The sequence below is a fragment of the Nocardia heshunensis genome, from assembly GCF_054782115.1.
In genome coordinates, this window is record NZ_BAAGTC010000023.1 from 1 (window position 1) to 115,343 (window position 115,343).

At 65.7% G+C, this 115,343-nt stretch carries 94 protein-coding genes and 2 pseudogenes (1 of these 96 running past the window's edge); 28 read left to right on the forward strand and 68 right to left on the reverse strand.

Going from position 1 to position 115,343, the window contains the following annotated elements; genetic code table 11:
• The 3 genes and pseudogenes from ACYVN4_RS38395 to ACYVN4_RS38405 all read left to right on the forward strand — a co-directional run.
• A pseudogene (locus ACYVN4_RS38395) lies at positions 1-2,108 on the forward strand (AMP-binding protein); the annotation flags it as partial.
• Between the two features lie 141 nt (positions 2,109-2,249).
• Positions 2,250-2,993 carry a thioesterase domain-containing protein gene (locus tag ACYVN4_RS38400; protein WP_460727999.1) on the forward strand — a complete coding sequence of 248 codons (744 nt, stop codon included), beginning with the start codon at positions 2,250-2,252 and terminating at the stop codon, positions 2,991-2,993.
• 422 nt (positions 2,994-3,415) lie between these two features.
• Positions 3,416-3,556: a hypothetical protein gene (locus ACYVN4_RS38405; RefSeq protein WP_460728001.1), complete on the forward strand. Its 141-nt coding sequence runs from the start codon at positions 3,416-3,418 to the stop codon at positions 3,554-3,556.
• Positions 3,557-3,592: 36 nt separating this feature from the next.
• On the opposite strand, the gene ACYVN4_RS38410 is transcribed toward ACYVN4_RS38405, so the two are convergent.
• On the reverse strand, positions 3,593-4,195 hold the full coding sequence (locus ACYVN4_RS38410; protein ID WP_460728003.1) for a TetR/AcrR family transcriptional regulator: 603 nt from the start codon (positions 4,193-4,195) through the stop codon (positions 3,593-3,595).
• Between the two features lie 130 nt (positions 4,196-4,325).
• On the opposite strand from ACYVN4_RS38410, the gene ACYVN4_RS38415 reads away from it, so the two are divergent.
• Positions 4,326-5,285, forward strand: coding sequence for an NAD(P)-dependent alcohol dehydrogenase (locus ACYVN4_RS38415; RefSeq protein WP_460728004.1), 960 nt, complete (start codon positions 4,326-4,328; stop codon positions 5,283-5,285).
• Between the two features lie 246 nt (positions 5,286-5,531).
• Positions 5,532-6,356: a nitrilase-related carbon-nitrogen hydrolase gene (locus tag ACYVN4_RS38420; RefSeq protein ID WP_460728006.1), complete on the forward strand. Its 825-nt coding sequence runs from the start codon at positions 5,532-5,534 to the stop codon at positions 6,354-6,356.
• A 1,065-nt stretch (positions 6,357-7,421) separates the two neighbouring features.
• Here ACYVN4_RS38420 and ACYVN4_RS38425 read toward each other — a convergent pair.
• Positions 7,422-7,853 (reverse strand): hypothetical protein, encoded by a 432-nt coding sequence (locus ACYVN4_RS38425; protein ID WP_460728008.1) that lies wholly within the window; start codon positions 7,851-7,853, stop codon positions 7,422-7,424.
• A 541-nt stretch (positions 7,854-8,394) separates the two neighbouring features.
• Here ACYVN4_RS38425 and ACYVN4_RS38430 point away from each other — a divergent pair.
• The 3 genes from ACYVN4_RS38430 (at position 8,395) to ACYVN4_RS38440 (ending at position 11,708) form a co-directional block, all read left to right on the forward strand.
• Positions 8,395-9,093 (forward strand): GIY-YIG nuclease family protein, encoded by a 699-nt coding sequence (locus ACYVN4_RS38430; protein WP_460728010.1) that lies wholly within the window; start codon positions 8,395-8,397, stop codon positions 9,091-9,093.
• Positions 9,094-9,656: 563 nt separating this feature from the next.
• On the forward strand, positions 9,657-10,997 hold the full coding sequence (locus ACYVN4_RS38435; protein ID WP_460728012.1) for an AAA family ATPase: 1,341 nt from the start codon (positions 9,657-9,659) through the stop codon (positions 10,995-10,997).
• Complete coding sequence (locus tag ACYVN4_RS38440; RefSeq protein WP_460728014.1) at positions 10,998-11,708, forward strand: HNH endonuclease family protein; 711 nt, start codon at positions 10,998-11,000, stop codon at positions 11,706-11,708. It abuts the gene before it with no gap.
• A gap of 49 nt (positions 11,709-11,757) precedes the next feature.
• Here the strand turns inward: ACYVN4_RS38440 and ACYVN4_RS38445 are convergent, their stop codons facing one another.
• Positions 11,758-12,210, reverse strand: a complete 453-nt coding sequence (locus ACYVN4_RS38445; protein WP_460728016.1) for a hypothetical protein — start codon at positions 12,208-12,210, stop codon at positions 11,758-11,760.
• A 252-nt stretch (positions 12,211-12,462) separates the two neighbouring features.
• Between ACYVN4_RS38445 and ACYVN4_RS38450 the strand changes: the two genes are divergently transcribed.
• Positions 12,463-12,786 carry a hypothetical protein gene (locus tag ACYVN4_RS38450; RefSeq protein ID WP_460728018.1) on the forward strand — a complete coding sequence of 108 codons (324 nt, stop codon included), beginning with the start codon at positions 12,463-12,465 and terminating at the stop codon, positions 12,784-12,786.
• 103 nt (positions 12,787-12,889) lie between these two features.
• Here the strand turns inward: ACYVN4_RS38450 and ACYVN4_RS38455 are convergent, their stop codons facing one another.
• A complete protein-coding gene (locus ACYVN4_RS38455) occupies positions 12,890-15,778 on the reverse strand; it encodes a BTAD domain-containing putative transcriptional regulator (protein ID WP_460728020.1) in 2,889 nt (962 codons plus the stop codon).
• Positions 15,779-16,832: 1,054 nt separating this feature from the next.
• Here ACYVN4_RS38455 and ACYVN4_RS38460 point away from each other — a divergent pair.
• The 4 genes from ACYVN4_RS38460 to ACYVN4_RS38475 all read left to right on the forward strand — a co-directional run bounded on the left by ACYVN4_RS38460 (position 16,833) and on the right by ACYVN4_RS38475 (position 20,476).
• Positions 16,833-17,150 carry a hypothetical protein gene (locus tag ACYVN4_RS38460; protein ID WP_460728022.1) on the forward strand — a complete coding sequence of 106 codons (318 nt, stop codon included), beginning with the start codon at positions 16,833-16,835 and terminating at the stop codon, positions 17,148-17,150.
• Positions 17,150-18,214, forward strand: a complete 1,065-nt coding sequence (locus ACYVN4_RS38465) for a hypothetical protein (RefSeq protein ID WP_460728024.1) — start codon at positions 17,150-17,152, stop codon at positions 18,212-18,214. Before ACYVN4_RS38460 ends, ACYVN4_RS38465 begins: the two co-directional genes overlap by 1 nt.
• Positions 18,215-18,380: 166 nt before the next feature.
• Positions 18,381-18,884 carry a hypothetical protein gene (locus tag ACYVN4_RS38470; RefSeq protein WP_460728026.1) on the forward strand — a complete coding sequence of 168 codons (504 nt, stop codon included), beginning with the start codon at positions 18,381-18,383 and terminating at the stop codon, positions 18,882-18,884.
• Between the two features lie 149 nt (positions 18,885-19,033).
• Complete coding sequence (locus ACYVN4_RS38475; RefSeq protein ID WP_460728220.1) at positions 19,034-20,476, forward strand: ISKra4 family transposase; 1,443 nt, start codon at positions 19,034-19,036, stop codon at positions 20,474-20,476.
• A gap of 42 nt (positions 20,477-20,518) precedes the next feature.
• Here ACYVN4_RS38475 and ACYVN4_RS38480 read toward each other — a convergent pair whose 3' ends face one another.
• On the reverse strand, positions 20,519-20,773 hold the full coding sequence (locus ACYVN4_RS38480) for a hypothetical protein (RefSeq protein ID WP_460728028.1): 255 nt from the start codon (positions 20,771-20,773) through the stop codon (positions 20,519-20,521).
• A gap of 566 nt (positions 20,774-21,339) precedes the next feature.
• Here ACYVN4_RS38480 and ACYVN4_RS38485 point away from each other — a divergent pair.
• From ACYVN4_RS38485 to ACYVN4_RS38495, 3 genes and pseudogenes are all read left to right on the forward strand, one after another.
• Positions 21,340-21,663, forward strand: coding sequence for a hypothetical protein (locus tag ACYVN4_RS38485; protein WP_460728030.1), 324 nt, complete (start codon positions 21,340-21,342; stop codon positions 21,661-21,663).
• Complete coding sequence (locus ACYVN4_RS38490) at positions 21,663-22,586, forward strand: hypothetical protein (protein WP_460728032.1); 924 nt, start codon at positions 21,663-21,665, stop codon at positions 22,584-22,586. The genes ACYVN4_RS38485 and ACYVN4_RS38490 overlap by 1 nt, the downstream gene beginning before the upstream one ends.
• Positions 22,587-22,789: 203 nt before the next feature.
• Positions 22,790-23,062, forward strand: a pseudogene (locus tag ACYVN4_RS38495) (transposase); the annotation flags it as partial.
• 250 nt (positions 23,063-23,312) lie between these two features.
• Here the strand turns inward: ACYVN4_RS38495 and ACYVN4_RS38500 are convergent.
• The 4 genes from ACYVN4_RS38500 to ACYVN4_RS38515 form a co-directional block, all read right to left on the reverse strand.
• Positions 23,313-26,369 carry a BTAD domain-containing putative transcriptional regulator gene (locus ACYVN4_RS38500; protein ID WP_460728034.1) on the reverse strand — a complete coding sequence of 1,019 codons (3,057 nt, stop codon included), beginning with the start codon at positions 26,367-26,369 and terminating at the stop codon, positions 23,313-23,315.
• 659 nt (positions 26,370-27,028) lie between these two features.
• Complete coding sequence (locus tag ACYVN4_RS38505; RefSeq protein WP_460728036.1) at positions 27,029-28,030, reverse strand: aldo/keto reductase; 1,002 nt, start codon at positions 28,028-28,030, stop codon at positions 27,029-27,031.
• A gap of 385 nt (positions 28,031-28,415) precedes the next feature.
• Complete coding sequence (locus tag ACYVN4_RS38510) at positions 28,416-29,876, reverse strand: aldehyde dehydrogenase family protein (RefSeq protein WP_460728038.1); 1,461 nt, start codon at positions 29,874-29,876, stop codon at positions 28,416-28,418.
• Between the two features lie 256 nt (positions 29,877-30,132).
• On the reverse strand, positions 30,133-30,636 hold the full coding sequence (locus ACYVN4_RS38515) for an ArsR/SmtB family transcription factor (RefSeq protein WP_460728040.1): 504 nt from the start codon (positions 30,634-30,636) through the stop codon (positions 30,133-30,135).
• Here ACYVN4_RS38515 and ACYVN4_RS38520 point away from each other — a divergent pair.
• Positions 30,635-31,888, forward strand: coding sequence for an MFS transporter (locus ACYVN4_RS38520; RefSeq protein ID WP_460728042.1), 1,254 nt, complete (start codon positions 30,635-30,637; stop codon positions 31,886-31,888). The two genes, ACYVN4_RS38515 and ACYVN4_RS38520, sit on opposite strands and share 2 nt — an antisense overlap.
• 317 nt (positions 31,889-32,205) lie before the next feature.
• Here the strand turns inward: ACYVN4_RS38520 and ACYVN4_RS38525 are convergent, their stop codons facing one another.
• From ACYVN4_RS38525 to ACYVN4_RS38585, 13 genes are all read right to left on the reverse strand, one after another.
• Positions 32,206-35,607 carry an AfsR/SARP family transcriptional regulator gene (locus ACYVN4_RS38525; RefSeq protein WP_460728044.1) on the reverse strand — a complete coding sequence of 1,134 codons (3,402 nt, stop codon included), beginning with the start codon at positions 35,605-35,607 and terminating at the stop codon, positions 32,206-32,208.
• Positions 35,608-35,948: 341 nt separating this feature from the next.
• Positions 35,949-36,728, reverse strand: coding sequence for an alpha/beta fold hydrolase (locus ACYVN4_RS38530; protein ID WP_460728046.1), 780 nt, complete (start codon positions 36,726-36,728; stop codon positions 35,949-35,951).
• Between the two features lie 330 nt (positions 36,729-37,058).
• The gene (locus ACYVN4_RS38535; RefSeq protein WP_460728048.1) at positions 37,059-37,769 is read right to left on the reverse strand and encodes a hypothetical protein; all 711 of its coding nucleotides are present in this window, start codon (positions 37,767-37,769) and stop codon (positions 37,059-37,061) included.
• A gap of 87 nt (positions 37,770-37,856) precedes the next feature.
• Complete coding sequence (locus ACYVN4_RS38540; RefSeq protein ID WP_460728050.1) at positions 37,857-39,602, reverse strand: Shedu anti-phage system protein SduA domain-containing protein; 1,746 nt, start codon at positions 39,600-39,602, stop codon at positions 37,857-37,859.
• A 528-nt stretch (positions 39,603-40,130) separates the two neighbouring features.
• Positions 40,131-40,283, reverse strand: a complete 153-nt coding sequence (locus ACYVN4_RS38545) for a hypothetical protein (RefSeq protein ID WP_460728052.1) — start codon at positions 40,281-40,283, stop codon at positions 40,131-40,133.
• Between the two features lie 49 nt (positions 40,284-40,332).
• Positions 40,333-40,641, reverse strand: coding sequence for a hypothetical protein (locus ACYVN4_RS38550; protein WP_460728054.1), 309 nt, complete (start codon positions 40,639-40,641; stop codon positions 40,333-40,335).
• On the reverse strand, positions 40,638-40,937 hold the full coding sequence (locus tag ACYVN4_RS38555) for a hypothetical protein (RefSeq protein ID WP_460728056.1): 300 nt from the start codon (positions 40,935-40,937) through the stop codon (positions 40,638-40,640). The genes ACYVN4_RS38550 and ACYVN4_RS38555 overlap by 4 nt, the downstream gene beginning before the upstream one ends.
• Before the next feature lie 304 nt (positions 40,938-41,241).
• Positions 41,242-41,622, reverse strand: a complete 381-nt coding sequence (locus ACYVN4_RS38560; protein WP_460728057.1) for an FHA domain-containing protein — start codon at positions 41,620-41,622, stop codon at positions 41,242-41,244.
• A gap of 155 nt (positions 41,623-41,777) precedes the next feature.
• Positions 41,778-43,574, reverse strand: coding sequence for an HEXXH motif domain-containing protein (locus ACYVN4_RS38565; protein ID WP_460728059.1), 1,797 nt, complete (start codon positions 43,572-43,574; stop codon positions 41,778-41,780).
• 107 nt (positions 43,575-43,681) lie between these two features.
• Complete coding sequence (locus tag ACYVN4_RS38570; protein ID WP_460728061.1) at positions 43,682-44,908, reverse strand: FxsB family cyclophane-forming radical SAM/SPASM peptide maturase; 1,227 nt, start codon at positions 44,906-44,908, stop codon at positions 43,682-43,684.
• A gap of 95 nt (positions 44,909-45,003) precedes the next feature.
• Entirely contained in the window at positions 45,004-45,153 is a 150-nt protein-coding gene (locus ACYVN4_RS38575; protein ID WP_460728063.1) for a hypothetical protein, read from the reverse strand.
• 382 nt (positions 45,154-45,535) lie between these two features.
• Entirely contained in the window at positions 45,536-46,486 is a 951-nt protein-coding gene (locus tag ACYVN4_RS38580) for a hypothetical protein (RefSeq protein WP_460728065.1), read from the reverse strand.
• Positions 46,486-46,815 (reverse strand): hypothetical protein, encoded by a 330-nt coding sequence (locus ACYVN4_RS38585; RefSeq protein ID WP_460728067.1) that lies wholly within the window; start codon positions 46,813-46,815, stop codon positions 46,486-46,488. Before ACYVN4_RS38585 ends, ACYVN4_RS38580 begins: the two co-directional genes overlap by 1 nt.
• A 1,257-nt stretch (positions 46,816-48,072) precedes the next feature.
• On the opposite strand from ACYVN4_RS38585, the gene ACYVN4_RS38590 reads away from it, so the two are divergent.
• Positions 48,073-48,630, forward strand: a complete 558-nt coding sequence (locus ACYVN4_RS38590) for a hypothetical protein (protein WP_460728069.1) — start codon at positions 48,073-48,075, stop codon at positions 48,628-48,630.
• 52 nt (positions 48,631-48,682) lie between these two features.
• Positions 48,683-49,984, forward strand: a complete 1,302-nt coding sequence (locus ACYVN4_RS38595) for an MFS transporter (RefSeq protein WP_460728071.1) — start codon at positions 48,683-48,685, stop codon at positions 49,982-49,984.
• Positions 49,985-50,612: 628 nt separating this feature from the next.
• Here ACYVN4_RS38595 and ACYVN4_RS38600 read toward each other — a convergent pair.
• The 5 genes from ACYVN4_RS38600 to ACYVN4_RS38620 all read right to left on the reverse strand — a co-directional run bounded on the left by ACYVN4_RS38600 (position 50,613) and on the right by ACYVN4_RS38620 (position 54,223).
• A complete protein-coding gene (locus ACYVN4_RS38600) occupies positions 50,613-51,656 on the reverse strand; it encodes a transglycosylase SLT domain-containing protein (RefSeq protein WP_460728073.1) in 1,044 nt (347 codons plus the stop codon).
• A gap of 115 nt (positions 51,657-51,771) precedes the next feature.
• Positions 51,772-51,930: a hypothetical protein gene (locus tag ACYVN4_RS38605; protein ID WP_460728075.1), complete on the reverse strand. Its 159-nt coding sequence runs from the start codon at positions 51,928-51,930 to the stop codon at positions 51,772-51,774.
• 165 nt (positions 51,931-52,095) lie between these two features.
• A complete protein-coding gene (locus tag ACYVN4_RS38610; RefSeq protein WP_460728076.1) occupies positions 52,096-52,422 on the reverse strand; it encodes a histone-like nucleoid-structuring protein Lsr2 in 327 nt (108 codons plus the stop codon).
• A 380-nt stretch (positions 52,423-52,802) separates the two neighbouring features.
• On the reverse strand, positions 52,803-53,351 hold the full coding sequence (locus ACYVN4_RS38615) for a hypothetical protein (RefSeq protein ID WP_460728078.1): 549 nt from the start codon (positions 53,349-53,351) through the stop codon (positions 52,803-52,805).
• A 143-nt stretch (positions 53,352-53,494) separates the two neighbouring features.
• Entirely contained in the window at positions 53,495-54,223 is a 729-nt protein-coding gene (locus ACYVN4_RS38620) for a MerR family transcriptional regulator (protein WP_460728080.1), read from the reverse strand.
• 204 nt (positions 54,224-54,427) lie between these two features.
• Between ACYVN4_RS38620 and ACYVN4_RS38625 the strand changes: the two genes are divergently transcribed.
• The gene (locus ACYVN4_RS38625; RefSeq protein ID WP_460728082.1) at positions 54,428-54,784 is read left to right on the forward strand and encodes a DUF1707 SHOCT-like domain-containing protein; all 357 of its coding nucleotides are present in this window, start codon (positions 54,428-54,430) and stop codon (positions 54,782-54,784) included.
• A gap of 6 nt (positions 54,785-54,790) precedes the next feature.
• On the opposite strand, the gene ACYVN4_RS38630 is transcribed toward ACYVN4_RS38625, so the two are convergent.
• Both ACYVN4_RS38630 and ACYVN4_RS38635 read right to left on the reverse strand, forming a co-directional pair.
• A complete protein-coding gene (locus ACYVN4_RS38630) occupies positions 54,791-57,208 on the reverse strand; it encodes a serine/threonine-protein kinase (RefSeq protein WP_460728084.1) in 2,418 nt (805 codons plus the stop codon).
• Between the two features lie 149 nt (positions 57,209-57,357).
• On the reverse strand, positions 57,358-58,962 hold the full coding sequence (locus ACYVN4_RS38635; RefSeq protein WP_460728086.1) for an amino acid permease: 1,605 nt from the start codon (positions 58,960-58,962) through the stop codon (positions 57,358-57,360).
• 203 nt (positions 58,963-59,165) lie between these two features.
• Between ACYVN4_RS38635 and ACYVN4_RS38640 the strand changes: the two genes are divergently transcribed.
• On the forward strand, positions 59,166-60,200 hold the full coding sequence (locus ACYVN4_RS38640; RefSeq protein ID WP_460728088.1) for an SPFH domain-containing protein: 1,035 nt from the start codon (positions 59,166-59,168) through the stop codon (positions 60,198-60,200).
• A 79-nt stretch (positions 60,201-60,279) separates the two neighbouring features.
• Here ACYVN4_RS38640 and ACYVN4_RS38645 read toward each other — a convergent pair whose 3' ends face one another.
• From ACYVN4_RS38645 to eccA, 16 genes are all read right to left on the reverse strand, one after another.
• Positions 60,280-65,109, reverse strand: coding sequence for an NAD-glutamate dehydrogenase (locus ACYVN4_RS38645; RefSeq protein ID WP_460728090.1), 4,830 nt, complete (start codon positions 65,107-65,109; stop codon positions 60,280-60,282).
• Positions 65,110-65,261: 152 nt separating this feature from the next.
• The gene (locus ACYVN4_RS38650; protein ID WP_460728092.1) at positions 65,262-65,870 is read right to left on the reverse strand and encodes a hypothetical protein; all 609 of its coding nucleotides are present in this window, start codon (positions 65,868-65,870) and stop codon (positions 65,262-65,264) included.
• 92 nt (positions 65,871-65,962) lie between these two features.
• On the reverse strand, positions 65,963-66,994 hold the full coding sequence (locus ACYVN4_RS38655; protein ID WP_460728094.1) for a hypothetical protein: 1,032 nt from the start codon (positions 66,992-66,994) through the stop codon (positions 65,963-65,965).
• Between the two features lie 80 nt (positions 66,995-67,074).
• A complete protein-coding gene (locus tag ACYVN4_RS38660; RefSeq protein WP_460728096.1) occupies positions 67,075-67,425 on the reverse strand; it encodes a helix-turn-helix domain-containing protein in 351 nt (116 codons plus the stop codon).
• A gap of 23 nt (positions 67,426-67,448) precedes the next feature.
• On the reverse strand, positions 67,449-69,161 hold the full coding sequence (gene eccE, locus ACYVN4_RS38665; protein ID WP_460728098.1) for a type VII secretion protein EccE: 1,713 nt from the start codon (positions 69,159-69,161) through the stop codon (positions 67,449-67,451).
• Complete coding sequence (gene mycP, locus ACYVN4_RS38670; protein ID WP_460728100.1) at positions 69,158-70,513, reverse strand: type VII secretion-associated serine protease mycosin; 1,356 nt, start codon at positions 70,511-70,513, stop codon at positions 69,158-69,160. Before mycP ends, eccE begins: the two co-directional genes overlap by 4 nt.
• Positions 70,513-72,036: a type VII secretion integral membrane protein EccD gene (gene eccD, locus ACYVN4_RS38675; protein ID WP_460728102.1), complete on the reverse strand. Its 1,524-nt coding sequence runs from the start codon at positions 72,034-72,036 to the stop codon at positions 70,513-70,515. Before eccD ends, mycP begins: the two co-directional genes overlap by 1 nt.
• The gene (locus ACYVN4_RS38680; protein ID WP_460728104.1) at positions 72,033-73,346 is read right to left on the reverse strand and encodes a MinD/ParA family ATP-binding protein; all 1,314 of its coding nucleotides are present in this window, start codon (positions 73,344-73,346) and stop codon (positions 72,033-72,035) included. Before ACYVN4_RS38680 ends, eccD begins: the two co-directional genes overlap by 4 nt.
• A 518-nt stretch (positions 73,347-73,864) precedes the next feature.
• The gene (locus ACYVN4_RS38685) at positions 73,865-74,692 is read right to left on the reverse strand and encodes an ESX secretion-associated protein EspG (RefSeq protein ID WP_460728106.1); all 828 of its coding nucleotides are present in this window, start codon (positions 74,690-74,692) and stop codon (positions 73,865-73,867) included.
• 54 nt (positions 74,693-74,746) lie between these two features.
• On the reverse strand, positions 74,747-75,049 hold the full coding sequence (locus ACYVN4_RS38690) for a WXG100 family type VII secretion target (RefSeq protein WP_460728107.1): 303 nt from the start codon (positions 75,047-75,049) through the stop codon (positions 74,747-74,749).
• A 20-nt stretch (positions 75,050-75,069) separates the two neighbouring features.
• Entirely contained in the window at positions 75,070-75,408 is a 339-nt protein-coding gene (locus ACYVN4_RS38695; protein WP_460728109.1) for a hypothetical protein, read from the reverse strand.
• 72 nt (positions 75,409-75,480) lie between these two features.
• The gene (locus tag ACYVN4_RS38700) at positions 75,481-76,914 is read right to left on the reverse strand and encodes a PPE domain-containing protein (protein WP_460728111.1); all 1,434 of its coding nucleotides are present in this window, start codon (positions 76,912-76,914) and stop codon (positions 75,481-75,483) included.
• Positions 76,915-76,953: 39 nt separating this feature from the next.
• The gene (locus tag ACYVN4_RS38705; RefSeq protein ID WP_460728113.1) at positions 76,954-77,268 is read right to left on the reverse strand and encodes a hypothetical protein; all 315 of its coding nucleotides are present in this window, start codon (positions 77,266-77,268) and stop codon (positions 76,954-76,956) included.
• 125 nt (positions 77,269-77,393) lie between these two features.
• Positions 77,394-81,392 (reverse strand): type VII secretion protein EccCa, encoded by a 3,999-nt coding sequence (gene eccCa, locus ACYVN4_RS38710; protein WP_460728115.1) that lies wholly within the window; start codon positions 81,390-81,392, stop codon positions 77,394-77,396.
• Positions 81,389-82,945: a type VII secretion protein EccB gene (gene eccB, locus ACYVN4_RS38715; RefSeq protein ID WP_460728117.1), complete on the reverse strand. Its 1,557-nt coding sequence runs from the start codon at positions 82,943-82,945 to the stop codon at positions 81,389-81,391. Before eccB ends, eccCa begins: the two co-directional genes overlap by 4 nt.
• 26 nt (positions 82,946-82,971) lie before the next feature.
• Positions 82,972-84,684, reverse strand: a complete 1,713-nt coding sequence (gene eccA, locus ACYVN4_RS38720) for a type VII secretion AAA-ATPase EccA (RefSeq protein ID WP_460728119.1) — start codon at positions 84,682-84,684, stop codon at positions 82,972-82,974.
• 200 nt (positions 84,685-84,884) lie between these two features.
• Here eccA and ACYVN4_RS38725 point away from each other — a divergent pair, with 200 nt between their 5' ends.
• The 3 genes from ACYVN4_RS38725 to ACYVN4_RS38735 all read left to right on the forward strand — a co-directional run bounded on the left by ACYVN4_RS38725 (position 84,885) and on the right by ACYVN4_RS38735 (position 86,329).
• Positions 84,885-85,373, forward strand: a complete 489-nt coding sequence (locus ACYVN4_RS38725) for a hypothetical protein (protein ID WP_460728121.1) — start codon at positions 84,885-84,887, stop codon at positions 85,371-85,373.
• Between the two features lie 409 nt (positions 85,374-85,782).
• A complete protein-coding gene (locus ACYVN4_RS38730; RefSeq protein WP_460728122.1) occupies positions 85,783-85,989 on the forward strand; it encodes a hypothetical protein in 207 nt (68 codons plus the stop codon).
• 25 nt (positions 85,990-86,014) lie between these two features.
• Complete coding sequence (locus tag ACYVN4_RS38735) at positions 86,015-86,329, forward strand: hypothetical protein (RefSeq protein ID WP_460728124.1); 315 nt, start codon at positions 86,015-86,017, stop codon at positions 86,327-86,329.
• Here the strand turns inward: ACYVN4_RS38735 and ACYVN4_RS38740 are convergent.
• Both ACYVN4_RS38740 and ACYVN4_RS38745 read right to left on the reverse strand, forming a co-directional pair.
• Positions 86,311-86,568, reverse strand: coding sequence for a hypothetical protein (locus ACYVN4_RS38740; RefSeq protein ID WP_460728126.1), 258 nt, complete (start codon positions 86,566-86,568; stop codon positions 86,311-86,313). The two genes, ACYVN4_RS38735 and ACYVN4_RS38740, sit on opposite strands and share 19 nt — an antisense overlap.
• A 171-nt stretch (positions 86,569-86,739) precedes the next feature.
• A complete protein-coding gene (locus tag ACYVN4_RS38745; RefSeq protein ID WP_460728128.1) occupies positions 86,740-87,663 on the reverse strand; it encodes a C40 family peptidase in 924 nt (307 codons plus the stop codon).
• 279 nt (positions 87,664-87,942) lie between these two features.
• On the opposite strand from ACYVN4_RS38745, the gene ACYVN4_RS38750 reads away from it, so the two are divergent.
• Positions 87,943-88,764, forward strand: a complete 822-nt coding sequence (locus ACYVN4_RS38750) for a hypothetical protein (protein ID WP_460728130.1) — start codon at positions 87,943-87,945, stop codon at positions 88,762-88,764.
• Positions 88,765-89,004: 240 nt separating this feature from the next.
• On the opposite strand, the gene ACYVN4_RS38755 is transcribed toward ACYVN4_RS38750, so the two are convergent.
• From ACYVN4_RS38755 to ACYVN4_RS38805, 11 genes are all read right to left on the reverse strand, one after another.
• Complete coding sequence (locus ACYVN4_RS38755; RefSeq protein WP_460728132.1) at positions 89,005-90,939, reverse strand: type VII secretion target; 1,935 nt, start codon at positions 90,937-90,939, stop codon at positions 89,005-89,007.
• 134 nt (positions 90,940-91,073) lie between these two features.
• The gene (locus ACYVN4_RS38760; RefSeq protein ID WP_460728134.1) at positions 91,074-93,674 is read right to left on the reverse strand and encodes a hypothetical protein; all 2,601 of its coding nucleotides are present in this window, start codon (positions 93,672-93,674) and stop codon (positions 91,074-91,076) included.
• On the reverse strand, positions 93,664-94,005 hold the full coding sequence (locus tag ACYVN4_RS38765; RefSeq protein ID WP_460728136.1) for a hypothetical protein: 342 nt from the start codon (positions 94,003-94,005) through the stop codon (positions 93,664-93,666). Before ACYVN4_RS38765 ends, ACYVN4_RS38760 begins: the two co-directional genes overlap by 11 nt.
• Positions 94,006-94,021: 16 nt before the next feature.
• Positions 94,022-94,363 carry a hypothetical protein gene (locus ACYVN4_RS38770; RefSeq protein ID WP_460728138.1) on the reverse strand — a complete coding sequence of 114 codons (342 nt, stop codon included), beginning with the start codon at positions 94,361-94,363 and terminating at the stop codon, positions 94,022-94,024.
• A gap of 14 nt (positions 94,364-94,377) precedes the next feature.
• Positions 94,378-95,136, reverse strand: coding sequence for a hypothetical protein (locus tag ACYVN4_RS38775; RefSeq protein ID WP_460728140.1), 759 nt, complete (start codon positions 95,134-95,136; stop codon positions 94,378-94,380).
• Positions 95,088-95,429, reverse strand: coding sequence for a hypothetical protein (locus ACYVN4_RS38780; RefSeq protein ID WP_460728142.1), 342 nt, complete (start codon positions 95,427-95,429; stop codon positions 95,088-95,090). Before ACYVN4_RS38780 ends, ACYVN4_RS38775 begins: the two co-directional genes overlap by 49 nt.
• Positions 95,426-96,991, reverse strand: a complete 1,566-nt coding sequence (locus ACYVN4_RS38785; protein ID WP_460728144.1) for a hypothetical protein — start codon at positions 96,989-96,991, stop codon at positions 95,426-95,428. The genes ACYVN4_RS38780 and ACYVN4_RS38785 overlap by 4 nt, the downstream gene beginning before the upstream one ends.
• A 25-nt stretch (positions 96,992-97,016) precedes the next feature.
• On the reverse strand, positions 97,017-98,762 hold the full coding sequence (locus ACYVN4_RS38790; protein WP_460728146.1) for a hypothetical protein: 1,746 nt from the start codon (positions 98,760-98,762) through the stop codon (positions 97,017-97,019).
• Between the two features lie 25 nt (positions 98,763-98,787).
• Complete coding sequence (locus ACYVN4_RS38795) at positions 98,788-99,243, reverse strand: hypothetical protein (RefSeq protein ID WP_460728148.1); 456 nt, start codon at positions 99,241-99,243, stop codon at positions 98,788-98,790.
• A gap of 304 nt (positions 99,244-99,547) precedes the next feature.
• Positions 99,548-99,739, reverse strand: a complete 192-nt coding sequence (locus ACYVN4_RS38800) for a hypothetical protein (protein ID WP_460728150.1) — start codon at positions 99,737-99,739, stop codon at positions 99,548-99,550.
• A gap of 915 nt (positions 99,740-100,654) precedes the next feature.
• Positions 100,655-101,443, reverse strand: a complete 789-nt coding sequence (locus ACYVN4_RS38805) for a C40 family peptidase (protein ID WP_460728152.1) — start codon at positions 101,441-101,443, stop codon at positions 100,655-100,657.
• Positions 101,444-101,774: 331 nt separating this feature from the next.
• Between ACYVN4_RS38805 and ACYVN4_RS38810 the strand changes: the two genes are divergently transcribed.
• On the forward strand, positions 101,775-102,233 hold the full coding sequence (locus ACYVN4_RS38810) for a hypothetical protein (RefSeq protein ID WP_460728154.1): 459 nt from the start codon (positions 101,775-101,777) through the stop codon (positions 102,231-102,233).
• Here the strand turns inward: ACYVN4_RS38810 and ACYVN4_RS38815 are convergent.
• The 9 genes from ACYVN4_RS38815 to ACYVN4_RS38855 all read right to left on the reverse strand — a co-directional run bounded on the left by ACYVN4_RS38815 (position 102,205) and on the right by ACYVN4_RS38855 (position 112,700).
• Positions 102,205-103,083, reverse strand: a complete 879-nt coding sequence (locus tag ACYVN4_RS38815; protein ID WP_460728156.1) for a hypothetical protein — start codon at positions 103,081-103,083, stop codon at positions 102,205-102,207. The genes ACYVN4_RS38810 and ACYVN4_RS38815 overlap by 29 nt on opposite strands.
• A gap of 46 nt (positions 103,084-103,129) precedes the next feature.
• Positions 103,130-105,640 (reverse strand): hypothetical protein, encoded by a 2,511-nt coding sequence (locus ACYVN4_RS38820; protein ID WP_460728158.1) that lies wholly within the window; start codon positions 105,638-105,640, stop codon positions 103,130-103,132.
• Positions 105,637-108,159: an ATP-binding protein gene (locus tag ACYVN4_RS38825; protein ID WP_460728160.1), complete on the reverse strand. Its 2,523-nt coding sequence runs from the start codon at positions 108,157-108,159 to the stop codon at positions 105,637-105,639. Before ACYVN4_RS38825 ends, ACYVN4_RS38820 begins: the two co-directional genes overlap by 4 nt.
• Complete coding sequence (locus ACYVN4_RS38830) at positions 108,159-108,596, reverse strand: hypothetical protein (protein WP_460728162.1); 438 nt, start codon at positions 108,594-108,596, stop codon at positions 108,159-108,161. Before ACYVN4_RS38830 ends, ACYVN4_RS38825 begins: the two co-directional genes overlap by 1 nt.
• 47 nt (positions 108,597-108,643) lie before the next feature.
• Positions 108,644-108,910: a hypothetical protein gene (locus ACYVN4_RS38835; protein ID WP_460728164.1), complete on the reverse strand. Its 267-nt coding sequence runs from the start codon at positions 108,908-108,910 to the stop codon at positions 108,644-108,646.
• Between the two features lie 18 nt (positions 108,911-108,928).
• A complete protein-coding gene (locus ACYVN4_RS38840; protein WP_460728166.1) occupies positions 108,929-109,840 on the reverse strand; it encodes a conjugal transfer protein in 912 nt (303 codons plus the stop codon).
• Between the two features lie 157 nt (positions 109,841-109,997).
• Entirely contained in the window at positions 109,998-111,125 is a 1,128-nt protein-coding gene (locus tag ACYVN4_RS38845) for a GAF domain-containing protein (protein ID WP_460728168.1), read from the reverse strand.
• A 183-nt stretch (positions 111,126-111,308) separates the two neighbouring features.
• Positions 111,309-112,202 carry an ROK family protein gene (locus tag ACYVN4_RS38850; RefSeq protein WP_460728170.1) on the reverse strand — a complete coding sequence of 298 codons (894 nt, stop codon included), beginning with the start codon at positions 112,200-112,202 and terminating at the stop codon, positions 111,309-111,311.
• A gap of 51 nt (positions 112,203-112,253) precedes the next feature.
• The gene (locus ACYVN4_RS38855; protein ID WP_460728171.1) at positions 112,254-112,700 is read right to left on the reverse strand and encodes a hypothetical protein; all 447 of its coding nucleotides are present in this window, start codon (positions 112,698-112,700) and stop codon (positions 112,254-112,256) included.
• A gap of 198 nt (positions 112,701-112,898) precedes the next feature.
• Between ACYVN4_RS38855 and ACYVN4_RS38860 the strand changes: the two genes are divergently transcribed.
• Positions 112,899-113,666, forward strand: a complete 768-nt coding sequence (locus ACYVN4_RS38860) for a MerR family transcriptional regulator (protein WP_460728173.1) — start codon at positions 112,899-112,901, stop codon at positions 113,664-113,666.
• Positions 113,667-114,004: 338 nt separating this feature from the next.
• Entirely contained in the window at positions 114,005-114,955 is a 951-nt protein-coding gene (locus ACYVN4_RS38865) for an FAD-dependent oxidoreductase (protein WP_460728175.1), read from the forward strand.
• Between the two features lie 95 nt (positions 114,956-115,050).
• Here ACYVN4_RS38865 and ACYVN4_RS38870 read toward each other — a convergent pair whose 3' ends face one another.
• Positions 115,051-115,343, reverse strand: partial view of a replication protein RepA gene (locus ACYVN4_RS38870; RefSeq protein ID WP_460728177.1) — the 3' end only. 622 nt of this gene lie beyond the right edge of the window; the window shows 293 of its 915 coding nt (coding positions 623-915); its start codon lies off the right edge, out of view; its stop codon occupies positions 115,051-115,053.

Here is a 115,343-nt window from a genome sequence, read left to right on the forward strand (position 1 = left end):
GGACGCGGTGCTGCTCAAGACCGCCGCCACCTTCGACCTGTCGGTGTGGGAGTTCTGGTCGGCCGCGGCCTGCGGTGGCCGCATGGTCATCGCCGCCCCGGACGGGCACAAGGATCCGGCCTACCTCAACGAGCTCATGGCTCGTGAGTGGGTGACCACCCTGCACGTGGTGCCGTCCATGCTGGACGCGCTGCTCACCGACGGGCTGCCGGACTCGCTGTGGCGCATCCTCGCCATCGGTGAGGCGCTGCCCGGACAGTTGGCGCTGCGCGTGCTGCGTGAGCGTCCGCGCACCGAGCTGTTCAACCTCTACGGCCCGACCGAGGCCGCGGTGTCCATCACCAACCACCGGGTCACCGAGCGCGACGAGCTGTCGGTGTCCATCGGCTCGCCCGAATGGAACTCTCAGGTGTACGTGCTGGATTCGCGTCTGCGGCCGGTGCCGGTGGGCGTGTCCGGTGAGCTGTATCTGGCCGGTGCGCAGCTGGCGCGCGGCTATTACGGCCGCGCGGACCTCACCTCGGATCGGTTCGTGGCGAACCCGTTCTCCGACAACGGTGCCCGCATGTATCGCACCGGTGACCTGGTGGCCTGGCAGCCGAACGGCGAGCTGGAGTACCGGGGCCGCACCGACTTCCAGGTGAAGATCCGCGGCTTCCGCATCGAGCTCGGCGATATCGAGAACGCGCTGCTGCGGGTGGATTCCGTGGCGTCGGCGGCCGTGGTCGCGCACACCGACCCGGTGCTGGGCGACCGCCTGGTGGCCTATGTCGTCGGCATCGACGGGGAGCCCGACAAGCAGCAGTTGCAGGCGGCGCTCGCCGCCGAGCTGCCGTCGTACATGATCCCGTCGGTCTTCATGCCGTTGACCGCGTTGCCGCTCAACGCCAACGGCAAGCTCGACCGCAAGGAACTGCCGGAACCCACCTTCGAGAAGGCGGTCTTCCGGGCGCCCGTCAGCCCGATCGAGCAGATCGTGGCGGGCGTGTTCGCCGACGTCCTGCGGGTCGAGGCCGGACGCATCGGCCTGGACGACGACTTCTTCCAGTGGGGCGGCAACTCGCTGCTGGCCACCCAGGTCGCCGCGCGCCTCGGCGAGGCACTCAACACCCGCGTGCCGGTGCGACTGCTGTTCGAGGCTTCCACGGTGGCCGCGCTCGCGGCCCGCGTGGAACGCGATGCCGGGGCGGGCCGCAAGGCGCTGACCGCGGGACCGCGACCGGAGAACATTCCGCTGTCGCTGGCCCAGCAGCGCATGTGGTTCCTCAACCGCTTCGACACCGCCTCGGCGGCCTACAACGTGCCCGTCGCGGTGCGCCTGTCCGGCGCGCTCGATGTGGACGCGCTGCGTGCCGCCATCGCGGATGTGGTTGCCCGCCACGAGATCCTGCGCACCATCTACCCGCAGACCGAGGACGGCGCGGTGCAGGTCATCCTGCCGCCGGCGCAGGCCGTGCCCGAGCTCGTGGTGCGCACCGTGACCTCGGACGAGGTCGTCGGCGCGGTGGTGGAGCTGACCTCCACCTCCTTCGACGTCACCGTCGAGGTGCCGATCAAGGTGGCGCTGTTCAAGATCGAGGGTTCGGAGACCGTCCAGGTCGCCGAGTCGGAAGCGGCCGCGCACGCGGCGGCCTACACCTTCGACTTCGCCGATATCGCGCCCACCGGCCAGTACCCGGTCGTGGACCCGAACGCCCCGGTGAGCGCGGAATACGTGCTGGCCCTGGTGATTCACCACATNTCCGGTGCTGGGCGATCGCCTGGTGGCGTACGTGGTCGGCACCGACGGGGAGCCCGACAAGCAGCAGTTGCAGGCGGCGCTGGCCGCCGAGCTGCCGTCGTACATGATCCCGTCGGTCTTCATGCCGCTGACCGCGTTGCCGCTCAACGCCAACGGCAAACTCGACCGCAAACAACTGCCCGCCCCAATCGTCGCGGTGCAGGCCTTCCGTGCACCGGTCACCACCCGGGAACGGGCGGTCTGCGCGGCCTTCGCCGAGGTGCTGGGTGCCCCACGAATCGGCCTGGACGACAACTTTTTCGAACACGGAGGCAACTCACTGAGCGCGACTCGATTGGCGCAGGTCGTCGGCGCCGAACTCGGACACCCGGTGCCTGTCATGCTCGTGTTCACCGCGCCGACTCCCGCCGGTCTGATCGCCGCGGTCGCCGACGCGCACACCGGCAGTGCGGCATTCGACATCCTGCTGCCGCTGCGAAGCACCGGTTCCGCGCAACCTCTGTTCTGCGTGCACCCGATCGGTGGCATCGCCTGGTCGTTCGCGGGTCTGGCCGCACACCTCGACCGTGACCGACCGCTCTACGGTCTGCAATCGCCGGCCCTGCGCGGCGACGAGCCTCTTCCCGACTCGATCGAGGACTGGGCCCGCCGCTACGTGAAGGAGATCCGCACCGTCCAGCCGACAGGTCCCTATTATCTGCTGGGCTGGTCACTCGGCGGCGTGATCGCCCACGCCATGGCCGTACAGCTACAGGAAGAAGGCGAGGAGGTCGCCCTGCTGGCCATGCTCGACAGCTACCACGCAACCATCGGACAGTCCGCTGAATCCACTGAAGAAGCCGTGCCACTAACCGAACTGCTGGGCGGTCTGCTCGGCGACGCGGCCACCGACCTGCCCGGCCTGGACTCCACGCCCGAGCAACTGGCCCGACAACTGGCCGGACTCGGAGAACCGTTCGCTTCCTTCGGCGCCGACCGAATCGCGGCGGCCATCGACAACGCGGCTCGATCAGCCCAACTCGCCGGCAGTTACCACGGCCGCACATTCCACGGCGACCTGATGTATTTTACCGCCGCACAGGGCCTTTCACTCGAACCGCGAGGCGTCATGACGTGGATCGGTGTCATCGATGGACGAATCCACGACGCCCTGGTGGATGCCACCCACTGGAACATGACCGGCGACAAAGCACTCGGCCAGATCGCGGACGTACTGGCGACAGCACTGACCACTCGGACGACAGCCGAGTGATGTCAGATCTCCGCCCTCAACGGCTCGTCTACGGCCGTAGCGGTTGGCTGATCACCACACCGAGTCCCATGTCATGGGATATCCGAGATTCGCCTCACTCGGCCTGCCTGACCAGTGATCGAGAGATAGCGTCGTAACACCTGTCTTAGACAATGTCGTGGATACGACGGTAGGGATCGGTGACTGCGGATCGAGGATCGGCCCAGAGCAGGGCGGCCCGGCGGCCCTATCGCGCGACTAATCCCGCAACCCAAACAGTCGCGCTCTAACTCGTCAAGGTCGTTCTCCGCGTGCGAGATCCGATCGCCGACGCTGTTCGCGGCAGCACTCGGGCGGGTCCCACAGCGAAACCGATTCGCGAATCCTTTTGCCCGCGGCCTACACTCACGCCCCGAGATCGGCCATAGCTCCCGGGGGGATTCATGATCAAGGTTTTCGTCGCGTTCGCGGCTCTTCTTCTCGGCGCGCTCGCCGCGAAGATCACCGGCAGTGCCGCGGCTGCCGTCGTGACCTGGATCGTGGTCATCGTGGTCGCGGTCAACCTGAGAAACCGACTCACCTGAGACCGGAGCCCGGATCGCGCCGGACACTCGATCGCGTCACCCGGCGCGATGCGGTCGATGGTGAGTGGGTGTGCCGGGGTGGAAGTCGGGGGCCGCGGCCTGCTGGATGATGGCGGCGGCCAGTTGTGCGTAGTTGATGGCCATGTCGCGCGCGGGGATGGGTTGGTTGTTGGTGAGCCACCAGGTGACGGTCTGCACGAACATGCCGCCCAGCAGGGTGGCGACCAGGTTGTCCACCGGTGCGGCGAGGGGAAGGTGGGTGGCGGTCATCTCGGTGACGGTGTCCTGAATCCTGGTGGCGAACCATCGGCTGCCCTTGGGGCCCAGTAGCGCGCGATACAGGTGCGCGAACTGCGCGACGTGCTCGAAGAATAGCTCGAGCCGCCGCAACCGGTCGGCGTGGGAGTCACCGCTGCTGGGATCGGTCAGGGACGTAGCGGCCTCGTCGAAGATCTGCTCGACCAACTGATACTTGTCGCGGTAGTTGCGGTAGAAGGCGGCGCGGCTCACCATGGCCCGTTCGGTGATCTGCCTGACGGTCACGCGGTCGAATCCGTGTTCGTCGATGAGATCGATCAGCGCCTCCCGCAGCAGAATGCGGGTGCGTCGCACGCGAACGTTGTCTGTCGAGCGAGACACTTCCGGCTCCTTGTCCGCTTCGGGACAACCCGGTGGGTTTGTGACTGCCACCGTGGCGCCCGGGAAGCAAGCATTGATCGCGGACAGTATGCCCAAGATGAGACGACATGTCTCGGTGAGAAGGAGCTCGATGAATCCCGCGACGTCACCACGGATGCGCGCCGTCGAATATGACCGCTACGGCGGTCCGGAGGTGCTCGAGGTACGCGACGTGCCCCGCCCGCAGCCGGGTCCGCGGCAAGTGCAGGTACGGGTACGGGCGACCGCGGTGAATCCGGTGGACACGAAAATCCGTTCCGGTGCAATGAAACTCATGTCCGGACGCCGATTCCCCAAGCGGATAGGCGGCGAGTTCGCCGGCGAGATCACCGCGCTCGGCACCGAGGTCGGCGACCTCGCCGTGGGAACACGGGTCTGGGGATTCCTCGGCGAGGTTTCCGGAAAGGCCGGGGCGGCAGCGCAATACCTCGTCGCTGATGCCGCGTCGATCGGCCCGGCGCCGGCGACGCTCGACACCACGGCGGCCGCAGCCTTGCCGACCGGCGGCGTGACCGCGCTGTTGGCCCTGCGGGACGCGCTGAAAGTCGCCCCCGGCCACCGGCTGCTCGTGGTCGGGGCCAGCGGCGGTGTCGGTAGCGCGGCCGTTCAGCTCGGTGTCGCGTTCGGGGCGCAGGTGGCCGCGGTCGCCAGTGCCGCCAACCACGATCTGTGCCAGCGGTTGGGCGCCACCGAGGTGTTCGATTACGCCAACCCTTCCTCGCTCAGCGGACGGTTCGATGCGATCCTCGACTGCCATGGCACCGCGCTGGCCACCTATCGCCGCGTGCTGCGCCGTGGCGGCAGGATGCTGAGCATCGATCCGAGCGGCATGAAATACGCCATGTTCAGCACCGTGTTACCCGGACCGCGGGTGCGCGTGATCATGGCCAAATCCCGCCGCGCTGATCTCGTCGCACTCGCCGAATTCGTCGCTTCCGGGCGCCTACAGCCCGTTGTCGACGAGGTCTACCCGCTCGACGACATCGCCAAGGCGCATCACTTGGCCGAGACCGGGCATGCGCGGGGCAAGCGCCTCATCACCGTCGACTGACACCCACTAGCGCCACCTCCGGAGCCCAGCCGGCGAGCGTGCACGGTGCGATTCACCAACAGTGCACCCAGCTGCCCGCCGGCAGTCGGTGTGCGTGCAGGGACCATCATCATCTACGCCCCAGCCCGAGGACGCTCGATCGAGCCTGCCCGCCGTTATCGCTTCGGCCTTCCACGCCTGGGAAGTACCGGTCTCGCCCGTCGCAGGTACCTTGCGGTGCATGTTGGCATTGCAAGGGGGCATTCGATGAAAATCGCACTCGCGCAGTTTGATTGCGGTAGCGAGGGGGAGTTGGTGAAGTCCTTCGCCACGGTGGGTAATTTCGTCGACGAAGCTGCCGAGTTGGGCGCGGAACTGACGATCTTTCCCGAGTTGTCCCTGCACGGCTATGCGCTCGAGGGCAGTCCGTTGACAGCGAGCGACTCACGATTAACCGGTCTTTCCCGCGAGGGGATGGACGTTCTTGTCGGTTTCCGTGAGGACGGCGGTATCCGTCAGTACAACGCGGCGGGCTACTACACCGGCGGCGCGACGCACCATGTTCATCGCAAGTTGTACCTGCCGAACTATCTGGTGTGGGAGGAGCGCAAGCGTGCCAGCCCGGGACAATCCATGCAGGCCTTCGACACTCGTTTCGGTCGCATGGCGGTTTTGATCTGCAATGACGCGTGGCAGCAGGTCCTTCCGTGGCTGGCGGCCCAGGATGGCGCGGAGGTGATGCTGATCCCGGCCAACAGTGCGGCGGAATTCGGCCCGGAATCACTCGATGTCATCGAGTACTGGGACCAACTGCTGAGCGTCGTCGCCCGCATGCATCAAAGTTGGGTCGTGTTCGTCAACAGGGTCGGTGATGAGGACGGCACGCGGTTCTGGGGTGGATCGCGGGTAATCGACCCTTCTGGGCAGGTGACCGCGCAGGCGCCCTTCTGGCATCCTTCGCTTCTGGTGGCCGACATCGATATTCAGGAGACGCGCCGACGACGTCATGCGATTCCGCTGCTGGCCGAAGCGCGCCTGGGCTTGATCAAACGCGAAGTGCAACGGCTGATCCGTGAGGGCGGCGATGCCTGAAGGTATTGCGGACCGATTGTCCCGGCTGGTATTCCAGCCCCTCGGACCTGCGAACAGCTCGAGGCCGCGATGATCGTTCGCGTGATCGGGAGGCCGCACGGCGATCCTGCGCGATCGGCGCAGTCAGTCTCGGCTGGCGATGACGGTGTGGGGATCGATGCCGGGGCCCGGGTGACAAGGGGCGTCTGTAGGCTGAAATGCCCTAACGTGCCGTCACTTTCCAACGGCGGAGACTGATTACCAACACGTTCCGCGACCGCGCGGGTGACCCTGACTCTTACACCCGCGCGGTCGTGGAGATGCGGGATCAACTGCTCACACAGTGTCTCGATCCGAGTCGGTTGGTTTGCGCCTGGAACCAACCGATGTTGGAGCAACACACAGGCGTGGGACACCGGGGTGTCCCACGCTTGTCATGTCAGCGATCGCGCGAGCACATCGTATGATTTTCGGCCGCGCGACCACCTCGACAATTGTCCCCTCTGCTGGGAAGCTCTTTTCTCGGAGGCCAGCTCGGCGCGCCGGGTGAACGTGGCTTTGCCTGCGACGCATAAAGATTTGGATCGGCGTACGGATCGCAGACCGTGCCGCGCCGACGGTTCGGAGCTGCGTCTCGAAAGATCGCCGTGACAAATCGATCCGCGATGGTCGCGGAAGTCGCAGGACCCGCCCTGCCGGAGGATGCCGGGAATCGGTGCGACCAGACCGCACCAGGCGCTCTTGCCCGCCTCGAATCCGGTGACACCCAGGGCACGGCTGAAGCAGTCCTGGGTGTGCAGATCATCGGCTGCGTCGAATTGGCCAGGTATGGGATGCACTCCTGCATCCGCCGTATTACCGCACCATCGTCATTGGCGGTATCCACCGTCTGTCGATCAGGTCGCGCATCAGAGTCATCGAGGTCTCCGGTTCGACCTCGGTCCGGCGGCAGAATGGTGGCCTTGGCGGCCGAGATCAGTCCAGCCGCTTGATGGTTGTCGCGGCCACCCCGCGATGTCCGCCTCAGGCTGCCATCACGATGGATGGCTCATGGGCGTCGAAGCATGATTTGTGGGTGGCGAGGGATTACATGCTGCCGCCGCCGCTGCCGGAGGCGCTACCCGACGGTGGCGGGAACGGCGGGTACTGCTGCGGATAGACCGGGAACGGCGGGTACTGCGGATAGGCCGGGAACGGCGGCCAGTAGGGATGATGACCGTAGACGCCCGGAAGATCGGGGTAGCCGGGGTAGCAATCCGGGAAGGGGCGGGACCAATTGATCTCACCGGGCTCGGCATTGCGCGCGTGCGCGCGGGCTTCCCCACCGGATTCCCCGCCGGCGGGCGGAGCCATGCCGCTCGGATCGTTGACGTTCGTGCTGTGCTCGGTGGGGGTGTCGAGCACGATGTCCGCGGACGCCGATACCGTGACGAAGAGGGGAGCGGCGGCAGCGGCCACGGCTATCGCGAAATAGGTGAGTCTTCGGGCCTGTGCTGTTCGAAAAGCGAAGGCTTCCATGTGGATACCCCTCCGGGCTCGGCGTGTGTGTCGTTTGCGCGACCGTTCAGCGGCGCGGGGTGTCAGTCCATCCGACGATCAGCGACCAATGTATCGAGAGTCGCCACGGAGGGCGCGAATCCTGTTCCCGTCCATGGGAATTCGGATCGGCACGCTCGATCCTTTGCTCGGGTCGCACGGTGGACGGGCGCATGACCATCCGGATCGCCCCGGGGAAGGAACGCACCGAGTTGCAGCCGAACCTGGCCGCGAAGAAAGACGGCTGTGCCGTCTAGCTGCTGCACCGCAATCCTTCGCTGGATCGGCCAGCTGCCGTCGACGCGGTTTCGAGCAGAACCACCAACCACGATCGGTCGGTGGTCGCACCCGAGACGACGACCGGGCCAGCACCGTGACCGAGCGCGATCGCACCCACCAGAGAACAAACCAACCGCTCTACCTGCAGGAATAGCGGGAGCGGCGTCGGTGGGTGCTGCGATGATGGGAGCTTCATCTGTTCTCGCTTGCGCGAGAATATCTTTCTGATAGCAGGGGATCGATCATGGGGTACACCTACATCTTTCGGTTCGCGGACAGTGATCTTTATAAGCTCGGAATGACCCGGACGATGTCGACGCGGTCTGCGGCGTTGAAGACTGGCAACAGGGACAAATTGCAGCTCCACGATTCGGTGGAGACCGAGCATCCCCTCGAAGGTGAGCAGTTCCTCAAACGACTATGGACCGGGCGCAGACATCGGCCCCGCTCGGAGATCTTTCGGTTGACCGAGGCTGAGGTCGACGGGGGGATGGCGCAGCTTCGGCACTATCTCGAGTATGTGCTGCCGGGCGAATTGGCCGAGCGCGCGCAGGTCGTCGAGTTGGCAGATGTCGACAACACCGAAACGATGATCGATCCCAGCGATGACATCAAAGCCGCACATCACCGGCTGATCGAGATCCTGGTCGCCATGCAGGCTCTCGAAAGTGAGGCCGAGTCATTGCGCCGCTCAATTGTGCTCGCCATCGGGAAGAACCGGGGAATCACCGGGGTGGCCACGTTCGACAAGGCCGATGGCAACCGCTGGTTCAACGCCGAACGGTTCCAGGCCACCCATCCCGACATCGCCGCGCAGTTCGTGAAGACAACCATTGATGGCACAGCACTGCGGAAACAGTACCCTGACCTGCACGAATCGTTCAAGGAGCCGGCCAGGAAACGCAAGTTCACCCTGAACGAGGATCTCGACGCCGGAGCCTGACCGCTCGGTGAGGATCCCCGCGCACCCCCGCGTCGAATCGACGCCACGGACAGCGACCGGCGCGGGGATGGCAGGACCGCTCGGCGTGGCGCGTCGGGCGCTCTGACCACGGCCAGTCCTGATTGTCGGCTCGTGCTCGCTGGTACATGGCGGTGGCGACGAGGAACCGGTGCTGGCGCAGCGTCGGTCGTGCCTTCTGCTTCACCCGGATGTGCGGTCCGGCGATCGGCCCCGGATCGGCGCATCATCATGCCCGGCGAGACGACCATGATCGGTGATCGATGCCAGGGAACATGCCGGGTGGTGCTGTTGGATTCGCCTGTGGTCACGCTGGATTCGTTGTCATGGCAGTGCGGCAGCGGCATTCGATCGTGCGCGGCTGAGTAGTGTGCAACCGGGGGCAGACAGCTCTGGCTGTGGGCCGCCTCGGTCCCGAGACCGGTGCGGTTACTGCGATTTGGCCTCGACAGCGGGCGTCGAGCCGAGCCGACTGTGGAGGTGGCGGCCTGTGTGATGGGCGGCTGCTCCACGTGTGGGCGCTCGGACTGGGTAGCGTGTGCAGCATGTCCGAATCCGGCGACTGGCACATCGACGAGCTACGGGTCGAGAATTTCCGCTGCTTCGAACAATTCGAGCTGATGCTCGATCCTTCGTTGACGGTGTTGGTGGGTGCGAACGGGACTGGCAAGACCGCGATCTTGGATGCGCTGGCGATCATGCTGTCGACGATCGTGCGGGAGTTCGAAGGCGAGACGCGAGGGTTCTCGATCGAGGATGCACGTTTGGTGCCCCGTGATCTCGATTCGGTGGCCGCCGTCGCGCGCATGGATGCGGTCTATCCGGTGCGTGCCACGGTCGAGGCAACGCTTGCCGGGGAAGGGTTTTGGTGGCGTCGAGAGCGCGCGAGCGCGAAGGGCCGTTCGTCGTGGGGGGAGAAGAACAGCCAGGTCGGTCAGGCGATCGCGCGGGTGTGGCGTGATTCCGACCGCCCCTCCGATGATCCCGCGCTACGCGCGCCGCTACTGCCGGTGGTCGCCCTGTACGGGGTCGAGCGGCTACTCGGCGTGCGGAAGGCGACGGGGAAGATCGCGAGGTCTCGGTCCGGCGCGTATGCCTCGGCGTTGGACGGGAAGTCGGATCTTTCGCGGCTGTCGAGCTTCATCGAAGCGTTGACGTTGGCTGATTTCGTTGCCGATACCCACGGTGAGGACGCGTGGGCGGCTCGACATCAATTGCGGGCGATCTCCTTGGCCTGCAATGCGATGTTGCGGGAAACCGGTTGGCAGGATCCGGCGTGGAATCCGCTTGTCAACGAGCTGACCTTGCGCCATCGCGACCATGGTGTGCTTCCGTTGTCGTTTCTGTCGAGCGGAATCAAGATCGCTGCCGGGTTGGTGATCGATCTGGTCAGTCGCATGGCACGAGCGAACCCGGGCCTGGGGGCGGAGGATCTGCTCGCCGCGGTGCCGGGGATCGTGCTGATCGACGAGGTCGATCTGCATCTGCATCCCACCTGGCAGCAGCGGATCGTTCCCTTGTTGACCGAGGTGTTCCCACGGGTGCAGTTCATCGTGACCACCCACAGTCCGCAGGTGCTGTCGACGGTCGAGGCCGACAGCATTCGGGTGCTCGAGGACGGCGTTCGGGTGCGCTCGGTCCCGTTTTCCGCGGGTCTGCGCAGTGACATCGTGCTCGATCAGGTCATGCACACCAGCCCTGAGCCCGAGCTCGCGATCAACGTGGACTTGGATCGGTACGTGGAGATGGTCGATCAGGGGCTGGGCCGATCCGAGGAGGCAGTGCTCCTGCGACGGCGGCTCGATGAGGAGCTCGGTGGGATCGCGAACGTTCCCAAGCTCGCCGACGCTGATGCCAGTATCGCTTTCTTCGATTTGGATGACTGAATGCGCCGTATTGCTGCCGCGACAACTCCGTCGAATCATCGGGCGCTGCGTGCCGCACGCGCACCGTTTGCCGAGTTGTCGTCGGATCCGACGATCCGTCGTGCGTTGTGGGAGGAGCAAGGCGGGCACTGCGCCTACTGTGAGCGCACGCTGCGTGACCCCGACCGACCCGATCATCAGACCCGGATCGAGCATTTCCACCCGCAATCGGCGTCCCTGTGGACCGAAACGTGCGCGACGTGCAGTGGTGCCGGTGACAACCGGGACGCACCGACCCGGTGGACGAACCTGCTGTTGTGCTGTGATGGAAATCAGCAGGCGGGCAAGGACTTCACCTGCGACAAGTCCAAGGCGAACTCACACATCTGTGCGGATTTCCGCAACCCGAAGACCTGGTCTCAGCCACAGGTGGTGGTGATCGACCGTGATGGACGAGCACGTCCGGCCCCGGGACTTCCGCACGGCGCGGTCGCCGTCATCGATAATGTGTTGCGGCTCAACACGAACCACCTGATCGCTGCACGCAAGCGCGCCATGTCGGCCTACCTGCGCGAAATCCATGCCAGCAAGACCAAACATCACGGATTGAGCGACGCCCGACGAGAACAGTTCGCGGCTCGATTTCGTGACGTGGCGGCCACCGTGGAGTACGGGTCGGTACTGCTGATGCTGGCCGACCATCTGGCCCGAAAGACCCACGACCGCAACTGAACTCGTTGATCAACCGGCAAAACTGCCCCCTGGCCGCGGCGAAGATTTCTCACGGGCATTGGCCCTGATCGCCACCGCTTTTGGCGATTGCGGCCGCGGCGCGCGCCCCAGCGATCATCGCGACTTGCTGTTGTGGCGTGGCGGACATGAAATCAGGATTGGTTGTCTTGTCGTCCTCGATCAGCCCTTCGACCGCTGAATCGATCGACCAGCTCGGATCGTCGGCGTTGAATTTGATCGCGCCGGCGAAGAAGTCGACCAGTCCCGTACAGGCTTCATGTCGGATCTGTTGCAGGTCGTTCGGCAACGGCTCCGTGGTCGCGCTCTGGCTGGTCGGTGCGCCGCTGGGGCTGGGTGTGGCCGATATGTCGGGCGGGCCGCCGGCTGGTGTCCGCGGCGTTGATGGCGTCGATGGTTGTGCGGTGGGGTGTGGAGAGATCGAGCACCCACCCGCCACAACCACCGATACGACAACAGCAGCAAACCGCATCTTCCGCAGCATCGGGTCGCGATCCCCCCATCGAGCTCACCTGTGTGCGCACATGCTAACCAACTCTTCTGAATTCCATTGACTTCCAACATCATTCACAGCGCAGTCCTGCACGGTATCGCGACGTCGGCCACACTCCCCGCACGGTCCGAGCAGCGATCGCAGGGGTGTCGATCCTCTGGCAGTGATTACCAGGGTGGTGCCAGTGCGGGTTGGGAGGGTGGGCGTCGGAAGAGAGACCGAACGACAGAACGGAGCCATGTCGTGGCTGTTTTGGGCATTCTGGATGTGCAGGGCATCACTACCGATCAGTACAACGCGGTGGTCGAGCGGATGGGTGTGGAGGCGAAGGGGCGCGGGAGCATCTATCTGCATCTGGCCGCGGAGACCGAAGGCGGGTTGCAGATCATCGAGGTCTGGGACGACAAGGACGAATACGTGCAGTTCATCGAGCAGACGCTGGTGCCGACGATGGATGCGCTGGGGATCGAGCAGACACACAGCATCGCAGCATTCCCGCTGCACAATGTGTTCACCCCGCGGCTCGAGGAACTGCCGGGGTTGAGTCGCCTGGTTCAGGCGTCCTAGACGAATTCGTCGAGCGGGCACTGCCGCTGTCGCTCTCCGGTCTGAGCCGGAGGGCAGCAGCCGCGCTGCGGGGCGTTGCTCTCGTTCCTGTGGTGTTGGCGTTTCAGTGGGCGATCTCGCGTACGGCACGACCGACGGCAACCTCGGCCAGTTCGATCGGGGGGATGGCTCGGGTCGGGTTCTGGTCGTGTGCGGACTCGTTGGCGGCTTTGTCCAGCAGGAACGCGTCGGGTAGCGCGGCCGCATACAGCCGGTGGCGGCGGTCGATCGGGGGTGCGGCCCCGTCTGGTGTCACAGGGAGCTGGATGGGCGGGTCGCCGAGTGGATCGAGCAGTTCGGTAACGCGGGCCGGGATATCGGTCACGCCGTGGTGGGTCTCCTCGAGGGATCGGCACGGGTCCGTGAACTGGGCGGGCTCGGCGCAGTCTGCCTCGCCGACGAGCAGGCTGATCGCGTACTCGATGATCGGGGTCGCGGTGTCGAGCCCGGCGGTTCGGGCGTGGTAGGTGGCGAGTGTGACGAGCAGTCGGGATCGCGACCGTGGGCAGCCGAATTTGCTCAGGTCGTCTGCTGCTGCCCGGAGTGTGGACAGTCCTGATCGGGCCTTCCCACGCTCGAGAGCGTCGAGACTTTGGATCAGTAGCGTGTTTCCGCGCAGCCAACCGTTCTCGCCCGCAGCGCATTCGGCCAGCAGAGTGTCATCGCCGTCGGTGGACAGGCGCAGCGCGAGTATCAGGATGAAGACCGGGTGCGGGGGATCGGCTTCGGTCATCGCCGTACGCATCAACTGTTCGAAATCGTAGGGCTCGAAACAGATCTCGGTCCAGGAGATGCCCATGGACCGGACAGGCAGGCGTTCAGCGTATTGGCAGGCCAGAAACGCTGCGGTGCACTCGGTGGGGGGCTGTTCGCCGACCAGTGTCAGCACGTCATGGCGGTATCCGGAGATGAATCCGTGGAATCCGGACAACAGCCAGAACCACAACAGATTTCCGTACAAGCGCAGCGCGCGTTCGCCGTCGCCGCTGCGGATCGACCAGCGAAGTGCCGCTTCACAGTTGCCGTGTTCGGCCGAGAGCCGGCGCAGCCACTGGTAGTGGTCTGGGCTCAGCAGCCCCGCGGTCGAGGTGGCGGTCGTGGTGAAGTCGATGAAGTGGTCGGTGAACGCTCCACTCACAGCGTCCGATTCGCCGGAGGCGTCCAGTTGTGAGGTCGCGTAGGCGCGCACGGTCTCGGCCATGCGGTAGCGCTCACCGTCGAACTCGATCAGCGATTTGATCACCAGTGAGGCGAGGGCCTCGACGCTGTTGGCGCCGTGGACTCGGATGATCGTGTCGAGGGTGGCGCCGCCGGCGAAAACCGAGAATCGTCGGGCCAGTTCGGCTTCGGGTTCGCTGAGCAACTCCCAGCTCCATCGCACCGCGGCCTGCATGGTGCGATGGCGTGGCACGGCGTGACGCACGGTGCTGGTGAGCACGGAGAAGCGGTCGGCGATCCGGGCAGCGACCTCGTCCAAGGCAAGTGCCCGCAGGCGGGCCGCGGCCAACTCGATGGCCAGCGGAAGTCCATCCAGGTCCCGAACAAGCGCACACACCCGAGCGCAATTGTCGTCGGTGAGCAGGAAATCCGACCGAGCCGCCACGGCGCGATCGATGAACAGTTGCACGGCGGCGAAGTTCGCGGCCTCCGCGGCAGACGCACCGGCCTCGGGCACCGTCAGCGCTGATACTGGATGCAACCGTTCGCCGTCCACGCCCAGGGCTTCCCGGCTGGTCGTCAACACTGTCAGCAACGGTAGTCGCCGCAGCAGCGTCGCGATCATTTCTGCGGCGGTGGCGACGACATGCTCACAGTTGTCGAGCACGAGCAGCATTCGGCGGCCCCCGAGTGACCGGCACAGGACTTCGAGCCAATCGGCATTCGCGTCCATGCCCCGCTCGGATTGACCGAATGCGGTCAGGATGGCCAAGCCGATGATGGGGGGATCGGTGCGGCCGGGCTCTGTTCGGTCGATGGCCGCGAGTTCGACGAATACGCTGCCGTCGGGCCAGTCCGATGTGTGGGTTTCGACCATCTCGGCCGCGAGTCGTGTCTTTCCGACCCCGCCGGCTCCGATAAGTGTGACCAGGCGAGAGCTTCCCAGTGTGCGTGTCAGCGCGGCCAGGTCGCTGCCGCGGCCGATGAAACTTGTGAAGCGCCTGGGTACTACGGGGTGCGCCGGTGCCGTGTCGACGCGGCTTCCATTCGCGGTTGGCGAGTCGATCACTGCGGGTGGTTCGGGTGCGGCGGTCGGCTTCGGGGGGGCCGGGGTTTCGGTGAGAGCCTCGCGCAGCAGGGGGGACGCGGTGACGCCCAACTCGGTGTGGAGTTGTTGTTGGATCTGTTCGAATGTCCGAAGTGCTTCCGCGTGTCGACCGGCAGCGCTCAGGGCGCTGATCAGTCGCGCAGCAAGGGTTTCGCGGAAGGGATGCTCCGTGCTCTCACGGGTGAGCTCGCACAGAATTTCCGTGCTGCGGCCGAGGTGGCGGTAGGCGTCGGCGCGTAGTTCGATGGCGAGCAACCGCTGCTCGGCGAGTCCTTGCGCGACGGTGTGCAATCGCGATGATTCGCCGACATCGGACAGAGGGGCGCCGCGCCACTCGGCCAAGGCCGCATCCAGACTCGTGGCCGCCTGGTCGGCGTGGCCGGCGATCAGTTGGCGGCGGCCGCGCGTGAGTGCGGTGGTGAATCTGTGCACGTCGGTCATTTCCGGATCGAGCGTGAGCGCGTAGCCGCCCGACTCACGGGCAACAGCGGATGGCAGTGCCGATCGCAACCGTCGGACCAGGCTTTGCAGAGCGTTGGCCGTGTCGTGCGGTGGTGTCTCGTCCCAGATGTCGCCGATCAGACGGGCGTCGGTGAGGCGGTGGCCCACATCGAGTGTCAGCAGGGCCAGCAGTGCCCGTACCCGCGGACCGCCGACAACCACCTCGACACCGTTGCCCGACGTCACTCTTACCGGCCCGAGGAGCCCAACCTGCAATTTCCTGCCTATCTCACGCGCAAACGATCTCGCGGACTATAGACGCCTCGATCGACGAGTTCGCCGAAAGCGTGCACTTTCAGGCTGAGCGTTGCAGGGCTGTTTGTACGCAATCCCGTGCTGTTGGCCGGCAGTGGTATCCGCGGCGGTGTGCGCGGATGACTACAACGCGAGGAGCAGCGTGGCCACCGATTGTGTTCGGTCGCCTCAACATTCGTACGCCCGGGAAGTCTGGCTGGTCTGCGCAGTCGACGGCGATGATTGACGCGTGGACAGTTCTGTCCACGCGCAAATCGCGAGTACTTCATCGTACTGACGGTGAGGAAGAACTCATTCGAAATGATGTGTGCGGCAACACAGATTGGGCTTTTACCTCGGCGACCGACCGGGACCGAAGCACTGGCCCCCGTGCTGGCGGTAGATCAAAGTCACCGACCGAGGCCCAAGGATGATGCCCCGCGCCAGCACCCGTGGCCGGTACTGCGGAAAGGGGTGGAGCGTCATACGGCCGGAACGGGTCCATAGCGCGAGTACGGCCGCACCGATGGCCGGGGTGGACAGCGAGGGGCGGAGCAGATGCAGAGATCGGCGGGAACCGCAGCCGCAGTGATGACGCCGATCCGAAGCAATGATCCAGGGTGAGAAACCGCCACCCGAGCCGAAGACTGCGGATCGGATGCCGCATGCATCGCTCGCGTCGGAACCGCTGCGGTTGCCATTGCCCGAAGCCCTGTATTCCCCTCCGCCAAGGCCCATACTTCGTCGAATCCAGCACTCAACCTGGAGATCCAGTGGAGAGGCAATGGTTTTCGTTCTTGGATATAGCAGGAGGACGATATCGCTCGCATAAGGAGCTTCCCAATGGTGGAAAGTATGGTCAATTCTTCCCAGGTATGGTGTGGCCAACTCGTATCCGGCAGACCAGGGAGGAACGGTGCCGCCAATTCTAATCGAGGCGGGGGACGGTGGAGCAGGTCCTGCCCAGCCTGGGCCCGGAGTTGCCGTTGGAGTTGATTTCGGCGCGATGACACCCGTTGTCGGTGGCGTTACCAACGCCCACGACTGGCTGTCCACTGTGGCCGCATCCTTCGGTGGCATATCGATCCAGCCGGCCCCGGTGCTCGGCGGCTTGGCCGACGCGGTTGCCAAGCTCGAACAGTATTTTAATGCCCGTACCGCTGCGACTGTCATGTCCGTGGACGCATTGAAGAAGGGCCTCGTCACCGCCGCTCAGATGATGGACGACACTGATCAACAGGAACGCTCGGCAGTGGCTGGTGTGCCACTGTTGTCGTCGGGCAATGGAGCGGCTGCCCCGTCCGGGGTGAAGGGTGAAACCTAGTGACCATTGCCTCTGCCACACCGATCTATCAAAACATGCTGAATTACCTCGAGAAGGCCGACCCGCTCTGGACACCCTGGCTGATCAGGCGTTACAGCCAAATCGTCGATGACAATAGGACACCGCGACCCGGGCAGGGGATCGACTTGAATGCAGTCCGCGGTCGTGCGGATTCGTACCATACCAATTCAAACACTATAGGCAACGCCATCGGCGATCTTACCTCGGTTGTCCACTCCTCGTTGCCGAACGCTATGCACGGTTATGCCGCCGACGCTGCTGCGGGAGCATGCGATTCGATAATTTATTTCTGCCGGACACTGCAAGAGGATTTCGATGCGGGCCGCCAGGTGTTAGAAACGTGGCGGGGGATCGTGGCCCAGGCGCAGAAGGACGATATTGCCGCCCGGGCCGAATTGGATATCGCACGCATGGGTCTGGCCGGATGCGCCGATCATGTGTCGATCGACGACTACACGAAATTGAACATACACAAGGTGTGCGAGTCCTTTAAGGGGGCCCTCCAGAAACTGCTTGCGACGTCACAACTTTCCGATCGCGCTACCGAGGACGCGATCAATATGTTGCACCAGGTGATCATTGACTCTTCTAGAGTGAAGGCTCCGTCGATCAACCTGATGACCACGGCCGCTGACCCCAACTGGCCGCCTGACGTTCCTCCCGTGCAACCATCTCCGCCTTCCCCGCGCGGGCTACCGCAAGAGCCTCCGCTCTCTCCACCGGCCGGCGGGATCATCGCCATCCCGGGCACCTGGCCACCCGGCACCCCGGAGGGCGTCGGAACCGCGCCTGGCTGGCCCCAGCCCGTGCAGGGGGCGCCCGCCTCGTCTCCGCGCGACGCCCGGCAACGGTCCACCTCCCAGCCGACAGCGCCGACATCGGGTGCCGCCTCGAACGATGTCCGCGAAGGCGACGGCCCCGTGGTTGGCGCGGGTGCACGACGCCTGGCCAACGGTGGGCTCCGCATACCGGCAAACGATGGGGCTCCAACCGTCGGCGACCATGACGAGAGGGTTCCCCACGGTGACGCACCTGTGAACTGAGAAGCTGTCCCCAAACCTAGACATGGACCAGAGGTCGGTCTGTGTACACCCATCTGACTTGGGAGTAGCTCCTCTGCAGTGAGCCTGTGATCTGCGGTTACAGGGTTGGGTCTGTTGCCGTGGTTGGGGTTCGGCTTATCGTCGGAGCGGGGGTTCGGAGGCGGCGATGGGCTCGTGGTTGGACGAACTCGGGCGGCGGGAAGCTGATGCCCGAGAGCGGGCGCAGGGGTTGCGTGAGCGGATCGCGGAACTGTCGCAGCAGTTGGCCGTCGAGGAGCAGTTGTTATCGCGGTTGCAGGTCACACGGGAGACGATGATCGAGATCCTTGGTGCTGCAAGTGATCTCGACGCTCTCGGGGAGTCGGGTGGCGCCGATGGCACTTCACCAGAGCAGGAGTCTGGGTTCGGGAGCGGGTCGCCGATCGGGGTGGTGCTGGTGCCGCATCGCGGGCCGGGGATGGAGCGTTCGGTGCTGCCGGAGGACTATCAGGATGTTCTGGAAGTCCTCGTCGATGCCGGGCGGCCGCTACGGGCCGGGCATATCGCCGCGGCGCTCGGGCTCGAAATCGCGCCGGCGAAGGTCGAAGGGCTGCGCTCGAAACTCAAGCGCCTGGTGGCGCGGGGCTGGCTGGACGAGCAGACTCCGGGGCTGTTCGCGATCATCGAATGAGGTTGGTGCATAGCGCTATTGACGGGCTCTTCCCCGTAGTTTCGAAGATGCCACTCAACAGAAACTCCGGAAAGAAGAGCCCGGTGACACGCTACGGCACGGGCGCCATTGCTGACCCCTTTGACGAGTCGAGAAAGCTATTCGAGACCATGGTCGCCGACCTCGACGGTCCGGTGACCGCGATCCTGCCACATCACCAACTCGAAGACCTCGTGCACGGTCGAGGCAGAGAAGTGCTGCGGCAACTGCTGCAGGATCATCTCGATCTGCGCGCGATGCGCGAGGAAACCGAACTGGCCCGCCACCGACGTGAGCACGGGTCGGTTCTCGGACGAAATCGGCTCGAGCACAGCCATACTCGCCAGCTGGCGACCCTCGTCGGGCCGGTGACAGTGCGCCGAGCCGCTCTGCGCGCACCAGGCGAACGCAATATCTATCCCGCCGACTCGATGTTGTCGCTGCCCGCAGGGCGTCACAGCCACGGCCTGCGCCGCCAAGCAGTCCTCGAAGCGGTCCGATCTTCTTACGACACAACACGATCGGCGATCACCAGGTGGTGCGGTCCGGTCGCGGGCAAGCGGCAACTCGAAGGTCTCGTCGCCGCCGCGGCGGTCGATGTCGACGCCTTCTACGCGACGAGAGTTCCGCAGCCTTCCGCCGCGGACACGCTGCTGGTGGTCTCGGTCGACGGGAAGGGCATCGTGATGCGGCCCGAAGCGTTGCGCGAGGCCACCCGCAAAGCGGCCGACGCCGCGAGCGGGGTGTTCCGGACCCGTTTGGCCTCGGGTGAGAAGCCGCACCGCAAGCGCATGGCCACCCTCGCTGCGGTTTACGACGCCGATCCCGCACCCCGCCGACCACACGATGTCATCGTCGTCCCCGGCGGACCGCGCGGCGGTGACCGGCGGCCACGCTCGGGTCCGCACGCGGTGAGCACTTGGCTGACCGCTTCGATCGGCAAGCCTCCCGCGCAGGTCGTCGCCGCGGCGTTCGCCCACGCCGAGGCCCGTGATCCCACCCATCAGAGGACATGGATCGCCGTGGTCGACGGCGATTACCGCCAGATCGAGTTGATCCGCGGCGAAGCCGCCCGACATCATGCTCGCGTTCACATCCTGCTCGATCTGGTGCACGTCCTGGAATATCTCTGGCGAGCAGGCTGGTGCTTCCACGCTCCCGGCGACCCCGCCGTCGAGGACTGGGTCGCCACGCAGGCACTACAAGTTCTCGCCGGCCACGCCCGTCAGGTCGCCGACATCATCGAAACCGACGCCCTCGACCTGCCCTCGGATCGCCGCGACGGCGCACGAGCCGCCGTCCGCTACCTACGCGGCCACCTCGAATTCCTCTGCTATGACACCGCTTTGGCCAACGGCTGGCCGATCGCGACCGGCGTCATCGAAGGAGCAGCGCGCCACCTCGTCGCTGACCGCCTCGACATCAGCGGCGCCCGATGGGGATTGATCGGAGCTGAAGCCATCCTCACCCTCCGCGCCGTGATCGACAACGGCGACTTCGACACCTACTGGGCCTACCATCTAGCCCGCGAACACCAACGCACCCACCCCGACGACTACCGACTCGTCGCCTGATCAACCGTCACTGCAGGCGAGCTACACCCATCTGACTTTGGCTCATCCGGCGGATGTTTGGATTCGGTTGGTCGTGGCGGATGTGCCGGGCAATCCGAGAGCGTGTGAATCGAGGATGTGGAGTCGTTGCTGATCGGTGCGGGAGTGGATCCAACTGGTGGCGATGCCGTAGCCGGTGTCGAAGAGGTCTTCGGTCGCGAGGGTGGGTGATTTGAGGGCGGCACCGTACGGCTGGTGGGCGAATACGGTCGATTCCCGCAAGGCTTGGTCGTCGTCGATCTGCCTGGGACTCACCACTTTTGGGAGGTTCTCTTATTCTGGCGTGGCTGCCACCGATCGGGAATCGGGTCGCGGGCCTGCCCGGAGGGCCTGTGTATGACCTGCACGACACCGCGGAGGAGAGTTTGTCGAATCCGCCGGCGTTCGCAGCAGGCCGCTGACGGAACTCACCACCGAAGGGCGACGCCAGGTCGTAACCGGAATGTCAGTGCCGGGTGCCTGATTTCGGTCGGAACCAGACGAGCAGGCGCGGTAGCCGACCAAAACTGTGAGTAGCGCGACGGCGAGGCCAACCCCACACACATTTGATTATTCGCCCGCAGGTCGAAACCTGCAGTGCTGCAAGCCAATTCGGGAGTAGAGCGGCAGCAGCTCTCCCGCGGGCTCGAGTAATGTTCCCGCGCTTGGGAATCGGAGCAGGTGCGATTTCGCCCTGCTGATTACCGTGAAGACTCCAAGATTCCCCCTACGCTGGCGCTCCGGCCGGGGGCCGAGCTGTCGTACGGCACCGCGACCACTGCGATGGCTTCCGATCGACCGATCTGCCGTGACATGACAGCAGGAGAACGGGAAGGACACAATCGATGTCTGGTCAAGCTCCGGGAATACTCGCCTTCCACGGTGACGAGTTGAACCGCAAGCATTCGCAACACAGCGACTATTCCACCCATCTCAGCGCCGCCGCCCCACAGCCGCCCGGGATCAGGACTCTGCCGCAACAGTTGGGACTGATCGCGCACTCCACACCGAACCTGGTGCTCTATCACCAGCGGCGCGAGCAGCGGGTCCTCGATCTCAAGACGAAAAACGATGCCGTGGTGGCCGGTCTCGGCCAGCACCTGACAGCGATGCCCGAAATCGACCAGAGCTCTGTGGCCCCGATCGTCGCATCGGTCTCGGAGGTCTGATGACCGACGATCCCGGGGCATCGGGTAGTGGACCTGATCCCAGCGACATTGCACCGAAGGGCCGGGTGTGGATGGCTCCGCCGCCGGTAGTGCCCGATACCGACACCTCGGTGTTCGACCATACGATGGCGCCTCATGCCGGCGGTACCGGTTCGGCGGTATCGCCGAATGGCGATTACGATCTGGTCTGGTCGCAGAAGGACAATACGTACCAGGTGTACGGGCCCGGCCGCGAGAAAGAAACCCTGGGCGGGTTGGAGAATGGCCCTACAGGCCCGGTTGTCTACACGGTCGACAACAATGGCGAACCCGACGTGGACCGGGCGAAGAGCCCGAGTGGTTTCTACTCTCTGTATGTCCACGATCGAGAACCCGATTCGCTGTTCATGCCCTCGTCTCCGCCCTTACCCTACGACACCTGGATCGCTCAGAATGCGTCTGCGCCGGACTTCGTGCAGGAATGCATCACCGACGCCAATGGTGTGCTGCACAAGATTCTGAGTCAGTTCGGCAGCCAGACTCCCGAGGTGATTCAGCCTTATGCGTTGAACCCTTCGAACATCACCGCATTGGAGAACAACCAGGGCCGGGGGGCGGATGCTTACAACCTTGCACTGGCGACGATCACCAATCAGGAAGCTGCGATCATCGATGATGATTGGTCGGCCGTCCAGGCATCGAAGAAAATGGTCGACGCACACAACGCGCATTGGGACAAGATACAAGAGATGGTTAATTCTCTCAAAAGACTGATGTGGCAAATAAGTCCACCGGACCAGCCATGGGACTCGAAGACCATGCTCGATCCGACGCTACAGGCCCTGAACAGTACGATGGAGGGCGTCCAAGGCGAATATCAGTCGTATTGCCAAGAGGTCATTGCCGCCGACGCAAAATTAGGAAAGGTCACCCAAACACCTTAGTTCGACACCATGTTCGGCCCGGCTCGTGACGACTCCACCGCGGTTGCTGTCCGCTGTTAGGGGTGCAGGCCGCAATCATCCGGAGTCGTCTGGTCGTTGCTGCGCCGACCCTTGGCATTTACCGCTTTCACCGATCCCGACCATCTCATCGCCAGCCTCCGCGAGTCCGGTGCGGTGGCCGCGCGCGTGTGATGTGCGCCGAGGCCGGCTACGGCACGCGCAGCGACGATCGGGTCAACCATCGCGTGACGGCTACCGCCACCGGGACTTCGACACCCGAGTGGGCACGATCGACGTCGCGATCCCGAAACTGCGATCGGGAAGTGATTTCCCAGACCGGCTGCTCGACGCCGCAAACATGTACTGGCCTCGGTGGTGGCCACCTGCCGCCTCCTCGGATCTCAACCCGTCGGGTGGAGAGACGCATCGAATCCCTTTGCAGTACAGCATTTTCCAAGTCTCAGGTATCTATGATGACGATCTACCACACGGCCGGGTCAAAGCGTTTTCCTCGTGGCGAGTACGTGTTGACGACCCACCAATGAATCGGAATGAGACTGCGGGCGAGGACTCTTACGGTTCGCATATATACATGCATACATTTACATGTCAAAATGTAATCATTGAGCTGGGCGACTTCCGCGCAATACAGCGCTGCAACTGCTTGGGCGCTACCGAGGCTTGCGGGCCTTCCGATCACGACGGTGGTGGGTCACTGATGCCTGATCATGTCGCGAGCAGGTTGATAGGACTGCCATCACTCGCGCGGTGAGCGTGGTCGAGGATTCGATCGGTGACGTGTTCGCCGAGTGAGGCGCGTGTCGTATCGATGACGTATCGGGCGTCCGGCGTGCGGTGGCCATCGGGGCGGCCGGTGTGGAGGAGGTCGCAGGCTCCGATGGTGGCCAGTGCGCGTTCGTGTTGGCCGGCGGCGAGTTCGATGTGGGCGCGAGCGGTGGCCAGGGTCAGCCGCAGGTCGAGGTCCCCGTCGCCGTGCAGCAGGTCCTCGGAGACCTCGAGTTCGGCGCGGGCGGCGTCGAGTTCGCCGCGGCGCAGCAGCAGCATCGCATAACCGCTGCGCCCCCACAGCTCCGCGGCGCGCGCGTTGTAGCCCTCGGGTCGCCCCAGCCGCCGTCGGATGCCCGCCAGCGCGGGCAGCGTAGAGCGATACAGCGCTGTCGCCGCGTCGAGGTCGCCTGCGTGACGCAGGATTTCGGCGCGCACGATGTGTACTCGCGCGTGTGTTCCCGCGAGGACGGCGGGTGCCAGGAGCTCGTGCGCACGCTCGATGTGGGGTGTGGCGCTGTCGATGTCGCCGACCCACGCGTGTAGTTGTGCCGCCCAGGTGTGGAGAGTCACTTGCGCGTTGGCGCTCAACCACGGTGTCGATCCCGAGAAGGCTTGTGCCAGTAGCGGTGCCGCAGCGGCGGGGCCGTCGGCGATGATGCGGTGGGTGGCCAGGATCAGGCGACTGCGCGGCAGGGTTCGCGGTTCGAGGGAGCGGCCGAGTTCGACCGCGGCTTCGAGGTCTGCGACGCCGGGGCTATGGTCGGCGGCGGCGAGCCGTTGCAATCCGCGTCGGGCCACGGCGTTGATCGACAGCCACGCGTCGGTGGATTCGACGCAGCGATCCAGTGCTGTCCAGTTGCCGGCTTGCGCTTCACGCACCGCTCGAACCAACACGAACACCGGGTGCGGTTGGCGGCGTTCGGACATGGCGGCGGCGACCAGGGCGGAGAAGCGGCCGGTGGCGTCGGCGAAGGTGCCCCACCACGTCTGGTCTCCGTAGTCGGGCCATTGATCGGCGTAGGCGCAGTGCAGGTAGGCCGCGCCGACCCCGGGTGGGGGAGTCGGGGCCAGGGCGAGGACCCGGCGCCGCCAGCTCAGCGCTTCGCTACGGTGTCCGTGCACCATCCAGTACCACATCGTGTTGCCGCACAACAGGATCGCGCGCTCGGCCTCACCGTTGTCCACGGCCCAGTCGAGGGCGGCGGCGATATTGACGTGGTCGACGGCGAAGCGTTGAGCCCACACTTCGCGCGAGGGGGTGCGCAGGCCCGCCTCGCCGGCCTCGACCAGCCCGATCAGGTGATCGGCGCAGCGGCCGGCCAGTTCGTTATAGCGCGGTGGTGCGAGCGAGTGCTGGGCGAAGGCGCGGATGGTCTCGAGCATCCGGTAGCGGCCTGCCTCGACGCTCACCAGCGACTTGTTGACCAAGGCGGTCAGTTCGTCGGTCACCGGGCCGCCGCAGACTTGCTCGAGCGTGTCGAGATCGGTGCCGCCGACGAACATCGACAGCTGCTGCGCCAGGTCGCGTTGGGGGTCGGTCAGCAGCTCCCAACTCCAGGCCACGACTGCGTGCAGTGTGCGGTGGCGAGCGGTGCCGCGGCGATGGCCGTGGGCCAGCATCTGATCATCGAGGTGGGCCGCGAGTTCTTGTGGTGAGAGCGCGATCACCCTGGCCGCGGCCAGTTCCAATGCCAGTGGCAGCCCATCGAGCTGGCGGCAGATCTCGCCCAGGGGCGCGTAGTTGTCGGCAGTGAGTGCGAAGGTCGGGCGAACGGCCTGTGCGCGTTCGACGAACAACGCCAGCGCCGGGGATTTCGCGGTTTCGGCGAGATCGGCGCCGGGTGCCGGTACGGGTAGTGGCGCGACCGCGTAGAGGGTCTCACCCGATACGCCCACGGGTTCGCGGCTGGTGGCCAGCACCCGCAGGGTGGGGCGGTGCTCGAGTACACCGGAGATGAGTTCGCCCAGTTCTGGTAGGTGCTCGCAGTTGTCGAGTACGAGCAGTTCGACGCCGTCGAGGGCGGCGGCCAGTCGCTGCGGGGGTGGTAGTTGGGCGCGGTTGTGGTCGACGGTGGTGAGGGCGGCGATGATGACGTCAGCGACGGTGTCGCCGATGGTGACCGCGGCCAATTCCACGAATCGGCAGGTTGTCGGCTGTGTGGTGGTCGACCGGGTCGCGGCTTCGATGGCGAGGCTGGTCTTGCCGGCGCCGCCGGGGCCGGTCAGTGTCAGCACCGGGACCGAGGTCAGCATCGCGCACACCCGTTCGAGATCGGCGTCTCGGCCCACCAGGCTGGTCAGGCGCTTGGGAAGGGTGGGCTCGATGTCGGAGGCCGTGGCGCGGGATGCGATGTCATCGTGAGCGCTTTGCAGTAGAAGCCCTGGTGCCGCCCCGAATTCGGATTCGAGTCTGCGGCGGATGTCGTCGTAGACGGCGTGCGCCTGGGTAGGGCGACCGGTCGCGGCGAGTGCGCGAATCAGATGAGCTCCCAACGATTCTCGCAGTGGGTTGCTGTGGATCTCGCGAAGGAGCACCCCGATCAGCTCGCCTGCCCGCCCCAGGCCGAGGTTGATCTCGGCGAGCGTTTCGAGGGCGTCGAGGCGTTGTTCGTTGAGGGAGGCGGCGTGTTGGGCGAGGACGGGGATATCGAGCAGGTCTTCCATCGCGGTGCCCGACCACAGGCTCAGCGCGGCATCGAATGCGCGCGCCGCGGCCGCGAGGTCACCAGCTCGCCGCAGCGCTCGACCCTCCCGGGTGAGCTGGTTGAACCGGTGAGCATCGACAGCGTCAGGGGGGAGCTCGAGGCGGTAGCCCGGGTGGGTGGCGATCACTCGGCAGTGCGGTGCCAGGGCGGCACGCAGACGGCTCGCTACGATTTGCAACGCATTCGCCGGATTGCCCGGAAGGTCTTCTCCCCAAAGCGAATCCAGAATTCTGTCAGGGTCGGCATGCAAGTCCGGTTGCAGCGCGAGCAGGGCCAGCAGTGCACGCACGCGCGGGCCGCCTACCGGCACGAAGGCCCCGTTGCCCGTGATGGCACCTACTTTGCCCAAAATCTGTACTCGCACCCGATACCCACTTGTCCAAACTCAGTTCACCCGGTCGCCGTGGTGAGGGCAACGTTGCCCGCACCCTGACCACCCTCGATCAGCCGCGACGCTGAACGATTGCGGAGAGAGTGTAGTACCGGCGTGGCGATGCTTCGATTCGAATCCCAACTGCCGGTACGACGCTGGTGGCGCTCACCGAGCACGAGTGCGGGAGTCTATCGATCACCGCAGTGGGGAAGTTCCCGTGGCTTGGTAATGCAGTGCCGGCCGAATTGTCCCTGCCATCAGAAGTAGAGGTCGGGCGGTCTCGGGTGGACGCTGGCCGAGACCGGAGGCCGTCAGCACGATGGCAGCCCCATCCGATGTGTGTCATTGCCGACACATCGGACGGTATCGACAAGAGGTTCGATATCTCAGTTGTATTGCACGAGTGGGTGTTTCGTCAGGTTAGTGCTCTGGATGCAAGACGACAGTCCGGCGGGCAGATCATCGCTGTCCACCATGATCTGCCCGACCCGGGCGCCATCGCTCGAGGGATGGCTCTCATCGATTCAGTGGCGTGGCGTCACAGATGGCGGAATGCCTCTGTGTCACGCGCGGGTTCATTGCTGGATGAGTTGCATTTCGGCCTCGTCGTAGCGGGTGCCGCGCAGTTGGTCGTGAGCCATGGCCTCGTTGAGATCCTCGATATCGGCGTCGGTCAACTCGACGGTGGCGGCGGCGAGGTTCTCGGCCAGCCGACTGCGGTGGCGGGTGCCGGGGATGGGGACGATGTCGGTGCCGCGGGCCAGGAGCCAGGCCAGGGCGATCTGGGCTGGGGTGCAGTGTTTGTCGGTGGCCATCGCGGTGACGGTCGCCAGGGCGGTGAGGTTGGTGGCGATGGCGTCGCTGGTGAAGCGGGGCTGGTGTCCTGAGCGGCGGTAGTCGTCGGCGGCGAGTCGGTTCGCGTCGGTGAGGGTGCCGGTGAGGAATCCACGCCCCAGCGGGCTGTAGGGGACCAAGGCGATGTCGAGCTCACGCAGGACCGGCAGCACGGTGGTTTCGATGTCGCGGCTCCAGAGGCTGTATTCGGTTTGCACCGCGGTGATCGGGTGCACGGCGTGTGCTCGGCGGATGGTGTCTGCCGAGACTTCGCTCAGGCCCAGGTGGCCGACTTTGCCGGCGGTGACGAGTTCGGCCATGGCGGCGACGGTGTCTTCGATGGGTGTTTTCGGGTCGACTCTGTGCAGGTAATAGAGGTCGATGTGGTCGGTGCCCAGTCGACGCAGCGAGCCTTCTACGGCGTGGCGCACGTAGTCGGGGCTGGCGTCGACGCCGGTGACGGCGCCGTCCGCGGCGCGGGTGAAGCCGAATTTGGTGGCCAGGAAGGCGTTTTCGCGGCGACCGCGGATCGCGGTGGCGATCAGTTCCTCGTTGGCTCCGCTTCCGTACATGTCAGCGGTGTCGAGCATGGTGGCCCCCATGTCGAGGGCGGCGGTGATGGTGGCGCGGCACTCCTCACGATCGGAAGGACCGTAGAATTCGCTCATCCCCATGCAGCCCAGGCCTATCGCGCCGACGGCTGGGCCGGTGGTGCCGAGAGTGCGGGTCGGGATCGTGGTCATGGTCGGGCGTCCTTCTTTTGTCGTTGGTTGGTCGAGCCGGTGGCAGCCGTCACCCGACGACACTGTCTGGTGACGGGATGGTGGTTGGGGGAGCGCCGTCCCCCTTCGTCGCAACGCCCTTCCGGTCGACGAGTCACACTCACCGACCCGCAGGATCGACCGGCTACGACCCACTCGGTCGGGGTCGGTCGCGTCGATCGGGTAGAAGCCGATGAGGTGAGGAAGTTTGCGCGTAAACGCTGTCACTCGTCTGGTAGACGATGACAGGGGGTGCTCTGCTCTTCAGACGACAACGCTGGCCTCACCCGCCCGGCCACCGCCAGCTCGTGGGGTGATCACTTGCGTTCTCGGGCAGGCGAGTTCGAGGAATGCGGGTCGGGATTGTCTAGAAGGGCAGGGCGGCAGGGGTTTCCGTGGAGTAGATCGAGCGCGGCTGGGTGAAGAACAGCGGATCCCAGTGGCTGCCGAAGCCGCTGTCGCCGATGCTGTGGGCGGGCAGCACCGGGTCTTCGCTGAGGGTGTGATTGTTGATGTGGGTGCTGGCGTGTCGCAGACCGCGCGCGAGGGCGGTGGCGCGGGTGGGGTTGTTACTGAACAGAGCGCTGGTGAGGCCGTATTCGGTGGAGTTGGCGAGGGCGAGGGCCTCGTCGTCGGTGGCGACGGTGTAGAGGCAGGCGACGGGGCCGAAGATTTCCTCGGAGAAGATCCGCATGGCGGGTGTGATGCCGGTGAGGACCGTGGGCGCGATGACGGCCGGGTCGCTTGAGTCGCCACCGAGGAGTACCTGTGCGCCGTGGTCGATCGCGTCGCGCAGGAGATCGTGGACACGGTCGGTGGCGCGCTGGTTGACCAGTGGGCCGACGATGGTGGCGGGATCGTTGGGGTCCCCGTGGGGCAATTGTGCTGCGCGGGCAACGAATTTCGTGGTGAACGCGGCGGCGATATCGGCGTGGAGGATGATGCGATCGACGCTGAGGCAGATCTGCCCGGAGTTCATGAACCGCGTGTACAGGATGTGGTCGACGGCCAGGTCGAGGTCGGCGTCGTCGAGGACGATGATGGGGTTTTTGCCTCCGAGTTCCAGCACGACCGGGGTGAGGTTGCGGCCGGCGATTTCACCGACAATGCGCCCGACCGGGGTGGATCCGGTGAATCCGACGCGTCGCACGCGGGGATCGGCGATCAGGGTCTCGATGACTTCCGGTGCGTCGGCGCGGTCGTTGGTGACGACATTGAGTACGCCTGGGGGCAGTCCGGCTTCGGTGAGTACGTCGGCGAGGAACAGTCCGGAACTGATCGGTGCGTCCTCGCTGGGCCGAATCACTACGGTGTTGCCGACGGCGAGCGCGACGGTGACGGCGCGGACGCACAGCACCAGGGGCGCGTTCCAGGGCACGATGGCGGCTACGACTCCGGCGGGCTCGCGTATTTGTACCGACCATTCGCCGCCCGTGTCGGGGAGTTGCGGCATCTCGAGTCCTGCGACGACGTCGATGGCGGCGTTGAGGGTGCGGACGGCACCGAGGATGTTGTTGTGTCCCCAGGTGGTTGTGGCACCGGCTTCGCCGCGCAGGATGGCGGTGAATTCGTCGGTCTTGTCCTGGAGAAGTTTCGCGGCGCGGGCCAGGATCGCTCGGCGTTCGGCGCCCGGGGTCGCTGACCATGCGGGGAAGGCGGCCTGCGCGGCGTCGATGGCCGTTGTCGCGTCTGCTGCGCGTCCGGCGGCGATGGTGGCGAAGACGTCCGAGGTGTAGGGGTCGATATCGGTGGTGACGGCTCCGCTGGCGGCGGCTGTTTCGTGTCCGCCGACCAGCAGTCCGCGCTGGATCGGTTCGTGCTGACTCATTCGGCTCGTCATCTCCTTCACGGCAATTGGTTTCCGAGCGCGAGCCTTGCACCCGTCGATGGCAGTCGACTGGCAGCCGCCGACAGTGGCCGGTTTGTGGTGTTGAGGCCCATCCGCCCTGGGCCACAACGACTTCCATGACGGTGACCTGCCCCGAGGAGGGTGCGAACTTCCTGCCGTTCGCGCGGGATGAGGACCTCGGCGCAGGAGGCGTGCCGAGCCTGTGTGTCGGCGCGGGTCGTACCGATGTGGTTGTTCAGTTGTCTGTCAGGGGTACGTCGTGTGGGGGCCAATCGGCGATGAGGTTGAGCAGGCCGGGGAAGCGTGTCTCGAGATCGTCGATGCGGACCTGGCTGCGGCGTTCGAGTCCGTACTGACGCTGACGGAGTACGCCGGCGTTTCGCAGTGCTTTGAAGTGATGGGTGAGTGTGGATTTCGGGCGATCGATGCCGAACCAGCTACAGGTGTGGTCGAACTCGGTGCGATCGAGCAGCAGCTTGCGGACGATGTACAGCCGGAGAGGATCGCCCATGACCGCCAGCACGGCCTCCAGCTTGAGGTCCTCGGTCGTCGGTTCCGGCAAGGCGGCGGGGTGGTTGGCTGGGGCGACCGGTGTCTTGAACCGGTGTGTTGCAGTCGTTGACATGGACTGTTCTCCGATCACGAAATCTTGTACGAATTTTTTCGTACTTGTGGTAGCTTCGACTCCAGTCGAACTAGTTCGATTCTGATCGTACAACGAGTTGGAGGCAGTGGTCATGACCGTGACCAGAGATACGCCCGTGATCAGTGGGCAGACAGAACAGGTTCAGGCGGGCGCGCCCACGTGGTGGGTGTGGTTGGCGGCCTGGCCGGTGACCGCGGTGTTCGTCCTGTCGAATGCCGCAACCCCGCTGTACACGGTGTGGCAGCACACGATGGGGTTCTCCAAGGGCACGATGACCGTCGTGTTCGCCTTCTACATCGTCGGACTGCTGGGGTCGCTGCTGGTGTCGGGGCTTGCCTCGGATCGCTTGGGGCGCAAGGCCGTTCTGCTGCCGGCCTTGGCATTGGCCGGGCTCGCGTGCGCGATCTTCGCGACCGCTACCGACGTCGTCGCACTGATGATCGCGCGGTTGCTCACCGGCATCGCCGTGGGTGCGGCCGTATCCGCGGGCATGGCCGCGGTCACCGATGTCGCAGGCCACCATCGCAAACCGCTGGCCGCGCTGTTGGCCTCGTGCGCAATGGTTTTCGGGGCCGGCCTGGGACCACTGGCTTCGGGAGTGCTCTCGGAGACCGTGCCGGGACCAACCGTGACGGTGTTCATCGCGGAAGCCATCCTGCTGGCCACCGCTTTCGTCACGGTCCTGCGTATGCCGATCACCCGCCCCGCCTCGCGCGGTAGTGGTTCGTGGATCCGTGTTCCCGGTGTCCCGAAAGGCTATGGGCGCCACCCGATCCTGGGCATCGCCGTTTTCGCACCCGGGATCACCGCCACCTCGTTCGTGTTGTCGCTGGGTCCGGCCCTGTTGTCAGGGCTGTTGGGTAGCACCAGCCGAATCATCGCGGGTGCGATGGCCTTCGGCATGTTTCTGACCGCGACCGCGGTGCAGTTCGCGGTGCGATCGGTGGACCGGCACGCGGTGATGTTGTTGTCGGCCGTGTCCACTGTGCTCAGCATGCTCGCCCTGATCACCGCGGTGCACACGGCGTCGATTCCACTGTTGATCGCCTCGGCGCTACTGGCGGGCAGCGGTCAGGGCCTCGGACAGCTGGGTGGTTTGTCGTTACTGAACGCGCACATCCCGATGGCGCGCCTGGCCGAGGCCAACGCGGCGCTCAATGTGGGTGGCTACATCCTGGCCGGTCTGCTGCCGGTCACTGCCGGCTACCTCAGCGACGCGGTCGGATTGCCGACGGGCGCAACGATGTTCGGTGGTGCTTTGATGCTTCTGGCCATCCTCGGTGGTGGCGTTGTCGCCTTGGGCGGCAAGCAGCTGCGGAGCGCAACCGCCGCCACCGCCGGATGATAGCACGCTCCACTCTGAGGATGGGCACGGCATCGGTTACGCGGACTCCTCCTCACCCAGGCCGATCTACGGCGGCCGCACCAGCGCCGCCGTTCAGGCCGAAACATCAGGCTCCAGGACCCCCACCCGTTGCGTCACAGTGACATTAGTGAGGGTCCGGTCCTTCTTCCTGGTGTTCGAACACGATTCGCCGAGGCTGTCCGAGGCGGCCTGGTCGGTGACTTGCACACTCGTCTGATCCAGTTGCGCGAGAGGGCTGCACCTCCGTGCTGTGCAACCGCCACCTGCCAGTCCGTCTCCGCGCTCCACGATCGGAGTCAGCATTCGAGCAGTGCGATGACCTCCGTGTCCGGAACAGCCTCTCCCGCAGCGAATTCGGTGACGAAGCGTTCAGACCCCAACGCCGCGCGCACCCGAGTAAGCGCACGTTTGTGGTCCGGACCGACGCGCTCGACGCCCAGGCGCCGATTGAGCCGATCGACCACACCGAGAATCCTCGCCCCGTGCTCGGGCCGAGCGTCCGCGTCGGCGATCAATGCAGACACGACCGCGACCTCGGCCAGCAACGCCGAGGACATCGTGGTGGCCATCTCGCGTGCCGGGATCAGCTCCCGTGCTGCGGCATCGGGTCGACCGGCCTCGAGCAGCGCCACCGCATAGTAGGTGCGGCTACCGACCAGGATGGTCAGACCGATGCCGTCGGTGGGGCCGATCAGCGCGGACCCTGCCGAGGCAGAAGGGTCGTGGAGTTGCCGATAGAGTTCGATCGCGCAATCAAGGTTTCCGCGTCGCAATGCCAGATGAGCCTGGTCCGCGAGGAGTAGTCGCTGTAGATGAGTCGGTAGGGGAGCAGGAAGCAACTCTTCGGCGCGAGCGAGATAGTTTGCGCCAGTGTCGATATCGTCGGCCAGCAGATGCAGGTCCGCGGCCAGGCACAGCACACCGACCCGCTCGCCGACACTCCAACTGTCATCGAGCAGTCCGACAGCCCGATCGACCAGCGCAACCGCTGTCGCCAGACCGAACAGGTGAGTCCGATAACTGGCCAGCGTCAACAGTGCCTTACTGTGCGAGCGCGGGTCGCCGTACACACTCAGATATTGCACCGCGGCCTCGAGAGAGTACGGGCGGCGGTGGGGCGACTCGCTCCGTGTGGTCGCCGACTCCTGCGCGAACAGGGCATCGTCGCGCAGCCAATTGGTTGCGGCGTCAGCGCATTCACTGGTCAACCGGTCGTCACCATCGAGCAGCCGGTGCAATGCCAGGTTCAGCACGAAGACCGGCTGGTGGGGGCGGGATTGACTCGTCGCCATCGCGATCTGATGGGTGAATTCCTCAGTGTTCGAACGGATCTGACTCGGTTCTGAGTTCGTGTGGCAGGGTCGCTCATCCTCGACGGAACGGCGGACGAGAAGTGCCGCGGTGTTTTCGGCTGGGGGCCGCTCACCCACCAGCGTGAGCACGTCACGCCGGAATCCGGAGACGACCCCGCACACACTGTGTATCAGCCAGCCCCAGACGACATTGCCGTAGAGACGCTGTACACGGTCGGCGTCGCCGCTGCGAAGGGCCCAGTTCAGGGCCGCCACACAGTTACTGTGCTCAGCTGCGATGCGCAGCATCCACTCGTGCTTGTGAGGCCCCAGCAGGCCGTCGGTGACGGCATCGGTGAACTCGACCATGTAGTCGAAAAGCGCGGCGGCGAGTTCCTCGTGTTCGCCGAAGTGGTCGAGTTGCTCCGCGGCATAGGCGCGGATCGACTCCACCATCCGATACCGCTCACCGTCGAACTCCACCAATGACTTCGCCACCAGGGAACCCAGTACGTCGATCACCTCCTCCCCGGACATCCGTGAGATCGCCTCCAGTGTCGCTCCACCGGCGAATACCGAGAACCGCCGTGCCATCCTGGACTCCGCGTCGGTGAGAAGTTCCCAACTCCACGCGATCGCCGCGCGCAGACTGCGGTGACGGGGCACCGAGGAGCGAGACGTACTGGTCAGCAGTTGAAAGCGGTCGGCCACCCGATCGGCGACGTCGCGTAGTGGCAACGCCTGCAAACGCGCCGCCGCTAGTTCGATCGCCAGTGGTACGCCTTCGAGCCCCTGCACGATCGCGCACACATCGGCACAGGTGTCCTCGCTCAGCGAAAAATCCGGACGCACCGCGGCGACACGATCGGTGAACAACCGCACAGCGGGAGAATTCTCGGCCTGTGTCAGCGAAGCGCCGCGGCCAGGCACCGCCAAAGGTCGTACCGGGTACAGCCGTTCGCCCTCGGCCCCCAAAGCCTCGCGGCTCGTAGTCAGAACAGTCAGCAACGGCAGACGTCGCAGCAGCAACTCGATCGAGTAGGCCGCAGCATCGACGACATGCTCACAATTGTCCAGTACCAACAACATCCGGCGATCGTCCATAGATCGCGAGACCACCTCGACCCAACTCGCGGTCGGCTGGCCACCGTAATCCACCTGCCCGAGCGCGGCCGAGATCGCAACCCCCACAGCGGACGGCTGGGTGTGCACGGACCGTTCACGATCCACCGTTGCAAGATCGACGAAGACACAACCGTCGGGCCAGTGTCGCCCGTGTGCGTCGAGCATCTCGCTCGCCAGCCGCGTCTTCCCCACTCCGCCCGAGCCGATCAGTGTCACCAACCGCGATAGACCCAGGAGCCGCAGCACACCTTGCACGTCTGGTCCGCGGCCGAGGAAGCTGGTGAACCGCCGCGGTAGTACCGGATTTTCACTGTGGGTCCACACTTCGCCCCGACTCGGTGCCACCGCGCCCACAAGGTTAATCGCCTGCGAGACCAACACACCGCTGGGGACCGGAGAGACGATGGAGTGACGCGGCGTCGGAGATGAATCCCGTCCGGACTGGACGATTACGCTATGACCCGCCTCGATTGCGGCCCTCCCTGTGCTCGAGGCCGCGATCGCCGCACTCGGCCTCGTGGGTGGGACCGGATCGTTGTCGACGTCGTTGACTGGCGTGCTGAGATGAATCTCAGCCAGCGTATGTCTCAGACCCGGCGACGGCTCGATAGCCAGTTCATCGCGCAGCACCGCTTCCGTCCGTTGGAAAACCTGCAGTGCCTCAGAGCGGCGTCCTACCGTGACCAGGGCCCTGATCAATCGCGCAGCGAGGGTTTCCCGCAGGGAATGGGCGGCAACCGCAACGCCAAGATCGCGAATAACCTCTTCACTTCGACCGAGTGCCTCGTAGGCATCGGCGCGCAGTTCCAAAGCGGTGAGGCGTAGCTCGGTCAAGCCCGCTGCAATTTCCGATAGCCCTGGTGACTCGCCGACATCAACCAGCGGCTCACCTCGCCACAGACCCAGCGCTGTATCGAAACACCTCGCCGCCGCTTCGACATGCCCTGCCGCCAGATGGCTACGTCCGTCGTTCAGCGCCGCTGTAAAGCCGAGCACGTCAATCGCCTCGTCGGCAAGGGCGAGCATGTACCCGCCTGGCTCGCGCACCACGATGCCGGGCAGCATCGCACGCAGCCGTTTGACCAGCGTCTGCAGGGCATTGACCGCGTCCGTCGGTAGGTCTTCGCCCCAGATGTCGTCGATCAGGCGCGCTGGAGGTACCGGTCGCCCAGCCTGGGAGGCCAACAGTGCCAGTAGTGCCCGCACCCGCGCACCACCGATCTCCACAACGGCACCGTCGGGTGCCGTCACCAAGACCGAACCCAGTAGTCCTATCTGCATGAACTGCCTCCTTGCACCCTCAATCAATACTGCGTCCGATAGACGCTATTGTCAATCGGATGTCGATGCCGACGCGAGCACGACCGGCCCGGTTCCGTGCATTCCCGTGACGCTGCAGCAGAATTTCGATCAAGGGCTGCCACCGGGCCGTAGGCCTCGGGTGTCCATGCGTTCGCCGGCCCATTCGATACGCGGCTCACAGATCTGCAGCTCGAAGGGTGAATTGCGCTGGACATCCGTGGACGCAGCCGGCCGGCCCGACACCCTCGTCCGGCTGTCCCACGAAGCCGTTCACGCGGGCACCTACGGGAACGTCGTTGGGCGTGTTGTGGATGGACTATTTACAGCTCGTTCAGGAATTCGTTGACGGCCTTGGCGAAGCCGACAGGGTCAGTGGCGTAGATGAAGTGGTCGGTGTCGAGTTCGACCATGCGGGTGCGAGGGCGGCGGGCGACCATGGCCTCGGCCTGCTCAGCCGGGATCACACCCTGCGTGCCGCGCAGCACCAGGGCAGGGCAGTCGGTGGCCAGCCAGTCGGCCCAATGGTCGCCGTGCACCTTGTCTTCGGACTCGACGATGTCGAGGGGGTGGAAGGGCAGCGACCAGGTGCCGTCGGCACGTTCGCCGACGCGGTCGCCGAAGTGGGAGGCCAAGGGGCCCATATCGGCGATCAGCTGTTCACGGGTGGCCGCTTCGTACGGGAGGGCGGCGAGGAAGCCGAGCGGGTTGACCCCGTCGAGGCCGAAGGAGACCGGCGCTTCGGCGTCGATGAACCCCTCGACGCGCTCCGGGTGGCGGGCGGCGAACTGGTAGCTGTTGACCGCACCCAATGAATGTCCGAGCAGCGCGACTCGATCCAGTTCGAGGTGGTCGAGCAGAGCCAGCAGGTCGGCGAGGTAGCCGTCGCGGCCGTAGTCGGCGGCACGGGCGGAGTGGCCGTGACCGCGCTGGTCCAAGGCGATGAGGCGCCAGCCGGGGGTGAGGCTGGCGGCCAGGTCGGTGAAGCTCGCGGCGTCGGACATGTGGCCGTGCAGGGCGATCAGGACGCGGCCAGTGCCGCCGAAGTCCAGGTAGGAGAGGCTGCGGCCGTCGATATCGAAAGCGGCGCGGGTGGTGGTCATTTCGGCTCCTTCGTTGCTGTGCTGACACGACCGTACATACGTCTCATACAAATGTGCAAGACATTTGTATGAGACAGTGGGACCGGTCACGGTACTGATACCGACCGCAGAGCTTGCTGGCATGTTCTGTCAGAGACCTGTCGAGAACTGACAGCGCTCAGTCGGGTAAGAAGCCGCCGCAGCCCGGCCAGCATCTTCGGATCGCAGCGATGCGCGAGACGTGTTTCACGCCAACATGATTCGCGCGCCGATAATGATCGCTATGTCAAGTTGAATGCCGCGCAGCACCACTGCTCTCGACCGGCCGCCACCGGCGCCTGGACGGTACTACTACGTGACCTGCTCGAAGGATGCGACGAACAACGTCCATCGACGTCGCGCGCCAGCCACCCAACCCGAAGCGCACCACTGCCCGATGAGCCTGTTCATCTCCGCGACCGAACTATCAGGAATCTCTTCCAGCGCAATCGGTTTCGTGCCTATCGTGCGGTTGATCCATCGTGTCATCAATGTGACCCAAGGTGTGCGCCCCACCAACGGCCACCCCGACAGCGGCGGAAGGACGATCTCGTCAGCATGCTCACCGAATCGCGCGAACAGCAACTGGCGACATCTCAGCCGACGCGCAGCGTGACGCCACTGAAACCACCACAACCCGCCCGCCACCCAGAATCCGACACCCAACGCTCGTGTCACGATGATCCACGGACCGGTGTGCAGCGGCAAGTACGTCAATATCAGGCACACCGCAACCAACACCAGCGCGACAGGCTGCGACCGCGCGATAACCGATAGTTCGTTGTTGTCGTAGCTAATCTCGGATACCGCCTGCAGCTCGCGCCGTGCCTGCCCGAGTCGTAGAGCAGTGTTCGGCGGGCACGGATCGCCGAGTTTCTCGGCAACTTCCTCCAGTTTCTTTACTTCCCGAAGCCGTCTCCACACTCCCGGTCGTTGGCCCCCATGCCGGTCCAACAGCGCGCGGGCAGCCATCAACGACGCCGGAACGGCCAATACTGTCACCAGCACCTGAGCAACACCCACTTCGAACCCCCTTTGGAGCGACCGCCAAGCCGACCGCAATGTATCGACACCGACCGACACGATTCGACCAAGCACTCGCAGCTTCGGCTAGCTGTCGTCCTGCTCGCGCAACGGCATTGGAGGATTCGGCGTTGGCGCAGCCACGGTGAGAGCGCGGCGAGCGTTTGCGATCAACTGGTCGTAGGTCAGCACGGTGACGCGCGGATCGTGTGCGTTGTTTCTCCTCAGCGTCTCTGCGACGTCGCCGGCGCACAGGTCTGGTGACAAGAAGGCGCTGTGGCTGACGACGATGGTGACCGATGCCCGCCTGGTGTCCAATCCCAGATCGTTGAGGATCTGGTGTCTGTTCTCGTCGAGTGCGACAAGGTAGTTCCGCGCCTGCCCGATGCTCCTGGACACCGCGGCACCCAACACCCAACCGTTGCGTTCTCGGACGATCGGAGCTGGCACTCGAGCGAGCTTCAACTCGACGACGTGCAGGCTGCTATCGGGACGGACCAAGGTCAGATCCATCTGGTGCTGCACATGCAATCCTCGTCGGGCAGGTGCACTGAGGAACTCTCCCCCGAACACCCACGTCATTTTCTCCAAGCAGGTCTGCAGTGCGCGTTCGTCGGTTTCCTCGTCGAGGACCAGTGACTCGAGTGTGTCCAGGTCCCTGCGCCGGTGGGCCTGCTGGACCAGCGAGGCGACGAGCTCCGACTCCTGCAGACGGCTCAAGGTCTCCGCGACATCGGGGTCGGCCTCGACCGCTGCGGCCAGCCGTTGCAGTGCGGCTGGGAGATCGCGATCGTCGGGGGCCGATGGCGTGAGCGACTCCATGTCGTCGAATCGCAGTTGATTCGCCTGCGCCGATGGCCGCGCGGCGTTGTCTGCAGCGTCACGTTGAACTACCGAAACCCGCAGTCCGACATCGCGACCCCAGGCCGTGACGTCGGCTCCGGATGGTTCACGCATGGATCCGTCCAGATACCTGAGACGGAAGATCGGCAGGGCGTGCTGGTAATGGTGGCCACCGTGGTATTCGACGATGCGCGTATCACGCCATTCCAGGATGGGGCCTTCGTGGTCGATGACGAACTCTCCCAGATACGTGCATCGGTCGGTGTCGACGGTCCGGAACACGCGTAGCGGCGAACCGTGCTCGACGTGATGGAGTACCGGGTGATGGACCCGTGCGCTCGTGTCTCGTCTCTGCTCGTCGACTGGGGTCACCAATACATCTGACTCCCACCACGATCGCCAGAGCCCGTCCGCCTCGGTGGTGGGCACAAATACCAGTGCGTTGGCGGAGTGCCGGGCGAAGCAGGCGCTCCGAGACCGTTCACCACCGTAGGTCTGGTGCACCTCTGCGCGATCGAGGGTGTCGCCTGGACGCAATGCCCATGCGGATGGTCCGACCAGGGGGACCTGACGGTCGTTGTCGGCTAAGGAGATCAGTGCCTCGAAGTCGTGGTCGGGTAGCCAGATTCGTCCCGATCGGATCGTGCGGTGGTATCGCGCGGTCGCGATGTTCGATGCCTGACGCGCCAGCACGCCCAAACGGGAGTCGACCAACTCGGTTGCTCGAATCGGGCAGCTCAACAGCAGTTTATCGAGAACGACTCGAACCAGTGCCCTCGTATGGTGCCGATCCTCGGTGGCCCACTGCCCTTCGGCGACAACGCCGATGGCGATGACGCCATGAATCGGTGCTCGACGCCACAAGATCACCCTGTCGCCGACGACCGCCGCTTGATCGAGTTCCAGTGCGAACAGCCCTACCCTCGGCCACGGGGAGAGGTCATCGAGCGAACTGGTTTCCTTCTCGGCGAGCACCATCCAGGTGTTCACCGCACCGGCCCCTCACAACGAGCGCTCCCATTACCGATCGACATGGACTGATCGTCGTCGATGACCTGCCCTTACGTCGCCGGATCTCACCATCTCCGTGCTGCAGCGACAGTTGTGACGGGCGGTGGGTGCGGTGGCATGCTCTGGGACCTGGGCGCGTTCCGGACGGTCTCGGCTGCTGCCCTGTTGATGAACGGCGTCAGCCTTCGTGTACGGGCTGCTCGCATTGACGCCGTCAACTGCGCTGCCGGTCAGTGTCGTGTACGCCCCGGCGGGGGCGTCGTTGATGGTGGTGCAGCCGCGGAACTGGTCGAGGCACTGGGGCCTCCATGAGCTTCGGACGAACGTATGGTCGCACGCGAGGTCGGCGGAAGGGTTCGCCCGAGGGTCCGCTCGGCCTGGCGGAGCCGGGTTTCACGCTGGGGCGCAGTGAGGTTGCGCCGTACGGGGTGCAGGTCGTCCTGCGTCAGAGCGCTCATGGTTCCTCCTCGACGGTGAGACGGCGTCGCCGTCCTCGACCGGGTGCCGCTACAGGTCTGGTTCGGACAGAGTGAAGGGTTCCAGCCAGTAGGGCAGTCGTTGTTCGAGCACTGCCCAGCGGGCGCGGTCGACGGTGACGATCGGCCAATCGAGTTGTTTGGCCACATCGACGACGTGGGCGGCGCTGATCGTCGACGCCATCGACCACCTTCGATTCGTCAAGCGCCCGTGTGGTCGGCGACGAAGCTATCTACGCTGCGGGCGGGTGTGCGACGGTGGACAGGATGCGCAGGACATCGGCGAGGTTCACGACGAGGCCGGGGTTCTCCGACGCCAACCCCATCTCGATGTACTGGCGGATCAATTCCGAGGCGGTGATGCCTTTGCGTTCGGCGGTGTCCTTGATCGCATCGTCGGTGGTAACCGACCACTTCACAGACCGCTTGACCATGGGCCCCTCGGCCGGAATGTCCTCGGGGCCGGGAAAGCTCTCGTCCGGTAGTGCGTTGGCGAGGTCGAACGTGATCGCTTCGATTCGGTTGTCGCTGTCGGTGCTCATTGGTTGCGCTCCCATTCGGTGAAGATTCCCAGTTCGTAGGTCCGCATGTCGTAGACGCTGCGGATCAGGTAGTCGGCGATGCCGGTGTCATCGTCGTCGTCCTCATCGGGCCGCAAGGTGACGATCATCGGGCGGCCGGTTCTGGTGCGGCCCCAGAACAGCAAGACCGGTTTCCCGTCGTCGGTGCCGGAGACGACCAGCTTCGTCGCGCTGTAGAGGATGTCGGTGACGTCGGCCGGGGTGATACCCAGCGCGGCGGCCATGGTCCGCGCCTTCTGCGTCCAGTAGTAACCCATTTCCCTCAGGATACCTCACAGGAGGTACCGTGGGGGCTGGGATCGCCTCGGGACCAGTCAGTACAGCGACGATGTTGATCGCGCCACTCCCCCGCGCCCCTCGCGCCTTCATGAAGGCTGTTGACATGACTTCTGTTTCGGCGTGGGCGGCGCACGCGCGCAGACTTCCGGCGCCACGGGTGTCGGTATCCACTACCGAACGCTCGCAACATCTACCGCGACCAACTGGATCACAAGAGTTCGAACAGGTGACCCGATCGAAATTGACGCCGCGAGCAGGCGGGTCTTCGGCGGTGCCATCGGATCACGAAAGTCGATGCGTATCAGGGGATTCTGGGTACCCGACAACGATCACGTAGTAGCCCAGGGTGATCAGGTCACGGTCGAACACCGTGAGCCGCTCCCCCCTTTCGATGGCGATGTTGTTGATTCGGGTTCCCAGGCGTGAGTTGTTGTCCTGGATCCACACGCGACGATTGAGATCGACTCCGATGATCGCGTGATCCCTGGAGACACCGAGGGCTGCGAGCCAATCAGGAAACGGTCCGTCTTCGCCGCGGCTCAGCCTGACCTGCCTTCCCGGCAAGATGTGCAGCTGTAACCATAACGCGCGAACGCTGGTCACAAGATCGCGGTTATACGGCCGCAGGGTGAGGGTCAGCAGCTGGTCTTGATCAGCACTCACGGCGGTGATTGTGCCCTGAGACGATCCTTCTTCTCGCCGACGGGAAGAGGGTTGGCTGTGAGTGTTCGTGCGCGCGGGGCACTCTCGTGGTGTCTGAATCAGGCCACGAAATGCTGAGCAGTTCTCGGCTCGAATCATGATGCGGCGAGGGGTCGTCAGTTAGGTCGTATCCCGTTGTCCACCTGAATTTTTGACAACCACCGCACCAGATCGAAGACTTCTGCCTCGGGCCCCAGCACTTCGCACATCGCGGCGGCGATATCGGCGCGCTCGCGCAGGATGTGCGCCGACCGCGGCCCGAAGATCTTCGGCATGGCGAGCGCAAGCCCGGCCCACAAGTGTGGGCGCCGCGGGTCGGTGCGCAGATCTCGCGAGTACAGCGCCAGTGCCTCGACGAGGTAGCCGGTGAGGTAGGCGCGATCCCCCGCGGGTGGGCGTTGGTCGGGTGCGACCGAGTACGCACTCGGGTCGGCGGCCGTCAATTGCGCCACCAGCGAGAGGCTCTCGTGTCGGGGCAGAGCTGCTTTGGTGGTGGACGCTATTGCCGGCGCGAGAACGCGAACCGGTTGGCGGCCGCTGCGCCACCGCGCGGTCAGCTCGGCGATATCGTCGGGGTCCGGAGTCAGGTTGCGGACAGTCCAGAAGGTGCGATGTGCGGTGGCGGCTTCGGTGGCCGCCCGCATGGCCGCGGCCGGGACGTCTTCCTCGTCCCATTCAGCCATGGTTGTGGTGAGTCCGGCGAGTAGACGCCGTCCGGGTTCGGTGAGCAGTCCGCAGGTTCGTGCCTGGTGGATCGCTTCGGTGAGCTGCGTGCGCCAGAGCGCGAAATCGGTGTGGGCTTGGGGTGAATCGTGGCAGGCGGCGTGGCGGTGGGTGCGCCAGAAGTCGACGACGCCGAAGAACGCATAGATTCCGTGCAGGAGGCCGAGGATCGGACGGGGGTCGTCGCGCCAGGGGGCGTAGAAGCGTGGAGTCGGGTCCGGAGCGAACAGTTCGACTTGGTCGGTCAGCAGTGCGAATTTGGTGTGCTGGGTTTCGTGGATGAGGGTGAGCGCGAGCTGACAGGCATCCGCCGGTGCGGTGGTGTACACACTGCCGACAGCACTGAAGGACGTGAAGCTCGTGGCCAGGGCCACCGGTTCGGCACTCAGCGGCGCGACGGACCGCAGACATTCCCGCATCGGCGTGAGGTAGCGGTCGAAGTCGCGCTCCAACAGTTGCCAGGCACCAGCGAAGGTGTGCTGCCATTGTCGGGCTTGTTCGGCGGTGAGGCGTGGTTCGAGGGCAGTCGGTCGGTGGTGGCGGAAGGGGTCGAGGTCGTCGAGCAGCACGCGCGCCTCGCTCGGCGTGCCGCGCAGCCAGCGCTGTGGCAGCCAGTGGTGATCGGATTCGTTTGTCGCGGAGTCGATCTGTATTCGTCCGCCGGACCAAGTGATGTCGATGCTTCCGGCGGCTGTCCAGCGCACGTGACCGAGTCCGCAATGATCGGGTGTGTCGAGTTGGGCCAGGCCCAGGCCGGGGAGCATCACGCTGCCGTTGCGGATGAGCACGTCGACGTGGCCTTCGGGTCGGCACGCGATGCCCGCTGCGGCGGCGAGCCAGCCGAGGTAGGCGCAGTCGGCCCACAACGGAGTCTCGGCGTCGGGTCCTCTGCCGGCCAGGCGATCCAGGAGGCGTTCGAGCCATGTCCCGGTGTGGGGATAGCAGAGCATCTCAGCGATGACCGCTGGATGGTCGGCCTGCAGCTGAGCCAGTTCGTGGTAGGCGTTGTGCAGGTGGCGGACGGCGGTGACGGAGGCGCCATCGGGCTCGACGGTGGCCATCAGCAACCGCAGCAGGATCAGGCGTATGGTCAGCAGTCCCCGCTCCAGTTTCGCGACAGCGCGTCGGGTTCCGTGGCCGGAGCCGAAGTCCGTTGTGATCTCGTCGAACTCGGAAGCGGCGACAGGCATACTCGTCTCCCTTGCTTTCCAGGTGATGTGCGCTCGAATGTCGGTCACGAGCCTGTGCGGGCCACGGCACGCTCGAACGATGAATGGGAAGAAGCCCGGACCTCGTGTTATCGGGCTACTCCTCTGATCGCGGCGGACAGGTCGATGCTCACGCGGGCATCGATGTGGTGGATGAGTTTGGTCAGGTCGGGGCAGTACACCGAGGGGTTGCGGAATCCGCTGCCCTGCCGGTAGCGGTGCACGTAATGTCCACCGCCGCAGACGGTGTGGATCGGGCAGGCCCGGCAGGTCGGGTGTAGGGCTTGGATGCCGATCTGGCGTGCGATGATCGACGGGTCCCACATAGCCGCGTCGAGGGGATTGTCTCGGTCGATCGCCTGGATTCGGGTCGCGCCGTCGAATGCCGATTTGAGTTCGTCGACCTGTTCGAGTGAGCCGTCGGTTTCGATGACCGCCAACCGTATCGGTGTGATCCCGATGGCCTCGTAGGCTCGGTGGCCACCGAGCAGTCTGTTCATGATGACCGCGAACAGTCGGATCTCGGTTTCCTGTTCAGGGGCGCTGTACCAGCGGTCGAACACGGTGATCAGCCAGTCGGCGTAGGGCGTCGTGGCCGGATCGGTGCTTCTGTGTGGGGGCGGGGTAGTCCAATTGCCGTGTGGTAGAAGCAGGTCCACCGCCGGTGGGCGGTGGGTCAGCAGTGCCTCGTAGGTGCGGATCGGGTCGTTGTCCACATCGATCGTGCACAGCAGCCCGGAGAACAGGTGGCGGTGCTCGTCGGTGAGCAGCTTGTTCAGCCCATCGAGCACGCTGGCATGGCTGCCGATTCCTCGCGGCGAGATGCGATGGCGGTCGTGGCCGGTTTCATCACCGTCGAGGCTGACGCCGATGCGAATGTTCCATCGCTCGCAAACACGCAGGACCTCGTCATCGATCAACACACCGTTGGTTTGAACGCCCAGACTCAGATCGAGATCGGGTTCGAGTGTTTGGCGAGCGGTGCGGGCGAAGAAGTCCAGCTCGGTGGCGCCCACGAGCAGCGGCTCCCCGCCGTGCAGGATCAGGTCTACCGCGGTCAGACCGTGGCGCGCAGCGTGTTCGGCGATCATGTGGCAGCTGCTGGTGAAGGTGTCGCGGCTCATGGCTTTGGGTTTGTGCCGCCAGCTCTGGTCCGCCATTTCATAGATGTAGCAGTAGTCGCAGGCGAGGTTGCAGCGGCCGTGGATCTTGATCACGTACTCGGTGAACGCCTGGGGCTGCCAGCCTCTGCGTCGCAGCGCCGTGTATTGCACTCGCCAACCGCTCCACGGCAGTTCTTCGAAGCTTTGTTGCACGGTTCGAAAACACCCCTTGGTCTCGCCGCCGCGGTGGTTCGGTGGTCGGTCGGCTGCCCCCGAGGATCGGCTCGCCGATCACCCGGACGATGGAACTATCGGTCCACGGCGATGAAGGAGTTGAAATCAGCGGCGCGGCTGTCGGATTGGGTGAGGCGCCGCTGCAATGCCGCGCGCAGGGCAGGGCTGGCCGCGCTCATCACTCGCTCCAGGTCGGTGTCGACCAGTTCGGACATGCTTCCCATGACGGATTTTCCCTTCGAATACCCTCCCGGTACACGGTGACCGATTCGACGACCGGAAGGATCTGACGCAATGAGGTTCCGGGGAAAGTCGGCACATCCCGGTCGACATATCCTATTGCAGCACAATCAATTCCGATACCACGCCCCTCCCCAGCGATGAGAAGACCGCGGAGCTGGTCCACGTCGAGAACCAGCGGGCGGGTGGCAGCGTGTTGGCTGGGAGGGCGACGATTTGGACATTGGCGCCGATGTCGGGCGCTTCGGCGCAGTGTCCGTTGCCGATGAACACCGGGACATAGGTGGGTGCATCACAGTTGGATTCGCTGCCGGGGGAAGGATCCCAGGTCGGATGTTGGCTGCATCCTCGCCGGGCCGCTGCGGGTCACCGCCGGTCGTCTTCCTTGAGGTCGTGGTTGACCGGCGTTTTTGACGTGGGCCTAGCCGGCTGCTTCGGCACCTGCGACACGGCCTCCACGACTTTGTCGCAATATTGCTGATAATCGTTCTGGATGCTGTCGATAGTGGTGGACAGTACTTGCAGGACCGGGTCGAGCATGGTGTTGTGATTCCAAAGTTGGTTCGGTGGGCTGATAGTCCTGAGCGAATGATTGAGCGTTGCGGCCGACTTGACTATGTTGTCGCGGTGCACGTTGTGCACATTGACTATTTTCGCCGACGCCGCAATAGCCGCTTTATCCTGATCGCCAATGGATCTTTCTTGATCGGTAACGGTGTTCAACGCATTGTTGTAGGCATCCGCTCCCGCGCCCTGGTTCTGTTCCAGCGCGGCGATGTTGGACGGATTCAGTGCGTACGGCTGCACGATTTCTGGCTTCTTGCTTCCGAACTGACTCAGAATCTTGTGCAGCACAGCATTGCCGTCCCGAATCGATGCCTGAACGGCTGGCTCCGCCCAAGGAATCTGGTCGATGGAGACGTCGTTGGGCTCGGGCGGCGCCGCGGTGTTGAGGGTCGACTCCAACTCGAACGGTTCCGTTCCGCCGCTTTCCAACAGAATGGCATTGCCGAAGTTGTCGACCGCGAACCGATGAGGGATAAGCAGCGGTTCGGTATCGTAAAAAGCGCCATCACGAGCCGTACCGTCCAGCCCGTAGATCTTGTAGGCTTCTGCGCTGTCCGACCAGACCATCTCGTATTGCCCGTTCGGCGACATTACCTCTACGGTGCCGTCGGAATGAGGAGCCATCTGGTGGTCGAATATCGAATCGGGAGTATCGGTGGTCCGCGCCGAGGAAGGCGGAGTCAAAGCCGACACCGGAGTCGCGGCCGACCACGGAGTCTTGTTTGGCGCGGTGTCGCCAGGATCCGCCATCAGATCTGCGATCCGGGCGAAATCACGCTCCGCGCCTTGTCCCGGTCGACCTCGGACATCGACGTCTTGTGCTCATGAAGTTGGGCGGCCAGGGCGTCATGACTATCAGCGTGGCCGAGCACTCTGTCCTCACGCCCTTGGTAATAGTCGTACAGCGGCTGGAGGGAATAGGCTATCGGACCCAGTTGCTCAGGCAGTGTCGCGAGTGCAGCCGGCTGCGGAGCGACGTGGGTACGGAGGTGGTCGGCCCGCGCGGTGTGCAGCGGAGGATTTCGATCCAACTCGTCATAGTCGACGACGACACCGATTTTCGCGTCATGACCCGACATTCGATCCGTCCTTCCAACTCTCCCGCTGCCACGTCCCGACAAGTTGTTCCATCCGGGGCCGTCACCAAGCCACCGCCGACCAACGGCGACGCGCTGCGTAGCGGGAAGGGCCGCCCACCGGGGAAACCCTGGAAGCCTCACCCTATCCACAGCCGGGCAGACCTCGATTCCCATACACGGGAACATCATTCGGTCTTCATCTGCCTCCACCGAGGATCGGCTGCGATATTCGATTGTCTGCGAGGAGAATTCACATCCCGCTGCCGGCGGAAGCGCTCCCGGAAGACGGAGGCAGGAACGGCGGATGGGACGGGCCCGACGGCGGTATGTATCGGTGGCTGTAACCGGGCCATCCGATATCGCTGGGGCCATCCCGCCGTTCATATGACGGAGGCTGCGAGGAACCGTCCCCAATCCTCTGCTTGGAGTTCTTCGATGAACTGCTCCCCTGCTCCGAATCCGGGTTCTGCGACGTCGGTGTATCAACCGCGAAATCGGCGAATGCCGACGTCGCACTGACCAGCGGTACCGCAGCGATGGCCGTGGCGACCGCGATGAAGGTTATGTGTCGAGACACCGCTTGTCGAACAGCGAACGCTCTCATGTCGGTTCCCCTCCGGACTCGGCGAGTCTCATCCACACGACCATCTCGGTGACCTGAGGGCGTCGCGGGGGGCGGATACCCACCTATCGATCAGGGATAATGTATCGACGCATGCCGGTCGACGGTCTTGCCATTCCTGGCAAGACCGAAGACGCTGTTGACCGCCGCCTCGTTGGCGCGCCGCGGCGCGAGATATCCTCGGATATTTCATGATTCGGACACTCAGGGACCGGCTCACAGGCATGGGGATTGGGATGCCCTGAAATCTCGTGGCGATCCTGATCAGGCAGGACAGCACCGCAACGCCTCGGATGCCGACCTTGTGTTCTGGCACAGCACCTTCGAGGAGATCGGCGGTGACGACTAGGACGCGGCCGAGGAAGGTGGGACGGCGACCTTACCTGGGTCTGCGGCTGACGAGCCCGCGCCTCGGGTGGGCGCCCGTGTTGAGCGTCGCCGACAGTCAAATCCGTTGTGACTGCCCAGTATTGGGGAGGATCGTGGCGATGTTACGTTTGTAGGGTGTCTTGATGGCGCAACCGACAGTCTCGCAACCGGCCGGCGCTCAGACCACCCCCAGCCCGACTCCACGGTCCGCTCGGCCGATCCCCGGGAATTGGCTCTATGCATTGGTAGTGGTCGGGAGTGTCTCAGTGTTCCTCATGATGTTCCAGCCCTGGCTGAAAGCCTCCGGCTGGGACGGCAAGGGCACCGTGGACGCCTTCGGCCGCATGACCCGTACATCCAGTCATCTCAATCTGTGGTCGCGTGCCGCGCCGCCGGGCATGAGGATCAGCGGATTCTGGGCGATCCTCGCAACTGTCCTGATCTTCATCGTTGTCTGTTCCGCCGTCCAGGCGATGCTCAACAACAATCAGACGGCGGGCGTTATTACCGCCTTCGGAACAACAGCGATAGCCGCGCTCGTACTTTTCATGGTGATCAACTTGGACGACAACATACCCAAGATCCAGGGCTCACTCGGAATGGGAAATGATCTGGGCCCGCAGTTGGGACTCGTGCTCGGCGCTCTCCGACACACGGGTTCCTATCCGTGGCCCGGTGAGCCGGTACCTCTGAGTGTCGCTGGCCTCACGAATTGGGCCTTCGGGGCGACCGCGGCAGCCTTCGGCTCGGCGATCATCGCGGTCAGACTCTCCTGGCGCAACGTTCTACGGGTAATCACCGCGGCGGTCGGCAAGGTCGTATGACCACAGTCGGCTCGTCAATAATTCCCCGCAGTCCAGACAAGTAGTGATTCCCGTGGCAGATTCGACCATTTTCCACAACCGAGACTTCCTGTGGTTATGGTCCGGCAACACCGCTTCCACTATCGGGCTTACCGGCGCTCGCATCGCGTATCCGCTGCTGACGCTCATCCTCACCGATTCGGCGGTCGCGACGAGCTGGGTGTCGTTCGCGATCGCCCTACCCAGCCTGCTGTTCGAGGTACCCGCCGGTGTCGCGGCCGACTACCGCGATCGCCGGCGCATCCTCATCCGATGCCAGACCCTGGGATTGATCGCGACCCTGGTCGCCACCGCGGTCATTCTCCTGCGGCCGCCCGGCTTGTCGCTGCTTCTCGCCGTCGCCGCCTTCGTCGAGGGCACGGCGTACGTCTTCTTCCAAACCAGCGAACTCGGGGTGGTCCACGACGTCGTCACCGCAGAGGAGCGTCCCGGCGCGTTCGCGCTGATCGAGGCCCAGCAGCCGATCGGCAATATGGTGGGTCGGGCCTTCGGCGCGGCCATGCTCGGACTTGCCCGCAGCCTGCCGTTCTTGGCGAACGCGGCATCGTATCTGTACTGCCTGTGGGCACTGTCCCACTTGCGGGCCCGCGTTCCGGACCGGCCCGTCGCCGCGGGTCCGCCGGCTGGCATCTGGGATTGGAACAGCACCTGGGCCGGGGCCAGGGCGCTGTGGAACGAGCCGTTCGTACGGCATTCCACGCTCACGATCGGATGCACGAACGCGATCTTCCAGATCTTGATCCTGTTGCTCACCATCAAGGTGAGAGCCGGCGGTCACTCGGTCTGGGCTGTCGGCGTGGTACTGGGCGCGACGGGTTTCGGCGGCATGCTCGGCGCCGCTGTTGCGACCAAACTCGCCCGCATCGTCAGCCTGCGGGTGATGTTCACCTGCAAACTCTGGGGGTGGGCGATACTGTGCGCGCTCATGGCGGCCAGCTCCAGCGCGGTGGTCCTCGCGGTGTGCTGGTCGGGAGTCGGCTTCGTCGCGGCCATCGGCAATCTCGCTCTGATGTTGCATCGCGTACAGGCGTTTCCAGAGGATCTGGTCGGCAGGGTGTACGCCGCAACCAAACTCATCGCCCACGCGGGGGTGGCCGTCGGCGCCCTACTCGCGGGAGCCCTACTCACCACTCTCGGCGTGGGAACCACGGGATGGCTGCTCGTCGCCGCCATGGTCGTGCTGGCGCGGCGAACACGCCGATTCCCCGAACCGCGAACGCAAGTCATCCAGGCTCGGCCGTCTGCGACACCGCGCCCGGCGAACTGGATCGCGCGACTCTCGCACAACGGCCCGGTAGACCCGAATGGATTGTGAGGCACGGGTTTCGCAGCTGACCTCTTGATTCGATGCCTAGAACGGGCAGGCCGAAAGCAAAAGAGGAACGCCTTTGGGCTGCCGCTCCCCCGGCCGCAGACCTTGCCGAGCTACGGTGGGAGAAACCTGTCGCGCCACAACGCCTTACCCCAGCCTGTATCAGGAAAGGATCTCGTCACACCCGCACGAAGACGGGGTCTGCAGCCAGTGCAGCGAAACCCTCCTGGCCCGGACCCCGAAGCCCCGCAGGGTGAGAAGGTCAAATTTCGAGCTGAGTCAACCGCACAGTACGGCGGATCAGGTGCAGCTCCCGAAGATGTGCTCAGTCATCGCCGCGGCGGTCGCTTGGAGAGGAGCGTCGTCATTGCGTTACTCCCGGCCGCCAGAATTGCCCTCTACACCGTGGTCTGGAAAGGCTGCTGGACTCCGAAGTCTGCCCACTCATCGACAATGAACCAACACCCCGAACTCGGGACTTTCTTCATGGATCCCGGGTTCGAGATGTCGGCAGGCAACCATGATTGACCTAGCCCCGAGAAATGTCCTCCTTCAGGGGTAAGCGCTCTCCATTCTATACTCGCGGACAGAATGATCCCGCCATTTTGTCGAGTGACAAGATGACGGGCTGCTAATAGCCTTTCGGCGATCGGTTCGGGTCGGCTTGTTGTACCCTTTCGGCCAGGTTGGACCCATCCATATGGACGTTGTACTCGTGCATTACATAGTTCATGCTCGCGATTATATTGGCCTTCGGATTGGTGATATCGGCGAGCGATGCCCCCGGTGGCAGGTTCGCCAAGAAGGTGCCCGGAATCGTTTGAGTAAGACCTTGCGAAGGATGTCCGGCCCTAGCGTTGCTGTCGGAGGTGTTCACACTATCGGGGTCGCCACCAGATTCTCTGGTTATGAGTGTTATATAGCCGTTCGTCCAATTCTGACGGGCTATGGGATCCGTGATGCCCAAATAGTCGAGCGCCTTGCCGATCTCTGTCGCCAATTGCGCTGGAGTCATCTGGATGTGTTTGCCCTTGAGCCCCGAATTTTCGTATTCCTCATCCACATAAGAGCCTGATCCTGCCGGATTAACAGGTGCGTACTCGACATACTGGTTGGCAGCATTTCCGGAGTCTGACGGAGAATTGTAGCCGATCGGAATGAAGGGCGAAGGCCCGTCCGTGACGGGCGTGTCGTTGCGAACGGCATCAGAGTTCGCGTTGAGCTGCCCATAGGCTTGATCGAAATCGTTCTGAGCCTTACTCACGATACCGTCGAGAGCCCCGGACACGCGGATCTGGTCCGGTACCGACGGATTCTCGTCGGGCACTGTATCCAGGGCATCTTTGACGTCGTTGATATATCCGGAGGTCTGCATTGTGAGTTTGTTCGCGACGGTGGCCGACTTCGCCGTAACATCGGCGACGCTCGCGTTGAGCGAGCTCAGGTCAGTTTCGAGCTTATCGGCCTGTGCGGCACTCAGCGAGTAGCTGGTTTGAAGTTCACCGGAACCCGGCAGGGCGGCAGGGGGCACACTCAAATTCGTGGCCACTGGGGCTATAGCATTACCACCGCCGACTACCGGCAGCAGCGTCCGGAAGAACTTCTGGGTACTGTCGATGTGAGGATTCAGAAGTGGCGCGTTTTGCTTGTGTTCAAGGGTGAACGGGGTTGTCATTGCTCACGTTCCGTCGCACTCTAGCGCGATCGATGGAGGCCCAGATATGAGCGAACACGAAGCATAACCACCGGCTATATTTCGTGTTCGCTGCACATCCTGCTAATAAATCGATCTAAACATGGATGAATGAATTGAATGCGTGGATACCGGTACCGCTGCCGCCGGCGATTCCGCGCCGCAGAGCCGTCCGCAGGGCCGGTGTGGCCGAGTCGAGCAGTTCCGTGAGTTCCATCGTCGAGAGTTCGGACAATGACAGGGTACTGCGACTCATGAGGGCCTCCTCCTTGATCTCGGATCAGCGCCGGTGGGCGCTGACGACTCTGATAGATCCCAGTATGGGTGGCACCGCGATCAGCGCCCTCCCGCTCATGGGAAGGTAGGGAATACCCGTGCTATGCGCGCTCGGATCTCAGGGGGGTACCGTACACACGCCTGCTCAGAGTTGCTCGTGATGTGTGTGGTACGCGGTGACTATCTCCGAGAGGATTCGGCCGCGGTTCTGTACGTCGTAGCCGTTGTCGCGGGCCCATTGGCGGATGATCGCATTCTGGCGAGGATCCACCAGTTTGGATTTGGCGCTCTTGCCGCGCGGGGAATGTCCAACCTTGCGGGCGAATGCGGTCCATCGAGAAAGCGCGACACGCAGGTCATTGGCGTTCGGCGCGGATAGATCGAGTTCGTAGGAGACGCCGTCGAGCCCGAATGATATGGTCTCTGCCGCCTCGGTCTCGCCGTCGAGATCATCGATGAAGTTGACGACCACCTTGCGTACCATGGATGTGAATTCCTTTCGGTTCGTTACGGAGATCAGAATATATTTCCGGCGGAGGGTGAACTGGGAGTCTGCCAAGAAATTCGATCGGCGAATGAACCGTATTCCCCATCATGGGAATCAAGAGATGACCGTGGCATCCGATATGGGCTACAGTCTGTCGTTGCCCGGGTGACCGACTGTCAACCTGCACCCCCGGGCACTCCACGGGCTCCGTCGCATCACCACTTCGAGACAGTTCCCTCCGTCGTCGAGCGATGGTGGATGCGGCAAAGTCGCACAGCGAACTATTTGTCCTGGCCGTGCACGGTCGTGGTCCCCCGTCGGCCCGGACTCCCACGAGCGCGTGGGGTCCGGGCCGGATCCTCGAGTCAGCTGAGAACGCCATCGATGCATAGACTCGCCGAGCGCCAGGTGGGCGCGGGACGAGGGGACTGGGCGTCGAATGCCCACTGCGAGACCGGGCCGACCGAACGCCACAGGAGGAAGCCGCCGGTGGAGACGACCTCAAAGAGGTCTTCGGAGCCGTCGATGAGCTGGTTGCCCGAACAGTAGTCGTTGTAGTCGGTGCCGGGTTGGCGGGCGCCGGGGCTGAACTGCCCGGCCGGATTTCGCACGGACCCGGGACTCGCCACGGTGCTGGTATGCCCCTGCGCCGATCGCCTGGTCCAACTCGGTGCGCCGAAAGTATCTGTCTGACAGGTGAATGCGAGGCCGCCCGCGTAGACGGTTGCCCCTTGGCCGTAGTTGGTACCGGCCCAGAGACAGTGAGCCCCTGGCATGTCCGCGGAGGCCGGGGTGGTGGCCGCGGCGATCCCGAAGGCGCCGAGAAGGACGGCGGTCGCCGCGGCTAGCGGGGCTCGTAGCCGGGAGACCGTGTTGGGGTGGTGGCTGTGATTGCTTTTCGCGATCGTGAACATCGACGTCTCCGTATCGTCGCGTGCGTTCCGCGCCGACGGACCATTCGTATGGCGGCGCACTTACTGACGCGATTAATGTACCGATACCTAACGGCACATTATGGGTACGGGCAGCCAATCATGGGAAGGGATAGGGAGCGCGCTCAGACGTCGCGAAGAACGTCCGACAGGTCGGCGTCCTCGTCGATCCGACGCTCGATCAGCCGGTTGACGAGATCCCCGGTGGCGTGGCCCGGTATCGACAAGACCGCTGTCACCCGCGCGGCGAAATCCGCGAGATCGTCCCGGCCCCGGGCCGAGGCGGTGTACGGCTCCCAGGAGTCGCGCAGCAGGAGGTCGACGAAGCGGCGGGCGATGCGGTCGCAATCGGCGCGCAGTCGTTCGAGTTCCCGAAGCGCCTCGTCACACGGCACGCCCAGCACCGCGAAGCTGTCGAGCAGGGTCGCCATGACGGGGTCGGCGATGCGGTAGGTGGTGGCGTCGACCGGCTCGAAGACTCCGGCGGCGACGACGCGCGCGAGCCCGTTGGGGGCGTCGGCGAAACGCTCTTGCAGCTCGGTCGCCGACAGCGTGGCCGCGGTGTTCTCACTCGCTGGGGGCGCGGTTTCCACGACACCGAGGACCGCGCCCAGGTCGTCGCCTCGATCCCATGCGGCGAGCAGCTCCTTGATGCCGTTGAGCTTGATGCCGCGGTCGAGGAGCCGGCTGATCGTGCGGACCCGATTGAGGTGTTCGTCGCCGTAGTAGCCGGTTCGTCCGCGCAGCTGGGGCGGGGGCAGCACACCTCGCTCGTGATAGACACGCACACTGCGCACGGTCGTCCCGGCGGCCTGCGCGAGTTCGTCGATGGTGTATTCGGCCGCTGCTGCCATGAGATAAGGAAACCACATCCTTCTCGCGAGGTCCCGCGCACCGTTGTGACGTCGACTATCGTGCCGATGGATCGTGATCTCGATTCGAGCGACACCGGGTGCGCCGCGCGGCTGCCGTCAGCGCTGGTCGCCGACCCGGAAATGCTTCCCTCCCTTGGAAATTCGACGGGATTTCGTCCTCGTGCCCTGACCTATTCTTGGCCGATGAACGACGCGTCGCACACCCGGGTGAGTTCCTCCGAACGCGACCGTGCGCTCGACGAACTGGCACAGCACTTCGCGGTGGGCCGGCTGTCGGTCGAAGAGCTCGAGGAACGCAGCTCTCGGGCGCTGCGGGCGATCACCGTCGGGCAACTGGCCGAGGCATTCGCGGATCTTCCGGCGGCACCCGCCTCCCGGCAGGGTTCGTACCTGACCGATGGCGCCCTGCCGCGGACGGTGGTCCGGGTCGGTGCGGTCGTGGTGTCGGCCATGGTGTGCCAGGTCGTCTTCGGTGGCGTGTGGTGGTTGTTGCTCGTGTTGGTCGTACCCGTGGTCGTTGATGGTATGCGCGCCCGGTGAGCGGGGTTACCACCGCGTTCTGGGCCTGACCAGGTTGGCCAGATCGATCAATCGGTAGCGGTGTAGGCGTTCCGGGGCCAATCGCGCCACGGTGCGGAGGCAGGCTTCGAGTCCCTGTCGGAGCGAGTTCTCGAGGAATGGATAGCCGAGGATCTCGAGGTCGGCCCGCTGCTGGTGGTATCCCTTGCGCAGGCACTCCAGGGCGGCGCCGACCACCAGCACTCGTAATTGAGGGGCGCGGGGTTCCTCGGGGAGTTCGTCCAGTCGCGCCGCGGCCGTGGTGAGTTCGTCCTGGGTGATGTGGGCGGGTGGTCGTGAGACGAGCAGCAGGCTCCCGGTGAGCCGGGTCAGTGCGAAGTGGCGCGATGCGGTAGGTACCTGGTCGAGGATCTCGACCGCGGTGAGTACATCCCCTGCGGCGACCAAGCCTCGGGCGAGGCCGACCGCGGCGCTGATAGCGCCGTGATTGACCTGCCACACGGCGTGGAAGTTGTCCAGTGCGACGGTTTGCCAGCGGTCGCGATCGCCGCCGGGTTCCTCCGCAGCCAGCTCTGCGGAGGCCGCCAGTGCCAGCGCGGGGGCGATCTCGCCCGGGAGCATGGCGTGGACCGTGTCGAAGTGGCGATGCGCCCGGTCGGGATAGCGGTCGAGCAGAGCCGCGATTCCGATGTACCACTCGATCCGCCAGTCCTGGCGATAGCGGGGACGGAGTTCGGCCAACAGTTCACACGCCGGCACCGTCTGACCGAGGTCGAGGTGTGCGCGGACGGCGGTGAGGGCGCCTTCGAGCTCGTAGGACGCCGGCGCCGGGATCGTCCCGGCGAGGATGCGATTGTGGGTGCGGTACAGGGCGTCGAGCGCGTGGCGGGCTTCGCTGTGCAGCAGGGTCGACAGCAGGGGCGCGGCGGGATCGTCGGTGTCGATGAGCGGGATGGGCAGGGCGGCGGCGATGGCCTGTGGGTCGAGCTCGGCGCTGTGGTGGCGGCCGGTGACCATGCCGTCGGTCTTGGCCACGAAGGTGTCGATGCCGAAATCGCCCCGCATGGAGCTGAATTCGACCGAGGCCTGGGGATGCTCGGTTCCGGTGTCGGTGGCGAGCACCATGCGGAGCACGCCGGCGAGCTGGCAGTACATGGCGTAGGCGGAGGGAAATCGGCGTTCGGGGTCGGGGTCGGTGGCCCGCTCGAGCAGCCGCCGCAACGCGGGATAGCGGCGCAGCACCGGTTGTTGGGCCGGATCGGGGATGCCGGGCGGGAATCCGTCCGCGTCGTCGCGCCGCAGATCGAGAACGAGCGCGGCCAGGGTGCGGCCGACCGAGTGGATATCGGCGGCGATCGTGGGGCCGGTTTCGGTGAACTCGGGCGCCATGTATCCCGGCGTGCCGTAGATGGCGCCGTAGGAGTCCATGGCCGCGACCGCGCCGAGGTCGATGAGTTTGACCTCCTCGCCGGTGACCATGATGTTGTCGGGTTTGAGGTCGTTGTAGGCCAGACCGAACGAATGCAGGTAGTCCAGTGCCGGAAGGACTTCCATGACATAGGCGATGGCCTCGGCGACTGGCAGGACGGCGGGTTCGTGTTGCTCGACCATCGTCTTGAGGGAACGGCCGCCGACGTATTCCATCACGATGTAGCCATGGGGCGATTCATGGCTGTCGGCGTGCTTGACGAAGTTGTAGATCTTGACGATGCCCGGATGCGCCATCTCGGAAAGAAATTGGCGTTCGGCGACCTCGACGATATGCGCCTCGAAGTCGAGCGGGTTCTGCAAGCCCTTCAGAACTACCCAGCGGTCGCTGACGTTGCGGTCGATGGCCAGGTATATCCAGCCGAGCCCGCCGTGCGCCAGACAGCCCTGTACCTCGTATTGCTCGGCGACGACGTCCCCGGTGCGCAGGTGGGGGCGGAAGTTGAACGGCGATCGGCAGTGGGGGCAGACCCCTGTGACGGTGCCGGGTCGTCCGTCTTCACGACGGCCGACCGGGCGCGCGCAGTTCCAGCAGAAGCGTTTGGCCTCGGGCACTTCGGGATCGGTGAGCACCACCTCGCGCGGATCGACGGGCACGGCCCTGGGCAGTTGCACCAGACCACCGCCGAGACGGCGGACGCTGGGACGTGATCGAGCGCTGCGCCCGGACGGTGGATCGGCGTCGAGGTCCTCGTCATCGGGGTCTTCGATATCGAGGAGGTCCACGGGCGCGGGTTGCCGGTTGGCTTCCTCGTCGGGCGAGAGTCGCTGGGTGGCTTCGGTTTCCGCCGGTGCCGCGCGCAGCGACGTGGTGAATCGCTGTCCGGGTGTGAGGGCGACCGATCGTCGGGTCGACCAGGGATTGGGCTGCGGCCGGGGTATTTCGGTGCCGCGCATACGCCGGTCGGCCCAGGGGTGTGATCGCGGACCTCCGACGGCGCTGGGTTGGTCCGGCATGGAAACCTCTCGTGCCCACCGTGCAATCGAGGTCTCATTCTCGGGTTCACCCGACGACCGCGCGTGGTGGCGTGTTCCCCACGGCGGGAAGGGCGCCCAGTGCCGAGTCCGCCCCGATGTCCGACACCGGGACGGACCCTTGTGTCCTGCTACTCCCCCGTCGAGTGATCCAGCGTCACGCCGACGTCCGGGGCCGTGTCTTCCCGACGTGGGCCGGGCAGCGAGACGGCGGGATAGACGAAGGTGTTGTCGTCGCCGGGGGCCACGGAATCCCGCAGCCGCGGCGGCACCTCGATGACCACGGGATACTGACCGGTGAATCCCTGACGCTCGGCGGCGACGCGTAGAACGCGACCGCGCACCGCGAACCAGCCCACCACGAACGCCGGCACCATCACGAACAGCATCGCCATCACCGCGTAGCGTTGCACGTGGTCCTTGCTACTGGCCATCAAGACGACCACGCCGGCCAGGAACAACAGGGTCGCGTAGCTGGTGTAGGGCGCGCCCATCAACCGGAAGGACGGTCGGTCGGCACGGCCCTCGCGCCACCAGTGATACAGCCGCAGCTGACACAGCACGATGGCCGACCACGCGGTCACGGTTCCCATGGCGGCCATGTTCAGCACGATCTCGAAGGCCTGGTCGGGGACGACCGCGTTGAGTCCGACACCGAGCAGGGCGATGGTGCCGGTGGCGAGAATTCCCACATACGGGACTCCGGTGCTCGACATCCGGGCGGCCGCCCTGGGCGCGCTGCCGTTCATCGACATCGATCGCAGCACGCGGCCCGTGGAATACAGACCGGCGTTGAGACTCGAGAAGGCGGCGGTGAGCACGACCAGGTTCATCACCGAGCCGGCCGCGGGCACGCCGAGCGTGGAGAAGAACGTGACGAACGGGCTGACACCCGCCTTGTAGGCGGTGTACGGCAGCAACAGCGCCAGCAGCACGAGCGAACCCACATAGAACACGGCGATACGCGCGATGACCGAGTTGATGGCCCGGGGCATGATCTTCTCGGGATTCTCCGTCTCACCGGCCGCCGTGCCGACCAGTTCCACTGCGGCATAGGCGAAGACGACACCGGTCGTGACCAAGACCAGTGGCGCGAGCCCGGTCGGGAAGAGTCCGCCGTGGCCGGTGATCACGCTGGGTCCGGTGTGTTGCCCGCCGAGGGTGAAGCGCCCGACCACGATGATGCCGCCGACGACCAGGAACAGGATCAGCGCCACGACCTTGATGAGCGCGGCCCAGAATTCCAGCTCTCCGAACCACTTCACCGAGATGAGGTTGATGCTGACCACCAGAGCGAGTGCGATGAGCGCGATCAGCCACTGCGGGAGCGCCTGGAAGACGTTCCAGTAGTGGATGTAGGTGGCGACGGCGGTGATGTCGACGATGCCGACCATGCACCAGTGGAAGAAATACATCCAGCCGACCACGAAAGCCAGCTTCTCCCCGTAGAACTCGCGTGCGTAGGAGACGAACGAGCCGGAGCACGGGCGGTGCAGGACCAGCTCGCCCAGTGCTCGTAGGACGAAGAACACGAAGACGCCGCAGACCCCGTACACGAGGAACAAGCCCGGTCCGGCGCTGGCCAGACGTCCGCCCGCGCCGAGGAACAATCCGGTGCCGATCGCGCCGCCGATGGCGATCATCTGCAGTTGGCGCGGGCGGAGGGCTTTGTGGTAGCCGGCGTCCTCGGCGGCGAAGGCCTCCGCGGGCGCATCGGGGGGTCGAACGGTTGTCATGACGGAAGACCTTCCTTCACGTGACGTGTGCCATACCCGCGTTAATGTACCGTCATACAACGGGACGATCAATAGGTGTTTGAATGCCGATCGGTCCAGCGAACAGCCAGCCACCAGGAGATATCCACCTGATGGCTACTCTTATTGAGTGAGCCGCCAATTATCGATACGCTCAATGAGTCAGATACTGATGGAGTAGCCGGATGGCATGGTTCGAGCGCGAGTTCATCGCGGTACCCGAACAAAACAAGAACCAATTGGTTTTCAAGTGGCCGGATGTCAATATCCGCCGGTTCTCGCGCGTCATCGTCAACGCCGACGAGCTCGCCGTGTTCGTCCGGACCGGCCGTGTTCTGGCCACCCTCGGTCCTGGACGACACCGCATCGACGCCGAGGAACTGCCCGTTCTCGGCGCGCTGATCGACACCTTGACCGGAGGCAACTACTACCGGGCGGAGCTGTACTTCGTCTCCACCAAGGAGTTTCCCCGGGTCAAGTTCGGAGGGCGGCTGTCGGACGTTCTGGATCCGGTCAGCGCGCAGGTGGTGACGCTGCGATCGTTCGGCGAATTCGCGCTGTCGGTGCGGGATCCCACTCAGTTGATCACAGCGCTGACGGGCACCGCGACTCCGACCGATCCGGCGGCCACCCCGGCGTGGTGTGCCGAGCAGCTGCTCAAGGTGATGAAAATCGCGGTGACGCAAGGGGTCTCGCGAGGTGATTGGCCCATTCTCGGCCTGTCCGCGCATCTGGGCGATATCGAGGAAGCGGTACTACGGCCGGCGAATCTGCAGCTCTACGAGTTCGGGCTGCGGGTTCCGCGGCTGGGCAACTTCGACATCACCGTCGCTCCCGAGGACGCCGAACGGCTCAAGCGCCTGGCCAAGGACACCACCTACGTGCGGCTGGCCGGGGACTTCCAGCGGTACGCCGCCGGCGAGCTCGCGCTGGGGGCCGGCCAGGGATTGGCGCGCGGCGGCGGAGACACGGGGTTTCTGGGCGCGGCGCTGGGAATGAACGCACTGCACCCACACACCGCGGCACCGACCGCACGCGCGCCGATCACCGCGGCCGTCGAAACGGCCTGCGCGGCCTGCGGCACATCCCACTCCCCGACTGTTCGGTTCTGTACGCACTGCGGGCTGGACCTCCAGCAGGTTCGGCAGTGTGGGCAGTGTTCGGCGGAACTCGCCGAACACGCGAACTTCTGTGGTCGCTGCGGAGCCCCCGCCAACTGAAGCGCGGCACCGGTTTTCGTGGTGGCTCGTCGAGATCACTCGTCGTGTGGGGGCCGGGCTCGAAGCCCGGCCCCGACGCTCAGACCAGAGCGGTCGGTTCGACGCCGCCAGCCAGGCTGCGCACCTGTCGTGCGGCGACCGAGAGAGTGGCCAGATCCATTGTCCCGGCGGCGAATATCTCCTCCAGGGCCGCGCGGGCGCGGGCCAGTCGTGAGCTGTTGAGCGATTCCCAGAACAGAATCTTCTCCGCCACCGTGTCCGCGGGCGCGGTCACGCGCAGCACGTCGAGGGTGAGCGATTTCAACGAATCGTAGAGATCGTCGCGGACCGCGAGTCGTGCGAGGGTGTGCCAGCGGTCGCTGCGCTCGAGGCGGACGACCGCGTCGAGGAGGCGTTGAAATTCGAATTGCCGCTCGAGGTGGTAGTACAGGGCGCTCACTTCACGCTGTTCGCGTTCGGCGACCTCGGCGATATCGACGATGTCGAGCAGTGGGAATCGGTAGATCAGCAGATAGACCTCCTCGACCAGATCGCGCGGGCCGCCACGGTCGACGGCAGAACCGGCACGAGCGAGCAACTCGTCGCTGATGACCCCCCGCCGCCACTCGGGCACCGCGCCGCTCATAGCTCGTACGCCGTGGCGGTAGCGGGCGATGTCGGTGCCTATCGCGATGGGCTGTGGACGATTGGTCAGCAGCCATCGAGACGCGCGGTCGAGAGTTCGTTTGGTCTCCAGTTCGAGTTCGTCGCGGACCGCGGTGGGCATCGGCGTGGTCCGGATGCGCAGCCACAGCTGATGGAGATCGAAGATCTCGGTGACCGCCGTGAACGCGCGCACGGCGTCGTCGACACTGACGCCCATCTCTTCGATGAGGCGGAACACGAAGGTGGTGCCACCATTGTCGACGACGCGGTTGACGACCGTCGTGGCGACGATCTCGCGACGCAGCGGGTGGTGGCGCATCGCGGTGCCGAATCGTTCGCGCAGCGGCTCGGGAAAGTAGTTCGGCAACACCGACGCGAAGGCAGGGTTGTCGGGTAGCTGCCCGGCGAGCAGTTCCTGCTTGAGTGAAAGTTTGACGTGGGCAAGAAGGTTCGCCAACTCGGCCGAGGTCAGTCCGGTTCCTGTAGCGATCCGTCGGGCCATGTCCGCGTCCGAGGGCAGCGCCTCGATGTCGCGGTCGAGGCCGTGACGGTCCTCGAGATCGGCGATCAGACGGCGATGGACGGCCGCCATGGCCGGGGCGTGTGCGCGGGAAAGGCCGAGGCGGATGTTCTGGGAGACGTTGTCCTGCAAGACGTGTTCGGCGACCTCGTCGGTCATCGAGGCCAGGACCGCATTGCGATCCTGGATCGACAGGCCTCCTTCGGCGACCACTCTGTCGAGCAGGACCTTGATATTGACCTCGTGGTCGGAGCAGTCCACACCGGCGGAGTTGTCCAGGGCGTCGGTGTTCATCTTGCCGCCGTGGCGGCAGAACTCGATGCGGCCCAACGCGGTGACACCCAGGTTGCCGCCCTCGCCGATCACCCGCAGCCGTAGCTCGTTCGCGTTCACGCGTACCACGTCGTTGGACTTGTCGCCGGCATCGGCGTTGGTCTCGGCCGACGCCTTGATATAGGTGCCGATTCCGCCGTTCCACAACAACTGGACCGGGGATTTCAAGATGGCGCGGATCAGCTCCGGCGGCGACAGCACCGTGACCTCGGGAGCAAGACCGAGCACCGCACGCACCTGATCACTGATTGGGACGGACTTGACGGTCCGGTCGTAGACGCCGCCGCCCTCGCTGATCAGCGATCGGGCGTAGTCTGCCCACGACGAGCGCGGCAGGGCGAACATGCGTTCCCGCTCGGCGAATGACGTCGCGGCATCCGGATTCGGGTCCAGGAAGATGTGGCGGTGGTCGAACGCCGCGACCAGGCGAATGTGCCGCGAGAGCAGCATGCCGTTGCCGAACACGTCGCCGGACATGTCACCGATACCGATCACGGTGAAGTCCTGGGACTGGGTGTCGATGTCCATCTCGGCGAAATGGCGTTTCACCGACTCCCACGCGCCCTTGGCGGTGATGGCCATGGCCTTGTGGTCATAACCCACCGAGCCGCCCGAGGCAAAAGCGTCCCCGAGCCAGAAACCATACGACTGGGCAACATCATTGGCGATGTCGGAGAATGTCGCTGTGCCCTTGTCCGCGGCCACCACCAGATAGGTGTCGTCGGCGTCGTGGCGGTGGACGTGCGGCGGCGGGATGACTTCACCGGTGATGCGATCGATGTTGTCGGTGATGTCGAGCAGACCGGAGATGAAGGTGCGGTAGCAGGCGATGCCTTCGGCCTGCAAGGCCTGGCGGTCGGCGACCGGGTCGGCGGTGGCGGCGGGCGGGTTCTTGACCACGAAGCCGCCCTTCGCGCCGACCGGCACGATGACGGCGTTCTTCACCGCCTGTGCCTTGGCCAGGCCCAGGATCTCGGTGCGGAAGTCCTCCAGGCGATCCGACCAGCGCAGCCCGCCGCGCGCGACCGGGCCGAAGCGCAGGTGCACGCCTTCTACCCGCGGCGAGTAGACCCAGATCTCGAATTGCGGGCGGGGCTTGGGCAATTCGGCGATCGTGCGCGGGTCGAACTTGAACGACAGGAACTCACGCGGTCCACCGGTCTCGTCGACTCGGAAGTAGTTGGTGCGCAGCGTCGCACGGATCAGCCCGTGGATTGCGCGCAGGATGCGGTCGGTGTCGAGACCGACCACCGAGTCGATGTCGGCGAGCAGCCGCTTGTCGAGCGTGCGGGCGTCCTCGATGGCGACATCGGTGGGCTCGCAACGGGCGGTGAAGAACTCGATGAACGCGGAGGCGGTGGCCGGTTGGCTCAGGAGGACCTTGCTGATGCTGGCGAAGGAGTACGAGAATCCTGCTTGCTGTAGGTATTTCGCGTAGGCGCGCAGGACCGAGATCTCGCGCCAGTTCAGTCCGGCGCTCACGACGAGTTCGTTGAGTGAGTCGATTTCCGTGCGGCCGAACCACATTGCCTCGACGGCTTGCGCGACGAGTGTCCGAGCCTGGGTCTCCTCCGTCGTCGATGCCGTCGCTGGTGTGGAGGGGATGCGCAGTCCGAAGTCGTAGATCCATCGGTGGGTGCCGTCGGGCAGCGTCAGCGGGTATGGGCGTTCCTCGACGACCTCCGCGCCGACGCTGTGCAGTATCGGCAGAATCCGGCTCAGCGAGATCCCTTCGCCATGGACGTAGAGCGTGAATCGCCACTCGCCCTCAGGGGTGTCGGCCTCCCGGTGCAGGTCGGTGTCGATCGTGCCGTCTTCGAGGCGATTCAGCCGCCACAGATCGGCCAGCGCTCGCGCAGGCGTGAATTCCTGCTGGTAGGTGGCCGGGAACGCGGCCGCGTAGTCCCGGGCCAGTGCGTCCGGAACGGCGTTGGTGACGGCGGCCTGGGTGATCAGTAGGTCGGCCCAGGTCCGTGTCGTGGCGAACAGCAGATCCTGGACCCGCTCGAGATTGGTCGCGGACGTGTCGACCGGCGCGGCGTCCGCGCGGCGGTGGACCGTGAAGTAGACGACAGCGAGGTCGGATTCGCTGGCGCGCGCGGAGTAATCGATCTGTTCGGCGTCGAACTCGTCGCGCAGGATCTCGCGCATGCGGAGTCGGACATCGGTGGTGTAGCGGTCGCGTGGGAGGTAGACCAGGCAGTAGAGTGCCGTGCTGCGCGCGTCCGGCCGCAGGAACAGCCGTACCTGTCGACGCGGACCGAGATCCATGATCGCTGAGACGGTTTCGAACAGTCGGCGGGTGTCGGCACAGAACAGTTCGGCCCGCGGCAGTGTCTGCAGTGTCTGCAGCATGGCCTGGCCGGAGAAGGAGTTGGTTCCGACTCCTGCCCACTCGATCACCTGGCGTATGCGTCCCGAGATGACGGGGATGTCGAGGATGTTCTCGTGCTGGCCCGTGACGGTGAAGGAGCCGATGAAGATGTGTTCGCCCCGCACCGTGGTGGTGCCGAAATCCGATACTGTGACGACGTAACCATCGGCCGCGCCCGGCAGCAGTGGATCCAAGGAGATGTTGGACAGGCGCAGGACCGGCCGACCCGGACCCGACAACGGAATGTCGATCTCGGCGTCGAGGCGTGGGTGCAGGATTCCCAGGCCCGCGGTAGGCCACAGCTCCGTCGTCGCGATCGTGTCGGAGCTCGCGTCGTCGAGTTCGTGATCGGCGTCGATGGCGTGGTAGCCGTATCCGAGCAGCGTGAATCGACCGTCGGCGAGCCAGTTCAGCAGATCGGCGTTGTCCGCGGATTCGGAGTCCGCCCCGGTGCGGCGGGCGAGGGTGGTGGCGACGGCGAGCAGTGTGGTCGTCATCGCCGGGGTATCGCCGGCGATGCCGCGCAGTGTGGCCAGCAACCGTGGGAGAGCGTGCTCGATGTGACGGAGTTGGTCGGCGCCAACCGAATCCGCCAGTTGGATGTGAATCCATGATTCCGCGACGGTGTGATCACCGGGGCTCGGCTCGGCGCTGCGCGAGGGAGCGATGGCGCGCAACACTCCTCGGTTGTCGCGCAGCGCGTCGATGACGGGGTGGACGATGTCGGTCACCGCGACGCCGAACCGTCGCAGCATGGACGAGACCGATTCGACCAGGTGTGGCATGTCGTCGTTGACGATCTGGATGGCCGGTCCCAGCCCGGTGGGGTCGTCGGGCCGGTAGATCCGCTGCGTCGCCGCGCCCGGTCGGCGCAGCATGGCCAGCTCGAGGTGGCACTCGAAGATCCGGCGCGCTCGGGTACTGACCGCCGGCGTCGTCGCCCCGGGCTGGATCCAGCGGGAGTAGAGGGCCTCGAAGGCCTTGGGATCCTCCCGAAGTTTTTGCACTGTCATCGTCTGCAGCGTGGTTGTCGCCATCGCCCGCACCTTCCCGAGATCTGGGCTGTATCCCACAGCCGCAGGCACCTATTTAACGTACCGTTAAATAGCGGCACATTCTTCAATGTAGCAAACTGCCGTGTTCTGGGCGACCACGCCGAATCAGCTCCGGCCGGTGCCGTCGGCCCGTGTCATCCCGACAGCCCGGCCCGTTGCAAGAAGGTCCGGGCGGACGGCTGATCGGTGAAGGCCGCCGTCTCGATCCGCAATCCGCTGCGGGCGTCGGCGTACCAGACCACGGAGCGGGGGCCGATCGCAGCGAACACCGCGCCGTCGGAGCGGATCGACGGCCCGGCGGCACGCCACCGGCGAATGTCGTCACCTAGTGCGTCCTGCGCGAGGACTCGAACGCTGAGGGTCAGGTCGCGACCACCGCTGAGTCCACCCGCCAGCAGCGTGGCGCGAGCGGGAATCACGCACTGATCGGCGTTGATCGAGGCACCGCCCGGGCACGAGACTGCCGCCCGCAGCGGCGCGGGCAGCGCGTCGACCGGATCGGCCGTGCCCAGGGACGGCAGTCCCGGCAATCCGGGTAGCCATCGCAGTACCACGAACGCGAGCACAGCCAGCACGATCAGTCCGCCGAGAGCGGTGCTGAACCGCGCCAGCAGCGGCCGAGCCGCGTGCTCGGTGCCGGTCACGGCCGCCTTGCCCATCGTGGCGACGGCCTTTCCCACGGCGAGCGCCGTCTTCTCGGCTCCTGCGAGCACGTCACCGGGCAGTGACGATCCCGCGGGCACGGCGGCCGCTAAGGGGGCGCCGCAGTGCGAACAGGTCGATCCCGCACCGGAATCGCGGTGCTGGCAGTACGCGCACAGAGAATGAAGTGTGCTCAATGTCCAGTGATCACAATCGATGAGAGGGCCGTGATGTTCTGCGCCGGATCACCTTTGGACTGCAACACGGTCAGGACGATCTTCGACGCGTTCACCGGTGGATTCATCCGGGTGACCACCAGACCGCGCTGATCGAGGGTCTGCTGGGTGTAGGTGGTGGCACCGGCGTCGTCGAACCGATACGAAACTCGGCTGGCGGTACGGTATTTCGTCCACTGATCGGTACCGTCCGCGCCGATGGCGTCCCATCCGGGTACCACACCGATCGACTCGACCGCGTAGGACCCGCCCAGGTCGATGCTGAGAATCTGCCCGTCGACCTGGTGGGCCCGAGAACACGACCAGGCCTTGCCGGGACCAGCGAAGGCGTCCATACCCGGGGTCCCGCCGGGTGGGCAGTGCGATACCGCGGCCTTGACCTGGATCGTGGCGCCCGCCGCTGTGGTCGGCGTGAGACTCGTTTGCGTGGTGGCCGGAGCGGGGCTCGGCGTCACCGACGGCTGCGCGGATGTCTGCTCCGTGTCGTGGTCACCGCTCGACATCACCAGGGCGAGGATGAACGCTACGATGACTGCGGCGCCGATGACCAACGCCGCCTTGGGGTTTCGCACGACGGTGAGCAGGTCTCGCGCCCGCTCGCCCGGTGGCGTGGCCGGTGGTCGCGACGGCTCGGGTTCGGCTGCGGTGTCGGGCTCGGGAGCGGATTCCTTCGAGGCGAGCGAGGACAGTTTGCCCGAGAGATCGACACCGGCGGATTCCGCACCGGCCGCGCCGTTGAGCAGTGCCAGGATCCGCTCGCTGGCCTTCGGGCCGCTCGAACCCGCCCCGGCGGGTGGCGGCACGCCGGGGGCGGAACGCGGGGTGACGGCCTCGAGGCCGACGTCCGGTTGGAGGCCGAGATCCGTTCCGCTGAACGATTGTTCGGCTTCGGCCGGGGCGGATCGCCCCAGCGCCGGATCGGCGAGCAGCGCGTCCAGGACCGCTGCTCTGTGGCGGAGGAAGCCATCCCCCGGATCCTCGTCGGACACGATCGGAATCGTATCCAGGTGTCCACGAATATCGATGCCGCGTTATTCCCCTCGATGGGAACCGGAGGTCGCGGTATTCGCTACTTTCTTTCGCCGGTCACGAAATAGTCTGGGGGAACATCGAATACTCGGGCCAGTGCGATGATCAGATCCAATCGGGGAATCGCGTCGCCGTGGATGAGCCGATAAAGACCGGATTGCGAGACCGGAACATCCGGATACGCCAGCTCGAGATGTTGGGCCAGGGAGTAGAGGGTCAGCGAGCGAGTGGCTCCGTCTTCGGTCGAGACCATCGATTCCGAGATCAAGGCCGACAAGCGCCGGGAGAATATGGCGGCCGCCGCCTGGCGTGGCGTGAGCTCGTCTCCGTCACCGAGCGGTGGGACCTGATCGCTGTACGGCTCGGAATCGGCAATCACATTCGCAGACATTATCGTCCCCTCTCTAGCTGACCTCAAAACCCTACCGTCGGAACCGAAGGCGGCGCGGGCAACGATGGCGGCCGGTGTCTTTCACCATTCACGGCCGCGGTGTTGATCGGTTCAAAGTAGCGGGTTTCGCCGCGCGGCTCGATGAGATCGACTCGGACGGTCCGCATCGGGATATCGATGTCGACGGTGTGCGCGTCGACCTGTTCGATCGCGAGGTCGACGGCCCGGCGGCGAGGCTCGCCGGGCTCGTTGATCGTCAACGTGGTCGGGGCGTCGGAACGTCCGGGCGGCAACTGGTCATACACAGCGATGGTCGCGTTCGGCGCGACGCCGACCTCTTCGCTCGCCTCGCCGGGGCCTGGCGCCAACCGCAGCGAGTCCGGGTCACCGACCGCCGCGACCAGTTGCCGCCAGAGGTGCGGGCGGGCGGAGTGGATCACCACATCCGCGCCGACGACCACGGCCCGCAGGATGATCTGCTGGGCGACAGGCAACTCCGCGCGGATATCGACGCTGCGATGCCGCGGGTTGTAGCGGGTCGGATCGAACAGCGGCAGCGCGAAGGTGTGCATGGGCTGTCCGCTGATGACCCCCAGGATCTGGCCGTTGGGGCCGATGGGGACAGCCAACTGGGACAGCACATCCGCCGCGGCGGTGTCCAGCGCGGGCGCGGTCGGCAGGTCTGCGGCCGACGCCGTGCTGGGCAGGGTGGCCAGCAGCGCGGCCGACTGGCGGCCGACCAGTGGGCGCAGGAAGACCGGTGGGGCCTCGTCGACCGCGGGACCGATGTACCGCACGAGACCGCGCGGGCCGGCGGTCCGGCCCGACAAGGAGATCACCACGGTCGTCCGGCCTCGATCCCAGCTCCAGCAGTCGTCGAGTCCGCCGACGCCCAGTCGGCTCCAATCGACGGCGAAACTACTGACACCGCGACCGGGATTGGTCGATTCGAGTCGAGTCCAGGTTTCCCGCAGATCCGACAATTCGACTCCGGCGTGCAGCATCCGCAGGGCGTCGCGCATCGCGGCGGCGGGCAGCACGTGGGCGGCGACACCCTCGACCCGCAGCCGGGTGGCGATCCGGTACGCCGCGGCGGCCAGGGCGCGTGGGGCCGCTGCCGCAGCGCTGCCGCGCCGTGTCAGCCGAGCCAGGTTGCGTCCCTGGTCCATTCGCACGACGAGCCAGGTCAACCGGTCCCCCACGACCGGTTGAGAGCCGATGAGCTGGTCGTAGAGCATGCTGTAGCCGCTGGACGCGCGGGCCCGGCGTCCGGTGGTGACGATGTCGATGTCGAATTCGATGCCGTACTGCTCGAGCATCGGCAGCAGCGCGTTCACCGCGACCTTGTCCTCGGTGTACACCGTCCGATCTGCGATGACGGTGGGTAGGTCCAGATCCGGGGCGAGCTGGATCATCGCGACGAGGATCGGATCGCCGAACTGGATGCCACAGATTCCGTTGGTGGTCTCGAGGTCACGGATGTCGGTTGGCGCGTTGAGTTCCCGGGCTCGGGACCCCCTGCCCACGCGGTAGCGACCCCAGTCCAGGCACCACCGCACGGGCGTGCGCTCGCCGACCCGCACCAACACCATCGCAACCGAGAACGACGCGGTCAACGCGATGCCCCACCAGGGAATCCGCCCGAACATCACGGCCGCGAGCGGAGCACCGCCCACCACCAGAACCGCGAACGGTCCACGGTCGATGCCGCCGACCCGGATCCGCGGACCGCTCACCGTTTCCTCCGAATCACGTTGTGCCCAAAGATAATTCCCGCTCCGAGCAGCGTGGATATCAGCAGGATGCCCGCCGCGACCGCACCCGGTCTCCCATCCGCGGGACGCGGCGGTGCCGGCATCACCAGAGGTATCGCACGATAGGGGCCGCTCGGTGACTGCGGGGGTGCGCGAAAGCTCAAGGCCGCCAGCGGATCCACCAGGCCGGCGCCGACGATATTGTTCACCCCGCGTGCGGGCGCGTGGGCGGCGGCCTGCAAGCGGGCGGCGATCTGGGCCGGGGACTCGTTGGGAAATCGGGAACGCAGCAGCGCGGCGGTCCCGCTGACATATGCGGCCGCGAACGACGCACCGCCGACGGGGACCAGTTTGTCGGACGCGCCGACCCCGTTGATGAGACCTCCACCGCCCGGGCCCAGCGATTCGATGCCCGTGCCCGGCGCGGCGATCGACACCCACGGCCCGGCCAGGGATTCATTCATCGGATCCCCGGCTTCGGTGGTGAAGCCGACCGTCAGCACATCGTCGGCGAAGCACCCCGGCGCGGCGAGCGTCTTGACCCCGTCCCAGTTGCGTGGGTCGTTGGGCCGCCCGGGATCGATGTCGGGGTTCTGGTCACATCCTGTTCCTGCGGCGCCGGCACCCGCGATGATGAGCGCGCCCTTGACATGCACCGCGTAGCCGATCGCTGCCGCCAACGGCGACAGATCGACACCGAGACCGACCGGCAGGCACACGGGCAGCGCCACCGTGATCACGTCGGCGCCGAGGTTGGCGGCGTGCGTGATAGCGCGTGCGAGTCGTCGCAGGTCGACGCCGGCCTGCGCCGCGGCATCGAGGTTCAACGCGCCGTCGGCGCTGAAAGCCCCGGATCGGTAACGGATGGAGAGGATCCGCGCGTCGGGCGCGACGCCGAGGAATCCGTCGCCGGTAGCCGCGCTCGCACCGATGATTCCCGCGATCAGCGTCCCGTGCGCGTCACAATCGGATAGGCCGTCACCACCGGTTTGCAGATAGTCGCCGCCACCGACAACACCCGGTAGCCGCGAATTGGGGCTGACACCGGTATCGAGCACGGCGACCGTGACGCCCGCGCCGCGCGTGAGGGCGCGCGCTCTCGGCAGGTCCAGGGCGTAGTCCGCCGGTGGGCTCTGGGAGACGTCGGTGTCGGGCAGAACGCCGACGCCGAGGCAGCCCTTGTCCTGCTTCATCGGAAACTCGGGCCCGGGCGCGTCGTCCGGCGGCGGCGCACCGACCACCGCGACCGGGGGCTGCACCGCTGCGGCCGGAGCCCCCGCCAGCACGGCCGCGAGGATCGCCGCCAGCATCGCCACACCGTGGCGGGCACCCATCAGATCCCCCGGACCGCGGTGTAGATGCCCATGATCCAGCAGGCGAGCACCGGCACCGCGAGGATGAGCGCATATTCGATCAAGTCGATGATCCTGCGCACCACCGGAGACAGCCGCACCCCGGGCAGCCGGGTGCCGGCAAAACATCCAGCCACCGCGACTGCGGTACCGAGGAGCACGACGACCGCGCGCGCCGGGGCGGTGGTGTAGGCGGCGGTCAGCACGAACCCGACGCCGATCTGCACGACGACCGCGCCGACGACCAGCATGATCGCCTGAACTCGATCGGGGTACCAGCGTGGCCGCATCAACAGCAGACCGGAAATCGCTGCAGCCAGCACGATTTCGCGTACCCCGCCGGGGCTCGCGGAGGTGGCGGCGATGATCGAGCAGGCCAGGACGACCACCGTCGCGATGATCAGCCCGCGCAAGGTGGTCACCGCCAGACGGGCGCGCGCTTCGATGCCGGTGCGGTAACGGCGGCGTTGGGCTTCTTCGTCCTCGGCTTCGTCGTCGCCGGCCGATTCGGCGTCGAAGATGTCGGTCAGGGTGGCCTGTTCGACCTCACGCCCGGGATCGGGCAGGTCCGGCGGGCGGATACGAGCGGCCACGACCGCCAGCCGTGGCGCCGCCGACAGCAGGATCAGTCCGAGGAGAACGCCGCCGCCCGCCGCCTGACGTATGGAGAGGTCGAAGTAGGTCATCGCACCGGTGGTGACCGCGCAGATCAGGCTCGAGACCGCTGCCGCGACCAGGACGGTCGTGCCGCCTCGGGTCGAGCGCAGTAGCGAGCCGGCCGCGACGGCGGTGAGCGCGGAGCCGGCGGCGATGTTCGCCGGCGTGAAGAATCCGGGATCGCCGTACGGTCGCGGAACGCTCATCGCCGCCGCGGCGAATATCAGGGGCAGCGTGGACAGCGCCAGCCCGACACAGGTTGGGGCCGAATGGTTTCGGCGAGGCGCGAGGAGGGCTGCCAGCCAGCTGCTGGCCGCGAGGACGAGCGCGGGCGCGGTGCACCATACCGGTGACGCGGTGCGGGTCCACGACCACACCAGCATCGCCGCGACGGCCGTGGCGGCGGCGCCGAACGCGGCCAGACTCGTCAATGTCGCGGTCCGCGTATCGAATTCCGCGAATTCCCGCTCGTTGGTCAGCGCGAGCGCATCGGTGATGTCCTCGACGACCGGCTCGAACAGCTCCGAGGTTTCGACGGTGGCGAGCATGAGCAACGCGCCGTCGGCGATCTCGTGGTCGGCGAGGGTGCGCCAGCGCGGGATCGGCGTCTGGCCCGGGCGCGCCAGCGTCCACTGTCCACTCTGCGGTGTGAAATCGACCGATTCGTCGTCGAGCGCGTCCGCGAGTACCGCAAGCAGATCCTCGATGAAGGTCTCGATACTGAACTTCGTCGGCAGCACGACGTCCACCTGGTAGGTCGCGATCATGATCGCGACCCGCGCCAGCGCGACCTCCGCCGAGGGGGCGGCCCCAGCGGCGCTCGGCGCCGGGGCGAATGCGGTGCTCACGGCCGACCACCTCGATCGGCGTGGGCGATGCCACCGGTCATGTGACTCGGAAAGCCATCGGCGAGCGTGGCGGCGAGTTCCTCGAAGGCCAAGACGGTTTCCTTCTCGAGCAGGCGAAGATCGATCTCGCCGCCCTCGGCGAGATGGTCGTCGTACGGGATCACCACGGCAGGACGGTGCGCGGCGGCGAAGAGTTCCTCGATCCGTTCGATCGCGACCGTCGGTTTCATCGGGTATTGGTGGGTGATGACGATGATCGACTCGGCCGCCAGGCGGTGCATACCGTGCGAATCGAGCCACTCGAGGGTGGCCACGGCACCGGTGACGCCCCGGACTGTGGCCGGAGTCGCCAGCACGATCGCGTGGCTGGTCTGCAGGACGCCCGCGGTGGCGGAGTCGAGAAGGCCGGTGCCGCAGTCGATCAGCATCAGGTTGAAGTGCCGTCGCAGCACCTCCGCGGCGGCGAGGTACTCACGCCCCGACAGCGACTCGACGGTGGTCGAGGACCACGGCGACGCCACCACCGCCAGGTCCGCGTTATTGATCGTGGTGAAGGATTGGACCGCCGCGAACGAGTCGAGACCGCGGGCCTGGACCAGGTCGCGCAATGTCAGACCGTACTGATGCCGGCCGGTGCGACCGGACAGGTCACCGAAATCCGGGTTCGCGTCCACCGCGACGACGCGATCCGGGCGGAAGGCCGCGAAGATCGAGCCCAGCCCGGCGACGGTGGTTGTCCGGCCTACACCGCCCTTCACATTGACTACCGCGATCTGATAGGCGCTCGTGAGCTGACGGCGGATGCGGGCACGCCGTTCCTCGGTCCGGAGTTCGTCCGGCGACAGACCGAGATTGAACCCCACCTTGTTCAGGGCTCCGCGCATGCCCGTGGTCGAGCGCAGATGCGCCGAACGATCCGCGGTGAGCTGATCGAGCAGCTCGGCCGGGGTCAACGCGATCGACAGCCCCGCCGCGCGCTCCGGGCCGGTCGGCGCCAGCTCGCCGAACGTGGGGGCGGCCGGGCCGGGTTGCTGATTCGTTTGCCGGACAACGAGATCGGTGCGGGCCCCTGGAACGGGCGGCGGCCCGTACGCCGGCCGCGGGCGCGGCGGGAGGTAGACATTGGCCGGTCCTGCCGGATCGGCCCCGGGATAGGCGGCCACCGGCCGACCCTGGTGTCCGAGCGCTGCGGGGCCGGGCTGAGCAGGCATGACCGGCGGTGCGATCAGGTTCTCCTGCCGCCCACCGGGTGCCGTGAACGACACATCGGGCGAGGGAGCGGGATTGTCCTGCCGCACAGGTGGAGACATGAACGGTGAGGCGGGCCGCGGTACCGAGTTCTCGGGCCGCCCGACCGGACCCGCGGACGGCGCAACGCGACCTTCCGGCGCACCATGCGGACTCGCGAACAACGGGGCGGAGGCAGCGGGGCGAGGCTGCGGGGCCGGGCTCTGGGCGCGGCCAGGTGACACTCGGTCCGTGAGCGGGACTGGTGTAGAAGGGGTTTCGGGTTCCGGCGGCGACACAGGCTCCGACGGGGCAGGAGGTTGCGGCGACGGAGGCACGGACTCCGGGGATTCCCCGGACTCCGACGGCGGCGCGGACTCCGGCGGCGCGACGGGCTCTTCGACCGGCTCCGGTGGCGGCCGGTGAGCGCGACCGGTCACGGTATCGCGCCAGCTCCTGGCGGAGGCGTCGCTCTCGGCCGAGGGTTCGACGAAGAACACGTCGTAGCCGCGTCGTGGCCGCACCGATCCGGCCGTATCATCGTCGGTACTCGATGCTCGGTTCATCTCCCTCATCCTCCTCGAAAATCCTTGAGGGGCACTCACTCCCGGCTGTGGTCGAACCAGCTGCCGCCGGGCAGCAGATCGATCAGGGCGCGGACCGCCGCGGTGAGGTTGGCCGTATCACCGGGCAGCACGCTCAACCGGGCCTGTCCGTCGAGCGCCCGCTGTGGCACCACGACGATGCGCCCGGACTGGGTGTCCAGCACCTGCACGTACAGTTCCGGGAGCGGGATATCGCCGTGGTGGTGTTCGAGCATGTACACCTCGGCGCGGCGCACCACGGTGCCGAACGCCTCGCCGAGCACGCCCGCGCTGCGTGGCGACGCACCCAATTCGATCAGGGCCGAACGTCTTTCGACCGGATCGACTGGGACTGTGTCGAACCGATCCGCGGCCACCCGCAACGGGTCGAAACGCGCCTCGGGCAGCGGTCCCAGGACGGTGAGCAGTGCGCCCGTCACGGCATCCAGCCGGTTGCCCTGGGGAAAGATCGGCTGGATGACGATGTGGTCGTCGTAGCGCAGCGCAAGCACGTGGGTCTCGCCGCTGCGTACGAGGGAGAAGCGCAGCATGCCCAGGGGGGCGCTGCGCAACTCCGTCTCCGCGACATAGGCCACCAGTTCCACGTCCGGCCGGTACAGGCACCGCAACCAGTGCTCGACCACCGGGTGGACCAGGCCGTCCTCGACGATGCCCGCCCGGGTGAGCTGTTGGAAGACCACGGCACGGACGCGGTCGAGGTCCTCGGGGCGGAACACGTTGGGCATCAACGCGAGTACATCGGGATAGGAGTCGATGCCGGCCATGTCCTGTAGGAGTAGCGCGGCATCGACATTCAGGTCGATCGCGGTGGGATTGTTGTTCAATATTTCACCGGATAGTTGCCGCTGCAGCCTCGTCAAATTTCCATTGCAAACGGACTAGCTGGGCGAGAGAGTTGCAGCCGACGCGGCGTCCTGGGCGAGTAGGGCCTTTGCCGCAGCGTCGATTCTGCCGTTCAATTTGTTCACTTGAACCTGAAGCTCATTCGAGTCGTTTTCGAATCTGTTCATTCGAGCGGTGTATCCCGTCGAGGTTTCGCCCTCGAATCCGGAGGCCAAGAGTTTATTCTTGAGGTCCTGCAGCTCGTTGGAGGTGTGCTGCATGCGTCCAACAACCGCATGGACCTCGGCGACCGCTGCCTCTAGTTTGGCTTTATCTACAAAGATATGCTTGCCGGACATTTCTATATTCCTTTCTGAATTCAGATCGCGGAGAGGTCGACCTTGGAAGGCGCCAGATTGTCGATGCCGCCGTGTGCCCTGAGGTCGTCCAGGCCCGCCTGATCGGTCGCGCCGATCTTGTAACCGGCCTGGTCCAGGTGATCGATGATCTGCTCGAGATCCTTGGCTGTGTTCCTCGCGGTTTCGATGGACTGCTCCAGCGCCTGGACGCCGGCGTCACCCGCGTCTCCTTGGAAGCTTGACATGAAGTCGATCTTTGCCTGTTCGAGCTGACTGATCTCGGCCATCAGCGCCGAGTGATCCTGACCCGAACTCGTGGCGATAGCCCTCATATCATCAGCGGAAGCCAACAAAGCCATGTGCTTATCCTTTCCTATTGAGTCGACAGTTGCGCCCCGGCCGATTCTCCGGGTCCGTATTCATGAGACCTGTCATTCGGTCGTCGAATGTGAGTCGTGGTCCAGCAGGCCGAGTGCGAGTACTTTCTCCGACTCGGATATGGGTTCGGTGTCGGCGGCCTCGTATTGGATGAGATACGGGAGGTCGGCCGCGGGCGCTTCGACACCATCGCCGGACACGAAGGTCGCCGAGCGCTTCCGCTCGTCCTTACGCTCGCGCCGACGCTGCGATTCGGGCGCGCTCGCCCCGCGCGGCGGCTGCCGCGGCGAGATCGGCTCCGGGGCGGGACTTCCCGTCTCGGCTCCGAAAGCTTGGGCGGTGGCGGGTCGCCACGCGGTGGGCAGCCGGACCCCGGATGAAACCACGGATCCGGTGCCACCGGTCATGGCGGGAGTCACGGCGCTACCGGGACCGACGCCCAGCAGACCGGCCAGCGTAGGCGAGTACGGGGAGGTGCCGTAGAGCCCCTGATCATCCGGCCCGGCGGTGCCGTCGCCGAGGGTCGGGAGCGAGTCGGAGCGCGAATCCGGGGCGTGCCACTCCGAACTCGGCTGCTGAGGATCGGGCAGCCCGGATCCCGGATTCCCGCCGCCAGGTTGGCCACCTCCGGGCTGACCACCACCCAGCTGACCAACCCCGGGCTGACCACCACCCAGCTGACCGCCGCCAGGCTGACCAACCCCAGGCTGACCACCACCCAGCTGACCAACCCCAGGCTGATCACCACCAGGTTGGCCACCTGCGGGGGGCTCACCACCAGGCTGACCACCACCACTCGACTGTCCGGAGATCGGAGAGGAACCAGCGGGACCGGACGCCGGACCGCCGCCGATGCCGGCGGGGCTGATGCCGGCACTGCGGCTGTGTCGGCCACCTGTGCCCGGCAACCCGAGCAGATCACTGGATCCGAACGGCGAAACCCCGGCTTCCATAAGGGCGGTAGGTGACGTGGCGATGCGCGGCGGCTCGGTAGAGACCGGCAGTGTGTTCAACACCAGGCCCGCGGCCGTCGCGTAAGTGGTCATCACCGCTGCCGCTTCGGCCCACAGTGCTTTGTGCGCCGCCTCGCCAGCTACGATCGTCGTCGTTCCCATGGCCTCGGCCACCCTGAGCAGTGCGAGGGCCACCGTCACCTGCGCCATGGCCATCTCAGCGGCTGCGGCTGCGGCCTGCAGCTGCCTGATCACCTTCGAGGTGTCCGCGGCGTTACCGGCCTGACCGTGCAGCCAGTCCGAAAAAGTGTTGAACGCCTGATAACAAGCATCTCCGGCGGGTCCGGTCCAGTGCACTCTTGTCAACTGGGTGTTGGCATAGGATGCCGCGGCTGCGGCATAGAGCCCAGTCGCGAGCACTGTGTATGCATCGGCGGGAAGTTCCAACAACTTCGAGGTTCCTGCCGAGAGGACCCGCCGGGCATTCTCCTCCGGCGGCAGCGCGGTGAAGGAGGCGAACAAAAGAGGCCACATGGGCGTAACTCCGACCGCTCAGACGGCGAAATCAGGGAATCAGACGCTGGTGTCCGCCGCCTGGACTGCGGCCGCACCGATGGAATCGGTCGTTTCGTAGCCGCGACTCGCGACGATCATCGCTACCGACCCCTGACCCCAGTTCGTGTTGGCGGTCTCGGCGTGACCGAACATGGTGTCGCCGTGAATTTTCAGGTTCACGCATATGGACTGGTGAACGAGGTCGCCGCCCAGGACGTGCACCGGGATGGCGGGCGCCTTTGTCGCGGTGATGATCTGCGACAGTGCGGTCTGGTGGCCTGTCTGCTGGGCACTCAGACTATTGAGTTGGTCAGGAACGACATGGAAAGACATAGATCGTCTCCTCACGACGGATTTGTCGGCTCGATTTGAGCGACGTTGCGCGTAACGCTATTTCATTCCCAACTACGGGAAGGCTCGAGTGGTTTCGACTCCCCTCGGACCGGGTATGCCGGACATCATTGCTGGTCCGGGCCCACCGATGCCTGCACGAGATCACGCCTGGAATGCAGTGGCTCGACCAGATATCCGCGTCCCACCGGTTGTTTCGTGGCCCTCATGTCGCCGATGAGGGTGCCATCCAGTCTGGAGCCGTCCATGATGAACCCGGGTGAATTCACGTTCTTGATCTGGCCCAGCACATTGTCGTAGAGCGCCGTGTCAGCTTGCGCGATATTGCGGGCAGCGATGATGTGCAGGCCGGTGTCGCGGGCATCGACGATGAGGCTCTTGAGCGGATCCAGCGGATTGCCTTGCCCGCGTTGCGCGACCATGTGGTAGTCGTCGATGACCACGAAGATCTCGGGCCCGTTCCACCAGGAGCGCTCCCGCAACTGCTGGGCTGTCACCTGGTCGGGCGCGCGCCGGGTGCCCATGGTCTGCGCGAATCCGGGCAGTTCTGCGAGCAGGTCCCGCTCACTGGTCAGGTATCCCAGCAGCAATTCGGTGGGAAGCGCGTCCATGTGCTGGCGGCGGTAGTCGATGAGCAGAACGCGGGCCTGGGCAGGTGTGAAGCGTCGCCGGATGGATTCCAACAGACCCCCGATGACCGTGGACTTTCCGGATCCGGAGGAACCCAGCACGATCAGATGGTTCGAGACGCCGAAATCCACGGTGGCGGGAGCCAGATCGGACTCGCGGATGCCGAAGGGCAGCACCAGGCGTTCGGCGGGGGTGGCCGGCAGCTGCCCCAGCGCGGCCACCTCGTCGTGGGTGACCCGGACGGGCAGCAGCCGCACCGCGGGTGCCTGCCGACCCGCGTATCGACCGCGCAACGCCTCGATCGCGGCATTCGTCCCAGCCGCGACCGATTCGGCGTCGCCCACGCCGTCGATGCGCGGCAGCGCGGTCAGCATATGCAGGGCTTCGGCCGACATACAGCGGCCGGGTCGGTTGGGCGGGATGGAGGCAACCATCTGCCGTTGTCCGGAGAACACCGTGTCGGTGAGGTCACCCAGGCGCATCTCGAGACGGGTCTGGATCTGGTCCTTGATCGCGGCCCGCACGGCCATCCAGCGCGAACTGCTGATGATCAGGTGGATGCCATAGCCGAGGCCCTGCAGCGCAAGGGCTTCCACGCTGGAATGGTAGTCGTCGTAGTAGGGGCCGTTCGTGGCGAATCCGATGTCCCAACCGTCGACCACCAGGAAGACGTCGCCGTGGCGGTCTCCGTGCGCGTCGAGCTGGGCGGATTCATGCGGAACCGAACGGCGACGGCGGAACTCCCGCATCGAGTCGATCCCCAGTTCGGCGAACATCGCCTGACGCCGGGCCAGCAGCGCGTTGAGCAGGGCGAAGGTGCGTCGGACCCGATCGCCGTCGCGAGCGGCCGCGACCGAGCCGACGTGCGGCAGATTTCGCAATCCGGACAGACCGCCGGAGAAGTCGAGGCAATAGAACTGCGCCTGCTCCGGCGTATGGGTCAGCGCCGTCGCCATAACCAGTGTTTGCAGTGCCGTCGACTTGCCCGACTGCGGGCCGCCGACGATGGCCATGTGCCCGCCCGCCCCCGCCAGATCCACCGACCACACGTCCTGGCGTTGCAGGCGCGGCTGGTCGATGACCGCCATGGGGATGCGCAGCGTGCCTGGTTGCACCGTACGCACCAGCACATCGAGGGTCTGTGGAACGTTCAAAGGCGGCAACCACATTCGATGGGCCTGCCGACCATGACCGGCCAGCTGCTGCAACACGGTCTCCATGATCGTCACCGGTTCGGTCTCGGGCGCGACGGGCGCGACGATCACCGGTTCGGGCGCGGGGCGTCGTTGATCCTGGATGGCGGCCGCGGTGAACGCCTGCGGCGGCCGATAGCCGCCGCCGCGTCGGGCGCGCTGCGCACCGGCGGTGGCGGCCTGGGCCGGTGCGGTGTAGTTCGCGCCGACGTAGGCGGCCTGGAATCGTTGCAGGTCTCCGGCGCCGACCCGTAGGTAGCCCGCGCCGGGCTTCTTGGGCAGATGGTAGGCGTCGGCGGTGCCGATGGCATCGCGGGAATCGCTGGTCTGGTTGGTGCGCAGGGCGATTCGATACGACAGGTGCGCTTCGAGTTCGCCCATGCGGCTGGCGGGCACCTTTTGCGAGGCCAGTAGCAGGTGGATGCGCAGCGAGCGGCCCAGGCGGCCGATGGCGGCGAACAGTTTCGCGAAATTGGGATGCTGTTCGAGCAGTTCGGCGAATTCGTCGAGGATGATCAGCAGGGTGGGCAGCGGGTCGAGTTGGGCGCCCTGTTCGCGGGCTCGCTCGTAATCGGCGACGCTGGCGAAGTTTCCCGCGTCACGCAGAACCCGCTGTCGACGTGTCATTTCGCCGTTGATCACGTCCTCCATTCGGGTGACGAGATCGGCTTCCTCCTCCATGTTGGTGACGACGGCGGTGACGTGGGAGAGGCGGTCGAAGCCGAGGAAGGTCGCGCCGCCCTTGAAGTCGACGAGCAGCAGGTTCAGCGCGTCCGGTGAGTGCGTTGTCACTGCCGAAAGGACCAGGGTGCGAAGGAATTCCGACTTGCCTGAACCGGTGGCGCCGACGCACATGCCGTGCGGGCCCATGCCGTCTTCGGCGGATTCCTTGATGTCGAGGTGCACGACCGCGCCGGCCGGGTCGTAGCCGAAGGGAATATTGAGCCGGGAGCGGTCGACGTCACGCCGGGCGACCCAGGTGCGGGCGGTGCGGATGTCGCCGGGATCGGTGATATTGACCAGGTCCTCCCACGTGGTGCCACCCGCCTGCTCGGCGGCGACCACCTCGACAACGGTCGAGAGCCGGTAGGGCGAGATCGCGCGAGCCAGGGTGGTCATGCTGGGTACTGGCAGGGCATCGGCGTCGCCCACCTGGCGCTTGCCGCGGGCGGTCAGTTCGTACAGCGAGCGGTCGGCGTCGATCGTGAACCGCAGGGCGCGCGCCAGCGGCGCTTCGGTGCCGCTGAGCCGCAGCCAAGTGCAGCCGTCGATGCCGGAGATGTCACGGTCGTTGGCGGGGCCGCCCACGGCGACGATCAGCAGGAAATGCTTGCGGTCCATCGAGGGTTGGCTATTGGCCGAGAACGGACCCCGGTTGAGTCCCGCCAGGACCTTCATCCGGAGCTCGGCGACACTGCGGTACACCATTCGGCTCGAGCCGATCGCGTCGGTCTCGGAGGGGTGCTGCGCGTGGGGCAGCCATTTCAGCCACCCCCATTCGGGAGCATCGGGATCGGGTAGGACTGCGGCTACGCCGACCTGGTCCGGGCCGTGCAGCACAACAACTTCCGCGACCATGGCCCGTGCCAAGGCGGCGACGGCGGCGGTGTCACCGTCCAATCCGACCTCGGGAGTGGAGAGCAGATTGATCGCGACGGGCATGCCGCCGACCGTCGAGTAGGCCTTGGCGAAGCGGGTCACCTCGACCACGCCGACCGGGTCGAGGTCCGCCAGAGGCGCCGCCTCCGGGACGATCACCCGCACCTGGTTGGCGATCCGGCCCAGACCCACCCGTACCCGTAGGAACTGCTGGCTGGCGACCTGCACCTCCCACATGCGCGGCCCGCCGACCAATCGCGCGATGCCGGCCGGCCCGGGATGGGTGTACTGCAGATAGCCATGCAGCTCGGCCTCGGAGGTGAGGACCGCTCTGCGGTGCTCGGCGATGCTGCGTAGGTAGTCCTTGCGCTCCTCGTTGAGTGCGGCGGCACCACCCTGCCCGCTGCCGCCGAATCCGCCACCGGCCATGCCGAACACCGACACGAGCATCATTAGGGGGAAGAACAGCGAGGTCGGTGAGAGGCTGCCGCCTCCGCGGAAGGTCATGACCATCATGCCGACCATCCCGGCCATCATGACGACCGGCATGATCATCCGGATCCGGGACGGCGGAACGGGTTTGGGCAGCTCGGTCGGCGGCTGCAGCCGCAGCTCGGTGACCGCGGGCGCCTTCGGGCCCCGAATCATTCGGGCGGGCCGCACGAACCGGCGGGTACTGGTCACGGTTGTCCTCCCGGCAGCGCCGCGGCCGCTTTGTCCGAGGCGATGCCGTCGTGTTGGATGCGTGCGTCTTTCTGCGACAGGGTGGGTCCGACCGCGAAGAGCGAGACGATGCTCCACGGCGCGGTGATCGGATCGTGCAGTGCCAGCGCGGTCAAGGTGGGGTCGGTCCTGGTGCCGTTGGGTTGGGCGTCGATGCCGTAGCGGACACCACTGTCGGATATCCAGAACAGGGCCTCGCGCAGGGGCGAGGCCGGTTCAGATCCGGTCACCCGGATGAAACGGCCGGTGTCGCGCGGCATGTACGCGGCGTCGGCGGTCGTTCCGTGCGAGCCGGCGGCCGTGACCAGTGGAACGGAGCGGTTGAGTTCCTCGGTGGTGAGCGGCAATTGGCGTCCGATAAGGAGTTCGGCGGCCGCAGTCAGCTCTGTCTCGCCACGGGACCAGTGATAGCAGGTGACCGAATCCCGTTTCGGGTCGATGAGATGTACTTCCGCGGTCGGATAGTCGGCGGTGCCAGGCCAGCCGCCAGCCCGCAGATTGGCCGCGACGACATCGGGTCCGACCGCGGTCGTCGAGATCGCGCCGTGCGAGTTCGCGTTGCGGAACATCGCCGCCAGGACCGGGGTGATCTGCACGAAGCCGGACTGCGATACCAGGTAGTACAGCGTGCTGCGGTCGACGGCCGTGGTGGTGAGGACCGAACCGACCGAGACCGTCAAACTCGTGGCGAGAGTGACTGTTTGGCCGGATCCCGGTACATCGGGTACGCGTAGCGGCGGCGCTTCGGGGATCGCGGCGAGCAGCCCCTTGGACGCGGGTGCCACCGGGGCGGTCGCGTCGATGCCGAGGGCGAGAGCGACGGCCGAGTCGGCGAGGTCGATGGCCGACCGTACGACGGTGTGGTCGTGGCCGGTGTACACGAGCCAGGTGGTGTTTCCCTCTCGCAACAGCCGCGCCTCGCCGACGGCCAGGGGTCGCGTGGTGTCGCCGTCGGCGTGCAGCGGGCTCCCGATGACGATCGTCCGCACCGGTGACCGGCTGATCGTCGGCAGTCCGGTGGTCGGGTCGACCGTGGCTCCCGCACCCATGCTGGTGCTGTCGCAGACCGTCCAGCTCGAGGAGCGGTCTCCGGTTTCGGCGATGCTGCCGGGTGCGCCCGGGATGCCGACGATCGGGCCGCGCGGGTACTTGGCGAGCTCGCTCGCGGAGACTTGCACCGGGTTCTCGGGCGCACCGACGACCAAGCGGGCCGAGGTCAGGTTCAAGGCCGGATACAGCCGGTCACCCACATGCACGAACAGTGCGCCGCTGTCGCGATCGGCGATGACGTGGGCGTTGCCGACCGGCCGGGCCGGCTTGAAGAAGGCCAGCACAGCCGACCCCGCGACGACCACGCAGGCCAGCGCGATGCCGACCGACAACGCGGTGACCCGGCCGCGCTGGGGGTCGTCGATCATCGATACGTCGCGCCGGACCAATGCGTGTTCGATGCGGCGAAACAGGAAGCGCCAGCCGGAGATCTGGTGCTTGGTCACCACGCGGAAGCGCGCCACCGTGTTCGTTCCTTCCGTGGCGGGCGTCAGACCGTCGCGGTCGGCGCCAATCCGTCGAGCGCCGCGGCGATGTCGTCCACGGAGATGGTCATCAGTTCTTCGTCGGACATGAGCGCGACATCGGTGTGCTCCCGGGTGAATCGGTAGTCGCGTTCGGATTCCGCGGATTCGACCACATTGCGCACGAAGCGGCCGTTACCGGCCAGGTCGATGAGCCTGCGACCGTTGCGCGTCGCCTGCGACAGGTGGGCGCATCTACGCCGTAGGGCCTCCCGCGCTTCCGGCGCCAGGATCGAATCCTTGTTGTGCGCAATATGATCGGCGATCTGCACCAGTTCGTCGGGGTCATAGCTCGAGAACCGGATGCGTTTGGTGAATCGCGAGGCGAGACCGTCGTTGGAGGCCAGGAAGCGGTCGATCTGGTCCTCGTATCCGGCGATGACGACGACGAGCTTGTCGCGGTCGTTCTCCATGCGGGCGAGCAGGGTGTCGACGGCCTCCTTGCCGAAAGCGTCGCCGCCGGAGAGGCCCTCTTGGATGAGGGTGTACGCCTCGTCGATGAACAGCACGCCACCGAGCGCGGAATCGATCAGCGCGTTCGTCTTGGGTGCGGTGTGGCCCAGATGTGTGCCGACCATGTCGTTGCGGGATGCCTCGATCACCTCGGCGTTCTCGACAACGCCCAGACCGGCGAAGATTTTCGCGATGACCCGCGCGACGGTGGTCTTACCGGTGCCGGGCGGGCCGGAAAAGATCAGGTGGTGGGAGCGGGAGTCGACGGTGAGCCCGCGTTTGACGCGGACCTGGTCCATGAGCACACCGGATTTGAGCCGGTCGACCTGCTCCTTGACCGAGTCCATCCCGATCTGCGCCTGCAGGAGATCCGAGGCCTCGGCCACGAGGGTCTCACGTTCGGAACGGGCCGCGGTCGCCGCCAGCTCGGCCGGGTCGTCGCCGGACTTGGGATCCCAGCGATCGGTGCGGGTTTCGATCATCTCGGCACTGGTGATCTGGAGGCGGTAGGCCTTGTCGGCGACGGCTTGCTGCCACTGTGGGCGCTGTGACCACAGGGAGGACCCCTGCAGTCCCTTCAGGATTCGATCGGCCGCATCGTGATCGCCGTTGTGGCGCAACACCATCCCGAGCAGGAAATGTGCGTCGGCCCAGATGAACGACAGGCTCCCGGAGGTGCTGTCCTCCACGATGCGCTGGGCGCGCGGCAGCGCCTCACCGAATCGGCCGAGCTGTGCCAGTGCCTGCGCGGTCATGAGTTCGGCCGCGATGTCGAGCAGTCCGTCCTCGATCAGCGGGTTCGCCGCGCGGGCCGCGATGACGTCGAGCCAGCGCTGGGTTCTGAAAAATATGGACAGTCGGCTGAATTGGGCGACGCTGTCCTGCGGGATCTGGTCGAGGATGATCATGGCCTCGTCCCATTCGCCACCGTCGGCGTACTGACACGCCTGGGCTATGGCGATCTGATCGCGGTCGGCCATGGCGATCCGCAGGCCGTAGACACCGATCTCGATCTGGCACCACAGAGATCGGTCGGACAGACCCGCACGCTGCTGGTCCCGGTAGAGATTGTGAACGGATCGGTAGGCGCCGTAGATGACCTCTCCGGTGACTTCACCGGCCATGGCCCGCCCCAGCCAAGCGTCACACGCGTCGGGATCGAGGTCGGTTGCCGCCCGGAACGCGGCCAGCGCATGCACGTCGTTGCGTACACCTCCTCCGACCATTCCGAGACTTTGAACTCCGGTGTAGAACGCGTCCTCGGCCGCTGACAACTCGGGCTTTCCTTCCGCCGATCCGGTCTGCTCGAAGGTTAGACACGTCAGCGGCGATCACCCTTCCCACGAGCGGGAAGATTCGTCGGCCCATGCGCAGGTTGAATGCCTCAGGGCCACCACTTCATCACCGAATCCGGACGGCGAAACGCATGGCGATTCCATCGCAGATCGAGCGCTTTCACGCGACCACTACCGCGCTCTCCTCGATTGCCGGGCCACTGACCACCGAATCGATCGAGTTCGCATGTTCGGTAGGGCTGCGTGAGGTCGGCTGCTTCACTCCGCGCACACGAGAGTTCCAGGGCTATCCGCAGGAAGGGCCGTTTTCCATTGTGACGCTGCGGATTCCACACAGGAACCCCGACAGGACGCCGACGCTGATCCTGACTCCGCGCGCGAGTGTGCGCATCTATCAGTCGGATCTGGAGCCGGGCACCCGATTCTCCCGTGAGGTGATCGAGATCGATCCACGGATGCCGCCTGAGGGCACCGTGTCGTTTCGCGAGCGACGCGGAGACTGGACGCTGGTGCATGAATTCACCGCGCAGTCGAGGCTTCTGCGGAAACTGATCATGCGAGGCGAAGACCGAACCGGCGCGGCCGCGCAGTCTCCCACGGTTGGGAACAGCTCGCGCTGAGCGCGACGGATTTATTTGCCACTATTCAACGAGCCGTTATTCAGCGGCCAAGACGGTGGAAGGCACGGTTCCCCTCATCCCGTGCCTTCGATCGGATGGCCGGATCCGGATCCCCCAGGTTCGGATCCAGCCACATCCGGAGCTCGCCTCGACCACCAACGGCGACTTCGACAGCGGTCGGCGGCCAGGGACAACCGCCGACCGCACTCCGGGTCCGCGATTACGCTCCGACCGGCGCCGCAGAGTCGACAATCCCTGCCAAAACCGCCGCGCTACAGGTACATCCAGCATCGTGACGACCTGTTCCACGACCATCGGATCGCCACCGCCGAGGTGAATTGATCGCCTGGCCCGACGCGCCGCTCCACACGTCCACCTGGGCGCCAGTAATGTGATTCGAACGTATCCCGTGGACATCGTCGCCACCGTGCGCGAGCTGAGCGTTGATATCGGTGAGCAGATCGAGGGCATCGCCGAGATCTGCGACTGGGCTGGCTCTGCCGCACTGAGCATTCCAGTGAGGGTAGGGGATGACTCCAGACCAAGAATTCGATCAACCGAGCTTCCCCAAGGACGGGAATACCTGATCGTCGCCATGCCCCCGCGGACGCTCTAATGGGCGCGAGGAGAGCGAGGGCAGAATGGAAACGACAACCGCAACACCGACTCTGGTCGCTGTCTATCAGCTCGATGGCTGCGATGCGTGGCAGCGGGTGGCCGAGTTTCGGTTGTCGGAAACCGGGACAGTCGATGTGACCGTGACCGATGACCACGAATGCCCGTTGGCTTTGCACTGGTACCGGGAAGGGATAGAGACCCCGGCGGTCTTACCTCCCGTCACGATTTCGGATGGCCCCGCGTTCATGCGCGCACTTCTGCGCCCGTACCGAATGAACTATTGCCGCCTGGTGGACGAGAGCGCCGCGGAGACGCCTCACTACAGCCCGAACGCGTAGAGCGTGAGCACGACAGCGACACTGCCGAGCGTCCCACCGATGGCTTCGATCACGAGGTCGCGGCCCGCGGTACCCGCTTGCAACCACAGTGCCCAGATCGGGGCGAAGGTCCGCAATACAGTGAACAGCAAGGCCAGCAAGAGCACACCGAGCAGGCCGTCGAGTCGCAGGAGCGGATGAATCCACGCGAACCCGACGGTAATCGCATAGATCTCGATCTGAGTACCGAGGAGCTTCATCCCGAGACCTCGGCCGCTGCCGTCGGACAGCTTCCCCTCACTCCCGCTCAGGGACGTGCGATTCCTCGAGACCCAAGGAATCCCGTACAGGATGACCACTGCGACAGCGTGGACGATTCCCGCGGCAGCGCCCCCGACCACCATCGATACGACATGCATGATCATGTTCGATCACAGCACCCGCACGACGACGGCGTTGCGCGGCATCCGCGACCATTTGACCGTCGAACCCGAGTGGGGTGCTTCGATGACCATGCCGTTGCCGGCGGCCAACTGCACGTGTTCAGGACCGTGCCTGCCGAACGAGCTGGCCGGAAAGACCAGGTCGCCAGGGCGCACGTCCTGCGCGGGAACCCGTGAGCCGCTGTAGATCTGCTCGTAGGTGGTGCGCGGCAGTACCACCCGGCCGTCGGAGGCCTGCGCGATCGCGTACTGGGTCAGCCCCGAACAGTCGAATCCACCGCTGCTGGGTCCACTGATTCCGCCGCCGCCCCAGACGTAGGGTGTGCCGAGCCACCCGGTGGCGGCCCGCACGGCGTTGCCGCCCGATGTCGCGTCCGACAGCACTGTGGGGCGCCGGCGTGACCGGAGGCGCGAGCGGGGGCGCCGCGCCGCGGTTCGTGAGGTCATGATCATCTTCGGCAGCGGCGGGGGAACTATCCGTGCGGCCAGCGCGCGGGCGGCGACGGTGTCCGCGTCGACCTGCTTGGCGGCGTTCGTTATCGCGATCTGCGCCGCGTCGAGTAACGCCGGGCCGCCGAAGCGCGTGTTGCCCACCGCGGCGATCGCTTGTACCCGAGACCGCAGATCGGCGATCTGGTTGGTCAGCCGGTTGCGGCCCTCGAGCGTATTGCCACCGGACTGGGTGACGGCCTGCCCGACGATTTCCTCGCGTCTGGCATGAGTGTCGGCGATCAGCAACGGGATCGCGTGGGCGTCGGCGTATCCGACCGACGTAGCTCCCGTGAACGCCCCCGCGTCGACGATGGTTTTCGACGCGGGAATTGACTGCGCGCCCTGAGGCCGGCCCGACCCGTAGAGGCCGAGTAACGCACCGAGCACGTCGTGTAGATCTCCGGTGAGAGCGGTCGTCATTCGCACCACCCGTTGTCGCGCATCGTTGATCGCCTCCAAGAGCAGCAGTTGCTTTGTGGCTCAGCCAATTTGGAGCCCCCTCTATCGCCGGCCGGCTGCGCCCGCGCCTCGACTATGCCCGACGGTCACCGGTGTGGCTTCCCAGCTGCGGGAACCTCGGACAATGAAGCTCTATCGAAGTAGGAGGCGGTACCGGCAGATATGGCGAGTCCACAGAACCAACCTGTTCGGCCGCCCGGAAACCAGATTCCGGAATTGCCGTGCCCCGCTGGGGCATCGGTGGGTTTGAAGACGTTCATCTCGACGGCGGCCACCGAGATCCAGACGGCGGTGGATCTACTCGGTATCGGTACGACCGAACCGCCGCCGACCGTCGATTCACCTACCGCCGACGAGATCATCGCCGATTTCGGTGAAGGTGAGACAAGCGCGGATTATCAACAGGTCCTCACGTTGCTGCAAAATCGTCAGGCGGCGCTGGTCCAACTGGATGACACCGTGTTGAAGGTGTCGAATACCGTGTCGGCGGCGAATAATAAGACGTTTGCGACGATCATGCGGAGCGTTGGCCGGCTGGCCGACGACCTGAATACAGCGTGCGCGACATTGGGCTCCCAATCGTTGAAGCCCGCGCAGGAAAGCCCTCTCATACTCGAGGTCTCCGATACCGTCGACGCCGTGTACGCGCAGGTCGCTCAGGCCGCCGAGCACAACCGGCAGATGGCCGGTGGCGGTCAGGGCGGCGGATCGACCGGTACTGGGTCGAGCAGTGGCTCCGGAACCGCGGCGACGTCGGGGTCGGGGTCGGGCGGCGATGGAATGATGAGCGGCCTGATGCAGATGCTGACCATGCTGCCGATGATGGGCATCTCGATGCTGCCGTCCCTGCTCGAAGGACTCAGACAAAACCAGCAGAACACGGACAAGCAGAACGCGGACGCCAAGAATCCGAACGGCGAGCCGCCCGCATCGGCGCCCACGCTCCAGCCCGACGCGAACACGCCCGCGTCCACCGCACCCAATCCTGCCGGAGCCGCACCTGCGAGCACCGATCCGAACGCGCCCAAGCCGAACAGCCCGCAGGCGAACGTCCCCGCTTAACGATCACGCCCGCCGGCCGAAACATGCTGTGGCGCACGGGGTCCGGTCCGTCGTCAAGATCCCGTCCCACACCTGCGTTGTGTCGGCCGCCGGGCGCGCGGCGCCGGGCTCCGGCACGGATTCCGCCGGAGTTGGCAGTGGCGGTCAATGACTCGTAGGTCCCTCAAATCACCTTGTCGGTCCCTTAATGCCGTGGGATCGTCCACGATCCCACGGCATTGGCTCTTACCCTCCAGCCGTTCACTGTCCATCCGTCGATGCGGGCGGGGCCGGTGCATCGGACGGGCCGACGCTGGCACCGCGGGGCGGGCCGGTGAGGGTGGGCGGGGTCGTCGCCGCGTCGGTGTGGACGGCTGCCCGTTCGGCCGGGGTCCGGACGGAACTGGTCGCGAGAGCGAGGTAGCGGGGGTGGGACATGATCTGTTCACTGGCGTACAAGGCGTCTCGCAGTGTTTGCCGGGTCGGTTCATCTGCCAGCAGCAGCGCGAGTTCGGTGCAGCGACGCTCGAACACCATGGTGCGCAGTACATCCGCCTCGTTGTCGATGCGCAGCCTGCCGAGTTCGACCCGCCCGGCGTCGACGCGCCGGGACAGCATCGCGGCGGCCAGCAGGTCGTCGGCGTCGCGGAGGTCTTGCCACAGTTGCGTGGGCACGCGGTGCCCAGCCTGGATGGCATCGAGCACCCGGCCTCGCAGGGTACGGGCGCTCATGGCCTCAGGCGGCGTGGCGAGGGCTCTACCCACACCGGCATGGGCGGCGATCGCCAGCTCGACGCGGCGCCGGCGGATCGCCGAATCGGGCGCGGCGGCACTGTCTTGCAGGGCGGTCGCCAAGCCGGAGAGGGCGAGTCGGTCGAGAGTGTCGGGCGTCGGGTTGCGCAGGTCGACGTCATAGGCGGGTGCCACCATGTCCTCGACTGCCACATCGGGGAACGCGCCGCGCAGGCTCGCGTCGATGGGTGCGGAGGAGACGAGCGCCGACAGCCCGGTGTCGGACGTCGGCCCCCAGGCGAGCGCGAATTCGGCGAGGATCCGGGCAGGGTCGGCGATGCCCTCCCACGGGGATCCGCCCTCGGCGGCCAGCGTGTCGTCCCAGGCCCACGGTGTCGACACCTCGCGCGGGAGATAGATGCCCGCGGGCAACCAGCCGCGGCCCTCGTTGGAGGTGATGAACACCCGGGTCCCCACCGGTCCCCGCATGACCGACACCGCCCAGGCCAGTCCGACGGCGGGCGAATCCGCAGCCGCCAGGACCGCCCCCAGCAGTGTGCGGGCCAGGACCAGGTCCTCGTTGATCGTTTCGTTCACGACGAAGGCGGGCGGGGCAGCCTTGTCCTTGGCCGCGGCAACGGCCGAGGCGAACGGAGTGAGCAGCGGGGCAGACGCCGCGTCATCGTCGCTGTCGGCCGCCGGAACGTCGGCGGACTGGTTCGAGGACGGATCGTCCACCGAAGGCAGGACCGGTCCTATCGCGGACGAGTCCGAGGAAGCCTCGACCGGGTCGGCGAACGGCGCGCCAGCCACAGTACTGCCGCCGACGGACGAGCTAGAGCCGGGCTCGGACGTCTGTCCCGTCGATGCAGCTGAGAGGTCGGGCATGGTGGCCAACGGTAGAAATCCGGGGCCGTGGCCGTCGGCGGGGGCTCCGGAGTGGGGGGGCGCGGTGGGGTGCGAGCCGACCGGAGGATGTGCATCGACGGGTGTGGTCGGGTGCGAGCCGACCGGCGGATGTGCATCGACAGGTGTGGTCGGGTGTAGCTCGACCGGAGTGACGGGACCTGAGACAGGCCCGGTCGGCAAGGACACGGCCGGGAGGGATGCGGGGCCGCCCGTCGGGGTGGGGGCGTATGTCGGCGAGCCGTTGCCGGACCCGGCCGATCGGATCGACGTCGCACCGTCGTCGTTGACTCGTTGCATTGTTCTCGCGGCAGTACGCAGGTCGTCGGCCAGTTTCTGATGGTGGTCCGCGAGCGCTTGCCCGGCCGTGTACCGGGCGTCGTAGTAGGTTTGCAGGGAGTTGTAGACCTCGTGGGCAATGTTGCCGTACGTGGCGAGGAACGTGCTGAGCCAGTCATCCGGCTTCTGCGACCAGGAGGAGATCTCTTCCTTTCGCGTTTCGTGGTGTAGCGCGAGCTGCTCCAGCGCAGCGAGGTCATAGCTGACGTTGTCTGCCATGCGGTCCTCGATCTCCTTCCATCACCAACTGGTCGATTGTCATGGCATCGGCTGCCAGTGAGCGCAGCCGAATTCCCGCCAGTGGGAAGCACGGGCCCGCGGCGACGGTCCCAGTGGTTCTGCTGCCCCGAATATCACGTACCGGGCGGTGCGGTGGTCACCCGGCGCCGATCGGGCTCGTCTTCCCCCGCAGGGGGACCCGACCGGTCGAAGAAGGGGTGGTCGGCGAGATAGGCGTGGACATAGACCGCGTCTCGCAGGCACGAACGGTCGGGCGCCCGCGCGAGCAGGAGCACCAGCTCGTTGCCGAGCCGTTGAAAAGACAAGGCACGCAGCGCGGTCAGCTCATCGATTCGCTCGTCGCGCAGTCCACCCAGGGGAATGCGGGCGGCGTCGACACGCTGCGCCACGACCGCGGCAGCGAGGAGGTCGTCGATATCGCGGAGTTGGATCCACAGCTCCTCGGGCACCGCTCGGCGACTTCGCAGAACAGTCAGGATGCGGTCCCGAAGTGCGCTGGCCCCCATCGGGTCACCGGCCGCGGCCGTCACACTCGCCAGGCGGGCCTGCGCGTCGTGGGCGAGGTCGAGACATCGATCGCCGATCTCGGCCGTGCCGACCCCCGCGACCCGCTCCAACAGCCGCCGGGAGGCGGTCGTCTCCAGTCGATCGAGCAAACCCGGCCCGGGCGCGGACAAGACCAGATCGGGTGCGGCACCGACCTCTCCCTCGCACGAAACATCGCGCAGCGCGGCGCGCAACCGCGGGTCGATCAGGGACGAGGAAGCGATCGCCGAGAGTCGCGTGCCCGAGGCCGATCCCCAGGCGAGCCCGAATTCGGCCAGGGTGCGCGCGGGGTCGGACAGACCCTCCCACGGGGCGTCACGCGAGATCTTCCATGTCCAGGGTGTGGAGAGCTCGCGGGGTAGAAACAGCCCGGACGGGAGCCAACCGCGGCCTTCGTTCGAGGTGAGGAAGACACTGACCCCGGCGGGTTGCCGCATGACCGAGACCGCCCACGCGGGCGCGATCGGCGACAGATCGACCGCCGCCAGGATGCTGCGCAGCAAGGTCCGTGCGAGTACCAGGTCGCCGTCCACCGACTCTCCGAGAACGAAGCGCGGGCTGGCGGCGGCCGCGATCGCGGTTCCGACGGCATCACGCACCGACTCCGCGGCAGTGTCGTCGGGGGTAGCGGCACGTGTGCCGCTGCCGCGCGGTTGATTCCGCTGCTCGGTGTGCGGGGCCGGCGGCGGCGGGCCGAGACCGCCGACGACCGAACCTGACTGACCGGTCTGCGCAGTCGATACGGTGACGCGAGGAATCGTCCCCGGACCCCGCGCATCGGTCGATGATGGCGACGGCGCTACCGGAATGGTTTGCGACGCAACGGTTTGCGCGCCTGTGGGCGCCGCCGCGACAGCGGTCTGCGGGAGTGGAGTCTGCGAGAGCAGGGAGAACGCCGGCAGGAACGCGCCCACGTCACCGGTCGGACCGGCCCCCGGCTCGGTAGTCCCCGCCGGGGCCGGGTCGGATGCGGCCGTATGCGTGTCGGCAGTCGACGAGGAGTCGTGGGCCGGAGTCGGGGCCGGCGCCGATTCGCTGCCGGCCGTGGGATCGTCGGTGGCCGTCGATTCGCTCTGGGAGAGATCCGGACGCACTGGCTCCGGCGCGTCATCGGCTGGCTGATATTCGGGGCTGTTCGGCTGTGCCGCAACGGTACTCGGCGCGGTCAGCGACGGCGGAGCAGTGCCGGCGGCGCCACGCGGTGCGGTCGCTGCCGGGGAGTAGCTGGTGGAATCGGGCGATTGACCGGCGGAATGGTCTGTCGCATCGCCCGTGAATCCGGTGCCGGAGCCATCGACGATGTTCGGATCGATCGACGGACCCCGTCCGGTGAACTGGTCGGCGCCGATCGGAACGACGCTCGGAGTCCTCGTATCCGAACCCATTCCGAACGGGACGCCGGGTGACTCCAGCCCGGGCGTGGGTGTGGTGCCATGGGCCGGGGAGCCGACGGCATTCGGCCCGGGGGTTGCCGGTGTCGCGGGTCCGAGGACCGGAACGACCGGAGCAACCGCAACGACAGGAGCAACCGGTGCTGTCGGAGCGATCGGCGCGCCGGAACCACGTGGACCGCCCAGGCCGGTGGGCGGGTGTCCCGGTGACCGGTGGCCGGGATCGCCGTAGTCCCCGGTTCCCGCGTACGCGAGCAGTTCGGCGATCTTCGCGAAGCCCGCAATGGTCTGCGGCCCAACCAGGCCCACGGCCTGCGTCACCACTCCGGCCACCTCGGCACGGGCTTGGCTGAGGATTTCGCTGATCTTTTGATCCCGCTGCCGGTTGTCTCCGTCGGCGATGTCCTCGGAGTGTGCCGGGGGAATCTCGTCGAGCCGCGTCTTCGCTTCATCGACGGTGTCGATGATCTTGTTTTGAGTCCGGCGCACCAGATCCGCGATCTGTCCGAAGGCGTCGGCTGCCGCGTCCAGCGCATCGCCGAGGTCCCGGACTCGACCCGCTTGGGCGCGCATGGCATCCTTCGCCGGTTGCAGTCCGACACTCGCCCGGACCTTCTCGTCGAAATCCCGGCGAGCCTGATCGAAGCCGGCGCTGTCCAACGTGGCCGCCGCAGCGCGGGCGGCCGCGGCCAGTGCGCCCCACTCTCGCGGTCCGTTGGCGGGCCAGTTGTCGCCGACGATCTCTTTCCAGCGTGGATCTTCCGGATCAGGCTCCATACGGCCATCGGATCGGTCGACCAGCCCGGTCGATCGCAGTGGCTTCGGTGTCGTCCACGACCCGGTAGGCCGACGCGATCTCCGCGACCTGGTCGCCGGTAGTGGTCGAATCGGCGCGAAACGTCGACGCGGCCCCGTTCAGGAGCGTCGAGGCATACGTTTGTTTCGCGGAATCGGTTGCCTGGTCCAACGGGGACACCGGCTTGCGCGGCAGGTCGAAGCCCCGGACCGCGTCGAACACCTGCCCGGCGATGGCCGCGGCTACCGAGGCGAGATGGTCTGCGGCCGCGACGATCTCGTCCGGGTCATCGATGTCGAGCGTGTCGGCCATGGTGGTTCCCGTCGTCTCAGTAGCGCGGCGTACCGAATTCGGCCGCTTCCATGGCCCGGTAGGACGCCTCGGTCGGGAGGTCGAAGGAATCGATGGTGTGGCCGCGGGTTCCGTTGTGCTCCATCTCGGTGCGCAGACCCAGCCGGGACTTGTGGTGCGCGAGCCGCGCGAGGCGCACCAGTTCGGCGGCGAGCCAGGTCTCGCCGTTGTCGCGGGCGTCGTCGGTGAGATGCAGGCCGATGATCTCGCCGTCGCGGTTGCAGGCGACACCGACGGTGTGATCGGGGTTGAACACCTCGTAGCTGAGGGTGCGCCAGTCCGGTGCGGCGGGGTCGAGGTCGTCGTGATCGTCGCTCATGGGATGCTCCTGAATTAGTGGTCGGTTCGGCCGGATACCAGCGAATTGTGTTCTTCCGCGGGAAGTTCCAGCTCCGCGGTGAGTGCCGCCCAGGTGAGGTCGTTGACGCTCAGCACGTGCTGTATCTGCCAGAAGCGGGTGCCGAGATACAGTTCCGCTGATCCGTCGTCGGCCACGTCGAGATGGTCGGGTCCGTCGATGGCCGGGTTGAGGGTCACCGTGGTGACCGGTGGCTGCCCGTCGTCGACGGTGAGCAGGGTGGCGCCGCCGGGAATGAAGGTTTGCCGGCAGCGTGCCCCCGCCGGGGCGTCCAGTTCGGGGCTGTTGGTGACGATGGTGATCTGTGGATCGAGCAGCAATTGCGCGACCCAGGACCGGGCGGTGGCTTCGGGCCGCTCGGCGTTGATGCCCAGCGACGCGATGACGGCCAGGTCGAGCACCAGGACCGATTCGGTGGCGGTCACCCCGACCACGATCAGGCGTTTGGATGTCGGGCCGGGGGCGGGCAGGTCGTCGGCGGGCATGGCCACCACGTCGGTGCCGGGTCCGGTGACCGCCGCCGGAAAGGCGGTGATGGTTCCGGTGGCGACGTCCACGGTGTAGGCGACGATCGGGCTCATCGCGCGTTCACCGATGCCGCTCAGCCGCGCCAATCCCTCGTTGTGCAGCCAGCGCACGGTATCGGCGACCGTGACGTCGTTCTCGTCGTTCTCGAGTTCGTCGCTCACGAGGCGTGTTCCGGTGTCGCCGAGGCGGGTTCGGGGTCGTGCCATGGATCGGAATCCATCAGGGCCTGGTACTGCCGTCCGGCGTCGGCGGTGCTCTCGGTGATGGCGGCCATGATCTCGGCGACGAGTTCTTCGCAGTCGAACTGCTCGGTGCTGCCGGGGGCGAGGTAGAGATCGGTCAGGCGGCCCATGGCATCGATCTCGGGCACCACTGCGCCGGTCGGTGAGGGGCGGCGGGCGCGGATGGCATCGATCCGCCCGCGGATGTCGGCGATTCGATTGCGTAGATCGCGGGCGGCGTCGAGCGCGGCCTGTACGTCGGGATGGATCTCACTCATACGGAACCTCCGGTCTTGGGGGCCGCCTGATTGGCGGGGGCCGGTGTGGCGGGTGTCGGGGTGGGCGCGATGGTCGGCTTCTCGCCGATCACGGCCTCCACGTGCGGGGTGTGGTCGACGAACATCTTCTGGTCGGGGTGCCAGGCGACGACCCGGGCGCGTTCGCCGCCACCGGCGCCGCCGCCCATGCCCGGCGCCATCGGCATATAGGGCCCCATCGGCGAGCCGGCGGCGCCGGGGGCGGCGGAGCGGGCGTTCGCCGCCGTCGGCAGCGGCTCGACGACGGCCGTGGGCGTCGCGGGCACGGAGGAGACGGTGCTGGCCAGCGCGGGCGCGCCCACCACCGGCAGCGGTCCCGGATCGGTCGACACCGCCGGCACGCTCGGTCCGCCCGGGTCGCCGCCGGGATAGCTGGGACCACCGCCACCGACGTCGGACAACGTCGGAACGGACGGCAAGGGGGTGTCGAGGTAGGGGGACGGGTCCAGCGACGGTTGGTCGGGCAGATTGTTGTGCGACAGTTGATTGTTCGCGCCGGACATCGCGCTGCTCAGCAGCGCCGGCAGCATCTCGGCCATCATGCTGTTCTGGTTGTTGTTGCCGTTGGATGCGCCGCCGCTCCCGGTCGGATTACCGCTGCCGGTGGCGGGCGTACTGGTTCCGCCAGGAACGGGCTGACCGCCGCCAGTCGTCGGATTCGACGGGCGACCGCCGCTCCCGGTGGGGTTCGCCGAGGTTCCCGTCTTGGCGGTGTACTCCGTGAACGTCTGAACCGATCGCGCGTTGTGCTCGTTGAATTCGGCCAGCGCCCTTGTGACCGCGATGGGGTCCTGCGGCCGTGTTTTCATCAGGGCGAGCAGCTTCGTGCGGGTGGTCTGGATCTCCTGGGGCGTGGGATGCCGGTTCTTGGCGGTATCGAATGCGTCGGCGTAGTTGTCGAGCGTCGAGGCGTGCCCGTCGAGCGTGTCGCCGAGGTCGCTCAGCTTTTGCTGAACAGTCCCCAGATGAGCCGCGATGGCCGTCCCCACCGGCGTCCAGTCGGCGATCACCGGGAGCAGCCCCTGGAGTTCGTCGAGCCCGGAACTGTAAGGGCCGGAACGATACTGGCGGATCGAGTTCGCAAGGTCGCGGGTCGGCCCGGTGCCCGGACCCGCGTGCAGCTGCTGGGCGAAGGTGAGCGGATCGACCGCCGCAGCGATAGCCGGCGTCGGTACGGGTGCCGAGTGCGGAGCATAGGTGGGCGGTGGCTCGATCGGATTCGGGCGTCCGTCTCCCCCGCTGCCGCCGATCGACCGCGCGCCGTCTCCATCGGTCTGCGTCAGGGCGGCGATCGCGGCGCCCATCGGATGGGGATGGCGTGCCAGCTCGTTGAAAAATGCGATGATCTGGTTTCGCGAATCTTGTATTCCCGCATTGATGCCAGTGGTCGCGACGTGTGAGTTCACGTCCTGCCCCGCGGGCTGCGCCCAGGTCAAGGGCAGCCCGGCGTGCAGGCGGCGGTGCAGGTCGTCCAGCGCTTGGGCCGCCCGCAGCTGCTCATCGGGGTTGACGCTCAGGTCCACAGTCGATGCCTCCGGCGGTAGGTGGTCAGATCGTCGTCGGCAGCGCCGCGGCGTTCAGCGCTGCCGACGGGTCGTCGGTGGGTAGACCGGTGGGGGTCGACGAGTCGGGATCGGCGCTCTTGCCGGGCGCGGTGATGCCGCGCGGACGCGCGAAGCCACCGAATCCCTTGAAACTGCCGGTGCTGTCGGACATCTCGTCGGCGTAGGGCTGCACGCGCTTGTCGACGATGACCTCGAGGGCATCGTCTTCGCTGGCCCCGTCAAGTCGCCGCACGATGGCGGTCTTCGACGGGTCCTCCCAGACGACGACGTCACCGGTGATCAGTTCGTACGGGTCCTTCGGATCACCGATGTGTTTGTCATCCGACCAACTCGACGAGGTCTTGCCGTAGGCCTGACGCGCGTCGAGCACAGTCGGGTCGTGGAACGCGGCATCGAGCGCCTTCCACACGGTGGCGCAGACCCGTTGCGACTTCCCATCGGGATAGGTGTAGAGCACACCCCCGTCGGCGTCCGGTGCAGGCATGACCGAAGTCGCAGAGGGGGGTGTCCCCGGATTGCTTGCGTCGGGTGTCACCGATTGTGGAGCCAACGCCTCGGTGACCGGCGCGGCGGGGGTGGTCCCCGGTGGCGGAGTCAACGGCGCGGCCGGCAAGGGCTGCTGCGGCATCCGATATGCGGCGTTCAGGGCCGGGTCTTGCCCGATGCCCTGGTTCATGGACTCCAGCATGTTCGGGATCGCCGAAAGCATAGCCAACGACGACAAGTCCGAAATCGGCGATGCGTTGTATCCGTCCTGGTTCGAGCCCGCCTGAACGGGAATGTTGCCCGCACCACCGGTCGAATCATTGATCGGATAATTCTGGCCGCCATTGCCTGGCGCTCCCGAGCTGTTACCAGGGAGATTCAGGCCATTGTCGGAGGTATTCGCGCCGGGGGTATTCACACCGGGCGTGTTCGAAGTTCCATCATTGCCAGGCGCCGTCGGCGAGTTCGAGACACCGTTTTTCCCGGAGTCCGGACCTCCGAGCGGACTCAACCCCAGATCCTTAAGCAGATCCGCTGCAGTATTATCGCCCGAACCGTTCCCCGCATTCCCGTTCCCCGCATTCCCGTTCCCCGCATTCCCGTTCCCCGCATTCCCGTTCCCTGCGCCATTCAAGGCATCCAGTCGCGATTTGAACGAGGCGGCATCAGTCGCTTCCTGCTGCTGGAGTGCGGCCATCTGAGCCTGGAAGGCATTCATATTTGATGCCAGCCCTGCAGCCCCGCCCGCCTGGTCTAGTAATTTAGATTTGGTTTGATCCATAACGGAACACAAATCAACGGAGGCATCGGAGATGAATTTCATGACCCAGGTGGTCTCGGTGTAGTCTGCTGTCGGCCCCGATAATGCATTGGTATGCATAGTATCGATCGTATTGTTGATCGAATCGCGGGCGCCTTGGGCTATATCCTTGGTGGCATCCGCGATGGCGGGCATACCCTTGTCCACCGACAGCAGTTCCTGCATCGCATTGTCGAGTTTCGTTGCGTACTCCTGATAACTCTGTAGCAGCTGACCCGTCATTCCTGCGATGACTGGTAGGGCACTGTCGGTAGACGGCGTCGGTGACGCCGGTGGCGGAGTCGTATTTCCGGTGCCGAGCTGCCCAAAGTTGTATTTGAAAGTTCCGGGAAGTTTGAGATACCAGTTATTCACCACACTGGGGTCCAGCACGAAGACTGGAGCCATCTTCAGCTCATCCCTGATTTTCCGCGCATCAGGCATAAATATATCGTTCATGCCCGAGGAATCAGACATAGACGTAGGGACTCGTCAGCGTCGACAGGTTTACAACCGGCATTTCTTTCTGCGGGACTGGGGGCGTTCCAGGACCACCCGGAGCCTGCTGCTGCTGGTTGTTCTGCCCACGGTCACCCGCCTGGTCGTGACCCCGCCCAGGTATGAAATTCGTCAAGTAATCCCCGCCTGTTGTGGCGGCGACCGTTTCTCCCACGCCAGCCAAATCGCGCCCTACCCCCGCGCCCTTCAGGGCGCGAAGAAACCCCTTGGTGGCCCTGGCATCCTTGGTGATCCCGGCGATCCCTCCTCCCGCCTTGCCACCATAGCTGGTGCTCAATCCGTCGATGGCGGCAGCTCCGAGAGCGGCCTCGGGACTATCACCGTCTTCCATGGCCGCCACTCCACCGATCACTGCGGCCGCAACGCCTGTAACGACAGAAAGTCCTGGCACGATATTTCCCGCCATTCCTATCACTCCCAACGTTGGGAGTGCCCATCCTTTGATCGATTTAGCCCAAGTACCCCAACCATGACCCATAGTCCCTCACTTGTCACAGATCGACGCAGAAGCATGGTGGCCTGTCACCTCGCTCCACTTCAACCGACCATCACAGCCATCCGACAGGCGAGAAGCCAGAAGCTACTGCGTTTATTTTCGGCGATCCCCACTATTGGGAAGCCGATGCGAACAAGTCCGTGCCCGGGGCGATGGCAGTCGTGGAAAAGGAAATCTGAAGGTCGCGACCTTCCCGATTTTCCGGCTGCCCCGTTCATGCCAGCCAGCGCAGTAAGGCCGGGATGTCGGCGTCCGGGTCCGGGTCCGGGTCCGTGGCGTCGTACAGGTGGGCCACGACCTCGGGCCGCAGATCGAGTATTCTGTGGTGCCGGGTGCCGTAGATCTTCGGCACGGTCAACGCCAGTCCGGCCCACTTGCGGGCGCAGTGGATCGGAGCGCAGTTCACGCGTATAGATGGCGAGGGCTTCGCTGCGATATACAGCCAAGTAGGCGCTGTAGCCTTCCGGTTGTCCGGGCGGGCGGCCGCGGACGGCCCCATGGTCGGTCGATTTCAGTTGGGCGGTCTGCGGAAGCCGCCGATGGTGTTTGGGAATCGATCGCTGGTCGAGGTAGGTCACGGCGGAGACCTCGGCGCCCCGGGGTGGCTCGCGACCCAGCGTGCGGCCAGGTCGGCGATCCATGCCGGGTGCGGGGTGAGACTGCGGACGCGCCAAAAGGTCCGGTGCGCGGTCATCGCCTCCGCGGCGGTGTTTTCCGCGGTCATCGCGAACCCGGGTTTCGATGTGAGTAATGAGGGCGATCGGGTCCGGCCAGTACACCGAGGGATTGCGGAATCCCGACTCACTGCGGTAGCGGTGCACGTAAATGCCCACCGCCGCACACGGTGTGCAGCGCACAAGCACGGCAAGTGTTGCCGAGCGCGGCGACGCCGATCTGGCAGGCCGTCATCGCCGACTCAGAGAGGGCCGCGTCGAGCGGGATTCCGTCGCCACGAACCGCCTAGCAGTGATTGCACGCCAAGTTCAGTGGCCGTGTACCTTCACGATGAACTCGTGGAAGCCCAGCGGCTGCCAACCCCGAAGCACCTCCGCGAAGTCGAGTCCTCAAGTCGGCCAGGGCAATTCGTTGACAGGCTCGACCAACACGATCCTCTCGCCTCGTCGGGATCGGGCGGCGATGAAATCAGGACCGCTGCCAACCCGCCGCCCTGAATCTGTTGACGGGTTAACAGACGGTGCACACGACCCTACTGTCCACCGGCAACGGCCGCAGTGACCTGTCCCCACACCTGAGAATTCGCTGGTGGCGAGGCCTACCGAGCTGCCATATTCCCACACGCGACGAAGACGCTACGGCACGGCTATGGCAGTCGCCCGGCTTCGAAGCTGGCGGGCAACGACGTGATTGTGATGGTCGCTCCGGTATGCGGAGCCTCGACGCACTGCCCGCCACCGAGGTACATCATGACGTGGCCGGGCCCGGGACCGTCGACTCCGAATTCGCAGAAGATCAGATCCCCAGGTCGGATGTCGGCCTGGTTTACCGCGGGCAGCGCCGCGTACTGCTCTTGGGAGGTGCGCGGGATCGAAATCCCGGCGACCGCCGCGGCGTACTGCATCAGTCCGGAACAGTCGAAGGAATCCGGCCCGGTGCCGCCCCATAGATACGGTTTTCCCAGCTCCGACAGCGCTACCGAGATCGCCTGCTGGACGGCGGCGAGCGTGCTCGGCTGCGTGTATCCGGCTTGCCGCAGTGCCGCGGCGGGTGCGTTGGGCAGCGTGACTCCGGCGTGCCGCTGTCCGGCGATGTTGTAGAGGAACAGGGCGGTGAGTTGATCGATGGCCCCGGCGATGTCGCTCGCGGTCGCGTGCCCGCCGGTGACGACATTGTCTCCCGCGACGAGCGCGACGGTCACGATGTCGTGAACACGTTGCTGACCGGCGGGGGTGTACGCCGATGGGCCGAGGGCCTTCAGTGCGGCATCGAGATCGCCGAGCACGCGTTTCACCGCGGCGACATCTAGATCGTGATATCCGGCGAGGGCGTCCAGGTAGACGGCCAGCTGACTGTCGATGTTGTAGTAGGCGGTCGCGGTATTGCTCTGATAGAGCTGCGCGGCCTTCACTGCCGACGCAGCGACTCCCGTCATCGCGCCGGTTGGCTGGGCGCTGCCGGTGGAATGAGCATTACCGGTCGATTGCGCGCTGCCCGGCGACCGGACACGGCCGGGCACCGAATTTGTAGATGTCGGCGGCGCGGTCTGCCGGGTGCCGTATGTCTGCCGCGCAGCCCGGAGCGCGGTCTGTGCGCGCGGAACGAGTGCATCACTCGGCACCGTGGCGGTCGGGGGTGACGGCGCGGGTGTCTGTCTCGATCTCGTGGAGTCGGCCAGGGCCGATGCCAGGAACGGGGTGAGCATGCCCGGAGGGGAATGCCCAGATATGGCCGGTTGGGCCGTGTCCAGCGGCGGAGGTTGCCCGATGCCGGTGCCCCGTGGGCTTGTCGCCGAGATCGGCGCGGACGTCGGAGTCCACTGTTGGACAGCAGTACTCGCTGACGTTTTGACTGTAGCCGCCGGAGCTGCCGTTGTCGGAGGGGCCGCCACGGGTCGGGACGCCCTGGTGTCGGTGACCGCGGTCGGCCCGGTCGGCGTGGCCGAAACGGTCGTCGCGGTCGGCAGAGACTGTCCGGGAGGAGCGTCGGCCGACGCGGCGGATGTCGCTTCGCTGAAGGGAGATCGAGCGGGCGCCGCTGGCTCGACCGGCGACGGGAAGCTCGTCCGAGCGGTCCACGGGGTCGAGTGCAGGATTCGGTTCTTCCTGCCGGTCTCGGTGGCCACCGCGATGTCGGCCATCAGAGGTTCGATGTCGAATTCGGCGGCTCCGATCTCGCCCGCTGGCTCGAGACTCGTCATGGCAGGCCTCCGAGCACCCGTTTGATGAGAACATCACGCCCCGTGGGCATCTCCGACTCCTGAACCTGTCCGGAGACCGGATCGCTGCTCACGATGAGGTTCGGCCCGATCCAGACACCGACGCGACCGGGTACATGACCGCGGTGCGCATGATCCCAGAACACCAGATCCCCGGGGGAGACCGCTGAGGGATCGACCCGTTGCCCGCAGAAGCCCTGAATGTCGAGGGTTTCCGGCAAGACGATGACGGCCCGGGCCATCGGATCCTGACATCGAGCGGTCACCGGATCGTCCAGCGCCGCCGGGCTTTCGCCGACTGCGGATTGTGGCGGATCGGTATCGCCGGTGGTCGCAGACCGGCAGACGCCGCTCAGCGCACCGAGCGAAGCGGTACGGATCACCACCGCGGTCATCACCGCCTGGTCTGCGACCCGCGAGTCCCTTTTCGTGTCGCGGTTCAGCTGTGCGAGTGCGGCCTGCCGGGCGCAATCGGCGGCGAAACCCCGGTAAGGAGTCCGCAGGGGCGCCTTCTGAGGCTGTGCGTACCGCATCGCGCTCACACAGTCTCGATCCCACTGGGACACGGTCGTATCGTCCGGTGCGATGGTGACCTCGGCCATGGAGGTGGCGATCGGCGGAATCGTCGTGGCGAATTCCGGTTCGCCGGTCGGAGCCGACGGCGTGACGGTGGGAGTCTCCGTGATCGCCGGGTCTGGTCCGACCGCCGATTCGCACTGGTTATAGTCCACGCCGAAGGCCGCGGGGACGCTACCGAGAACCCCGATGATTGCGGCGAGGAGCAGCAGAGCCGTGATCGCGATCGGAATGATCAGATGCCGCCAGCCTATGCCGCCGAGTAGTGTCCCCAGTCCCATAGTCTGGCCTCCAAGCAAGTAGTCCGGTCGACTGGCACGAAATGAACTATCCGAAGACTGATGGCATTCCGGTGGGCACCCACCGGTCTTCGATCAGCTGGGCCCGATCGATGGCCTGCATCGTTGTGTTGAAGGCCTCGAGGGTCCTGGGGTCGGTCAAGTCCTGCCCATGGAACTTGCTGATGGCCTGGTGCACGCTGTCAGCGTGCAGATAGCCGATTCCCGCCCAGGCGCTTTCTGCCAAGTGACGGTCGAGCCCTTGGCTCCGGAGGTCGTTGACCCTATCGCGGATTTCCTTGGGCAGCACGCTCGTATCCGGGGTATGTGCGAGGTGCCCCAGGGCCTCCAAATTCTCTCGTGACGGATGGGCCATGTACTGGTTGAGCCACTGTCGGGCTTCGGGGCCGAGAGTCTGACCCCTGATATTGGCGTGACGGAAGGCGGCCGACATCTGGTGGAGTTGGGTCAGCCCCGCCGCGAAATTGTCCATGTCTGCCTGCTGTCCGGTGGCGAAGGCCTGTGCGGCCAGGCCCTGGACGTTGCTCATGGCGGCGGCGATCGGGCGTACGCCCGAACCCGGCGGGAGGACCCCGAAGCCCGCCGGTCCGATGAAGCTTCCTATCTCCCAGCCACCAGGCGGAGCTACGAGCACCTCCGGGTGTCTGGCACCGAGTACCGGCGGCAAAGCAGCGCGCCGCAACGGCCTGAGATTCCACGGAGCTCGGGATGCCGGTGGGAGCCCACCGCCGGCTCCCCGCGGCACGACGGCGCGCCGCCCCGCCGCGGGACCGGGCGGAGCCGCGGCGGGACCGCCACCCGCAGGCCCACCACCACCAGCAGCAGGCCCACCACCGGCAGGCCCACCACCACCAGCAGCAGGCCCACCACCACCAGCAGCAGGCCCACCACCGGCAGGCCCACCACCTCCAGCAGCAGGCCCACGACCTGCAGCAGGGGCCGCGGTCGGGGCGGCTCCACCGCCGCCAAACCCCAGTCCATGATCTATCCCTCGACCGAGGCGCCCTAGCATCGCGAGCGGGACCAACTCGCCACCGACGAACAGTTGGCTGCTGTTGAGCAATTTCATCAACCCGGGCATGTGCCAGCGAGCACTGATATCGCCCATTCCCAGTGCGCGTCCGCCGTTGCCACCGTCGGCCTGCAGGCGTCGCGCGAATCGGTTTGCCACCCAGTCGCTTCCGCGATCGATACTGGTCGACAGCCGTCTGAGCTGGCTGATCGCCACGACTTCGAGCATCGAGGCGATGCAGAAGGCCTCCATGACGTGGCCGTGAACCAAGGTGAAGATATCGCCGAGGATCAGGGTGTAGATGCCGAGGAAGATGATTTCGACGCACATGCGGAAGCCCGCGAAGAATCCGTCCATGATGTTTCGGACCAGGAATGTCTGGCTCGGGCCGTAGATGAATCCCCCTGCGGCGAAACCGAAGATGGCCAGCAGGCCGTGGTAGACCGAATCCAGGGCCGACCGCACGATTCGTAAGGACAAGGCCACGGCGAACCCCAGCAAGAGAATGGCGCACAGTAGCAGCAGCAGTCCGGTTCCCAGCTGTCCGACGGACGGATGTTCGATGCTGTTCCAGGCCGCGTAGTCACAGCTTTTCAACGCGCTGCGCATGGCGCCCTGGTTATGCGTCAGGCCTGCGTTCGTCCACGCGTCACGGCACACCGGATTGTCGTCGATGACATGCCCGAAATTCCAGACCTGCAGCGGGTGACGCGCGAAGTTGTCGGCCATATGCGTCTGCATGTTCGTGATCAGTTGCGCCGGTGGCGTATAGCGGTCGCCGTTGAGTCCGGCGGCGACCGTGAGACCGACGTCGCGGCCGCGGCTCAGGAAACCGTCGGAGGACAGGACGCTAGCCAGCGGGTCGGCGAGGAACATCGGTCCGATAACCGCGACCCCCACCATAGTGACCACTTGCACGGCGGCCTTGGCGGTCTGAGCGCGCAGCACGAACCAGGCCACGCACCCGCCACCCACGGTGACCGCCGTGATCAGCATCAACGGTGTCGCGATGGTGCCGGTGAGGGAATGGGACACGGTGCGCAGCGGGATCACGACGATATCGAGCCAACGGAACGAGACCACGTAACCGATCAGCCAGATGCCACCGCCCACGACCATCATCCAGCCGCTGAACTCGAAGGACAGGATCACGACGATCCCTGCGCCCTTGGGGTCGAAGTCGAAAATGCTGTGGCTGATGTCGGTGGCGAGATCGTAGTTCGAAAGGTCCACGCCCTCGGAATCTCGAATGTACATCCAGCTGAGCGCGCTGTTGGAGACCAGGGTGTCACCGCCGGGGTCGGCTTGCGCGACCGCGCCGAGGATCCCCGGAATGACGAACAGCCCGACGACCACCGCGATGACGATCACTGTCCGCCGACGCAGCGCGGTGGCGGTAGCCCAGGCGCGCGCCGCGCCCAGGACCGCACTCGGCTGCCAACGGCGCTCGTCCCAAAACCGCTCGAGGTCGAACAGGGCGGCGGGCCCCTCCGAATCATGGTGGTTTTCACTGCCGTTCATGGTCACCCCGCCGTCCGACGACCGGCCACACGCACCCGTGATATCCCCGGCGTACTGGTGATGGCGGCCGCCCGCTCGGGCCGCGCGGGGCCCAGCACCTTGCCGCGACCGATGCGATTGAGCGCGTCGCGCATGAACATCTCGCCACGGCGTTCCTCGGGCACCTGTCGGCCGACACCGACCGGCGGCGAGGTTTCCTCCCGCAGCACCTGCAATAGATACGGCGCCTCGTCCAGATCGACCCCGAGCCACTCCAGACTGTTACGAGCCAGAGTCTCGTCACGCTGACGGAAGACGAACCGGTTCGGGATCAGATTGTGGGCGGCGCCTTGGAAGTCGGTGGCCGGGTCGTGCGAGGCCAACGCGATGGCGGCCAGGTGCTTTCGGCCGTCTCGACTGAAATCAGAGGTGACCGCCGCCCCGACCTGCGTTTGGGTGAAGTGGTGGGCCTCGTCGCCCACCAGGAGGCCGAATCGCCCGTTGTCGCTGAGAAAGGCTTCCCGCGCGGCCACTCCGACGAGTTCGTAGAGTGCGGTACCCAGCCGTTTGGTCAAGGGCAGCCGGTTGTAGAGGTGCGGCGTGGTGAGCTCCTCCGCGGTCGGCAAGGCGACATTGTGGCTGCGGATGACTGTCGCGGCGGCGTCGAGTCGCAGCGACGGCAACTTCGGATCGAACAACACCGGAACGCGATCGGCGACGGTGCCCAAACGCGCGGCCAGATCACCGTATTCAGGATTGGCGCCGGGCTCATCGCGCAGCCGCCGCACCACATGGAAGAGATCCAGCAGCGACTTTATGCGGTGCTCGGTGATGCCGCGGGTTGTCAGCAGGGCGCTGGCCGCAGCGCCCGCGCCCGAGGTCGGCGACAGATCCAGCAGCGGCAGAATGGAATCGAGAGTTCGTTCGCCGGCGACCTGCGGTGCGAACATGCGCAGCGGGTCCAGCGAGACCGTCGGGTTGGCCAGATCGATGACGACCGCATCGTCGATGGCGGTAGCAAAATGCTCCCACTCCCCGACCTGACTGCGGTCGATGGCCAGGAACTGGCCGCCCATATCGTTCACCAGCGCCGCAACGAGTTTCAACAGATACGACTTGCCGGAACCGAGTTCGCCGGTGACCGCGAACGAGGCGGACAGGTCGTGCAGGGCGGCCTCCATGATGCCGAAATGGATGGGCTCGAAATGCCCCGACATCAGGTTGACCCCGATCACCGGACCGCTGTCGTCGCCGACCTGGCTGCTGGTGAACGGCACGAAACCGGCCCACATGTCCGACGGCACGATGTGGGCGAAGTCGTCGTAGGCGCGCCGCGACGGACTGCCCGGCACCAGCATCGACCAGAGATCGAGTTGCGCGCCCAGCGGTGCGGTGAGGTCGACCTGAAATCGCTTGTACCGGCGTTTGAGGGTATTGACCGCGTCCATGGTCGTTTCCCGGTCACGGCTGCCCACGGCGATCACGGTGGTGAAGGCGACCTCCGATTCGCCGCCGTTGACCTCGAAGTGGTTGTTGTACTCGCCGAGCATCTGAGCTTTCGACATCAGGGTGTTGTGCGCGAACGACACTTCCTGATCTCGCTGATCCATCTGCTCGCCGAGTCGGCGCAGGTTGGTCTCGTTGTTCTTCAGCACCTGGTCGGCGGGTTTGGTCGATATCCGGATTCCCCAGTCGACGGTGACCTCGGCGGCCAATCCCTCCAGCACGTTGAGGAATTCGCTGCCGCCGGGAAAAGCCATGCCCGAGTAGGGAAACGAGTGCGGGGTGAGCATGGCCTGATATGAGGGCAGAGATTCGCGATCGGGTTGGACAACCTTGATCACCGGGATGAACGAGGGCCACAAGCGCCGGTTGCTATCGGCGCGGGCCCCCTCGTCGAGCGCGGCGGAGCGGAACACCGCGGCGGTCGCGTCGTCGAGCGCTCCTTCGCGGGTCGGCGCGACCGGATCACCGTCGGCGCCCCGGGAAAGGTAGTGCTCCCATAGCCATTGGAACAGCGCAGCGGGCACCGGGGCCGGGTCGAAGTCCCCGCCGATCCGGGAAAGTATCTCGTTCGCCTTCGATTCGTAGGCCTCGAGGTCCGTGCGGACGATCGCGGCGGCATCGGCGGACGCGGTGCCGCCGCGCCATAGCCGCGAAAGGGACGACACGCCGGGATTGGTCGAGCCGACGGGGATCGATAGCAGGAACATGCGGGTCTGGGGTCGGATGGCCCGCACCCGTTCGAACGCGGCGACCACCTCGACGGCGTAGTTCTCGCAGTCGTCGAGGTCGACGCCCTCGACCATTTTGCTCAGTACGTCCCGGGTGTTGAGGCCGGCTTGGATCCCGAGCAGCAGCGACCCGCTGGGCAAGGCGTTGATCAGTGCGTGATGGGCCGCCTTGACCTCGTACTTGTCGCTGGACTTGCGCAAGCCGTAGCCGAGCGGGTTGATGAAATACGTGGCGGTGACCAAGCCCCCGTGGGTGAATTGGAGGTGGCCCCTGATCGCGGCGGTTGGTTGCAGATCACGATCGAAACCCATCAAAGCCTGCCTTCTGTCATCGGACTACGGTCGCCCACAAGCCTTTCCAGCAGTGAGACCCCGGAATGCCCGGCGGTTGGCGCGATCGCTGCGGACGGCAGGATGACGACCACGGATTCTTCGATGAACAAGGTGTTGCCGGCGGAGGCCGCGTCGACCGGCATCCCAGAGGCGGACACCGGTTTTCGCGACAGGATCAATCGGCCGACCCACATGACCCGTGAGGTGAGGCGAACGCCCGTATAGGGGATGAGCCCGATGGCGAAAACCGTCACTACGGTGATCACCAGGCCCGCGATGAATGAGATGGCCGGGTTGACCGGTAGCGACAGACAGCCTATCGACGTCACCGTCAGCAGCACCGCGGCCACCGTGACCTGCGGGAGGGTATAGGGTCCGAACGGTAGCTTCTGCCCGTTCTGCGCCTTCCCGATCATGGTCCGGACGCGTTTCACCGGGGTGAAGACCTTGATGGTTACTTGACTCATTGTCCGTATGGGCCGATTTGGCGGTCCGGGACGATCTTGATGGTATCCGACCTCGCAAAATAGATCAGGTTGGGCAGTGCCCAGAACAGCAGTGCGGCAATGATCGCGGATCCGACGACGGTCAGAATTTTGGCGGGCGAGAGTTTATTCTTCGCGGCCTCGGAGATGAGTATCGCCATGCTGGCGATGATCAGGACCAGAATACCGATGTATCGAACCGCTTGGAGAATCATATAGAGAATGGCCGCTATATTGGTGCCCATGGGGAATTCCTTTCCCGATCAATTCTGCGTCGGCGGCGGAATCCGCGGCGCGCTCGAGGGTGGCCGCGTCGCCGAGGCGGACGGCGGGGAAGTCTCGCGACCCTGCTCGGTGGCGACTTGGAGCGGAGACCGAAGAGCGGGAACGGGATCCATCGTCCGCACCTGCCATTGACCCGCGGCGCGGACCATGGTCAAGGGGTAGGTCAGAGCCGGTGCCGCTCCGCCGTCGGTCTTGGGGTTGACGGTCGCGAGCACCCGGGCTCGATCGGTAGTGGCGCCGCACCCCGAATCGTCGGCGCTGACCGTGGCGGTTTCCACGGTGGTGAACGGCGCAGGCCGCAGCGCGGAGATCCCGGAATCGGTGGTGATGTAACGGGTGATGTCTCCGGAACCGGTCAACATCGCCTGTAGGAATCCGCCCGCTACCTCCGCGAGCGGGGTGCCTTGCGCGCACGCGGTCGCGTAGTCCAGAACCAGGTCCGAGCCGTGGGCCGGCGGCTCCACAACGGCCGGCAGAGACAGCGCTCGAAGTTGACCGCCCACCACCGATACCGCGACCCGGTAGTACAGGCGGGGGTCGTCGGTGGATGCGGGCCTTTTGGGGACTCGCACGGAGACGGTCACTGTCCAGACATCGATGTCGCCGTTCGACACGCTCCGCGTCGCGTAGACAACGGTTGGGTCGATCACCTGCCGAGCACTGGTCGGCAGCGCGATCTGTCCGGTACCGCCGACGAATTCGGTGATCTTGTCCTGCTGGCCGGCGGTGGCGTTGAGGTAGACGACGATGAAATCCCGGGCGAACCATTCGGCGAGGCGTTCGCGTCCGATGAGCGAAATCGTCGAGCTGTCGGAGGGTCCGGGCGGGGGTGTGGAGAACGCGTCCAGTATGGCGTGACCGCCGCCGAGCACCGCGAGTGATGCCAGCACGGCTACGATGATGTTTTCCCGGCGGCGACGCACGGACATCTTGCGGAGCAGAGCCTCACCGGATTCCGCTCGCCTGCCGCCTCTGATATTCACTCTCGAAATGGTAGAGACCCGGTGGTTGAATTCAGTTCCGCCGTGTTCCCACCGTTGGAGAACGTCAGTGCGCGGGAGTTCGCCGCATTCGTTCCGCAACTCGATGCCGTAATTGTTCGTCGTATCCGACCGGCTGCGAATAACTACTATTTCCGGTTCCGGCCATAGCGAGTTCGGGCATGGGTGCGACGTCGCCGATCGCGGCGAGCTGGACCAGGGCCAAGGGCTGTTTGGAGTACCCGGGATAGGGGTAGATCACCACGGAGCTCGGGCTGTATCCCCCGGTGTAGTCGAGGGTGCGTACCGTTGCCCGGACGGTGTGTCCGGCACGAACGCGATCGGCCATCTCCGCGAGATGAACTCGTTCGTCGGGGTGGATGACATCGCCGGGCTGGAACAGATAGTCCCATCGGATCCATGGCGCTGGGTCGGTGAGCCAGTGCGATATCCCGGTGTGCTCGAGGTGAATCACCGCGAGGTGAGTACCGGCTCGGCGGTGCGCTTCCCGCAGGCCGACGCATTCGAGGTCCGGCCACTGATCGACCGTTTGGTTGGTGGTGACATCCTCGATGAGCAACCAGGCACCGCGACCACGCTCGTCGTCGCGGGCACGGATCGTCACACACCAGCGGCTGCCGCCCCGCGCAACCGATCCCATGAACTGGAGTTTCTCGCCAGGTCTGGGATCAGCGAGGAGATCGAGAACCTCGATGTGGCGATCGAGACCCGAGATGTATTGAAACAGCTCGGCGATGGATATCCGCGGCGCGTATTCCGACGGGGAGATTCCGGCGAGTTCCGCGAACCCGCTGGGCACGGCGATCGTCTGGGATTCGAGGTCCCAAATGGCCCCGATCGCCAACCCGGGCTGCGGCACCGACGCTCTGGCGGGACCCATCCACAGTCGTATGGCGTGCACGTCGCGGTCGGGACCGAGCACCGGCCTGATGTGCAGCGCGTGGGGTCCGGATTTGGTGGGAATCCTGAGGTCGACGTCCTGGGCCAGTTCGCGAGCGGCCTCGACGGCGTCGGTCAGCGATGAGGTTGTCACTCCGTCGTAGAGGGCCGGGGTCTTGGACAGTTGCCGCTGCAGTACTCGCTGCCATCCGGCGAAGCCGCGTGGCACGCCTCCGATCGAGGCCACCGAGATGGCGTCCGGCGTGAGGATCTCCGCCGTCACCCATGGAATCACCGAGCCGCCTTGCATCGTTCCCGCCGTACCAGCCGTTCTGAGGATTCGAGCCCCCGACAGAGACTCGAATTCAATGTACCGTTATTTAGCGGCTCATTCAATGTACCTTTGCCATGGCCGGGGCGTGAGTGATGCCTGGCAACGACCAAGTGACCGTCGAGTGATGGCGGCCAGACCCGCGCCTCAACGCGACGAGCTCGCCACCGCGATCACGCCGGCCCCGATCAGAACGGCGTCCTCGCCCAGCGTGGAGGGAACCACGCGCAGCGTCGTCAGGTAGGACTGTTTCGCGTGCTCGGCGACCGCCTTGCCGAGCGGTCGCCACAGCGCGTTCCTGGGTAGGGCCAGGCTGCCGCCGACAATGACCAGGTCGACGTCGAGCAGGACTGCGACCGACGCGATCGCACGTCCGAGCGCGGTGCCGGCTCTATCAGCGGCGGCGAGGGCGATGTGGTTGCCTTGGTCGGCCGCGCGGACCAATTCGGTTGCAGAGTCTCCTCGCCAGCCTTGCGTACGGGCCCATCGGAGCATGGCGGCACCACCGGCCACGGCGTCGAGACAGCCCCTCCCGCCGCATTCGCAGGGCACGTCGAAGCCCGGGACCAGGGTATGACCGAGATTCCCGGCGTTGCCCGTCCGGCCCACGACGGTGTACCCACCGATCAGAAGCCCACCGCTGATGTGGGTGGATGCCGAGATCACCACCGAATCCACGGCATCTCGCGAATCTCCAAAACTCCGCTCCGCGAAGGCCAGGCACACACCGTCCAACGCCAGGTGCACTTCCGCAGTGGGGAAGGTCTTGCGCACAGCCTCCACGATCCCGAACCCGGTACGCCATTCGGGGATCTCGATCGGTGCCACCACGCCGGTCGCCATATCGATCGGTCCACTGCACGCGATGCCCACCGCGCTGACGGTGGTACCCGCCGCCTTGTCCAACAGCAGGTCCCGGCAGGCCGGCCATACGTCCCGGGCCGGCTGGGGGATCCGGCCGATCTGATCGTCGTCGGTACCGGCGGTGACCTGGGCGGCGGCGAACTGACCGTCACTGATTGCCAGTGCCAGCAAGGTCATGAATCGCCTCTGATGAGAAGGAGTTTCATCGAGTCGGGTCCGCCCCCGGGCTTATTCTCCATCGGTACCGGTCGGGCGCAGCGGTTGACCGAGCACCAGATGCCGCCGGGGAGCCGACGGCACCAGCTCGTGGTGTGAGGGGCCGGGGCCCGTGCGGATGATTCGCATGGGCCGCTTCCGATCGAAGGGGGCGATGCGGTGCCGGTCCAGGTTCTCGACGATCTTCCCGGAGTTGTCGTAGGGCACCCCCGCCCAGATCATCGAGCGGGGTGCGTCGCCGCGATCGATGAATCCCTGTGCGAGTTGCGCGCACTCGGTCAGCAGGGGGCAGCTGTGGCAGACCTCGACCGCGGCACGCCAGGCGTCGGGTGTGCCGATATCCAGGTCCCAGTCGTTCGGCCCCTCCGAGCACGGTGGTCGGCTGGACCTGACCGGGCTGTTGGTCGCCTTGGTCGTACGGGTAGCCCTGTCCAGTACAGGGGTATTGGTGAAGCTCATAGCCGTCTCCGGATGATGCGAGGGCACAAAGGCTTTGGAGTGCCCCACTGATCGGACGGGCGTCAGGGCTGCTCTACAGTCCCCGGAAACCGGCTGCCATGGCCGGCAATTCGCACGTTAACGGAGACCAGCCGAACCCCGCAAGGGTTTTCCCGTTATCTAACGGGACATTGACTTGGGCGTAGTTCTGTTGCATCGTTGAACGATGGCGCGTTAGCCCCGTGCCGTCGTGAACCTGCAGAATTGATCCCGAGGACGAGCGCAACAGTGGAGTACACGATCGATGAACTCGCACGGGCCGCGGACACTACCGTGCGCAGTGTCCGCGTGTACCACGAACGCGGGCTCCTACCCTCGCCCGATGTTCGCGGACGCATCGGTTACTACGGACACAACCATCTCGACCGGCTGCAGACCATCAGCCGATTACTCAGTCGCGGAATGAAGCTCAACGGCATCCGTGAGCTGTTGGATGCCTGGGACCGCGGTGATGGACTGGCCGACATCCTGGGAGTCACCGACCAGCCCGAGGGCGAAGAACCGGTGACTCCGCAAGCCTCCGAGGACTCCCCCGGCCTGCCCGACTATCTGAGAAGGGCGCTGGCTGCCAGCGGTGATCCACTCAAGGAGTACCGCCTGTCGAACCCGCGGTGTTGTGATCTGGCGACCCGGCTCGTCGACGCTGGCCTCGCGGTATCGACCGCGGTGGAGCTGGTCGAGCGGCTGCGCTTCGACTGCGATCGGCTTGTGGAGCGGTATGCCGAAGCGCTGTTGTATCCGTTGGCGGGCAAAGCGTATGCCGAATCCGAGCGAGGACCGAAGGACCGCACCACCTTCGAGACGAACCTGGCGATCGGCCGGCTGATGACGACCCGTGCGATCGCCGAGTTGCTCGATCAGGCGTTGTGCCGCGAGGAACAGCCGTCCTCGCCACTGGACGGGTCCCTCCGCCAACACCTGGCGTAGTGCCGTCACGATGTGATCGAAGCCGAACCGCCGAGCCTCATCCACATCAAGAACAACACGTACACCTTTCTCCTACAGCCCCCCGTCCTGGATGGACGTAGAGCCAGCCGGTGAGAAGCTGTCCGATATCCCCGTCCTGCGCGAATCGCATCGGAGGACAGCCCACAGCCTTCGATACCGATGAACGCAACCGCGGTGAAAGACAGCGACGCTCGCCGCCATGACCAGGCGGTTCGGAAGGACTGCAGCCGTCGGACTGACGACACAATCGGGTTGGCGGACAGCTTCTCACCACTGCTGACAACAGGTGAGCGGCTGTGGTCGATACGCTCGTCGCTGTGCGGGTGATTGTGATCGGTTCAGGGATTTCGGGCCTCGGCACTGCGGCGGAGCTGCTGCGCGGGCGGCATGACGTCACCATTATCAGCGACGAATCAATCACAGCCACAACGTCTTTCCTGTCTGCGGCCGTGTGGTTCCCCACGGCCGCGGGGCCGCCGGAGCGAGTGCACGCGTGGGGTGCCGAAACATTCGAGTATTGGGAGGCACTGGCCGCGCAGGGGACGCCGGGAGTGAGGATGCGGGAATCGCTGGCCCTGTACCGGGAGGACCCGGTAGTACCTTCGTGGTCGAGCAGTGTTCGCGCTTTTCGGACCGCCGACCACGATGAGTTGCCGCTGGGCTACCACTTCGGCTTCCGCTTTGCCGTCCCGTTCGTCGAGATGCCGACATACCTTCCGTACCTTCGTGATCGGGTCGCTGCCGCGGGCGGGCATCTGTTGCATCGGAAGGTGCGCCGGATCGACGATCTCGCGGACTTGGTACCCGACGTGGTCGTCAACTGCGCCGGGTTGCGCGCGAGCGAGCTGGTCGGTGATCGGCAAACCTATCCGATCCGCGGCCAGATCGTGCGTGTGACCAATCCGGGCCTGTCGGTGTCGATTCGTGACGAGGCGCACCCGCTCGGACGCGCGTACGTCCATCCCCGGGAGAACGACTGCATCCTCGGCGGATCACTGGATCGTGGTCGATGGGACACCACCGTGAATCCGCAGTTGACACAGTCGATCCTCGACAGATGCCGTGACCTGGCGCCACGGCTGGCGGAGTGCAGCGTCATCGAGACACTGGTCGGTCTACGCCCGGGCAGACCGGAGGTCCGTCTCGAGCTCGACACCGATTGCTGGCCGGACGTACCGGTGATCCACAACTACGGGCACGGCGGCTCCGGCGTCACGATCGCCTACGGCTGCGCACGCGAGGCGGCCGCACTCGTCGACGAACTCTGAACAGCGTCGAAACCGGGTATCCGGCTCTCCTCCCGCCGTACATCCGGGCCATATCCCAACGGCCTTGCCCGACCCGGCCGCCTTGACGGCTCCGCTCAGAGGCGGGCCAGCGTCCGGAATCCCGGCACCATCGGAATATGCGGAAGGCCCGGGCGCAGCACCACGCCGGCATCGGTGGGCTCGACATTGGCCTGCGGGTACACCGTCACGACCTGGTTGAGTGCGGCGGTGAAGTCGCGGCGGAACTGATAACGGCGGCGGCGATCGCTGGATTCTGCGGCCGAACCGAACTGGACCATCAGCGACTCCCACGGCACCGTGGTCGGGCGGTTGACCGAGAACATGCGGTAGGTGAGCCAGGCGTAGACATCCAGACGCAGCGCTGAAC

What these genes read in the sequence shown, in the direction of transcription:
- ACYVN4_RS38405 (WP_460728001.1), top strand. Translation starts at nt 3,416, where the DNA reads ATGATCAAGGTTTTCGTCGCGTTCGCGGCTCTTCTTCTCGGCGCGCTC.
- ACYVN4_RS38415 (WP_460728004.1), top strand. Translation starts at nt 4,326, where the DNA reads ATGAATCCCGCGACGTCACCACGGATGCGCGCCGTCGAATATGACCGC.
- ACYVN4_RS38420 (WP_460728006.1), top strand. Translation starts at nt 5,532, where the DNA reads ATGAAAATCGCACTCGCGCAGTTTGATTGCGGTAGCGAGGGGGAGTTG.
- ACYVN4_RS38425 (WP_460728008.1), bottom strand. Translation starts at nt 7,853, where the DNA reads ATGGAAGCCTTCGCTTTTCGAACAGCACAGGCCCGAAGACTCACCTAT.
- ACYVN4_RS38430 (WP_460728010.1), top strand. Translation starts at nt 8,395, where the DNA reads ATGGGGTACACCTACATCTTTCGGTTCGCGGACAGTGATCTTTATAAG.
- ACYVN4_RS38435 (WP_460728012.1), top strand. Translation starts at nt 9,657, where the DNA reads ATGTCCGAATCCGGCGACTGGCACATCGACGAGCTACGGGTCGAGAAT.
- ACYVN4_RS38440 (WP_460728014.1), top strand. Translation starts at nt 10,998, where the DNA reads ATGCGCCGTATTGCTGCCGCGACAACTCCGTCGAATCATCGGGCGCTG.
- ACYVN4_RS38445 (WP_460728016.1), bottom strand. Translation starts at nt 12,210, where the DNA reads ATGCTGCGGAAGATGCGGTTTGCTGCTGTTGTCGTATCGGTGGTTGTG.
- ACYVN4_RS38460 (WP_460728022.1), top strand. Translation starts at nt 16,833, where the DNA reads ATGACACCCGTTGTCGGTGGCGTTACCAACGCCCACGACTGGCTGTCC.
- ACYVN4_RS38470 (WP_460728026.1), top strand. Translation starts at nt 18,381, where the DNA reads ATGGGCTCGTGGTTGGACGAACTCGGGCGGCGGGAAGCTGATGCCCGA.
- ACYVN4_RS38475 (WP_460728220.1), top strand. Translation starts at nt 19,034, where the DNA reads ATGGTCGCCGACCTCGACGGTCCGGTGACCGCGATCCTGCCACATCAC.
- ACYVN4_RS38485 (WP_460728030.1), top strand. Translation starts at nt 21,340, where the DNA reads ATGTCTGGTCAAGCTCCGGGAATACTCGCCTTCCACGGTGACGAGTTG.
- ACYVN4_RS38490 (WP_460728032.1), top strand. Translation starts at nt 21,663, where the DNA reads ATGACCGACGATCCCGGGGCATCGGGTAGTGGACCTGATCCCAGCGAC.
- ACYVN4_RS38505 (WP_460728036.1), bottom strand. Translation starts at nt 28,030, where the DNA reads ATGACCACGATCCCGACCCGCACTCTCGGCACCACCGGCCCAGCCGTC.
- ACYVN4_RS38510 (WP_460728038.1), bottom strand. Translation starts at nt 29,876, where the DNA reads ATGAGTCAGCACGAACCGATCCAGCGCGGACTGCTGGTCGGCGGACAC.
- ACYVN4_RS38520 (WP_460728042.1), top strand. Translation starts at nt 30,635, where the DNA reads ATGACCGTGACCAGAGATACGCCCGTGATCAGTGGGCAGACAGAACAG.
- ACYVN4_RS38515 (WP_460728040.1), bottom strand. Translation starts at nt 30,636, where the DNA reads ATGACCACTGCCTCCAACTCGTTGTACGATCAGAATCGAACTAGTTCG.
- ACYVN4_RS38525 (WP_460728044.1), bottom strand. Translation starts at nt 35,607, where the DNA reads ATGCAGATAGGACTACTGGGTTCGGTCTTGGTGACGGCACCCGACGGT.
- ACYVN4_RS38530 (WP_460728046.1), bottom strand. Translation starts at nt 36,728, where the DNA reads ATGACCACCACCCGCGCCGCTTTCGATATCGACGGCCGCAGCCTCTCC.
- ACYVN4_RS38545 (WP_460728052.1), bottom strand. Translation starts at nt 40,283, where the DNA reads ATGGCGTCGACGATCAGCGCCGCCCACGTCGTCGATGTGGCCAAACAA.
- ACYVN4_RS38550 (WP_460728054.1), bottom strand. Translation starts at nt 40,641, where the DNA reads ATGAGCACCGACAGCGACAACCGAATCGAAGCGATCACGTTCGACCTC.
- ACYVN4_RS38555 (WP_460728056.1), bottom strand. Translation starts at nt 40,937, where the DNA reads ATGGGTTACTACTGGACGCAGAAGGCGCGGACCATGGCCGCCGCGCTG.
- ACYVN4_RS38565 (WP_460728059.1), bottom strand. Translation starts at nt 43,574, where the DNA reads ATGCCTGTCGCCGCTTCCGAGTTCGACGAGATCACAACGGACTTCGGC.
- ACYVN4_RS38575 (WP_460728063.1), bottom strand. Translation starts at nt 45,153, where the DNA reads ATGGGAAGCATGTCCGAACTGGTCGACACCGACCTGGAGCGAGTGATG.
- ACYVN4_RS38580 (WP_460728065.1), bottom strand. Translation starts at nt 46,486, where the DNA reads ATGGCGGATCCTGGCGACACCGCGCCAAACAAGACTCCGTGGTCGGCC.
- ACYVN4_RS38585 (WP_460728067.1), bottom strand. Translation starts at nt 46,815, where the DNA reads ATGTCGGGTCATGACGCGAAAATCGGTGTCGTCGTCGACTATGACGAG.
- ACYVN4_RS38600 (WP_460728073.1), bottom strand. Translation starts at nt 51,656, where the DNA reads ATGACAACCCCGTTCACCCTTGAACACAAGCAAAACGCGCCACTTCTG.
- ACYVN4_RS38605 (WP_460728075.1), bottom strand. Translation starts at nt 51,930, where the DNA reads ATGAGTCGCAGTACCCTGTCATTGTCCGAACTCTCGACGATGGAACTC.
- ACYVN4_RS38615 (WP_460728078.1), bottom strand. Translation starts at nt 53,351, where the DNA reads ATGTTCACGATCGCGAAAAGCAATCACAGCCACCACCCCAACACGGTC.
- ACYVN4_RS38620 (WP_460728080.1), bottom strand. Translation starts at nt 54,223, where the DNA reads ATGGCAGCAGCGGCCGAATACACCATCGACGAACTCGCGCAGGCCGCC.
- ACYVN4_RS38625 (WP_460728082.1), top strand. Translation starts at nt 54,428, where the DNA reads ATGAACGACGCGTCGCACACCCGGGTGAGTTCCTCCGAACGCGACCGT.
- ACYVN4_RS38630 (WP_460728084.1), bottom strand. Translation starts at nt 57,208, where the DNA reads ATGCCGGACCAACCCAGCGCCGTCGGAGGTCCGCGATCACACCCCTGG.
- ACYVN4_RS38635 (WP_460728086.1), bottom strand. Translation starts at nt 58,962, where the DNA reads ATGACAACCGTTCGACCCCCCGATGCGCCCGCGGAGGCCTTCGCCGCC.
- ACYVN4_RS38640 (WP_460728088.1), top strand. Translation starts at nt 59,166, where the DNA reads ATGGCATGGTTCGAGCGCGAGTTCATCGCGGTACCCGAACAAAACAAG.
- ACYVN4_RS38645 (WP_460728090.1), bottom strand. Translation starts at nt 65,109, where the DNA reads ATGGCGACAACCACGCTGCAGACGATGACAGTGCAAAAACTTCGGGAG.
- ACYVN4_RS38660 (WP_460728096.1), bottom strand. Translation starts at nt 67,425, where the DNA reads ATGTCTGCGAATGTGATTGCCGATTCCGAGCCGTACAGCGATCAGGTC.
- mycP (WP_460728100.1), bottom strand. Translation starts at nt 70,513, where the DNA reads ATGGGTGCCCGCCACGGTGTGGCGATGCTGGCGGCGATCCTCGCGGCC.
- ACYVN4_RS38680 (WP_460728104.1), bottom strand. Translation starts at nt 73,346, where the DNA reads ATGTCTCCACCTGTGCGGCAGGACAATCCCGCTCCCTCGCCCGATGTG.
- ACYVN4_RS38690 (WP_460728107.1), bottom strand. Translation starts at nt 75,049, where the DNA reads ATGTCCGGCAAGCATATCTTTGTAGATAAAGCCAAACTAGAGGCAGCG.
- ACYVN4_RS38695 (WP_460728109.1), bottom strand. Translation starts at nt 75,408, where the DNA reads ATGGCTTTGTTGGCTTCCGCTGATGATATGAGGGCTATCGCCACGAGT.
- ACYVN4_RS38700 (WP_460728111.1), bottom strand. Translation starts at nt 76,914, where the DNA reads ATGTGGCCTCTTTTGTTCGCCTCCTTCACCGCGCTGCCGCCGGAGGAG.
- ACYVN4_RS38705 (WP_460728113.1), bottom strand. Translation starts at nt 77,268, where the DNA reads ATGTCTTTCCATGTCGTTCCTGACCAACTCAATAGTCTGAGTGCCCAG.
- eccA (WP_460728119.1), bottom strand. Translation starts at nt 84,684, where the DNA reads ATGGTCGGAGGAGGTGTACGCAACGACGTGCATGCGCTGGCCGCGTTC.
- ACYVN4_RS38725 (WP_460728121.1), top strand. Translation starts at nt 84,885, where the DNA reads ATGGCGATTCCATCGCAGATCGAGCGCTTTCACGCGACCACTACCGCG.
- ACYVN4_RS38735 (WP_460728124.1), top strand. Translation starts at nt 86,015, where the DNA reads ATGGAAACGACAACCGCAACACCGACTCTGGTCGCTGTCTATCAGCTC.
- ACYVN4_RS38740 (WP_460728126.1), bottom strand. Translation starts at nt 86,568, where the DNA reads ATGAAGCTCCTCGGTACTCAGATCGAGATCTATGCGATTACCGTCGGG.
- ACYVN4_RS38745 (WP_460728128.1), bottom strand. Translation starts at nt 87,663, where the DNA reads ATGACGACCGCTCTCACCGGAGATCTACACGACGTGCTCGGTGCGTTA.
- ACYVN4_RS38755 (WP_460728132.1), bottom strand. Translation starts at nt 90,939, where the DNA reads ATGGCAGACAACGTCAGCTATGACCTCGCTGCGCTGGAGCAGCTCGCG.
- ACYVN4_RS38760 (WP_460728134.1), bottom strand. Translation starts at nt 93,674, where the DNA reads ATGGAGCCTGATCCGGAAGATCCACGCTGGAAAGAGATCGTCGGCGAC.
- ACYVN4_RS38765 (WP_460728136.1), bottom strand. Translation starts at nt 94,005, where the DNA reads ATGGCCGACACGCTCGACATCGATGACCCGGACGAGATCGTCGCGGCC.
- ACYVN4_RS38770 (WP_460728138.1), bottom strand. Translation starts at nt 94,363, where the DNA reads ATGAGCGACGATCACGACGACCTCGACCCCGCCGCACCGGACTGGCGC.
- ACYVN4_RS38775 (WP_460728140.1), bottom strand. Translation starts at nt 95,136, where the DNA reads ATGGCACGACCCCGAACCCGCCTCGGCGACACCGGAACACGCCTCGTG.
- ACYVN4_RS38780 (WP_460728142.1), bottom strand. Translation starts at nt 95,429, where the DNA reads ATGAGTGAGATCCATCCCGACGTACAGGCCGCGCTCGACGCCGCCCGC.
- ACYVN4_RS38790 (WP_460728146.1), bottom strand. Translation starts at nt 98,762, where the DNA reads ATGCCTGATGCGCGGAAAATCAGGGATGAGCTGAAGATGGCTCCAGTC.
- ACYVN4_RS38795 (WP_460728148.1), bottom strand. Translation starts at nt 99,243, where the DNA reads ATGGCGGGAAATATCGTGCCAGGACTTTCTGTCGTTACAGGCGTTGCG.
- ACYVN4_RS38805 (WP_460728152.1), bottom strand. Translation starts at nt 101,443, where the DNA reads ATGACGGGAGTCGCTGCGTCGGCAGTGAAGGCCGCGCAGCTCTATCAG.
- ACYVN4_RS38810 (WP_460728154.1), top strand. Translation starts at nt 101,775, where the DNA reads ATGCCGGTGCCCCGTGGGCTTGTCGCCGAGATCGGCGCGGACGTCGGA.
- ACYVN4_RS38815 (WP_460728156.1), bottom strand. Translation starts at nt 103,083, where the DNA reads ATGGGACTGGGGACACTACTCGGCGGCATAGGCTGGCGGCATCTGATC.
- ACYVN4_RS38825 (WP_460728160.1), bottom strand. Translation starts at nt 108,159, where the DNA reads ATGGGTTTCGATCGTGATCTGCAACCAACCGCCGCGATCAGGGGCCAC.
- ACYVN4_RS38830 (WP_460728162.1), bottom strand. Translation starts at nt 108,596, where the DNA reads ATGATCGGGAAGGCGCAGAACGGGCAGAAGCTACCGTTCGGACCCTAT.
- ACYVN4_RS38835 (WP_460728164.1), bottom strand. Translation starts at nt 108,910, where the DNA reads ATGGGCACCAATATAGCGGCCATTCTCTATATGATTCTCCAAGCGGTT.
- ACYVN4_RS38850 (WP_460728170.1), bottom strand. Translation starts at nt 112,202, where the DNA reads ATGACCTTGCTGGCACTGGCAATCAGTGACGGTCAGTTCGCCGCCGCC.
- ACYVN4_RS38855 (WP_460728171.1), bottom strand. Translation starts at nt 112,700, where the DNA reads ATGAGCTTCACCAATACCCCTGTACTGGACAGGGCTACCCGTACGACC.